The following is a 115343-nucleotide window of genomic DNA, read 5'->3' as shown; positions in this document are numbered from 1 at the left end:
CGTTAACGAGGGCGTGCACCATCATTTCGCTGGCTTCGGCGATTAATGGGGCCAGTTGCTCACCGACCTGCATTTTAGCTTCGATGCTGCGGTGAAACAGATTGATTACGTGTTGATCCATGCTCGGCTCTTTTCAAACGAGGCTAGGCCCCAAAGGCATTTGGCAGCCATTCTATATCAGAGCGGCCATCGGGTAGAAGTGAAATGGCGACGACATCGAAACGGCAGGGGGCGTCTGAAATTTGTCGGCTGGCCAGAAAGTGTTCAGCGCTACGCAATAGGCGTTGCTGTTTTTGTGGGCCAATGCTTTCCAGTGCGGTACTGAATTGTGAAAGTCGTCGACTGCGCACTTCAACAAAAACCCACTCACTCTCGCTTTGCATGATCAGGTCAATTTCACCATGTGGGCAGAGGTAGTTACGTTCCTGCAATTGCAGGCCCTGTTGGCGTAGATAACCCGCCGCCAGTCGTTCCTGCTCCGCGCCTTGTTCCTGGGTGTTTTTTTGTCGTCTCACCGAATCGTTTCCTGTATGGGGAGCGACCACTATAGCGGTCGCAGCCCTTGAGGTGAGAGACACCAATTGCTGATTTTTTTGGCCGTTATTGCTGGCTGATGTTTTCAAGAGGCTGGGCTTTGCCATTGCGCATAATGGCCCAGTCCTGCTGTCTGGCCAGCTGACCATTGTGAAGCATCTGCAGCCGTCCTGTGCGACCTTGTAACTGCAACTGCTGTACCTGGGCCAGCTGGCTCAGGCGCGGGTACAGGGCGAAGCTGTCGGCGCCCAGCGCGTAGAGCTGCTGATAGGCTGGGCTTGGTTTGGCGTAGCTATCTACGTCTTGTCTCAGGCCCTCGTCTTCCTGCATCAGCCAGGGCAGTGCCGTGAAGCGCACACCATTGAGATCGCGGTTGGTTTTCGAGGCTTTGCTTCCGCCATAGATATGGCTGGTGGCATAAACCGGAATCTTGCTGGCGTAGTGGAAGGCCAAGGTGGGTTTAACCTGCCTGGCCTGATTGTTATTGGCCAGCATAAAAATCATGTCCACGTCTTGCCGGCGGCGCGGTTCAAACTCTAAATTGGTGCCAAGAATTCTTTGCAGATTGCGATAGCGGTTTTCACTCAGGTCCAGTTGCAGGCTGTTTTTGATTACCCGCGAATAGTCGCCTTTACCGGTAAAGCGTTGTTCACCCACAATTTCTCCGCCCAGGCGCTGCCATTCATCCATAAATGCCCGGGTGCCTCGATTGCCCCAGGCACTTTGGGGAGCGAGCACCAATGCCCGGCGATGACCTTCCAGGTAAGCTCTTTGGGCGCACTGACGAGCCTCGTCTTCTACCGCCAGGCCGAATTGGAAGAGTTGTTGATGGTATTCATCCTGCTGCTCACTGGAGGGAGCCTGGATATAGTTCATTGCCAGTACGGGTACATTGAGATCGCTGACATCGTTCAAGCGTTTAACCTGACGTTTATCGAGCGGGCCGATGACCAAATCGCTGCCACCCTGAACTGCCTGTTGATAAAGCTGAATGATATCGCCCTGACTGCTATCGATGAGTTCGAGTTGTGGCGCCTGCTGGCCATTTTCAACGGCTTGGTAATAAGCAGCCATAAAACCATCGCGAATCGCTTTGCCCGCACGGGCAAACTTGCCCCGGCTCGGTAGCATCAGACTGAGCTTTCGGGGTTGCTCGGCAATCAGGCGACCCAGCAAGCGAAGATCTTCCGGAAGGTTGGCCGCTGCCGGGTGACCCGGGTTGTTCATTTGCCACTGCTGAACTTTGGCTTGTTGCTGTTCAATGCTGTCGCTCTGGTTCTTGGCAATGGCGGCCAGCTCATACCAACCTTGTTGCAGAAACGGCTGGCGTTTTCCGGCAAGGTTCTGGAGCTGTTCCGGGCTTTCCATCATCAGTGTTTGCCACAGGGCGCGTTCATTGCCGGCCAATTGATCGCTCTCAAGCCACTGTCTGAGTTGAAGGCGTTCTTCAACACCCGCTTGGGTTTCGCCCAATAGAGTGAACAGAGTGGCTTTCAGCTCGCCCAGTCGACGCTGCTGTTCAGGCTGCATTTGGGACCTAAGTGTCGCCAGACGTTCACTGCTAAAGGTGTCTTTGGCCAGAAAGTAAGAGCCGTCCTCCATCGCCAGCTTGCCTGTGAGCAGGCTGTATTCAATAAAGTCTTCATTGCCTAGCAACATGGGGTCGACATTTTTCAACAGGTTTTGTGCCCAGCTGAGTTCTTCCTGTTGGCTTAACTGTTGGGCGGCCTGCAAGAGATACTGGCTGGCGTCCCGGGGTTGGCTGCTGCGTGCCAGCTTCAACAATTGGGCGACGCTTTGCTGGGGGTGTTCAATTTGAGCCGCCGCCTGTTGGAGGCTGCCTTGATCCCGACTGGGATTTGATCCGCAGGCGCTGAGCAGGGCGCTGGCAATAAGAACGGTTGCAATTCGGCTGGCGCCCAAACGGGGAAAGTGGCGGGGTGAGTTTTTCAAAACGGTACTCATTGTGCTCTCTACTTCAGGTCTGGGGCTAATCATATCAAGTTATCTTCAGCGGATGCATGCCAGTTGCCGGTGAAGGGAGTAATATACTGCTCTTTGGCCATGAATGAGAGGTGAATGTTCCGTGCCAGCGATGAAAAATTCTACAGGTGGGGGTGCTGGTACCCTCTATGTCGTGGCCACCCCGATCGGAAATTTGGGCGACATCAGTGAGCGTGCAATCGATGTCTTGAATTCAGTGGATGTAATTGCGGCGGAAGATACTCGGCATAGCGCTCGTTTGTGTCAGCACTTTTCAATCGATACACCGCTTAAGGCCTATCACGATTACAGTGATCAAGCCCACAGTGAAGCCATGATCGGGCAGTTACAGAATGGAAAGAATATCGCCCTGATCAGTGATGCGGGCACGCCGTTGATTTCCGATCCGGGCTATCGCCTGGTCAAGTTGGCGCGCGATGCAGATATTAACGTTGTACCCATTCCGGGTGCCTGCGCTATGGCGGCCGCTTTGAGTGTGGCGGGTTTACCCTCGGATCGTTTTTGCTTCGAAGGTTTTCTGCCGGCGAAATCCGGGCAGCGTTTAAACTATCTTCAGGCGTTGCTCGAAGAGGAGCGCACGATGATTTTCTACGAAGCGCCTCACCGTATTGAAGACAGTCTTGCGGCCATGGTCGACGTTTTCGGTGCTGAGCGAGATCTGGTATTGGCCCGCGAAATCACCAAAACTTATGAAACCGTGTTGGCGGGCAGTGCTCAACAGGTGTTATCTCGAGTTCAGGAAGATCCGAATCAGCGAAAGGGCGAAATGGTTGTGTTGGTGAAAGGTTTTGAGGCGAAGGACAAGCAAATTGATGCGAAGGTTGAGCATATGATGCGTTGCTTGTTGGCTCAGCTTCCGGTTAAGCAGGCGGCTCAAATCGGTGCAGAGATCAGCGGCTTGAGAAAGAAAGAACTCTATCAATGGGCCTTGGATAACAAGCCGGATTAATGCCCATGTAAGGATTTACCGGCTAAGAGAAAATGGTTCTCTGAAAAAACAAAAGCCAGAACCCAAAGGGTTCTGGCTTTTTTATGGGCTTGGTAAAAAGCGCGCTTAGAAGCGCAAAGTGCCTTGTACCGCAACCGAACGAGGACGGTCGAAGAAGGCGTAGTACGCTGCACCGTTACCTTGAGTCAAGGTGGTAGACAGTGGAGCAACGTTACCGAAGGTCACAACTTCTTCGTCAGTCAGGTTCTTACCAATCAGAGCCACTTCCCACTGGCCATCAGCCGCACCGAAGGCAACACGCAGGTTAACTTTGGTGTAGGCTTCCTGAACCAGGTTTTGATCCAGAGTGGGTGATGCGAAGTAGTCATCGCTGTAAATCAGATCCAGAGTAGAGTGCAGTTCAAAGTTGTCACCCACTGGCACGATGTGATCCAGACTCAGAGTACCTTGCAGTTCTGGCGTGAATTCACGACGCTGACCAGAGAAGTCGCACAGACCTGGGTTACTGGTGCTGTTTGGTGTTACGCCAAAGGCACACTGGCCGTTCGGGAACTTGTCGTATTCGAAGTCCAGGTATGCCGCAGAACCGGTCAGAGTCAGGCCTTCCGCCAACAACCAACGACCGTCCATTTCCAAGCCCTGGCTGGTGGCTTCACCGGCGTTGGTCACGTTAAAGCCAAGGGTGCCATCAAACTGAGAGGTCTGCAGGTCTTCGTACTCGGTACGGAACAGAGCAACGTTCAATTCAGCAGCGCCATCGGCCAGAGTGAACTTACCACCCAGTTCGAAGCTGGTCGCTTTCTCTTCTTCGTATTCAAACACACCGGTGCGACCTGGATTCAGAACTGGGCCTGCTGCGGTTAGAACCGTTACACCATAAGCTGGATCAGGGTGGGCGTTTGAACGAACGTCAAAACCGCCGCCTTTAAAGCCGGTGGTGTAAGTGGCATACAACATAGCGTCCGGGCTTACATCCCACTGAGCGGTGATCAGCGGAGTGAAGGCACCTTCGTCGCGGTCAGCGCGGATAGTGTCGTAAGGCTCAATGGCAAATGCTGAAAACAAGGTGTTCAGCAAGACACTGTCGGATCCTACGTCAGCACCGGTTGGATCTACATGGTATTGACGACGCGATGCTTCTTTATCTTCCGAGGTGTAACGAGCACCCAGGTTCAAACGAAACTCGTCATCAATATTCCAGGTCGCCTGAGCGAACACAGACCACAGATCAGACTCTTGTTGAAAGTTACGTTGAGTGGCGATGTTGGCAAAGTTCGGGTTCAGGAAGCGCAGCAAGCTGTCACCAGGAACCGTAATGGAGTCGTTGAATTTCAGGTCAGTTGACTGCCAGAAGGCACCGGCAATCCAGTCGACGGTTTCACCACCTGGAGAAGTGAAACGAATTTCCTGGCTTACCTGATCAAAATCTTCACCGGATTGAGCGGTAAAGATGCTGGCCCCGATAAAGTCACAGTCACAATCTTCTTTATACTCGTAAGCGTTGTAACCAGTGATCGACGTCAGAGTGATGTCACCCAGCTGATGCTCGATATTCAGCGTCAGGTTTTCAGTTTCGTTGTCACTGCTGTCGCCATTGGATTGGCGATTGAAATCCTGAGTTGCATCCAGAACGTAAGCACCATTGCCAACCGCGGCATTTACCTGAGCTACGGCAGCAGAGTAGGGCACAGCACCTACTTCGTTAACCAGTTCCAGGAAGCGACCTTTAGTGTCGAACTTGCTCTTCTCAAGTTTCAGGTTAACGGTGGTATCGTCAGAAGCGTCCCAACGCAGGGAACCGCGTACAACACTGACGTCTTCGTCTGACTCATCGCGGTTCAGAGTTGTGTTGTTGTAGTAACCGTCGATTTGGCGATCCAGAATCGCCAGGCGGCCACTCAAGGTGTCCGTTAAGGGGCCAGAAAGAACCAGTTTGACGTCACGCTCACCGTGATCGGGCTCATACAAGGCCGTTACAGAACCTTCGAAATCATCGGTGGGTTTGGCGGTGGTCATGGAAACCGCACCGGCAATGGAGTTTTTACCGAACAGGATACTTTGAGGGCCGCGCAGAATTTCAACACGCTCCATATCAAACATAGGTGCGCGAGTCAGCTGGGCGCGACCGTAGTAGATGCCATCTACGTACTGGCCTACTGACTGCTCAAAGCCCTGGTTAATACCAGAACTGATACCACGAATACCGATAATGGTGCCGATACCCGTTTGGTTAAATGTTAGGTTGGGAACATAGGCGGTCATGTCTTCAAGGTTGTTAATGCCAGCCTCGTTCATTTTTTCACCCGCTACCGCGTTTACGGAAATGGGTACATCCATCAGGCTTTGCTCACGCTTTTGAGCGGTTACAACAACTTCTTCAAGGGCGAGCTGTGCGAGAGAGGGCATGGCTGCAGCGGCTGCTATGGTGCCGATGGCAACACTTAATGTGCGCTGTCTAATAGATTTCATCAGTCGATCTCCTGTGATGAGCGGGTGTTTGCTGCTCAGACTTATACGAGGTGTCTGTTACAGCTACTATTTATAGTAGTTTTTACAGTGTTGTGCCTAAGCTTTTGTTTTTGTTGTTGTATGTCGATCGTTCTCGACGCTCAGGCATCGCGAACCATATACCATTTAGGCTGAATAGCCAACCTGGCTGGCCAGTTTGTCCATGAATGACAGTGATTTAGAACGTTTCTGTCAATTGCAATAGTAGACTGTAAAGTTATATGGTTATTTTGTTTGGCGAGCATCAGGAATTGTTAAGAATCCAGCGCTTGCATGTGGCTGGCTGAATCGCTATTGTTCACCCTGTCAAAGGTGGCTGGGCAGTCGCTCTTCTTTTATTAGGAGGGAGGAAAGTCCGGGCTCCAGAGGGCAGAGTGCCAGGTAACACCTGGGGGGCGCGAGCCTACGGAAAGTGCAGCAGAAAGGAAACCGCCTAAGCCGCTTTGCGGCCGGTAAGGTTGAAAAGGTGCGGTAAGAGCGCACCGCGCAGCTGGTAACAGTCTGCGGCGATGGTAAACCCCACTCGGAGCAAGACCAAATAGGAATCCTATAGGCGTTGCCCGCGCTGGATTCGGGTAGGTCGCTTGAGGTGTTCGGTGACGAGCATCCCAGATGAATGACTGTTCACGACAGAACCCGGCTTACAGGCCGCCTTTGACTCATTCTTTTGACTGATTATTTTTCAGTTTTCCTAATTTCAAATTTATACTCGCTAAAAACTTAAAGTATTACTTTAAGTTTGGCTTTTATCTGTCTGTTTTTCCTTTGCTTTTTTTAATTTTTCAAGCCATGAAATGACCTTTTCTTAACAAGTTTCTCGAAGATCGCTGCAATATCCCTGATTTTAAACGCTTTTTGCCTTGACTTTGCCTAGTTCAGATTTATAGTGTAGCTATGTGGAAAAAAGTGGAGATTTGTGTGCATTCCAGATTCCAGGTGGGGTTTGGTGGAGCAAATGTCCAAAAATAGCGATCGGTGAATGTCGGTGTACCAAGGTAGTCATGCCATCAATATGGACGCAAAGGGGCGTCTGGCCATCCCAACGAGTCTTCGTGATTCGTTGACGCAGGCCTGTGCAGGACGTTTGGTCATTACCGCCAATACCGAAGAGCGCTGCTTGCTGGTTTATCCGGAGCCCCAGTGGCAGCAAATTCTTCCGCAAATCGAAAATCTTCCCAGCTTTAATAAAGTGGCAGCCCGAGCCAAGCGTTTGCTGATTGGTTACGCCTCGGCTGTGGAGATGGACCCTGCCAACGGCCGTATTTCAATTCCCGGTCCACTGCGCAAATACGCCAGCCTGGAAAAAGAACTGATGCTGGTTGGGCAGGGTAAGAAATTTGAGCTCTGGAGTGAAGAGAGTTGGACAGCTCTGTTGGATGAGGCGGTTGATGATGAAGTGCCGCCTGAAATGCAATCCCTGTCATTGTAGGTGGTTTGGGTATGAGTGATTCACCGCACTACAGTGTTTTGCTGGACGAGGCGGTCACCGGTTTGTTGGGTGACGAACAGGGTTTTTATATTGATGGCACTTTTGGTCGTGGTGGCCACAGTGCTCGTATTCTGGATGCGTTAGGTAGTAAGGCCCGATTGCTGGCCATCGATAAAGATCCGGAAGCCATCGCGGTTGCGAATGAACGCTTCGGTGAAGAAAAGCGTTTTGAGATAGCGCACGGTTCTTTTGCGCAGGTGGAAGAATTTGTCGCTGAGCGTGGCATGGAAGGTTTGGTTGACGGCATATTGCTGGATCTGGGGGTGTCGTCGCCACAACTGGATGAAGCGGAACGGGGGTTTAGCTTCATGCAGGATGGGCCGTTGGATATGCGCATGAATAGTGATGCGGGTATGACGGCGGCCGACTGGGTAAATTCTGCTGAGGAGACAGAAATTGCCCGTGTACTCAAAGAGTACGGAGAAGAGCGGTTTGCCAAGCGAATCGCGCGCGCCATTGTAGAGTCCAGACAAGCCAAGACCATTACAAGGACTCTGCAATTGGCGCGGATTGTTGCTGAAGCCAACCCGGCCTGGGAAAAGGGCAAAAACCCGGCGACCCGGGCATTTCAGGGTATACGTATTCACATTAACAATGAGCTGGGCGACTTGGAATCCGTACTGGAACAAAGTCTTCGCATTCTTAAGCCTGGTGGGCGTTTGGTTGTGATCAGTTTCCACTCTTTGGAAGATCGTCTGGTGAAGCGTTTTATTCGCCGCCAGGAAAAAGGTCAAGAGTTGCCGCCAGGATTGCCGGTGACTGAAGATCAGTTGGATAAAACCATGCGTAGCATTGGCAAGGCGGTAAAGGCCGATGCAGATGAGCTGGCAGAAAATATTCGCTCACGCAGTGCGGTCATGCGTGTGGCGCAAAAGCTTTAAGAGCAAAGGTGTTTTGAGGTGGCAAAATTGGGGGAGTTTCAGTGGCGTTGGCTATTGATCATGACGGTGTTGTGGTTGTTGGTCATGCTGTCCGCTATTGCGGTCGTCAATAGCACTCACCAAAGTCGCATCAAACTCAATCAATTGGAGCTCGCCAAGCGTATGACCAACGGCTATCAGGTTGCCTGGGGTCAATATTTGCTGGAGCAGAGCACTCTGGCGAGCTATGGCCGGGTCGAATCGGTTGCGAAAAAACAGCTGGGCATGAAAGCTCCGGCCGAAAATGAATTGGTTATTCTGAAGTAATTCAACAGAAGTTACTGAGTAAACGTACTTTAAAAGCAGCAAGACGCGAACAATAGTGACAAAAGTAGCGAACAAGAAAGCGACAGCTAAAAAGCGCATGCAGGCACCTAAAGCAGGTAAGGGCCTGGCGACCGCTTTACTGGAACGTTGGCGTTTTTACTTTACGGTCGTTGTCATTGTTGTTTTGTTGGCCGCGTTAGTTTGGCATCTGGCGTTTTTGCAAGTTGTGCCGGGCAATGAGCGCGGTTATGAATTTTTACAGGGGCAGGGTAATGCTCGCACTGTGCGTCACGAAACCATTAACGCTTACCGGGGCTTGATTACCGACCGTCATGGTGAGCCTTTGGCCGTGAGTTCGCCCGTGACCTCCATCTGGGCGAACCCCAAGCTTTTGAAAAACGACAAAAGTCAGCTACGCGCCCTGTCGAAGTCTCTGGGTTTAAAGCAATCTGAATTGGCGGCGAAAATCGAGCGCTTTAAAAATAAAGAGTTCATGTACCTGAAAAGACATTTGCCGCCTCATAAAGCTCAGGCTGCACTTGCTTTGGATGTTGAAGGGGTTTATTCAACTACGGAATACCAGCGTTTTTATCCTGCGGCTGAAGTGGCTTCGCATTTGATTGGCTTTATTGATATCGATGGCAAGGGTCAAGAAGGTCTGGAGCTTGCCTACGATCATTGGTTGCGTGGTGAGGCGGGTGAAAAGCGCGTAATAAAGGATCTTAAAGGCCGAGTCATCAAGGATGCGGGATTGATTCGCGCCGCTCAGTCCGGCAAAGACATTCGTTTGAGTATTGATCTGCGCTTGCAGTATATGGCTTCGCGGGAATTGAAAACGGCGCTAAAAGCTTACAAGGCAAAATCCGGTTCTGTTGTGATTCTTGATGTGGATTCGGCGGAAGTATTAGCGATGGTGAATCAGCCATCCTACAACCCAAACAATCGCAGCAAAATGAAGGCTACGCAATTGCGTAACCGCGCACTGACAGACCAATACGAACCAGGTTCCACCATGAAGCCGCTCACCATTTTGGCGGCATTGGAAACAGGTAAGTTTTCGACTGACACTATGATTGATACCAGCCCCGGGTACGTTCGAGTACCCGGTAAGACATTTGTTGATCCGGTGAACTACGGCGAAATTGACCTCGGAAAAATTGTGACCAAATCCAGTCAGGTCGGAATTGTGAAAGTGGCCATGCAGATGGAACCTGAAATTATTCGAGACATGTATCAGCGATTTGGGCTTGGCGCTGTTACCGGTACAGGCTTTCCGGGAGAGCGAACCGGCTCTCTACCCAATCGCCGAAAATGGCATGCGACCGAGCATGCCAATTTTTCTTTTGGTTATGGAATGAGCTTAACTGCAGCTCAGTTAGCGCAGGCTTATAATGTCATTGCCAGCGATGGCCTGTTCCGCCCTTTGTCGATTTTGCATCAACAGGAAGGTGTTGAGAGCAAGCGGGTCGTCGCAAAAGAGCTGGTGCAAAAAGTTCGCAAAATGCTGAAAACCGTCCCTGAAAAAGGTGGCACGGGGACTTTGGCTCAGATCAACGATTACCCGGTAGCTGGAAAGACCGGTACTGTGCACAAGCTCGGCAAAGCGGGTTACGCAGAGAACCGTTATATGTCTTTGTTTGCCGGTATGGCGCCTGCGGACGATCCGAGAATTGTGGCTGTAGTGATGATCAATGAGCCGGGAACTCAGGCCTATTCCGGCGGTAAAGTTGCTGCGCCGGTTTTCTCTCAGGTTGCTGAATCCGCGTTGCGCCTTTTGCGAGTCCCGCCTCAACAAACGCACGATCAACAAGTTGCTGCCATTGGAGGTGCCAAATGAGTACGTCCAACTACAGTAGTCTGCAACACTTGCTGTCCGGTTTGAACGTTGAGCTGGGTGAGCTGGCCGGCATTCACGTGGCCGGTTTGCAGCAAGACAGTCGAAAAGTGAAGCAGGGCGACTGTTTTATTGCGGTCACTGGCTTGGAAACAGATGGCCGTCGTTATATTGCCAGCGCACTGGAGCGCGGTGCGTCTGTGGTTCTCCAAGAGGCCGATCAACAGCAGCATGGCGATGTTGCCTTTCTATCATCCAGACCGATTATTTCGGTCAGCAACCTGCTCCAGAAAATGAGCCGTATCGCGGCCAACTTTTATTCTGAACCGAGCACAGCTTTATCTTTGGTGGCTTTTACTGGAACCAATGGTAAAACAAGTTGCAGCCAGCTTTATGCTCAATTGCAAGCCTTGCTGGGTAAGCGAGCGGCAATGTTGGGCACCATGGGTTACGGTGAGGTGAATCGCAGCGCGGACATCAAACTGCAAGATACCGGTATGACCACACCGGATGCGCTGCGTGCTCAGTCTATCCTTGCCGACTTGCGTGAGACCGGTATTCAGTCGGTCGCCATGGAGGTGTCTTCGCACAGCTTGGTTCAGGGGCGTGTTGCTGCCGTGGACTTTGACATTGCGGTGTTTACCAACATCAGTCGTGATCACCTGGACTATCACGGCAATATGGCCGCCTATGCGAAAGCCAAAGCAAAATTGTTTGCTTTTAAAGGTTTGTCTGCGGCGGTTCTGAATCTGGATGACGAATACGGCGAATTGTTTGCCCATGTGCTAAGAGCATCCGGATCAAAAGTTATCACATACAGTTGTAAGAATTCCCTGGCTGATCTGTATTGTGCAAAAGTGGATTATTTACCTCGAGGAATGGTGTTAACCATCAAAAGCTCTTGGGGCGCCATTCAACTTAAAACCGGCCTGTTAGGCAGTTTTAATGTGAGTAATTTGCTGGCCGTTTTGGGCGCTGCGCTAGCGGAAGGTACGAGCTGGAAAGAACTTTGTTCTGCGATGGAAATGCTGCAGCCTGTAAAAGGTCGCCTGGAAACATTTGAAAGCGCGGGTTTGACCGTAATTGTTGACTACGCTCATACGCCAGATGCCTTGGATAAAGCTTTGCAAGGGGTGCGCCAGCATTGCAGTGGAAAGTTGGTGTGCGTATTTGGTTGCGGCGGTGATCGCGATCGAGGTAAGCGCCCCGAGATGGGCGCCATTGCAGCAAGTCGAGCGGATAAATTGCTGGTGAGTAGCGATAACCCGCGTAATGAAAATCCAGAACAAATCATTGACGATATTTTAGCGGGCATCGATGCGAATCAATGTGAGTTGCTTGTTGAAGTTGATCGCCGAATGGCTATCGAACGCGCAATTCATGAAGCCGCTGCAGGCGATTGTGTTTTGATTGCCGGTAAAGGCCATGAGGACTACCAAATTATCAAAGGCGAGAAGCTTTGGTTTGATGATCGCGTGATTGCAGAAAAGTGCCTGCAGGAAAAGCAGCTTTCACAAAATGCAGCGGCACAGGAGGGGCAGGGCTAATGTTTCCCCTAAGTTTGCGACAACTCGCTTCGGCGCTGGCGTTACAGGTGGACTCAGACATTGTTGTGTCAGGTTTGAGTACCGATAGCCGTGCTATTTCCGCGGGTGATGTGTTTGTTGCTCTGCGTGGCGAAAATTTTGATGGTCATGCGTTTCTGGCTAAAGCTAAGGAAAGCGGTGCTGTCGCGGCGGTTGTGGAAGAGGTCCAAAGTGATGTTGACTTGCCTCAGCTTAAAGTGCCCGACTGTTATGCGGCGTTGGCCTCCATTGCTCAAATGTTTCGCCAATCTTTTAAAGGCCCATTGGTGGGCATTACCGGTAGCAGTGGTAAAACTACCGTAAAGCAAATGCTGGCCAGTATTTTTTCAAGGCTGGGCCCTACGTTGGCCACCAAGGGCAATTTGAATAATCACATCGGCGTGCCTCTCACATTGATGGGTTTGCAATCGGATACGCAATACGCCGTGATAGAAATGGGTGCCAGTGGCCCCGGTGAAATCGCTTACCTGAGTTCTATTGCCAAGCCTGGTGTGGTGATGGTGAACAATGTAATGGCTGCGCATCTCGAGGGCTTTGGTAGCCTGGAAGGTGTGGCCATGGCTAAGGGTGAAATTTATCAAGGGCTGGATGCTTCAGCGAAAGCGGTGATCAACGAAGATTGCGAATACGCTGACCGTTGGGCCAGTGGTCTGGCTGAGTCACAAATTGTACGTTACAGCTGTGGTTCACCCCAGGCAGATATCTTCGCTTGCGATATTGAGTTGCAAGACGACGCTTGTTACGCCTTTGAGTTACGTACGCCGATTGCCAGCGCCCATGTGCGTTTGGCTATGCCGGGTCGTCATAATGTGGCTAATGCACTGGCCGCCGCCAGTTGTGCTTACGCGTGTTCGGTTTCATTGGATACGATTGTTGAGGGTTTGCAGTCGGCAAAAAATGCCGGTGGCCGAATGCAGCGCCACAAGCACAGTAGTGGCGCTGAAATTATTGACGACAGTTACAACGCCAATCCAGGGTCAGTTCAGGCAGCTATTGATATGTTGGCCGACCAAAAAGGCAAAACGATTTTGGTTTTGGGTGATATGGGCGAACTGGGTTCGGAAGAAAAAAAACTGCATAAGCAAATTGGTCGCTATGCGGAAGATAAAAATATTTCGGTATTGTACTGCGTAGGTACCTTGTCAAAACACGCAGCCAAACACTGCAAGGTCGGAGAGCATTTTGCTGACAAAGCCGCCTTGTTGGAAAAACTACAAAAAGAATTGGCTGAGCAATGCACTGTGTTAGTAAAAGGTTCGCGCAGTGCGGCAATGGAAACGGTAGTTCAGGCCTTGTTGTCTGATTCTGAAAATGGGCAATCGACGGGGGCATCATGTTAGTTTGGTTAGCCGAGTACTTACAGCAATATGTGAGCGGCTTTGCGGTTGTTCAATACCTGACAATGCGCGCGATTCTTGGTGTGATGACCGCCTTGGGTTTGTCCCTGTGGTTAGGGCCCTGGATGATTCGTCGTCTTAATAGTTTGCAAATTGGACAAGCCGTACGTGATGACGGCCCGGAATCCCATTTGAGCAAATCCGGCACCCCGACCATGGGGGGGACTCTGATTCTGGCGAGTATTTTTATTTCAGCGCTGCTGTGGTCAGACTTGAGTAACCGCTATGTCTGGGTAGTTCTGGCGGTGACAGCCATCTTCGGTGCGGTAGGCTGGGTCGATGACTACCGCAAAGTGGTGGAGAATAATTCTCGTGGGCTGCCTGCGCGCTGGAAGTATTTTTGGCAGTCCGTGGGCGGATTGGGCGCAGCGTACTTTTTGTATAGCACCGCGGTGAGCCCGGTGGAAACACAATTGATTTTCCCATTCTTTAAAAATGCGGTTCTTGATCTGGGTATTTTCTACATTGTGCTCAGTTATTTTGTCGTGGTGGGTTCAAGTAATGCGGTGAACCTGACCGATGGCCTTGATGGCCTCGCAATTATGCCCACGGTGATGGTGGGCGGTGCGCTGGGTGTTATTGCCTACCTCGCAGGTAATGCCAATTTCGCTGAATATTTGCATATTCCTTATATCGAAGGTGCTGGTGAGCTGGTGATCTTCTGCGCCGCGTTGGGCGGTGCCGGTTTGGGATTCTTGTGGTTTAACACATACCCGGCTCAGGTGTTCATGGGTGATGTGGGTGCTTTGGCGCTGGGCGCGGCACTGGGCATTATCGCTGTGATCGTTCGCCACGAAATTGTGTTCTTTATTATGGGCGGCGTTTTTGTAATGGAAACCGTATCTGTGATTTTGCAGGTGGGCTCTTACAAGCTGACTGGACGCAGAATTTTCCGCATGGCGCCTTTGCATCATCACTTTGAATTAAAAGGTTGGCCGGAGCCTCGCGTCATCGTGCGCTTTTGGATCATCACCGTGATGTTGGTGATGTTTGGTCTGGCGACCTTGAAGCTTCGTTAAACAGTGAATTTGATTTAGAGAATCTTATGTTGATTGGTAGCGACAAAATGATAGCGGTTGTGGGCCTTGGGCTTACAGGGCTGTCCTATGCCCGCTACCTTGAGTCTCGGGGTATCGCCTTCGTAGTGATGGACACGCGCAAACAGCCCCCGATGCTCAATCGTTTTGAGGAAGAATTTGCTGATAGCCAATATTTGCGCGCTTTGCATCTCGACGGTTTACATCAGGACAGTTTGATGGCCGCCAGTGAGATTTTGTTGAGCCCGGGCTTTCCGATGGCGGATCCTGCCCTGCAAGATGCCATTGCCAGCGGCATTAAAGTGCATGGTGATATGTCTGTATTTGCCGAACAATGCGAAGGTGACATTGTGGCGATCACCGGTTCGAATGCAAAAAGCACCGTGACCGCCTGGTTGGGGCATATGGCTCAGAAGGCGGGCATTGATTATGGTTTGGGCGGCAATATCGGCACGCCGGTTTTGTCATTGCTCAATGAACCTAAGAAATCTTTATACATTCTAGAGCTTTCCAGTTTTCAGCTGGAAGCCACGCCTCAGCTGGGTGCCAAAGTCGCCAGCATTTTGAATATCAGTGCAGATCATCAGGATCGCTATGAGGGTATGGCGGCTTACCACCAAACCAAACAAAAGGTGTATCGCGGCGCTAAGCAAGTCGTCTTTAATCGACGTGATCCTCTGACACAGGCCTTGTTGGCAGAAGGGGTGAAGCAGGTCAGCTTCGGCTTGAATGAACCGGATCTCGGACAGTATGGCGTGCGTCAGCGCGATGGCGTTGAGTATCTGGCCAAAGGCCTGGATCTCCTGTTACCGGTTGCGAGCTTGTCTCTTGCAGGGCAGCACAATGTGCAGAATGCGTTGGCGGCGTTGGCACTGGGTGAAGCAGCGGGATTGGAACAGCGCGCTATGTTGGAAGCCCTGCAGGATTTTCCTGGATTGGCCCATCGCTGTGAGTTTGTCGCTTCGGTTGCTGGCGTTGATTTTATTAATGATTCCAAAGGAACCAATACCGGTGCCAGCGTTGCTGCCCTGGAAGGATTGGGTCAGCAACAGAAACTGGTGTTGATCGCTGGTGGTGTTGGCAAGGGCGCAAATTTTGAAGAGCTGCGCCCGGCGATCAGCAAACATTGTCGTGCATTGGTGTGTATCGGTCAGGACGGCGAACGCATTGCCAAGGCAATGGACGGCCTCACTATCAGTATTGAGCAGGCTGAGGATATGCCTGAAGCTGTTCAACAGGCTTTTAATCTTGCTCAAGTTGGCGATGCGGTGTTGTTGTCACCGGCCTGTGCCAGCTTTGATATGTATGCGAATTTTGAAGCGCGGGGCGATGCCTTTAAGAATGCGGTGAAGGAGGTGAGCCATGGCTGAATTAGCCGCGGTTAAACTGCCTGAAAAACGCCGCGCCAAAAAAGCTCAAAAGGCGAGCACTGCTTACGCAAGCCCAAATTTGAGCATTATTGATTGGCCTCTATTAACCATTCTGTGGGCGATTGTTTCCTGTGGAATTATTTTGGTGGCGTCATCTTCGGTCAGTATTGCGGACAGCTTGTTTTCTGACAGTTTGCATTTTGCCAAGCGTCACACCATTTACATTGTGCTTGGGATGATTGGAGCCTGCTTTGTTGCGGCCATGCCGAGTCAGTTGTGGCGTCGCTATGGCCCGTTGTTTTTATTGTTGGCTCTGGTGCTGCTGACTTTGGTTTTAGTGCCAGGATTGGGCAAGCGTGTGAATGGTTCCCAGCGCTGGTTTAATCTGGGTTTTATTACCGTGCAAGCTTCAGAAGTTGTGAAGTTCTGTGTGATTGTTTTCTTTGCCAGTTATCTGAGCCGCCGCCAAGTTGATTTATTGAATGGCTGGCGGGGCTTCGCCATTTCCATTGCCAGTATTGTATTGATCGCCGTCCTCTTAATTCTGGAACCGGATTTTGGCAGTACCGTGGTGATCACAGTAACCGCTATGTCGATGTTGTTTTTGGCCGGCGTGCGTTTGCATCAATTTCTGTTGTTGGTGGTGTTGGGTGCGGGCTCATTGGCAGCTTTGGCGATGGCAACCCCCTATCGTTTACAACGATTGGTTAGTTACCTGGACCCATGGGCAGATCAATACGGCGGCGGTTATCAGTTAACTCAATCGCTGATTGCCTTTGGTCGTGGTGAATGGTTCGGCATGGGGCTGGGCAACAGCATTCAAAAATTGTTTTATCTGCCGGAAGCGCATACTGATTTTATCTTCGCCATTATGGCCGAGGAATTCGGTTTGTTTGGCGTGGTGTTGATGCTGGGTTTGTTTGTTGCTTTTATCGCTCGCATTTTAGGTATCTCTCGTCGCGCGATGGCGGCGGATGACAAATTCGCTGCCCTGGCCTGTTTCGGTGTTGCCGCTATGTTCTCTACCCAGGTGCTGATTAATGTGGGTGTGGCTTCAGGGTTCTTACCCACCAAAGGGCTGACCTTGCCTTTTGTAAGTTGGGGCGGCAGTAGTCTGATTGCGAATTTTGCGTTAATTGGTTTTATTTTGCGCCTAGATTGGGAGCTGCGTCGCGATGCCTTGGTAAAACCCAAGGTGAAACGTATGCCGCGCAAAAAGAGCAATGCAACAGAGGAGTTGGCAGCATGACTGAACAAGCCGCCAGCTTGGCTGGACATTGCTATTTGATTATGGCCGGTGGTACAGGTGGTCATGTGATTCCAGCTTTGACCGTCGCGAAAGAACTGCAAAGCCGGGGAGCGGATATCCAATGGTTGGGTACCCGTAAAGGTATTGAAGCCAAATTGGTTCCGGCTGCGGGAATTGAATTGCATTTTATGGATGTAGAAGGCGTCCGCGGAAAAGGTGTCAGCAGTTTATTGAAAGCGCCTTTCCTGATTAATAAAGCCATTGCGCAAGCGGCGAAAGTGATTCGACGGCTGCAGCCCAATGCGGTATTGGGCATGGGAGGCTTTGCTTCCGGACCCGGTGGTATCGCCGCTCGATTGGCTGGCGTGCCTTTGGTTATTCATGAACAAAACGCCGTAGCGGGAACAACCAATCGCTTATTGGCAGGGTTGGCCGCTAAACGCAAGCTTGTAGCGTTCCCTGGTGCCCTGAAGGATGCGGAACATACCGGTAACCCGATTCGAGCAGAAGTCAGCGCGCTTTGGCAAGATAAGTCACGTATTGACGAGCGTCTTGCGAAAAATGAACCGCCTCGTCTGTTGATACTGGGCGGCAGCATGGGAGCGCTCGCGATCAATCAAATGATGCCTCTGGCATTGAAAAAGATGGATGAGTCTTTGCGTCCTCAAGTATGGCATCAATGTGGTGAGCGTCATTTGTCGATGTGCCGCGAAGCGTATCAACAAGCCGGTGTTGAAGCGCGGGTAGATGCCTTTATTGATGATATGGCGGCGGCTTACGCCTGGGCCGATTTTATTGTTTGCCGCGCGGGCGCACTGACGGTATCGGAAATTGCGGCGGTGGGTATTGCAGCGTTGTTCATTCCATTTCCCCATGCGATTGATGATCACCAGACTAAGAATGCCCAGTGGTTGCTTGAAGCGGGCGCCGCAAGAATTGTGCAGCAAAGTGAACTTGATGAGAACAAGCTGGCTGTACTGTTGAACGAATTATTATCAGATCGCGACAATTTAGTGGAGATGGCCGCGAAAGGCCGAGCGTTGGCGAGCCCCAATGCCACAGAGCGCGTTGCTGATGTATGTGTGGAGGCCGGACATGGCTGATTATGTAATCGACATTCCTGAAATGCGTCGGATTCGCCGCATTCATTTTATCGGAATTGGCGGCGCTGGCATGAGCGGCATCGCGGAAGTCTTATTGAACCAGAAATATGAAATTTCCGGTTCCGATATTCGTGAATCAGGAAATACCGTTCGCCTGCAGGCGATGGGGGCCGAAATTTTTATCGGGCACGAAGCCGAGAATATTGACGGCGTTGATGTTGTGGTGAACTCCACGGCAATCGACGAGCAGAATCCGGAAATTATTGCAGCTCGTGCTCAACGTATCCCGATTGTTCGTCGAGCTGAAATGCTGGGTGAATTGATGCGTTATCGTCACGGTATTGCAGTTGCCGGTACCCACGGTAAAACCACCACCACCAGTCTGATCGCTTCGGTGTTGGCAGCCGGTGATAAAGATCCAACTTTTGTTATCGGCGGCTTGCTGAACAGCGCTGGCAGTAATGCCAAGCTGGGTGCAAGTCGTTACCTGGTGGCTGAAGCTGATGAAAGTGATGCGTCGTTTTTGCACCTGCAACCCATGGTTGCCATCGTTACCAATATCGATGCGGATCATATGGAAACTTATGAGGGTGACTTCTCAAAGCTGAAGCACACGTTTATCGAGTTTCTTCACAATTTACCGTTCTATGGATTGGCAGTGGTGTGTGGTGATGATCCCGTCGTGAATGAAATTCTGCCGGATATTTCACGCCCAGTGTTGTCCTATGGCTTGGCTGAACACAATGATTTTTATGCTTATGACATCAAGCAGGAAGGTATGTGCAGCAGCTTTAAGGTTCGCCGCCCCGGTGTGGAAAACGATCTTGAAGTCAGTGTGGCGATGCCCGGTTTGCACAATGTTCTGAATGCAACTGCGGCGATTGCAGTTGCGAGTGATGAAGGCGTTGATGACAAAGCCATTCAGGCTGGGTTGGCTCAGTTTGAAGGGGTTGGGCGACGCTTCCAGGTGTACGGCGATATCGATGTGGGTAGTGGCAGCGCCATGCTGGTGGATGACTATGGCCATCATCCAACGGAAGTGGCCGCAACGATTAAAGCGGTCCGCGAAGGTTGGCCCGAGCGTCGTTTGCTGATGGTGTATCAACCCCATCGCTATTCCCGGACTCGTGATTTATACGAAGATTTTGTTGAAGTGCTGTCAGGTGTGGACGCACTGGTTTTGCTCGAAGTGTACAGCGCGGGAGAAGCCCCGGTACCCGGTGCGGATGGTCGCAGTTTATGTCGCAGTATTCGCACCCGTGGTGCGGTTGATCCAGTTTTTGCTGCCGAACCTGAACAGGTACCGGAAGTATTGGCGAACTTGGTGCGTCCGGGTGACATTGTGATTACTCAGGGTGCCGGCAATGTGGGAGCTCTGGCAAGCACATTGGCAAAGACCGCCTTCGGGCGTAAATAACGCTTATTGAGTTGGGATTGATGAACAAGATGAGCACAACAGTATTGAACGACAAGCAAGCGCTGAGTCAGGCCTTATCCGGTTTGGGGCGTGTAGCCGTTTTGTTGGGTGGCGAATCCGCTGAGCGGGAAGTATCGCTGCAAAGTGGTCAGGCCATTCTGGAAGCTTTACAGAAGGTTTCGGTGGATGCGTTTGCCATGGACATCGGTGCAAATGCCATCGAAATGCTGGAAAAGGAGCGCCCCGATCATGCGTTTATCGCACTGCATGGTGGTGCTGGCGAAGATGGCCGGATGCAGGCCCTACTGGGTTATTTGGGCATTCCGTTTACTGGCAGTGGTGTGAATGCTTCGGCACATGCGATGGATAAACTGCGTTGCAAATACTTATGGCGTGGCATGGGCTTGAGTACGCCCGAGTTTGCCGTGCTTGAGGCTGACAGTGACTGGGAACAGGTCATAGGAGAGTTAGGCGGCGCGGTGATGGTGAAGCCAGCGAGCGAAGGTTCGAGCATTGGTATGGCTCCGGCAAACAGCGCCGCTGAATTAAAGGCCGCCTATGAAAACGCTGCGCAATACGATCGCTGTGTGATCGCAGAGCGGCTGATTACGGGGGCGGAATACACCATCGCAGTATTATCGGACGAGGTGTTACCTCCGATTAAACTGGAAACTGATAATCAGTTTTACGATTACGACGCAAAATACATATCCGAAGAAACCCGATACCTCTGCCCTTGCGGTTTGGCAGGGGACAGGGAAGAGGAATTAAAGCAATTGGCCAAACAAGCCTTCGACAGTCTGGATTGCAAAGATTGGGGGCGCGTGGATGTGATGGCTGATGAAGAGGGTAATTTTTATTTGTTGGAAGTAAATACCGTACCCGGGATGACCAGTCATAGTTTGGTGCCCATGGCTGCCAAGGCCGCCGGTAAAGATTTTGAACATTTGGTTGCACAAATCTTGTATAGCAGCCTGGTCGGGCAATCGGGGCAGGTGTAACGGTGAGTCAGGCGCAACGAGGTGCAGTAAGAAAACCAAGAGCTGAGTTTAAACCCAAGCGAGAGATTCGCTGGGGTTACTACAGCAGTGTGGTTTTGTTGATTGCCTTACTCGCCGCGCTGGTAGTGTATGGCCGTCAACCGCTGTTGGAGATGGTGGACCGGCCGGTAGCGAAAGTCGCAATTGAAGGCGAGTTTCGCTATCTGAAGAAAGAGGCCCTAAGCCATAAGGTTAAGCCATTGATTGATCGCAGCTTTTTGCAGCTGCAATTGGCCAGCATTAAGAGCGAACTGGAAGCCGAGCCTTGGGTGGCCCGGGTGGTGTTGAGTCGGAACTGGCCGGATCAGCTTACGGTAAAAGTATTTGAAGAAGTACCGATTGCACGCTGGGATGACTACGGTTTTTTAAGTGCAAAAGGTGAGGTGGTCAGCGCTGGAGATGCCAGTGAACTGCTGAAGGATTTACCAAAGTTAAATGGCCCGGAAGAATCCTCAGCACTGGTTATGAGCAGTTTTAAACGCTTTAACCAGTTGTTGTCCGCCTACGATCTGGTGGTAACGGAATTATCGGCCAATGATCGCATGTCCTGGCAGTTAACGTTGGACAATGGCTGGATGTTGGAGTTGGGCCGCGATCAGTTGGTTGAAAAAGTACAGCGTTTATTGGCGGTCTATCCTGAGACGTTGAAAGAAAAAACGGCGCAGATTGAAGCGGTTGATTTACGTTACGAGAATGGATTTTCTGTGAGTTGGCGTGAGCCGATAAATGAACTGGCGGCAGCGCCATCACAACAATGATTTGAAAGTGGTCTGAAGGACCAACAGGGGATAATAAATGGCAGGTTCAAGCGAAAACAAAATGATTGTTGGCTTGGATATTGGCACCTCAAAAGTGGTCGCCATTGTTGGCGAGATTGGTGTCGATGGCCAGTTGGAAGTGGTTGGCATTGGCTCTCACCGCTCGAACGGTTTGAAAAAAGGTGTTGTGGTCAATATTGAATCCACTGTGCAATCCATTCAGCGAGCTGTAGAAGAAGCGGAGTTGATGGCGGGTTGCCAGATTCATTCGGTGTATGCAGGCATTGCAGGTAGCCATATTCGCAGCATGAATTCCCACGGCATCGTGGCGATTAAAGACCGTGAAGTGTTCAGCCAGGATGTTGATCGTGTGATCGATGCGGCGCAGGCCGTGGCGATTCCGGCAGATCAAAAAATTCTGCACATATTGCCCCAGGAATATTTGATTGATGAACAGGAAGGGGTGAAAGAACCTCTGGGAATGTCCGGCGTCCGTTTGGAGGCGAAGGTGCATCTGGTAACTTGTGCCCAAAACGCGGCCCAGAATATTGAAAAGTGTATTCGTCGCTGTGGTCTGGAAGTGGAAGACATTATTTTGGAGCAGCTGGCGTCTTCTTATTCTGTTTTGACCGAAGATGAAAAAGAACTGGGCGTGTGTCTGGTGGATATCGGTGGTGGTACCACCGATATTGCAATTTTTACGGAAGGTTCGATTCGCCACACCGGTGTGATTCCAATTGCGGGCGATCAGGTCACCAATGATATTGCCATGGCCCTGCGCACACCGACACCGCATGCGGAAGAAATAAAAATCAAATACGCCTGTGCACTGGCAAAACTGACCGGTGCAGATGAAACCATCAAAGTGCCCAGCGTGGGTGATCGAGATCCGCGTGACTTGTCTCGTCAAGCCTTGGCGGAAGTTGTGGAACCGCGTTACGACGAGTTGTTCACTTTGGTACAGGCAGAGTTGCGTCGCAGTGGATATGAAGACTTGGTTGCGGCGGGCATTGTATTAACAGGCGGCACTTCAAAGATGGAAGGTGTTGTCGAACTGGCTGAGGAAATTTTCCATATGCCAGTGCGTTTGGGTGCGCCACAAAATGTGACCGGCCTGAGCGATATTGTGAATAATCCGATTTATTCAACGGGCGTCGGTTTGTTGAATTACGGTGTGAATCAACAGCAGGAGGGAAAAGCTGCTAATTACAGTAGTAAGGAAGCTCCCATGTCGATATGGGAAAAATTTAAAAATTTATTTTAGTGCTGAATTTCAGCCAGACCATGTTTTAAAAGTGTTACTGAGGAAAAACAAAGGGGAAAATCATGTTTGAACTCGTCGATAGTGTACCGCAGAGTGCGGTGATTAAAGTCGTAGGTGTTGGTGGCGGTGGTGGTAACGCCGTGAAGCATATGATCGCCAATCAGGTTGATGGCGTAGAGTTTGTGTGTGCAAATACCGATGCTCAAGCTCTGAAAGATGTTGAGACAGGCACAGTGTTGCAGCTGGGCAATGGCTTGACCAAGGGCCTGGGTGCGGGTGCCAATCCTGAAGTGGGCCGTCAGGCTGCTGTGGAGGATCGTGAACGTATTGCGGATGTCATCAGCGGTGCGGATATGGTCTTTATTACCGCAGGTATGGGCGGTGGTACTGGTACTGGCGCTGCACCGGTGGTGGCGGAAGTTGCCCGCGAACTGGGTATTCTTACCGTAGCGGTCGTGACCAAGCCTTTCCCGTTTGAAGGTCGCAAGCGTATTACGGTTGCCGATCAAGGTATCAAAGAGCTGCAGGAATGTGTGGATTCCCTGATTACCATCCCGAATGAAAAACTGTTGGCCGTTCTGGGCAGTACCACTTCATTGTTAGATGCTTTCAAAGCAGCCAATGATGTTTTGCTGGGAGCGGTACAGGGTATTGCTGATCTGATTATCCGTCCGGGTATGATCAACGTGGATTTCGCGGACGTTCGCACGGTTATGTCTGAAATGGGCATGGCGATGATGGGTACTGGCCACGCTACAGGCGAAAATCGTGCTCGCGAAGCGGCTGAAGCGGCTATTCGTTCTCCGCTGTTGGAAGACGTTAATCTGCAAGGTGCTCGCGGTATCCTGGTGAACATCACTGCGGGTATGGATCTGTCTCTGGGTGAGTTCACCGAGGTGGGTGATACGGTTGAAGAATTTGCTTCTGCAGACGCGACTGTGGTTGTGGGAACTGTTATCGACCCAGAGATGTCAGAAGAGCTGCGCGTAACAGTTGTAGCGACCGGTTTAGGTGCGGCAGCCCAGGCAGCCAAGCCAGCGGAGACCAAAGTTGTGGTCGACAATACCCGTCGTCCAAACGGTCAGCCTAATTATGCCGAGCTGGATAAGCCCACCGCGATGAGACAAAGAGCGGCGGCCCAACCAGCGGCAGCGGATGCGAATCCTCTGACGGAAGAAAAGGATATGGAGTATCTCGATATTCCAGCGTTCCTGCGTCGCCAGGCTGACTAAAGCAACTGAGCGTGTGTCGAAGTGCTGCTTAAATTTTAGGCAGTTATGCTTCGAGTGATGAACTTGGTAGCCATATTATGTAGCTGCGTCATGGTTTCGCCCGCGATTTGGGCGAGGAATGGCGCCAAGTATGGTTTTCTGTTAGTATGCGCCCCTTTTAGGGCCAGTGTGAGACGGTAGACCTATATGATCAAACAGCGGACGCTAAAAAATGCAATTCGTGCCACCGGAGTTGGTTTGCATACCGGGGAGAAAATCTTCCTGACTTTGTTACCAGCCCCTATTGATACGGGGATTGTATTTCGACGGGTTGATTTGGACCCGGTCGTAGAAATAGAGGCGAAAGCTGAGAACGTAGGGGATACCACTTTATCGACCACACTGGTTAAAGATGATGTAAGAGTGTCGACGGTTGAGCATTTGCTCTCCGCTATGGCTGGCCTTGGTATTGATAATGCCATTGTTGAAGTCAGTGCCGCCGAAGTACCGATTATGGACGGCAGTGCCGGGCCATTTGTGTTTCTCTTGCAATCTGCTGGCGTCGCCGAGCAGGAAGCTGCTAAAAAGTTTATCCGCATTAAAAGACCTGTGACAGTAACTGAGGGAGACAAAACAGCCAGTTTCCTTCCCTTTGATGGCTTTAAGGTCTCCTTTAGTATCGATTTCGATCATCCGGTCTTTAAAGGCCACACGCTTGATGCCTCGGTAGATTTCTCCAGCACATCCTTTGTGAAAGAAGTCAGCCGAGCGCGTACCTTCGGCTTTATGCATGAAATTGAATACCTGCGCTCTAAAGGCTTAGCCAAGGGCGGCAGTGTCGACAACGCTATTGTTGTTGATGAGTATCGCATCCTGAATGAAGACGGCTTGCGCTACGAAGACGAGTTTGTAAAACACAAGGTACTGGATGCCATTGGTGATCTCTACCTGCTGGGCAACAGCCTGATTGGCGAGTTTAAGGCTCACAAATCCGGTCATGCATTGAATAACAAGTCCCTGCGCCAGCTGATGGAACAGGACGATGCTTGGGAAGTGGTCACTTTTGAAGATGAAACGACGGCTCCGATTTCCTATATGAAGCCTGTGATGTCGTTTTAATCATTTTGTGCTTAAAATCACAGCATAAGGGCGTCTAATTCGCAATGATGCCCCCGCGTTTTTGACATAAGTCGCTATTTCTCTATTATCAAATAGGAATTAGTGAGGGTTTTGGCCTAAACTTGAGACAGTAAGTAGCAAGTCCATGGCTGGCCCAATGCTCTCCATTCACGGATTTCCCGATCCGGAATACCAGGAAGGGCTGATAGATCGCAGCAATGCGCAAGCTATAAATAGAAGAATAGGGCTTTGCCCATTGTGTGTGGGAGTATTGTCTTCCGCCGCCAAGGTGGTTTCACCGGTTTTTAGTTATCTCAGGGTCGATTGCCTGCCGATGAGAGCGGGTACGGGCCTTGTTTTACGTTCAGATTTTGAAACTGGACACTAATAAAAAGCGGCTTTTGGCCGTAAAACAAGATGATAGAAAGTGTTTTTGACGTAGCGGCTTAGAAGTATGAAAGTTATTCTGGTCAGCAAGAATCATGGCAGCACGCGCAGCTTTACCGTTGGTGCGTGGAGTGTTGCGCTATTGTCTTTGTGTCTTCTGGGTATGCCTGCCACGGTAGGTGGTTACTGGCTCTGGCAAGCGAGCCAGATGAGCCCCGAAAATGAATTCCTCAGTGCAGATTCCCGCCGAGCCTGGCAAAAAGAACTCGTTAAACAAAAGCAGGATATCGAAGAGGCAAGCCGCGAAGCTCGTGAAAAAGTCGCTGCTTTAACCCTTCGCATGGCCGAATTGCAGGCCCGTCTGTTGCGCCTGGATGCCCTTGGTGAGCGTTTAACCAGCATTGCCAAGCTGGATAAAGGTGAGTTTGATTTTAGCCGAGCCCCGGCAGTGGGTGGCCCGGAATCGAATACCATTGGTGAGGCTTACCAGCCGCCACAATTTATTGACGCCATCGACCAGCTTAGCAATCAGATTGAAGATCGCGAGCAGCAGCTGGAAATCCTTGATGCCTTGCTCGCCAAGCGCAAAATTGAAAAAGACATCTTCCTGGCTGGTCGTCCGGTTACCAAAGGTTGGATGTCTTCCCGTTTTGGTCGTCGTACCGATCCATTTAACGGCAAGGTTGCCTGGCACAATGGTGTCGATTTTGCCGGTAAGATGGGCTCCCCAATCATTTCGGTTGCCGCTGGTGTGATTACCTGGGCCGGCGAACGCTCTGGCTATGGCCAGTTGGTTGAGATCAATCATGGCGAGGGTTTCTCTACCCGCTATGGCCATAATAGTGAGATCAAAGTTAAAGTCGGTGATGTGGTCAAGAAGGGCCATGTTATCGCTGCCATGGGCAGTAGCGGCCGTTCTACTGGCCCCCATGTCCATTTCGAAGTGTATAAGAATGGTCGCGCTGTCGACCCGGCCTCCTATATCCACCGAACCCACCGTTAGCACCTCCCTCTACTGAGATAAACCCGAGCTTGCACCTGCAGGCCGCTTGCGGTTTACTTGGCACCTTTTTGAATTTGCCGCGCTGGGCGGCTTTAAACTGAGAATCTTTGCCCCAATATGATGGGGACATCCGTAGGAATTGGTAAACAACATGATAGGCAAGCTGGTTAGAGCGGTATTTGGCACAAAAAACAGCCGTGAATTGAAGCGCATGGGCAAATTGGTTAAGAAGATCAATGCGCTTGAGGAAAGTATGCAGGCTCTCAGTGATGCTGAGATCAAGGAGAAAACCGCAAGTTTTAAAGAGCGTGTCGCCGATGGTGAAACGCTCAATGCGATTCTGCCGGAAGCCTTTGCCCTGGTGCGCGAAGCGGGTCAGCGTGTCATGGGAATGCGCCACTTTGACGTCCAAATGATCGGTGGTATTACCTTGCACGAAGGCCGTATCGCGGAAATGCGCACTGGTGAGGGTAAGACACTGGTGGCAACCTTACCAGCCTACTTGAATGCGTTATCGGGTCTGGGCGTGCACATTGTTACCGTGAACGACTACCTGGCCAGTCGTGATGCCAATTGGATGCGTCCGCTCTATGAAGCCCTGGGGCTGAGTGTGGGTGTTATTCACTCCCAGCAAGATCCGCAGGAAAAGTACGATGCCTACCGTGCTGATATTACCTACGGCACCAACAACGAATTTGGTTTTGACTATCTGCGCGACAATATGGCTCTGCGCCGAGAAGATAAGGCCCAGCGTCCACTGAATTTTGCCGTTGTCGATGAGGTGGATTCCATTCTGATTGATGAGGCGCGTACGCCGCTGATCATCTCCGGTGCGGCAGAAGACAGTTCCGAGCTGTACCGTCGCATGAACCAGCTGATTCCTCAGTTGGAAACTGAAACCCACTACACGCTGGATGAAAAATCTCGCCAGGTTGAGCTGACAGAAACCGGTCACCAGCTGGTGGAAGATCTACTAATTAAAGAGCGTTTGCTGGCTGAAGATGAAAGCCTCTATGCGGCGAATAATCTGGCTCTGCTGCACCATGTGCATTCCGCCATGAAGGCCCACACGCTGTTCCAGAAAGATGTTGACTATATTGTGCAGCACAATGAAGTGGTGCTGATTGATGAGCACACGGGTCGTACCATGCATGGTCGTCGCCTATCAGAAGGTCTGCACCAGGCGCTGGAAGCCAAAGAAGGCGTGACGATCCAGCAAGAAAGCCAGACACTGGCATCGACCACGTTCCAGAACTACTTCCGTATTTATCAGAAGTTGTCCGGTATGACCGGTACAGCTGATACCGAAGCCTTTGAATTCCGCCAGATTTACGGTCTGGATGTGGTGGTGATCCCGACCAATAAAGAGATTCAACGTAAAGACTTGAACGACCTGGTTTATATGACCACGGAAGAGAAGTTCGATGCGATTGTGGAAGATATTAAGGATTGTCAGGAGCGCAAAGCCCCGGTGTTAGTGGGTACCGCATCGATTGAATCGTCCGAGGAAATGTCGAAACGTTTAAAGAAATCCGGTATCGAGCACAAGGTTCTCAACGCGAAGTTTCACCAGCAAGAAGCTGAGATCGTGGCCCAGGCGGGTCGCCCGGGGCATGTCACCATTGCCACCAACATGGCTGGTCGAGGTACTGATATTGTGTTGGGTGGTAACTGGGAAGCCGAGATTTCCCAGCTGAACGAGCCTAGCCAAAGTGATATCGACAAAGTGAAATCGGATTGGGAGGAGCGCCACAAAACGGTATTGGAAGCTGGCGGTCTGCACATCCTGTGTACCGAACGCCATGAATCTCGCCGTATTGATAACCAGCTGCGTGGTCGTGCGGGTCGTCAGGGCGATCCGGGCTTCTCACGTTTCTATCTGTCTCTGGAAGATAATCTGATGCGTATCTTTGTGTCAGATCGTCTGCGTGGCTTTATGCAGGCGATGGACATGGAGAAGGGCGAGGCCATCGAGCACAAGATGATGACTAATGCCATCGAGAAAGCCCAGCGCAAAGTGGAAGGCCGTAACTTTGATATTCGTAAGCAGTTGCTGGAGTTTGATGATGTTGCCAATGACCAGCGTCAGGTTGTCTATAACCAGCGTAATGAACTGCTGGAAACCGAAGATATTGCTGAAACGGTTACCGCCATTCGTTCGGATGTTATTCACGATGTGGTGGCTGATTTTATTCCGCCAATGAGCGTGGAAGAGCAGTGGGATGTGCCGGGCCTTGAGCAGCATATTCACAACGAATTCGGTGTTGAGCTGCCATTGCAAAAATGGCTGGACGAAGACAATCATATGGACGAAGAGCAGCTTCGCGATCGTATTACCGAAGACCTGCAAACCGTTTACAGTGAGAAGTGTGAGCGTGTTGGTGAGGCCATGCGTGACATCGAGCGTCAGGTGATGTTGCAGATTCTGGATGTGCTGTGGAAGGAGCATCTGGCCAATATGGATCATCTGCGTCAGGGTATTGGTCTGCGCGCTTATGCGCAGAAAAACCCGAAACAGGAATACAAGCGTGAGTCCTTCGAAATGTTCGAGACCATGCTTAACAACCTTAAGCATGAAGTTATTCGCGTTTTGTTCCGTGTTGAGCCTATGAGCGAAGAGCAGGTTGCCGAGATGGAGCGTCAGCGCCTTGAGGCCCTTAAGCAACAGGCCATGGAGCTGGAACATGCTTCTGCTTCAGCACTGGAAGAAGAAACAGAATTTGACCCGGAAAAAGGGGAAGCCCCTTATGTTCGCCAGGGGGCAAAGGTAGGTCGTAACGACCCTTGCCCATGCGGCTCCGGGAAAAAATACAAGCAATGCCACGGCAAGCTGGCCTAAGTTTTCTTATATTCAGGCTTGCAGTGCGCATTGGGGCATTGTGAGTTTTGCGATCCATTAAAAGGCAGTGCAGCTTGGTTTGCACTGCCTTTTTCATATCTTTTGCCACTAATGCGTGAAGCAAGCATGGCAACTTCCAGTTACAATGTGCGGCAAATAGCAGAAAGATAATAGTAGGTTTCACCATGGCAGTGGGCAGTTTCCCTTTTCCAAAAATGCACCCGGTAAAAGGTCTTCGTTTGGGTTCCGTATCCGCAAATATCCGTTACACCGATCGTGATGATCTTTTACTGATCGAACTGGGCCCTAATTCCAGTGTGGCAGGAGTCTTTACCCAAAACGCCTTTTGTGCGGCGCCGGTAACCGTGTGTAAATCCCATTTGCCGGGCAATATTCGCTATCTTCTTGTGAACTCTGGAAACGCTAATGCCTGTACCGGTCAGCAAGGTTTGACGGATGCTCTGGCCAGTTGTGCCAAGGTTGCGGAGCTGTCTGGTACTCAGACTGAGCAGGTGCTGCCCTTCTCGACCGGTGTTATTGGTGAATTGCTGCCCATGGACAATCTGCTTGAGGGGATTCCTGCCGCTATCGATGCATTGGATGACGATGGCTGGAAGGCAGCGGCCCGAGCCATTATGACCACGGATACACGTCCGAAAGGCGCTAGCGAACAGTTGGAGATTGGTGGTCACACTATTACTGTCAGTGGTATTGCCAAGGGTTCCGGGATGATCAAGCCTGATATGGCCACCATGCTTGCCTACATTGCGACGGATGCCGATGTTTGTGACAAGGTGCTTCAGGATATGGTTGGCCGCGCTGCGGACGCTTCGTTTAACCGTATTACGGTTGATGGGGATACATCGACCAACGATTCCTGCATGCTGATGGCAACCGGAACTGCGGATTTGGCTCATATCGATGATGCTGGCAGTGCGGAGGCGAAAGCACTTTATCAGGTGATTGAAAACGTGTTGATCGACTTGGCAAAATCCATCGTCAGTGACGGTGAGGGTGCTACCAAATTCATCAGCATCGAGGTTGCTGGTGGTGGGACGCAGCAAGAGTGCTTGGATGTGGCCTATTCTGTCGCTCAGTCTCCATTGGTTAAAACGGCGTTGTTTGCGAGTGATCCAAACTGGGGGCGCATTGTAGCGGCGATTGGTTATGCGGGTGTTGATGGTCTGGATGATACGCAGGTTACGGTTCATTTAGACGATGTCTTGATTGTCGAAAAGGGTGGCCGAGCAGAGAGTTACACCGAAGCAGCTGGTCAAAAGGTGATGGATCAGGAATCCATCACCATCCGAATTCATTTGAATCGTGGTGATCATTCTGAAACCGTTTGGACGACCGACCTCTCCCATGATTATGTGACGATTAATGCCGATTACCGCTCGTAGATTGAGTATGGATGTCAGATCATTCTGAAAGAAAATTGATATTGGTACAGAGACAGCGGACAAATTGATAATGAAGAAAATGGTACACGTGATGGTCGGAGTGATTTGGGGCGAAGAGCAACAAATCCTTCTGGCCAAACGTCCGGAACATTTACATCAAGGCGGCTTGTGGGAATTTCCCGGCGGAAAGCTGGAAGCGGGCGAGGAAGCCCTATCGGGTTTGTCTCGGGAGTTGCAGGAAGAATTGGATATCGAGGTGCTTGAGGCCTCTCCGCTGATGGACGTGAAGCACGACTACGGCGATAAGCAGGTGTTTCTGGATATCTGGCAGGTTAGCAGATTTAAGGGGGAGGCCCGAGGTGTTGAGGGACAGTTGCTGCGCTGGGTGCCTTTGGCTGAACTGGATCAGTACGAGTTTCCCGCGGCCAATGCCACTATTGTTGAGCGCTTAAAATCAGAAAAGGCGCCTTCTCTGCTGTAGGTAGCTTCTGTTGTGCAAGAAAAAAGCGGCGTTACCTCGCACCGCTTTTTATGTGTTTCAACTCTGCTCGTTTAAGGCCTATTTTCTCAGTGCTCGGTATTTGAACCCGGGTTCATCATGGATGCGGCTTCCAGATCACCGCTCAGCATATCTTCATACACTGATGAGCCAGCGATCTTATGGCTCTCATTGGCCCACTCTCCCAAGTCGATGAGTTGGCAGCGTGCGCTGCAAAATGGCCGTTGTGGGAAATCATCATTCCACTTCACCTCTTTTTTGCAGGTTGGGCACTGAAGGCTGATGTCTTTGCTCATGATCTATCTCCCGTATTGCGTGTGTTCACAGAGCTCAGGATTGGCATAGGCTCAGATAGCTGCTGTGAAGACGTTCAACTTCTTCATCCAGCCAGTTCAGGTCTCTGTCGTTCACAATAATATCATCTGCGTTCTGGCGACGCTTCTCGCGACTGGTTTGAGCTGCCATGATAGCCTTAATTTGCTCAACGCTCACTCCGTCGCGTGAGCTGGCTCTCTGTAGCTGAATGTCCTCGGGAACATCGACCAGCAGAATCCGATCACACATTTGGTGCTGGTCGGTTTCCATCAGCAAGGGAGAGGCGAGTATGACATAGGGGCTTCGGGCGGACTGAAGGCCTGACACAATTTCATCCCGAATGCGCGGGTGGGTCATGGCTTCCAGTTGCTCGCGCTGGCTTGGGTCGGCAAAGACAATTTCACGGAGCTTGGCGCGGTTTAATTCGCCGGATTCCAGTATAACCTCATCGCCAAAATGTGCGGCAATTTCGGCTAGGGCTGGCTTGCCGGGTTCCACCACGGTTCTTGAGGCGATGTCGGCATCGACAATTGCAATGCCTTTTAGGGCAAAACGGTCTGAGACAGCAGTTTTGCCGCTGCCAATTCCACCGGTGAGTCCGATGACCATAGTCTGTTCAGGCATGGCGATTTACATCAGGCTGAGATAGGAGGCCACAATGCTATCGCCCCACATAAAGTAAATCCAGCCGGCTATTGCGAGGTAGGGGCCGAAAGGCATGGGAACGTTCTTGTCACGTCCCATGATAATGATGCCGGCGATACCAATCACAGCACCAACAACCGAAGACAGTAATATGGTCAGCGGCAAGGCTTGCCAGCCCATCCAGGCGCCGAGAGCGCCCAGTAACTTAAAGTCGCCATAGCCCATGCCTTCCTTGCCGGTGAGCAGCTTGAATACCCAATACACGGACCACAGGCTAAGGTATCCAAAGACCGCACCCCATAGGGCATTGGGTAAGTCGCTGAACAAAGATTGACTGTTTACGATCAATCCTAACCACAGTAAGGGGAGAGTGATATTGTCAGGCAGTAGTTGGGTGTCGATATCAATCATCGTGAGCGTGATGAGCGACCAGGTAAACAACAAGGCTGCTGCAAGCTGCCAGGTAAAGCCAAACTTCATGGCCAGCACCGCGGACAATAGGGCGGTTACGGCTTCAATAATCGGATAACGAACGGAAATAGGGCTTGAGCATTGACTGCAGCGGCCCCGCAAAAACACATAGCTGATAACGGGGATATTTTCCCAGGCACGAATTTTGTGTTCGCAGCTGGGGCAGGTAGACGCGGGAACAACCAAATTGAAGGCTTCGGTTTCTTTTGGTGCTTCCTGTTCAAGAATCTCGCAACAGCTCTGCTTCCACTCCCGCTCGAGCATTTTGGGTAGGCGGTAGATAGCAACATTCAGAAAGCTGCCAACGAGCAAGCCCAAAATGCAAATAACCCCGACGAGAGCGCCAGGGTATAGAGTGAATACGTCTTGCAGCATTGACTGGCCTTATACGATTTGACCCAGTTGGAAGATTGGGAGGTACATGGCGATCATCAAGCCGCCAACCAAGACTCCAAGAATGGCCATGATCATGGGCTCCAAGAGGGTGGTGAGGTTGTCGACCATGTTGTCTACTTCATCTTCATAAAAAGCGGCGACCTTATCCAGCATTTCATCAAGTGAGCCGGACTCTTCACCAATTGATGTCATTTGAATAAGCATTGAGGGATAAATGCCTTCGCTACGCAAGCAGCTATACATGGTCATGCCTGTTGCTACATCATCGCGAATGTTGAGGATGGAATCGCGATAGACTGCATTGCCAGCAGCCCCGGACACAGATGTAAGGGCATCGATTAGTGGCACACCTGCAGCAAAGGTTGTTGCTAGTGTGCGAGAGAAGCGAGCGATAACGGAGTTGTAGATAATATTGCCAATAATGGGCAGCTTCAGCGTAACTCTATCGACGCCGTCTGAAAACTTTTGCGACCGCCTTCTGGCTTGAGCGAATAGCCATACAGCCGCGATAATTGCGGCTAATATTATGTACCAGACCTCTTGTACTGTATTTGATAGGCCCAGAACAAACAAGGTGAATGCTGGTAGGTCTGCTCCGAAGCTTGAAAATGTTTCCGCGAACTGAGGGACAACTTTTACGAGGAGAATACCTGTCACAATCAAGGCAACAACCAGCACAGCGATGGGGTATGTCATTGCTTTTTTGATTTTGGCTTTCAGTGCTTCTGTTTTTTCCTTATATGTCGCAATTCTATCGAGCATGGTTTCCAATGCACCTGATTGTTCACCTGATTCAACAAGGCTGCAAAAGAGATCATCGAAGTATTTGGGGTGTTGACGAAGAGAGTTTGCAAATCCGCTACCAGAGGCAACGCCATCTTTAATCTCTAGAATGAGAGTTTCCATGCGTGGATTTTCAGCGCCATCGGCTACAATTTCAAAACTCTGCACTAGGGGGACCCCAGCTTTCATCATTGTTGCCATTTGGCGCGTAAAGACGGCGATATCCTGAGGCTTGATGGCCCGGCCTCCACCAAATAATGGCTTCGGCTTCTTTCGGACAGACTTAACTTTAACACCTTGGCGTAATAGCTGGGCCTTTACCAAGGCCGTGCTGGCACCTTTTAACTCTCCTTGAACGACCTTGCCTTTCTTATCGGTACCTTTGTATAAAAAGATGGTATCCGCCATTGTGTATGTTTCCTAAGCTTAATCTTTGGTAACGCGGTTAGCTTCTTCCAGGCTGGTTAGTCCCTGGGCAACTTTCCTTAGTGCTGATATGCGCAAATTATAAAAGCCTTCTTCTGCAGCGGCCTCTGCAATTTGCAGTGAGTTCCCCCCTTCCATAATGAGTGAGGATATTTTAGGGGTAATTCTTACGGTTTCGTAGACACCCACTCGGCCTTTGTATCCATTGGAGCATTTAGAGCAACCAACGGCTTTGTATAACTCAAATTCCTCTTTTGGAATACCGATTGAGTCAAAACCTTCAGCGTTCAATATGTCTTCAGGAAATTCCGTTGGCTCTTTGCACTCGGAACATAGGCGACGAGCGAGTCGCTGGGCAATAATCAGGCTTACGGTTGTGGCAACGTTAAAAGCCGGTACTCCCATATTTAGTAATCGGGTCAGGGTTTCCGGGGCTGAGTTGGTGTGCAGCGTGGAGAGCACCAAATGGCCAGTTTGAGCCGCTTTAATGCCAATTTCAGCAGTTTCCAAATCTCGAATCTCGCCCACCATGACAATATCGGGGTCTTGTCGCAGGAACGAGCGTAGAGCTTCAGCAAATGTTAGGCCCACTTTGTTATTCACCTGAACCTGGTTGATACCCTCCAGGTTAATTTCTACCGGGTCTTCCGCAGTAGATATATTTCGTTCCGGAGTATTTAGAATGTTAAGGCCGGTGTAGAGAGATACAGTTTTACCGGATCCTGTAGGCCCGGTAACAAGAATCATACCCTGGGGTTGATGCAAGGCTTCAAGATAAAGTTCTTTCTGGAAATCTTCGTAGCCTAGGGCGTCAATGCCCAGTTGTGCACTGCTGGGATCCAGAATACGAAGTACGATTTTTTCACCGAACAGCGTGGGAAGAGTGTTGACTCGAAAGTCGATCGCTTTTGTCTTCGATATCCGCATCTTGATTCGCCCATCCTGAGGGACTCGTCGTTCAGAGATGTCCATCTGCGACATAACTTTCAGGCGGGCGGCCAATCGTGTTGCCAGTGCTGTAGGGGGTTTGGTGACTTCGTGTAAAACACCGTCGGTGCGAAAACGAATGCGATAGGCCTTCTCGTAGGGTTCAAAGTGAATATCAGAAGCCCCGCCTTTGATCGCATCAAGTAGTACTTTGTTGATAAAGCGAACAATGGGAGCTTCATCGACCTCTTCTTCATCCGAGCTGTCGAGGTCAGCTCCCCCCTCCTCTTCGAGAACCAAGCCATCAAAATCATCGTCCATGTCACCAAGGTCACCCAGGCTGTCTTCAGCACTGGCGACAAATCGTTCCAAGGCAAGATATAACTTGTCGGCTTCGACCAGAATTGCTTCGGTGCCCATCCCGGTATTGAACTTGATCTCATCCAGAGCCCGAATGTTCGTCGGGTCGGCCATAGCCAGAAATAGTCGATTTCCACGCTGATACAGGGGTAGGGCGCTGTGCTTTACGATAAGCTGTTTGTCAACAACATCTTTGGGGGCGGTATCCACAGCGAATGCATCAAGATCGATCAGGGGGGTGCCAAATTCGTCAGCAGCAGCTGAAGCGACAGCTGATGCAGCAATTATATTGCGTTTGACCAGATATTGAACAAGGGGCTCTTTCTCTACCTTGCTTTCGGCAACGGCTTCTTGAGCTTCTTCAAGTGAAATCAGTTTATCTCTGACTAGGCGCTGGGCTAGGCCGCTTAATTGTGGGGCGTCCGCCGACATTGATTTATTCCAAATAGGTTAGTGGTCGATCGCGAAAGCAAGATATTCGATCAAATACTTACAATATAATTCAACTTTATATGATAAGCCTATGTGAAAGCTAGAATTTCATCATATTTATGAAATGAAATTAGTTGTAGTATAGCGTCGCTTTATGCAAAAAGACTGCATAGTCAGCAATAAAGTACCAAGTTTGCCATAGAGTGACACTTTGTGTCACCTTGTGTGAACTGTGTCACACTTTTATCTTATCTGGTATTAGGGTGTGGCCCTTGATACGTCTGCTTTGTGGTCTATATTTTGAAAGTTGGCACGGGCCATGCTTTATGGTCGGTACCTGATCTACTTTTTACGGAGAAATAAATGATGAAGACTGTTCAAAAAGGTTTTACCTTGATCGAACTGATGATTGTAGTTGCGATCATCGGTATTTTGGCTGCTGTTGCTTTGCCTGCTTACCAGGATTACACCTCTCGCACTAAAATGTCAGAGCCTGTAGCCCTTTTGAGCGGTTTGAAGATTGATGTTAGTGCTTACTTCACCGACACTGGCAAATTGCCAACATTGGCTTCTTTGGTTGAGTATGCTGGCCCTAAAGTGACTGCTGGTAAATACGTTGCAGACCTGACCGGTGCTACTGCTGGTACCTTCATTGCTGAAATGAAAGATGGTATCGGTAACAACATTAATCAGACCAAAGTTCAGTTGACCTTCTCTACTGATGCTAATGGCTTGTTGGTTCACACCTGTGGTAAGGCTGGTTCAAACCCAGTGCCTAAGAAATACCTGCCTGCGGATTGTCGCGACGGTTACTAAGTTATCGTTTCAGGTTTTTTACCACCTAAAATCCGGCTTCGGCCGGATTTTTTATGTCTGAAATTTTGCGTTAATTGTCTTGATTTACGCTCGAATGATTAATATGAAACCTCTGTCTTCAGCTCTCCCCTCTTTTTTCTTCTTGTTATGTTTTGTCCTGTTGGCATTTGTGGGGCTTTATTACTCGCCTGGGCTGAGCGGCGGCTTTTGGTTAGATGATTACAGCAATCTACCGCAAATTTTTGATCAGTTGGAATCAGATGGCCTGTTGTATGCAATTGGTAGTGGACATTCCGGGCCTCTAGGGAGGCCCCTGTCATTATTGAGCTTTGCTTTGCAAGCGGATTCCTGGCCAGCGGCAAAACCCTTTATTGCAGCAAATGTCGGGATTCACGCCTTAAATAGCGTGTGCGTCTTTTGCCTCACCTTAATTCTTTTAAGAAATGGGCCCTTGTCATTGAAGGGCAGGGAAAGTCTAGCGTTGGCATTGTTAGTGGCTCTTGTTTGGGCCTGTGCGCCTATTCAGGTGTCTTCAGTTTTGTATATTGTCCAACGCATGACTTTGCTATCTGCGAGTTTTGTTCTTTTGGCGTTATTGGCCTATGTATATGGGCGCCAGTCTGTAGTCCTAGGGCGGCGTAGGTACGGATTTCTATGGATATTCATTGTTGCTCCGGTGATGGGGATTTTGGGGCTTTTTTCCAAAGAGACGGCTTTTTTGCTGGTCGTATACTTGTTGGTAGTCGAATACTGGTTGAGTCGCAAATCAAAAGTTGATGATTGGCTGTTTAGAAGGGTGGTGCTTCCGGTCCTTATCTTCGTATTTGTAGGCTTTTTGGTCTATTTGATGAGCTTGGTTGCCAATAAGGAAGTGTTGTTTTCCAGGAACTTTAACGTTGTTGAAAGGCTTCTGACTGAATCCAGAGTGTTGTGGGAATACTTGGCCCAAATTGTATTTCCTAGAGTTTCCTCATTAGGCTTGTACTTTGATAATTATAAGGTGAGTCGTAGTTTTTTTGAGCCTATGTCTACATTGCTAAGTGTGTTGGCCTGGTCGGGGGTGCTTGCCTGGCTGTGCATTGCAATAGCTCGAGATTATTATATTGTTGCTTTCGGTATTATGTGGTATCTCGGCGGACACCTGTTGGAAAGTACAACATTAAATTTAGAGTTGTATTTTGAACATCGAAATTACTTGCCGGCAGTTGGTGTTTGGTTTGCACTGATGCTTGAAGTCTACCTAATCTGCGGTCGAAAATTTACTGGCTGGCGTAAAGTGGGAATTCTTGCTGCGGGAATGACATACGTGCTTCTTCTAATGGTTCAGGGCAACTATATTGTAAGGCAGTGGGGTACGCCTGATAAATTGGCCTATTACTATTCAAAAGAGCGCCCAGAATCTATAAGAGCTCGTGAGATGGCGCTGTTTGTGTTCCAGTTGCGTGGCAGTATGGAGCTCGTGAAGGAAGAATTGGATTCCATGAACAGGGATTTTCCAGATAACTTAACTGTCAAGCTTATAAGTTTAGAGTATGGTTGTTTATACCCCGATGTTGTGTCTTATCGTTTTGAGTCAAGTATGATTCAAATGGCTAAAGATGCTCAAGTGTCTTCCGGTGCTCTTGGTGCGATTTCAGATTTATTTGACAGGCTGGCTCATACAAAATCTTGCCGAGGTTACAGTGTTGGTGAGTTGCTAGTGCTGGTTGATGCATTAGCAGAGGGAGCGGCTTATCGAGCCAGTCTTGACAATGTTTTTTCACTGAAGGTTGAAATGCTTCTGCATTCTGGTCTGATAGCGGAGGCACTTGAGGTGGCTGACAAAATTAAGGAGCCAACCTACGATATTAAAATTAGAAAGGCTCAATTGTTGGCGAGTCTCGGTAGGCATGAAGATGCTTTGGTGGAACTAAATAAGTTACGTAGCGAGAGTAAGTATTCATTGTTATTGACCTCCCATGCCTCTTACCTGTCTAGTTTTCAAAAACAACTTGAATTAGATATGGCTAAGGCTCCCATAAAGTAATGGCTTTGAGTTGAGCCATTTGATAGAGAGGATTGATGTGTCTCAGGTTTCCGTAGTTATACCAGCAAAGAACGAAGAAAAAGGCCTGTCGAAAGTGCTTCCCGAGCTTGTGGCTTTGAACATTGTGGGGGAGGTGATTGTAGTTGATGATGGTTCAACTGATAATACCGTTAAGATTTGTAGTGAACTTCAAGTTTCTTGTATAAGTCACCCATACAGTATGGGTAATGGTGCAGCGATTAAAACTGGCGCTCGAGCTGCATCTTCTGACGTTATTATTTTTATGGATGCGGACGGTCAGCATCAGCCCAAGGACATTGAGAGAATTATTGAGAAGATGTCCGAGGGCTATGATATGGTAGTAGGCGCGAGGGATCGATCGGGTCAGGCCAGCTATGCGCGTTATCTCGCAAATGGCTTTTATAATAAGTTTGCGAGTTGGATGAGCGAGCATAAAGTTGAAGATCTGACTTCTGGTTTTCGAGCTGTCAATGCCGAAAAGTTTAGGCAGTTTCTATACATGTTACCAAACGGATTTTCCTATCCAACAACTTCAACGATGGCTTTTCTGAGGAGTGGTTATTCTGTTGGGTTTGTGGATATCGATGTTCTAGATCGAGAGGGTAAGAGCCACATTCGCCTATGGAAAGATGGCATTAAGTTCCTCCTTATAATTTTTAAAATTACTACTTTGTACTCACCTTTGAAATTGTTTTCGGGCATTTCGGCTTCTCTGTTTGTATCAGGTGTGGCTTATTACGTATATACCTATCTGTCGTTCGAGCGTTTCACAAATATGGGCTTGGCTCTAGTTTTATCAGCGATGCTGGTCTTCTTGATTGGGTTGATTTCAGAGCAAATATCGACTCTTTTCTATAAGCGTTGAAGTGGCTTTAATATCTGTAGGAGCGGGGAATGGAAGACTATATTGTATTTGGGAAACCAGATATCCAAGAGGCCGAAATCGCTGAGGTTATAGATTCCCTGAAAAGTTGCTGGCTGGGGACAGGGCCAAAGGTTCAGCGTTTCGAAAAAGATTTTTCTGGTTACAAGGGGATGCCTCAAGGCAGTGTCGCGGCGCTGAATTCATGTACCGCTGCACTGCATCTTTCCTTGCTTGCCGCTGGGGTTGGACTTGGAGATGAGGTGATCACAACTGGCCTGACCTTTTGTGCAACGGTGAACAGTATTGTTAACACAGGAGCAACGCCCGTAGTGGTGGATGTTGCGCTGCCTCACTACAATATTGATCCGGAACTTATTCGTAAGTCAATCACTGGGTCGACGAAAGCGGTTGTTGTTGTTCATTACGCAGGCGTGTCCTGTGAGATGACCGAGATCAAAAACTTATGTGATGAGTTTGGGCTAGTATTGATTGAAGACTGTGCTCATGCAATTGAGGGGTATTACGAGGGTAGCCCCCTGGGTATGATTGGTGATTATTCTTGTTTTAGTTTTTATGCGACTAAAAATATCACTACAGGTGAAGGTGGAATGATTTATTCCAGAGATCCTCAAAGCCTTGAGCGCATTAAAACCCTTTCTCTTCATGGGATGAGTGCGGATGCTTGGGGTCGCTTCAGTGATGACGGTTACAATCATTACCATGTAACTGAGCCAGGTTTTAAGTACAACATGATGGATCTACAGGCAGCCGTGGGGATTCATCAATTGGCGAGAATAGATAGTGCTTGGGAGAAACGGCGCGAGTGCTATGAATTCTATCAGATGGAGCTAAAGGGTCTACCGGTAAGTTTGCCAAGACATCATGAATATCATAGTAAGGTTAGTTACCACTTGTTCCCGATTTTGATTGAGAAAGGTGCTTCATTGAGCCGTGATCAGTTGATGCTTAAGCTGCATGAGCGTGGGATAGGCACTGGAGTTCATTATCAGAGCATAATGTCGCAACCTTACTATAAGTCCCGATTTTCCGGTGTTTATCAAACTCCGATTGCTGATGATTTTGGTAACCGGACTATCAGCTTGCCCTTTTCTGCGTCGTTAAGCGAGGGCGAGCGTTCGAGAGTAGTTATCGCTCTTAATGAGCTGCTCAACTCGTGATGAACAATCCTGCCGAAGATACCTTTTTTGGGCATGCTTGGTATGAGCAAGTCGCCAAGGCACTCGGGGCCAGTTATTTAGATCGACCAAAGCAAAAAGGTTTGCGCTTTGGGGTTTCCGGTTTGTCTGTGGTATACCCGATTTTTCCAAGTGGCCTTCATGAGTACGATGAAGATTCACTATTGGCATTGGTTAGTGAATGGAAAGGTGAGCTTTGGGGGGCCTCATTGTTACGGTTCTGTACTTTTATAGATCTGGAGAAAACCCACATCCTGGATGGACGTACATTCTATCGAATTCAAGATTCCACTGTTACTCGAATTTCAGCTTTGCAAGACTGGAGTAAACTCGTGCTGCCATCGAGTCTTCAAAGAAACCTGAAGAGAGCCTGCAAACTAGGTGTATCGATTCGGGACGCAACGTTGGATGATACTGATGCTGTATTTAAGCTCTATCAGACTGCTGTTGAAAGAAATTCTGGTGCTTTAAGGTATACGAGAGCTTATTTCGAGGCTCTCCTGTCAGGAAATCACTCGGACCTTCGTTGTATGCTGGCTTGTGTTGAAGGGGAGTGTGTTGCTATGAATATTGCTGCCTTTCAGGGGAAGCAGGCATTCTATCTTCATGGTGGTTTTGTTGGTGAATTCTCTGAATATAGAGCTCCGGATTTACTCATGTTTACAGCGATAGAGTGGGCAAAGAAAAAAGGGGCGGAGAGTTTTGACTTTATGTCTTCTCCCAGTTCTCAAGCTGGCTTAATAAAATATAAAGAGAAGTGGGGAGGGGAATCCCGGCCTCAATATACAGTCGATATTTGTCGTAGCCGATTTTCTCTTTATGTTTTTGATATGGTTATGAAGGGGCTTGAGCTTAAGAGAAAGATTTATAAATGAAAAGGATCTTATTGATAACGACATCTTTCCCCCAATCCTTTACTGGGCAGGAGGCGGCTGGCACTTTTGTTTTTGACTTTTGCCTGGAGCTTGCAAAGCATGCCGATCTTCATGTTATGCACCCAGGGTCGAAGGAAGGAAGCTGGGAAACAGATGATGGATTTACTGTCCACGGCTTTTGTCCTTCAAGTAAAGCTCTGTCTCTTCTGAAGCTGTATCGGCCGGGCGATGCGGTTCAGATTTTCAATATTTTAAGGAAGGGAAATGCCTTGGCTAAACAATTGGTCAAAGAATACAGTATTGATCATGTCGTTTGCTTGTGGGCGTTGCCGTGTGCTTATTGGGCTAGGTCTACCGGGCTCCCTTATGATGTTTGGGCTCTGGGTAGTGATATTTGGTCACTTGGAAAAATTCCCATAGTTCAATCAGTATTAAAAGGGGTGTTAAAGGATGCTAAATCTCTCTACGCTGATGGATTTCAGTTGGTAGACGATGTCAAAGCATTGTCTGGACGTGAATGCATGTTCCTTCCCAGTTCTAGAAATTTAGGTGAAGTAGAGCAAGAAGAGAGTTCTATTGAGTCTTTGGGAGGATTGAAGCTGGCCTTTCTGGGGCGCTGGCATGAAAACAAGGGTGTTGATCTCTTGATGGCTGCACTTGAGGGCTTAGATGATGCTGATTGGAAAAGGGTGTCGGAGGTTAGAATCGCGGGTGGTGGCCCTATGGAGCAAGAGGTTTTCCAATCGGTAAACAAACTGAAGAAAATAGGACGGCCCGTATCGGTCTGCGGCTACCTAAACAAAAGCGAGGCCGTGGCATTTCTATTGTGGGCGGATTGGTTTATGTTGCCGTCACGCATAGAAAGCGTTCCAGTAGTATTTTCCGATTGTATGCAACTGGATTTGCCAATCGTAGCTATGCCAGTGGGGGATATTCCAAGGCTTATGGAGGCTTACGAAGTTGGTATTTGTTCTCAACGTGTAGATGCTCCAGCTTTTGCAGAAGCTCTAAAGCGAATTTTAAAGGGGGTTTCAGTAACCCCAGGTAGCTTTCGCAAGTGTGCGGAGGAGTTTTCTGTGTCCAGATCGGTTGAAACTTTACTGGATCGCGTGAAGTGAAGAAAAATTCTCTATTGAAGGCTGTGGCGTTCCTTCTGCTTGTGCTGCTGTCAATGTGGTATATGTCGACGGCGTTAGAAGGTGGTTTGCTCGCTTTTAAGCAGTACGTTGGCAGTCTATCTGTTGTAAATGTTTCCTTAGCTTTACTGCTGTCGATGTTGATGTGCCAGATTAAAGCTGAGGTAAACATAGAGTTGTTGGGCAATTCGAATGAAAAGGATTCATCACATTCACAGTTAAGTCTGGCTTATTCCCTGGCTCAGATAATTCGATATTTGCCTGGTAAAGTCCTGGGTGTTCTTACTCAGTCTTTTTACCTGACAGGAAAAGCCTCTTCAGTTGCAATATGGAGGGCGAATGTACTTCAGTTTCTTCTGACCAATGCCAATTCACTACCTGTTCTACTGTTTATTTTTCTTTGCTTTTGGGATGGTGGCCTGCTTTATTTTTTAATTCCTATTTTGGGTTCGGTGACTTTTTTTTATCTGGTTCATTCTAACCTGATGGTTTCAATTCTTAAGAAAGTTCCGATGTTTCGGAAGTGGGCGATTAAGGCGTCGAGCATTGTCGATCTGTCAGGTGTTGGAGCGAAAAAAATATGGTTACTTTTAAATATAGAATGGTTATTGTTTTTTGCCGCTTTCGTTTTCTTGATTGGAGTAGATAGTTGGCAGAAGGCCATCGCTTTGTCAGCTCTGTATTCATCTGCATCGATATTGGCGGCGTTGGTGGTCATTGCTCCTAGTGGTTTGTTTGCCAGGGAAGCTCTTTTTTTGTGGCTTGGCACAATTGCAGGGCTAGATGCGACAGAACTGCTTTCTTTAGGTATCGTCACAAGAATCTTCTTTACGCTTTGCGATTTGCTTTTTTTCGGATTGCGAGCTTGTATTTCTTATGTTTTGAAGGGGGAGAAGTATGAGCAAGGAGAGTAAGTACTGGGATGAATTGGCCGAGCTGGGTGAAAATCAGTCGGTATTTGATCCAAGAGATAGATTTGGGAAGAAGAATGCTTATATAAGATATCTTCGTGATAAAGAATTAAATACATTCTTTTCGGATGCTTTTAAGCATGGCCCAGTTTTTGACTTTGGTTGTGGTTCTGGGAATATTTCTATGAACCTGAATTCAAGGGGAATCGATACATTTGGAATCGATATCTCTGAAGGTTTGCTGAGAATTGCCAGGAATCAGTCTCCCCAAAATCTAGCGAACTTTTGCCAGTTTGATGGGGTAAGCATCCCCGTTGCTGAGGGAGTATTCAGTGATGTTGTTGTATATGTGGTGCTCAGTTACATAAAGGATGATGACGCTCTGCGAGAGGTGGTGTCTCAGCTGTATAACAGCTTGAAGCGGGGCGGTAGCTTTCTATTAATTGAGCAGACGCGAAAAATCCGAAAGCAGGTGGATGAGTTCAAAGTTATCCGCACCAAGCGCGAATATCGTAGTTTGTTTTCGGATATAGGTTTTGAATGTCTCGAGCAACGAGATATGAGAAGTGGCCACTTTCTGCCCTTGTATTTTCTCAGTTTAGGTGTTTCGCTTCCGTTTTCTTTATTGCATAGAATTGAATCTTTTCAACATAAAGTCGTTCCAAACCCTGTTTGGGATTATCGTGAGACTGTATTTAGGTTTGTAAAACATAATGAATAGTAAGCAATTCGACTGCGTTATTATTGGGGCGGGTCCGGCGGGCTTAAGTGTTGCTTATCATCTAAAGAAGTTAGGTGTTGAATTTGCATTGCTTGACCGAGAGGGTGTTGGTTCTTCCTGGAAGAGGATGAATGATAGTTTGAAGCTGGTAAGCCCATGGTGGACAAATATGCTGCCAGGGACTGCTCTTAACCCTTTTTATGCATTTAAAAAGCACTCTCGATCGTCTTTTGTAAAGTACCTTGAGTCATATTATAAGGAAAAGGAGCTTGGGCCTCTGATAACAGAGAATGTCAATGCTGTACGTAAAGGGGAAGAAGGTTATTTGCTTGAAACGTCGAATGGTGAAATTAAGTGCCGTGCTGTCGTTTGTGCAAGTGGATATTTTGGAAACCCGTACATCCCCGAAATAGAAAGTGACGGTTCGGTTGACGTTTTTCATGCTAGTTCATTTAAAAACGTTGATCAACTGCTTGAGCGTGGTGTATCCAGTGTGTTAGTGGTTGGGAGGCGTGTTACTGCTGGCCAGCTTGCTGAAGAGTTGTGTTCATCGGGGATTTCTGTTTCCTTGTCCTCTAGAGGGGGGGTGGAAGTCAAGAAAAACGATACACTTTATGGAGCGCTTCGAGAGCAGGTTTACTTTTTCTGGGAGAGTTTAAAGCTGTTTTGTAAGCCTGATTTGAAGGGGGATTCTTATCCTGTAATGGATGGCGGAAAAATTAGAGGATATATATGTTCAGGTGAAATTCCGGTATACGGGGCTCCAAAGTCTATTGAGTCGGGGCAGGTATTTTTAGAAGAAGGGATTCATCCCCTCAATGTCGATACTGTTTGGCTTGCAACTGGCTATCAGCCGAAACTAGAGTACTTGGAGGGGCTTGACTTGGCAATCCAAGACGGTGAGATGGCTGAAATATCCAGTCATTTGGAAGAAGAGTACCCAGGATTGTACTTTATTGGATTTGATAACTTGTTTAATTTTACCAGTAGATATCTTCGGGGAATAAGGCGAGATAGTAGAAGAATCGCCGATAGAGTTAAATTGAGTCTTGGTGAAATTTAAAGCCGACAAGTCTGGCGTAATAGGGGGTGCCTGTAATTGGAACAGATTTTGCGTAAGCGTGCTGTACTGTTATCCATGGGCATGGCACCGAATGAAAATATATTCTAAAAATAAAGGGTTTTCTTTGATAGAGCTAATGATTGTAATTGCAATAATTGGAATTCTGGCAACGGTCGCACTTCCGGCATATCAAGATTATACATCCCGAGCGAAGGTCGCCGAGCCAGTAGGTCTAATGAGGGCGATGAAAACTGATATCCACAAATATGTAGGAGAAAAAGGCAGTTTTCCTACTGTTGCTGAGCTTAATGACTATATAGGCGTTAAGGTTTCGAGTGGGAAATTTACTGCAAGCATCGGTGATGGTGCTCCAGGTGTCTATATCGCTACGATGAGAGACAATATTGGCGCTAGAATCAGTGGTTCTACTGTTGCCCTGCATTTTGCTACTAATAGTGATGGGTTGCTTAACCATACCTGCAGGCCGGGAGGAGTTAATCCGGTACCCAATGAGTATTTGCCTTGGGAGTGTCGCTCAACTCCCTAATGTGTTGACAAATTTTGTCACATGTCGCTCGTAAGTTGTCACCCTGTCTGAAGTAGGGTGATATTGACTTCAGGTAGGAAATCACGAGTAGGCCCTGACGTCGACAAAGTGTCCCTCGCATTTTTCACACTCTGGCCGGGACAGAGAGTATATCGAGTTCTAGTTCTTTGAGTGTACACCCCTCTATACCAAGATAGTTGAACATAACATATGATTAAAAAACAGGCGTTATTGGCAGCGTTCACATTAGTATTTATGTTGTCAGGATTTTCCGGACTTATTTATGAATCTATTTGGTCTCACTATTTAAAATTACTCCTTGGCCATGCATCCTATGCGCAAGTATTGGTGTTGGCAATCTTTATGGGAGGGATGGCAATCGGTTCGATGGTCGCAGCGAAGCTGTCGAAGAGGCTCACGAATTTAATCTTGTGCTACGGTGTTGTGGAATTATTGGTAGGGATACTGGGCATTCTTTTCCATAGTGTTTTTACAGCTACCCAATCCTTTACGTTTAACCATTTGATCCCCTCTCTTGGGTCCCCGGAATTCGTCCACATTGTAAAGTGGTCTATAGCTGCGGTTTTAATATTGCCTCAGTCCATAATGCTGGGTGCTACCTTCCCATTGTTGACAGTGGGCATCTTACGGAAATTCCCGGAGCAACCTGGCAATACGATTGCAAAGCTATACTTTGCAAATAGCTTTGGGGCCGCCATCGGTATATTGTTTAACTCCTTCGTAATTTTACCTGCTGTGGGTTTACCTGGGTCTGTAATGACCGCTGGGATTATCAATATTATTTTGTCGGTCATCGTTTATAGGATGGTTAAAGGCGACAATTTTCCTCAGCAGCCAGTTAAGCTGGAAAGTGTAAACTCGATCAACAAGTATCTTCTGGTTATTGCGGGATTAACCGGCGTTGCTTCTTTTCTCTATGAAATAGCCTGGATCCGCATGCTAACTATGGTGTTGGGTGGTTCCACTCATTCCTTCGAGATTATGTTAGCTGCATTTATTCTTGGCTTGGCCATAGGCGGCTTTTGGATTCGGAAGAAGATTGACAGATTTAAAAATCCAATAATTGCTCTGGCTTTGATACAAATTACGATGGGAGTTTTGGCTATTTTGACCATTCCCCTATACGGCAAAACTTTTGACTTTATGAGTTTTGTCGTTAGTGCAATTGATAGAACAGATGAGGGGCATTTCCTCTACCTATTGTTTAGTCTACTAATTTCCTTGTTAGTAATGCTACCCGCTACAATTTGTGCGGGCACAACTCTTCCACTTATCAGCTATTTGTTAATTCAAAATAAGTCTGGTGATTCCTCAATCGGAAGGGTTTACGCTTGGAATACAATAGGAGCTATTGTAGGTGTTGCTCTTGCTTCGCAGATAATTATGCCAATTTTAGGTTTAAAATCCGTTATTGTAATCGGTGGCGGAATTGATTTATTACTAGGTGCTTTTTTGTTGTGGGTGTATCGAGATAAGCTCGAAAATAAGCGTGTGGTAGTCGGTCTTGTGTCAAGCTCCGCTGTGATAGTCTTAGTCTTCTCATCCGTTGTTTTTGATACTAAACGAATGGCATCAGGTGTTTTTCGTTACGGTATGAACCTGCAAACAGATAATTCTGAGGTGGTTTTTCACGAAGATGGAAAAACTTCAACAGTTGCCGTAAAGCGTGTGGGTAACACTTATGTATTGGTTAACAATGGAAAACCCGATGCGGGTATTTTGTTGACGCAACCTGGTGAGGATGCTCGATATTCAGCCGATGAGCCTACGATGGCATTGTTAGGTGCGCTGCCATACGTTTACAAGCCGGACGCTAAGCTCATTGCTAATATTGGGATGGGGTCCGGGATGACTGCACATACCGCCTTGTTGAATCCCGATGTTACAAGGGTGGATACGGTTGAAATTGAAGAAGAAGTCTTCCATGCTGCAAAATTATTTGAAAGTAAAGTCGGTAAAATTTTTAACGACTCCAGAAGCAAGGTTATTATTGAAGATGCCAAGACTTACTTCGCAGCGTCACAAAGCTCTTATGACGTGATTATCTCTGAGCCGCCAAACCCTTGGGTGAGTGGTGTTGCGGGTCTGTTTACTGAAGAGTTTTACAAAGATATTCAAAAATACCTGAGTGATGATGGTGTTTTGGTTCAGTGGATGCACGTTTACGAGTTAAACCCAGAATTGTTGGCGACTGTCTATAAGGCGCTGGAGAACAGTTTTGAAGATATTCATATCTATCAAGTGGCAACTAGTGATTTTGCATTCGTCGCGTCTAATAAAACTCTGGTTTCGGATTTCAATACCCTTTTTGAGATAGATGCCTTGTCTGATGAGCTAAAGAAGATAGATGTGATGAGCTCGGAGGATATTGAGTTTCGAAAGTTAGCCGGCAAGTCTGTTTTGGCTGCATTATTTGAATCTTTTCCTGTGCCGGCTAATTCCGACTACTTCCCTGTTCTTGACTATGGAGCAAGTAAGGCTCGTTTTAAGCAGGAGACAGCAACTGGAATAACACAATTGCGGAGTGCGAAGTTGCTGCGTGAGGTCAGTGATGAGAAGTTTTCCGAGATTGAACGGGTTATGGAAACGGTACTTATTGAAGATTCTGAAAAGTACAATTTGATTCAAGAATTTGATAGAAGATTGGAAGAGAATTTGCTGCGTGGTTTTTCGATTGAAAGTTTAGATGATAATCGAAGTAGACACTCTGGTTGGGCTGCCACTTATTTAAAGACCTGTGCACGGGATATTTCCACCTTTAAAGAGTCTAGCTCTGAAAAGATAATCGAAGTTGTTGGTTGGCTGTTTGGTTTTTATCCGGATGCTAAAATGTTAAAGCTTCTTGATGATCTCGAGTCTTGTAACATAAATAGATTGAGTAATTTGGCGCAGAGCTGGGTAAAGATCCACAAGTTGTGGCTCAAGCAGGATTATCTTTCAGTGAAAGAAGTGTCAGATTCCATCTTGGAGAAAGAAAGTTTGGATTCAAGCTTTTCGAGGAGAGTTCTCTCCTTTAATCTGGCTGCTCAAATTAAACTTGGTGAGAAGAAACAGTTTTCGAGATCTGTCAGCCCTCAGGGTTATAAAAATATGATGAAGGATATGGAGCTGAGAAGTCTAATTTTCCTTTCTGAAAAAGGAATTTAACCTGTTTGGATTAAGCAGGTACCACATGTCGTGATGCCTGCTGTTTCTCTAACACTCAATAATATTCACCGGCACTTCCAGCACATTCACGGCCAGTCCGCCGCGGGATGTTTCTTTGTACTTTTCCTGCATGTCGCGACCGGTGTCGCGCATGGTTTTGATGACTTTGTCGAGGGAGACGAAGTGTGAGCCGTCCCCTCGCAGTGCCATTCGGGCGGCGTGGATGGCTTTAATGGCGGCCATGGCGTTGCGTTCGATGCAGGGTACCTGTACTAGACCGCCTATAGGATCGCAGGTCAGGCCCAGGTTGTGTTCCATGGCGATTTCGGCCGCGTTTTCTACTTGAGCCGGGCTTCCTCCCAATACCTCGGCCAGGCCGCCAGCGGCCATTGAGCAGGCTGAGCCGACTTCGCCCTGACATCCGACATCTGCGCCAGAGATGGATGCATTGCGTTTGTATAGCGTACCGATAGCTGCGGAGGTCAGTAGAAAGTTCTGAACACCTTCATCATTGGCACCGGGTACAAAGCGAATGTAGTAGTGCAGCACCGCGGGGATAATACCGGCGGCGCCGTTTGTGGGAGCTGTAACCATTCGGCCGCCAGCGGCGTTCTCTTCATTTACCGCGAGTGCGTATAGAGTTACCCAGTCTAATGTGGTGAGTGGGTCAGCCAATGAAGCTTCCGGGCGACTGAGCAGTTGCTGCTGCATTTCCCGGGCGCGTCGCTTAACTTTCAAGCCTCCCGGCAATAAGCCTTCGTGACGTAGGCCGTTGTTAACGCATTCCTGCATGACCGCCCAAATGTCCATCAGGCCCTTGGCGGTCTCCGCTTTGGGACGCCAGGCTTCTTCGTTATGCCACATGACGTCCGAGACACTAATCTGGTGTTTTTTACATATCTCCAATAATTGTGCGGCGGAATCAAATTTGTAATCTGACGGACGTGGATCGTCTGTGACAGCATCTACCTGTGCTGTTTGTTCGCCAACGATAAAGCCGCCGCCAACGGAATAGTAGGTTTTCTCCAGCAGCAGTTCACCATTTTGGTCATAGGCTTGAAAGCCCATTCCATTCGGGTGGTAGGGCAGGGTTTTCCGTCGGTGAAGAATTAAATCGTCACTTTCGTTGAAGTCGATAATGCGTTCGCCAAGAAGCTTAAGAAACTTTTCCTCGCGCGCTTCTGTGACCATGCGGGCAATGTTGTCGACGTCGACATCTTCCGGGGTTTCGCCAAGTAATCCCAGAATAACCGCTTTTGCCGTCCCGTGGCCGACACCGGTAGCGCCCAAGGAACCGTACATATCGGAATGAATGCGAGCGGTCTGCTCAAAGACATTGGCTTTTTTAAGAGCCAGGCAAAATTGTTTTGCCGCTCGCATGGGGCCCACGGTATGGGAGCTGGAAGGGCCAATGCCCACTTTAAACAAATCAAAAACACTGATGGCCATATGGCGCTAATCCTCGGCTAAATCGGTAAAGCTGCTTTTGTTTTAGTGTTGTTGTCGTTTGGCTTCCAGCAGCGTGTTTTTATCCTGTAGGGCTTGAGGTGGTGCTTACCACTTCAAAATAACTTTTCCGCTCTGACCCGACAACATGGTGTCAAAGCCCTGTTGGAACTCGTCGACATCAAACTGGTGGGTGATTACGGGACTTAGGTCCAGGCCGGATTGCAGCAGGCACGCCATTTTGTGCCAGGTATCAAACATCTCGCGTCCGTAGATACCTTTAATGGTCAGGCTTTTAAAAATAACCTGGTTCCAGTCGATGGCCATATCGTCGGGTGGAATTCCGAGCATGGCGATTTTGCCGCCGTGAATCATATTTGTCAGCATGCTTTGAAAAGCGCTTGGAACACCGGACATTTCCAGTCCCACATCAAAACCTTCGGTCATGCCAAGATCGGCCATGGTGTCTTCCAGGGATTCTTTGGCAACGTTTACCACCCGGCTGGCGCCCATTGTTTCTGCCATAGCCAGGCGATGGTCATTAATATCGGTAACGACAACATGGCGTGCGCCAACGTGACGGGCAATGCCTGCGGCCATAATGCCGATGGGGCCTGCGCCGGTGATCAGGACATCTTCTCCGGTGAGGTCGAAGCTCAAAGTGGTGTGGACGGCATTTCCAAACGGATCGAAAATAGAGGCCATTTCATCACTGATATCTTCAGGGATCTTGAAGGCGTTTTCCTCGGGTAGGGTCAGGTATTCGCCAAAGGCACCAGGAATGTTTACGCCAATACCTTGGGTGTTGGCGCAGTAATGGCGTCGGCCGGCGCGGCAGTTCCGGCAGTGTCCACAAGTAATATGACCTTCGCCAGAAACACGATCCCCTATTTTAAAAGACTTCACGCCTTCACCAACGGCAACCACCTCACCGACAAATTCGTGGCCAACCACCATCGGTGTCGGGATGGTTTGTTGCGACCAGCTATCCCAGTTGTAGATATGGATATCGGTACCGCAAATCGCGGTCAATCGGGTTTTGATCAACAGATCGTTAACACCGGGCTTTGGGGCTTCTACGTCCGTCAGCCAGATACCGGGTTCAGGGTGTAATTTTGATAGTGCTTTCATCGTCTTTTATCTCATAAACCTTTGTGGCGCACCTTGAGGCGGCCAGCCGGAATTAAATAATGTCGAGTTCTTTGCCCACTTCAATAAAGGCATTAATCGCGTGATCCAATTGTTCCTGGCTGTGCAGCGCTGACATTTGTGTGCGAATACGTGCTTCTCCGCGAGGAACGACCGGGAATGAGAAGCCAATAACATACACGCCTTTTTCGAGCAGTTTGTCGGCCATCTCACTGGCTAATCGAGCATCGCCAATCATTACCGGAATAATGGCGTGGTCGGCACCCGCCAGAGTGAATCCGGCTGCGCTCATTTTTTCGCGGAAATACCCGGCGTTTTTCCATAGCTGCTCACGCAGTTGAGGCTCTTCACGCAGTAACTCAAGAACCTTCAGAGAAGTGGCAACAACGCCAGGGGCCACCGAATTGGAAAACAGGTATGGGCGTGAACGCTGACGCAGAATCTCGACCACTTCTTTTTTCGCTGCGGTAAAACCACCAGATGCGCCGCCAAGGGCTTTACCCAGAGTGCCGGTGATGATGTCGACACGATCCATAACCTTGCAGTATTCATGGCTGCCGCGACCGTTCTCGCCGACAAAGCCAACCGCATGGGAATCATCCACCATGACCAATGCATTGTATTTATCAGCCAAGTCACAAATGGATTCCAGATCGGCAATAATGCCATCCATGGAAAACACACCGTCGGTGGCGATCAGTTTGAAGCGCGCGCCCTCCGCTTCGGCCTTTTGCAACTGGGCTTCCAGCTCGCTCATATTGTTGTTGGCGTAACGATAGCGCTTAGCCTTACATAGACGGACGCCATCAATGATGCTCGCGTGATTCAAGGAATCACTGATAATGGCATCTTCAGGGCCCAAAATAGACTCAAACAAGCCGCCATTTGCATCGAAACAGGATGGGTAAAGAATGGTGTCTTCCATTTTCAGGAAATCACTAAGTTCATTTTCCAACTGTTTGTGGATGGTTTGGGTACCGCAAATAAAACGGACAGAAGCCACACCAAAACCATAATCGTCAGCGGCTTGCTGAGCGGCTTTAATCAAGGTGGGGTGATTGGCAAGGCCAAGATAATTGTTTGCACAGAGGTTGATGACTTGCTCGCCAGCAACTTCAATGGAGGTGCTCTGTTGGGAGCTGATAAAGCGCTCCTGTTTATACAGCCCGTCCGCTTTAATCTGCTCAATTTGAGTTTGCAGGCTGTGATAAAATTCGTTTTTGCTGGAGCTCGGCATAGTTACTTATCCTGGCGTATTAAATCGTTAGCGTGTATTGGGTGCATGTGTCGGACATTTACACTGTGCAAACAGGCATGAAATAGAGCATTTAAGCTTAGCAGAGCCTGTAAAATTGCCATGTTATAAGGCTGCTTTATGCTGAGCAATCAAACTCTAGTTAGAAGAATGAATTTGGTAGAAATGTCGGATAATGGCGTTTTTTTAGAGAATTGTGCTGCGCGAATCCCCCTGCAAGGTGGTGGTATTTTGCCTGGGGCCAGCGTTTGAGCCGTGATTCTTTAGGCATTAAATCAGCGTGTTCATGCGGTTTTTATTGTTTGTTCTGTATAAGGTATGGGTTCATTGGAAAATTCCGACCGTCTTGGATTGAAAGTCAGAAAGCACAAGTGGGATCCAGGTGGTGTTCCAAGGGTGGGTGTCAGCGCCTGTCTGCTGGGTGAGGCGGTTCGTTATGATGGTGGGGACAAGGCTTCGGACTTGCTTCAGACGCGGCTTTCAACGCTATTGTGCTGGCAAGGTTTTTGTCCCGAGCTGAACGCAGGCATGGGCGTGCCTCGCCCGACCATTGGTCTTTATCAAGACGGTGACGAGACCCGGCTCAAATTCAATCCAGGCCAGTCTGTCGAACTGGATGTGTCCAAAGATTTAAAACCAATGCTGATCGAAGGCTGTGAAACGTTTCTCGCTGAGGCGGGTACGTTGGATGGCTATGTTTTTATGCAGCGCTCACCCAGTTGCGCCTTGGGTTCTGCGCCCTTACATGGATCTTTTGCTTCAGAACAGCAGCAATACCTGGATGGTGTTTTTGCGGCGGAACTTAAGCAAAGGTACGCCTACTTACCCCTTGCGCAGGAATGCGATCTGCAGGAGCCTCGAAGATTGGACCACTTTCTCAGTGCTGTGTTCGCCTGTCAGCGTTTGCGCGATGTTGTTAGCCGTCAGTCCTTTGCCGACCTACTGAAATTTCACGGGCGCTATAAATATCTCTTGATGGCCCACAGTGTGCCGGCCTATAAAAAGTTGGGCCGTTTATTGGCAAAGCGCAACGCTGAAAACGTTGCCGAGCAGATCGAAAGTTATCGCTTTGATTTTATGGCAGCCATAAACACCAGGTCGAGTAAAGGTGGCGAAGTAAACGCCTTGATGCATATGATGGGGTATATCAAAAATGAGCTTGATGCGGACGTGCGGCAAGGTTTGCTTGCGCGTATGGATGCGTATCGGCAGGGCAAAATAGCGTTGCAGCCCATTGTTGATGAGTTGCATGGCTATGTTAAGCGTTGGGGAAGTGACTATATACAGCAGCAATACTATTGGCAGCCGCACCCGCTCAGTCAATCCTTGCGGGCGCAACTGTCATAAGGGCGTTGTTTTTCTTACCCTATTGTTTATCCCTTGCCGCCGATGGGTAAACCGACATCTTCTTTCACACTTTCAATCACGATGTAGGTATGAGTTTGCGCAACACCCGGTAGGTCGACCAGCTTGCCCAGTACATCGCGATAGGACTCCATATCTTTCATGCGGAGTTTTACCAAATAGTCGAAACCGCCAGCGACCATATCGCATTCAGCAACCTGGGGAAGCGTCACGACCGCCTGTTTAAAGTTGTCAAAGACATCTCCTGTCGTGCGATCCAGAGTAACTTGCACATAGGCCACCATCGCCAGATCGAGCATAGTGGCATCAAGCTTGGCACCATAGCTGCGAATATAACCTTCGGCTTCCAATCTTCTAACGCGCTCGAGGCAAGGGCTGGGGCTCAAGTGTACGCGGTTGGCCAGTTCCACATTGGAAATACGACCTTCCTTTTGAAGGGTATTCAAAATAACCAGGTCAGTGCGATCTGGCTTAAATGGTTTTTCACTCTTTAATTTACGGCTCATAGATCAAGGCTCGGCAATAGGTCTAAGTACATAAATCCTAAGGGATTATCTTGTTTTCAGGCGTTAATCTCGAATTCTAATAAAGACTATAATTCCGCATACTTTATGCAGTTCAAAATATTGTGCTATTTAATTGCCTTATTTGCAATCTAATTCTGAGGTTGAATCTCTATAATGCCGAATATTCGAATTTTGGTATTTGGAGCCTCAATGCTATATCCAGAGAATCACAGCGCCCAGAGTAATCTGCGCCAACAAATACGCGATGCTTATCGCCTGGACGAGAACCAAGTGGTTGAAAACCTGTTGGCTCAAGACGAGGTGGATGCCATCTCTCGTGCGAAAATCTGGCAAAAAGCCCGTGATCTTATTCTGCATATTCGTAAAGAGCAGGAAGGTAAAGGTGGCGTCGATGCGCTGTTGCAGGAGTTTTCCCTGTCGACCGATGAAGGCATTGTTCTGATGTGTCTGGCCGAAGCTTTGTTGCGTGTGCCCGATAAGGACACCATGGATCGTTTGATTCGCGACAAGTTATCAGCCGGTGACTGGGATTCCCATTTGGGTAACTCGGACTCTTTATTTGTGAACGCTTCTGCCTGGGGTTTGTTGCTGACCGGGAAAATGGTGAGCTACAGCGACGACAGCAAACGTCGTAACTTTGGCATTCTCAAACAAACCATGGGTCGTGTAGGTGAGCCTGTTATTCGCCGTGCGGTTCGGTACGCAATGCAAATTATGGGTACTCAGTTTGTTCTGGGCACCACGATTATACAGGCCTTAAAACGTGCTGCGGAAGAAGAGGCCAAAGGTTATCGCTATTCCTATGATATGTTGGGTGAAGGTGCGCGAACCGATGCCGATGCGCAACGTTATTTCCAAAGTTATATGGATGCTATCGAAGCGATCGGAAAGGCGGCGGCTAACGCTGGCCCCGAAGAAAGTCCGGGTATATCGGTAAAACTGTCCGCGATTCACCCTCGTTATGAATTTTCCCATCGTCAGCGTGTGATGGATGAATTGGTCCCGCGTCTGAAAGAACTGGCGCTTGCGGCCAAGCGTTATGACATTGGCTTTACCGTCGATGCTGAAGAGGCTGATCGTCTGGATCTCTCTTTCGACATTATCGAAGCGGTTTACTTAGATGAAGACCTGGCTGGTTGGGAAGGCTTTGGTCTGGCCATTCAGGCGTACCAGAAGCGTGCCCACTTGGTAATCGATTGGATTATCGGCCTCGCTCGTAAGGGCGGTCGTCGTATTATGGTGCGCTTGGTGAAGGGGGCCTATTGGGATTCCGAAATCAAATGGAGCCAGGAAGAAGGGCTGGACGGTTATCCGGTCTTTACCCGCAAAGCTTCTACGGATGTCAGTTATCAGGTTTGCGCCCAGAAACTGCTGGCCGCAAGAGATTGCGTGTTCCCACAGTTTGCCACGCATAATGCTTATAGCGTTGCCAGCATTCTCGCCATGGATAGCGAGCGAAAAGGTTTTGAATTTCAGCGTTTGCACGGTATGGGCGAAGCGCTTTACGAAAACATGGTGGCGGATGAGGGCATTAGCTGTCGCATCTATGCGCCTGTTGGCGAGCACGCCGATTTGCTGGCGTACCTGGTGCGCCGTTTGCTCGAAAACGGAGCCAACAGTTCTTTTGTGAACAACATTGTAGATGAATCGATTCCCGTTGAGTCCTTGTTGGAAGATCCCTTTGCGACCGTCGAATCCTGGAAAGAGAAAAGCAATTCGGTTATTCCGCTTCCTGAAGATATTTTTGAAAATGAATTTTCACAACCGCGTAAAAATTCAACTGGCTTTGATCTGACAGACTGCAATCACACCGAGCCTGCTAAAGCCGCTCTGGAGGCTTTGGTCTCAAAATGGTTGGATTCCGCAGGTACTCAGGATGGAGATCATGCGGTTGTGAACCCGGCGAACCATTCGGAAACAATAGCACGCCTGCGTTTTGACAATGCCGACAGTGTTGAAGCCAAACTACAGCAAGTTGAGTCAGCCCAATCGGCATGGGAAGGCCGCGCTGTATCTGAGCGTGCTGCATTGCTGAATGTTATGGCCGATGCGCTGGAGCAACATCGTGATGAGTTTCTTGCGTTGTGCGTGAAAGAAGCGGGCAAGTCGGTTCCCGATGCCGTTGCTGAAATTCGCGAAGCGGTGGATTTTTGTCGTTACTATGCCCGCCAGGCAGAACACTTGTTTGCGGATTATGATGTGCAATCCCGAGGTGTGGTTTTGTGTATCAGTCCGTGGAACTTTCCATTGGCTATTTTCCTGGGCCAAGTTGCCGCCGCTCTTGTCACGGGGAACACGGTTTTGGCCAAGCCAGCGGAGCAAACCAGCTTAGTGGCCCTTCGCTGCATTGAACTGTGGCGTGAAAAAGGGCTACCAGCCGATGCGTTGCAGTTGATTATTGGCCCTGGCAAACCCGTCGGTGAGCAGTTGGTACCGGATGCGCGAATTCGCGCCGTAATGTTTACCGGCTCAACGGCAACTGGCCAATGGATTAATCAGACTTTGGCTGCCCGTGAAGATAATGCCATTCCTCTGGTTGCCGAAACCGGTGGTCAAAACGCGATTATTGTGGATTCCACAGCCTTGCCAGAGCAGGTTGTCGACGATGTAATGTCTTCGGGCTTCCAGTCGGCTGGTCAGCGTTGCTCGGCATTGCGAGTTTTGTTTCTGCAGGAAGATATCGCGGACAAAGTAATTACTATGATCAAAGGCGCCATGGCAGAACTGCATGTTGGTGATCCGCAGTGGCTCAGTACCGATGTTGGTCCGGTGATCGATGGTGCGGCCTTGGCGCGACTTCAAACTCACCAAACCCGTCTGGCAGAGATGCCGAACGCCCAGGCTCGCCTGCACTTTGCTTGCCCGGTGTCTTCTGATTTGCCAGAAGGTAATTACTTTGCGCCACACCTCTACGAGTTAAACAGCCTTGATCTGTTGCATGAGGAAGTGTTTGGGCCGGTTGTTCATGTGGTTCGCTTTAAAGCGAATGAATTGGATGATGTGATTGCACAGATTAATCGTGCAGGCTTTGGTTTGACATTGGGTGTCCACAGCCGTATCGAAGCTGTGTGCGACAAGGTGGCTCTGCAAGCCAAGGTGGGTAATGTCTACATCAATCGCAATATTATTGGTGCGGTTGTTGGGGTTCAGCCCTTTGGCGGGCGCGGTTTATCCGGAACCGGTCCAAAGGCTGGTGGTCCAGCCTATTTGCAAGCACTGGTGATGGCGAAGAGCGTCTCAACGCCTATTGATTTGCACATCCCTGAAATCAATCAGTCCACTGAGGCGGAACAAGCTTTTGCTTTGGTTGCGAAGGCCCAGGCCCAGTGGAACAGCCTTGGTTTTGATGCGCGTTTGAATCGATTGCGCCGTTTGCTGGCCAATATGGCCAATCTCGAATCTCTGCCAAATCTGGAATCCATGCTTGAGAACAGTCAGGACCTCCTGCAAAGCATGGATGAGAAATTCTCAGCAGTAAAATGTTTGCCTGGACCCACCGGGGAAAGCAATCTGCTGGGGTATGACGCCCGTGGTGTGTTGTTGGCGACGAAAGCAGAAGGGCAAACTTATTGCCAGTTTTTCGCACCACTGATGTCGGCCTTGTTAGCCGGTAACGGTTTACTGGTGCACCTGCAGAGTGACGACCAGGAGTTGTTCCAACACCTGAACGTTTTTGCCAAGCAAGCTGAAATTCCGACTGATTTGATTCGAGCGGTCAATGATCAGGAAATGGCATCGGTTCTGTCCGTGCCGGCCTTGGCAGGGGTTGTGTTACCTGCGTTCAGCGTTCGCTTGCAAGGTGTGTTGGCGCAGCGTGAAGGTGCAATTCTGCCCCAGATTCAGGCCTGTGACCCTTTCTTTGAGCAGCGTTTATTGGTCGAGAAAACCATTACCACGGATACCACCGCAGCTGGCGGTAACGCTTCTCTGATGTCGATTTCGGAAGACTGAAGCCCGGCTGGTTTGGGTAAACGTTTTTGCTATCTCCCGCAACGGCTGTAACGCCGAAGCATCTTCCGCCCGGCTAAGCTCTAGCCGGGCTTTTTTTATTGGGCATTATTTGTTTAACTGTGCGCCGTTCGCAGAGTAAGTAAACACTACACACAGAGGTGCAATAATAAGCGCCAGAATAAGACCTTAGAGCAGTTCTAAACTAGGTGAGAAGACTATGAATACAGCCGTTTCCATTGCCAGTGATTTTGATGGTGGCAATATTGTTGTTAAAGACGCAAATCACCCAGAGGAGATTCGTCTGGAGATTCGTCGTGATATCGCCGCTGATTATTTTCAGTGGTTTTACTTTTCCGTAAATACCCAGGCAGGGCAACAGCTGGGATTTAGTCTGGATAACGCTGAAAAAGCGTCCTATAGCGATGCTTGGGATGGCTACAATGTGGTAGCTTCCTACGATCGTGAATCCTGGTTCCGTGTGCCTGCGGAGTATAAAGATGGCAAGCTTATCTGGCAGCATATGCCGGAACAGGATCAGGTGTATTACTCCTATTTTGCACCTTACGATAAAGCCCGCCACCAACAACTGTTGAGCTTTATTGATGAGCACGACCGTTGTGAGCAGATTGATCGTTGCACGACGGTAGATGGCCACAGCGTTGAGCTGTTTAAATTCTCCGCCGGCGAAAGTTCTGCGCAAAAACGTAAGCTTTGGCTGATCGCGCGCCAGCATCCCGGTGAAACCATGGCCGAATGGTTTATGGAAGGCTTGTTGAAAAAACTGTTCACGCTGCCAAACAGCGAAGCACTGTTGGCCGGAGCGGATATTTATTTTGTCGTCAATATGAATCCGGACGGTTCATGGGCGGGTAATCTGCGCACCAATGGTGCCGGCACTGATTTGAACCGCGCCTGGCAGGACCCGAGCGAGGAAAGCAGCCCTGAAGTTTTAATGGTACGTAATGCCATGGATAAAATTGGCGTTGACATGTTCCTGGACATTCACGGCGATGAAGAGTTGCCTTATGTTTTTACCGCAGGCTGTGAAGGTAACCCGGGTTATTCTTTGCGTCTGCAGGAGCTGGAAGAGCGCTTCCGTCGTCGCTATCAGGAAATCAATCCCGATTTTCAATCCGTTTATGGCTATGACAAAGACGAGCCAGGCAAAGCCGACCTTCGAATCGCCTGTAATCAGGTGGGTCAGCGTTTCGATTGTTTAGCGTTCACCATCGAAATGCCCTTTAAGGACAATGCCAACATTCCCGACCCTCAAGAGGGCTGGTCTCCAGAGCGTTCCAAAAAGCTGGGTGTGTCGACTCTGGAATTGATGGCCGAGTTGCTGCCTGATCTCCGATAGGAGGATTCATATGGAGTGCAGGCTTCCTGCACTCCAATTGCTTGTTTGTCGCTGACACCCCAATCGGCAATCAATTAGCCCAGGAGTTTCTTTGCGTAACGCTCAATGCGATCGAAAGCCGGTTTCAATACATTGATTGGCTGAGCGAGTGATACACGAACATAATTCGTTGTGCTCTGGCCAAAGCCAATGCCTGGCAATACAGAAACTTTTTCTTTCTTTAATAAATCTTCTGCGAAACGCAATCCGTTTTCCGCCAGTTCATCGACTTTGATCATCACAAACATGCCAGCTTTGGGCACTTGGCAGGAAATACCCGGGATGCTGTTTACGCGCTCGCAAACGTAGTTGCGACGTTGGCGATACTCTTCTCGAACGCCCTGGATATATTCTTCGTCATTGGTCAGGGCAAAGGCGGCAGCATCTTGCACAAACTGACAGCAACCGAAGATGGTGGAGGATGTGAAATCCAGCAAGCGCTGGGAAAATTGAGTGCTGGCCACGGTCCAGCCCAGGCGCCAGCCCGTCATGGCGTGGGACTTCGACAGACCATCAATAATAACCACATTGTCCAGCTTTGCCGCCGCTTTGCGCAGGGAAGTGTGGGCTTCATCGAAGGTAATCATAGAGTACACTTCATCGCACACCAGCCAGAGGTTGTTTTCCAAACAGAAATCAGCCAGATCTCTCAGTTGCTGTTCGCTGATCATATTGCCGGCCGGGTTGCCCGGTGTGTTGATAAATACGACGCGAGTTTTTTCGGTAACGGCGGCTTTGACGCGATCAACGTCCAGTTCAAAATGATTTTCGACATCCAGTTCAACTGGAACCACATTAACGTTAAGTGCCTTGAAAATACCTTCGTAACCAACGTACATCGGTTCAGCGACAATTACATCTTCACCCGCGTTGAGCAGACAAGCCATAACGGTGTAGATAGCATTGGTTGCGCCCGGAAAGATAACAACATTGCTCGGGTCGCAGTGCTTGCCAGATGATTTAATTTCAATGTCGGAAATAATCTGGCGCAAGTGCTTTTCCCCCATGCCTGGAGCGTAGTGAGTGCGACCTTTTTCCAAGCTGTCGATGGTAGCGCGAATGGTGGATGGCAGGGTGGCCAGGTCTGGGTCGCCCACAGAAAGCAGGTAAACATCTTCTCCATTGGCAAATTGTTCACAGGCCTGATCGTGTACGGCCCACACGCCGGAAGATTCCTCGATTAGACGCTGGGACAGTTGGCTGATTTGGGCATTAAATGTCATGGCTATGCGCTCTTAATCTCTTATGTATTTGGGTTGAAGGTTATCGGGTTAACAGTTATCGGGTTCAAACTATTGCGTTAAAAAGTCGACTTCACGTACTTCAATGACAGTCGGTAAAGCGTGTTCTGTATGTTCGCTCAGCAGCTCGACAAGTTGCTGAAGATTTTCGGCGCGAGCCGCGCGACAGCCATAGGCTTTGGCGATACCGAGAAAATCCGGGGTATGGATATCGCAGGCGATAGGTTCCATGCCGGCGGTTTCAAAGTTCTGGGCAATCATTTCATAGCGCTGGTTGTTCCAGACAACGACGGCTACCGGAAGTTGGGCTTCAACGGCCGTCGACAATTCATTGATGGTGAATTGTAGGCCGCCATCGCCAATTAAACTGATAACCGGAAGCTCAGGTTTGGCCAGTTTGGCCCCAAAGGCAGCCGGCAAGGCGTAACCCAGTGTGCCATAGCCGGTTGCGGCTGAAGCAAAACGACGGGGGCTGCGTGATTGCAATTGTGCGGCCGCAAAATAAGCGGGTTGGGTTGAGTCACCCAGAATCGCCGCTTCCGGCAGGGCCTCAAACAAGGCGTCTAAAAATGCCTGATAATTTGCGTCCACCGTTGGGGCCAGCTTTTCGCGGATGTTCTGGCTGCGCTGTGCGCCAGCGCGTGCGGTAAATTCCAGTTCCGGCAAAAGAGCGGCAATGGCCGCTGCACTGTCAGATTGAATGGCAATATCCGGGCGAGCATTGCGACAAAGTTGAGTGCTGTCGATATCGATACGAATCAATTTTCCGCCAAGGGCGAAACCGCCGTCGAAGAAAAAGTCATAATCGGTTTCGCTGAACTCCGTGCCAATGCCCAAAATAACATCCGCTTCCTGGTAGAGTTCGCGCACGGCTTCATAACTGGGGCTGCTGTTAATCAGTAACGGGTGCTCGGGGGGCAGAATGCCTTTGGCGTTGTGAGTTAATGTTGTCGGCGCGTCGAGTTTTTCTGCCAGAGCAAGTGCAAGTTCAGCGGCATCTGCAGCGCCACCGCCCAAGGCCAGAACCGGTTTTTTCGCTTGTGATAAAAGTTGGGCAGCTTCTGAGATAGCGGCATGGTTTGCGCTGGGTCGGCTTGGCAGAGGCCAGGTTTCTGCCGTAACGTGGCTGGCGTCTGCTGTGATCACATCCAGCGGCATAGACAGGTGAACCGGGCCGGGTCGCTGGCTGTGAAAAATCGCAAAAGCTCGCGCAAGAATCATCGGCAGCTCATCAACTCGCGAGACCGTATGTGCCCACACGCTGCTTTGCTCCATAGCGCGTTGCAGATCTGTGGTCTCATGCAGGCGGCCTTCGCCAAGACCTTTTTCGTGGCGATTGTTGTCTGCGGAGATCACCAGCATGGGGACGGAATCCTGCAGGGCCTGGCCCATTGCGGTGGCGATGTTCAAGGCGCCGGGGCCGGAAACGGTCACACAGGCTGCGGGTCGACCAGAGACGCGGGCATAGCCGTCGGCCATAAAGCCGGCACCCTGTTCGTGGCGAGGGGTGACGTGGCGAATACTGGTTTGGGGCAGGCCACGGTACAATTCAATGGTATGGGTGCCAGGAATGCCAAAAGCGGTATCAATGCCATAGGCTTCCATCAATTTAGCCAGTAATACCCCACCGGTTTGAATAGCTGAATTCATTGCTTTTCCCCTATTGCTCGTTTCGCTTATGTCGCCCCCTTGTCCTGGGCACACCATGCTGATTGTCAGAACTTAAGCATAGAAGCCTTGGCAGGCTTTGGATAACGATTTATTCTCCATAGTTCATTCCTAAAAATCATTAAGTCTATGGCCAAGTATCTACCTAGCACACAGGCATTACAGTGTTTTGACGCCGTTGCAGAATTGCTCAGTGTGACCCGGGCCAGTCAGCGCCTGAATATGACCCAAAGTGCGGTTAGCCGCCAAATTGCTGGCCTGGAGGCTGGTTTGGAGGTGCAATTATTTCGGCGGGAAAAGCAGCGTCTATTCCTCACCGAGCGCGGCAGGGCCTACTGGGAGGAAGTTCGTGAGCTGTTGCGCCGATTGCATAATGCTTCCCAGAAGTTACAGGGCAAGGTCTCCGGGCGAATACGCCTTGGGGTCGAGCCTGCCATTGCCAGCCGCTGGCTGGTGCCCCGATTGGCTGCCTTCAAACAGCGTCATCCAGAGCTGGATATCGAGCTTCTGACGGACATGGAAACGCTGTATCACGAAGCGGATAGTTATGACATCGCCATTCTTTATGGTTTGGGGAGCTGGCCGGATCTGGAGGCGGAATTCCTGATGGAAGATACCTTGGTGGCGGTTTGCGCCCCCGCCTTATTGCAGCAATTTGGCCAGATCACACAACGTCGTGATGCCTTGCGCTTCCCCTTGCTGCATCACACCTCCAAGCCATCCTCCAGTGGCGCCTGGTTGAAAGCTGCTGGTCTGGCGGAACATGAGATCGATGCCTTGCCAGGCTCGCGCTTGCAGAGTTTCAGTTTGATTGAGCAGGTGGCGGCCGAAGGCCTTGGCCTGGCTATCCTGCCGGACTATTTTGTTGCGGCGGAAATTCAGGAGGGTAAGTTAGTGCTCGCTTGTGAGGAATCCCTTCCCTGTGAGGAGCGTTATTTTGTGGTTCGCCCCAAACGCTTTGGAGAAGATTTGGCGGTAAATGCGGTAAAGCAATGGTTGCTGGGTTTGTGAGTGCTGGCAAAACCGGGTCTGCCGACTATGCTTAGGAGGAAAATTCAATCAAAAGTGTGGGTCAACTCTTTGCTCAATCAGCCGATAGAGCTGTGTTAGAAGCAGTGGTGAAAAGAGTAAACAGTACCCAAAGGAACGTGTATGAGCAGTTTGATCGAAGCCAATAACCAAGAAGCGGCCACAATTGTTGTCGGCCCAGAAGATATCTTACTGGAGTTATGTGGCTCTGTGTCCAACGTGCTCTCAACGGCCTGTCATAAGCCAATCCGTCATGCCCAGATGATTCAATCCATTCAAACGACCAGCTTGAAACCGGACATTTCCGGCTTTGTGGTCTTTGAGGGCGGCTTTACCGGTTTGGTGGTGCTGAATTTCAGTGCCGATGCTGCGATGGAAATTTATCAGGATTACATGCTCAGCATGGGTATGGACGAATCCAGCCTTGCTGTGCAGTACACCTCCGATGAAGTTTCCGATATTGTTGGTGAGCTGATGAATCAGGTGGTGGGCGACTTTATCAACAAGGTTAATATGCGCTTGCAAAGTTGTGTGGATCAGAGTCAGCCGAAGGTGCTGACATCGGGTCGTCAGTTGACCATTTCCATCGATGCAGGCTTGCAAACACCCATCACCAAACGCGTGGCGTTTTACACCAATAACAACAACACCTTTTATCTCGAATACTCGATGGATGACACGGAGTTTGTTGCAACCGCTGACTACAGCGCCAGCGATGCCCATGACCCTGATGCGGTCATTGCCGGGCATCAAAACCAAAGTGATTCCGCTGACGTTGCTTCTATCAGTGCAGCAAATGCCAACGACAGCGATGCACTATTAAGTGAGTTGGGTTTATAGGCACAGGCTCACTCACCTCAACCGAACACTATTGGTTTGCTTAGGGCTTTTTGCTGTCATCTTGTTCAGCGAGCCAATAGGGATCTTCATCGAGATCACTATCGTCTTCATCTTCCCAGGAATAGCGTTTGCGTTCAGGCAGTGGGTCGCGATGACGCATTAAAAATGCCATCAGCACACCCATTAATGCGCCAAACAAATGCAGTTCGTAGGAAATTCCCGGTTCGCCCGGAAAAATGCTCATCAGCATACCCCCGTACAAAAAGAACGCGATCATCAACAAAGCGGTGGAGCGTTTGTCTCGCCGCAACAGGCCAATCAAGAGCAAATAGAAAAACAGGCCATGACTGATTCCGCTGGCGCCAAAGTGGTAACTGTCCCGGGCAAAAAACCAGGTGAGTATACCGGAACCAATCCAGATGACGGCGAGGGCATACCAGCGACTGCGGGGATAACCCAGATACAATCCAGCCATTAACAACAGCAGTGCAGAAACATTGTTGATCACATGGGACCAGGAGCCGTGCAACAAGGGCACGAGAAAAATGCCCCAAAAGCTGTCAGTTTTCCTTGGGTAAATCCCCAGTTCGGGCATGTTAATATCAAGTAGCTGGCAGATCCCGAAACCAGCAAGGAGCGCCGCCGAGAAGAGCACACTGAACAATAGGGCTCTTGGCAGGCTGTTTGAGCGACGATCAACGCTAGTAATCATTGGCTGGCGGTCTCCTGAACGTTCCATAGATCTATTTATATGGGCAATAGCTAACAGGTTCAATACGAAAAGATAACCATGAAACAAAATGAATTTACCAATAAGCGGGTAGTGGTCACCGATTGCGATAATTATATGGGGCCAATAGCGGTGGAACATTTTCGAGCTGAGGGGGCGGATGTACTGGCCTGGAGCGAAGCTTTGGATAGCCCCCAAGCTATCGCTAAGCTGCTTGCCGAAGCCGGCGATACCGATATATTGATTGCCAACTTTGGTGCAAATCCGCGTCCCAATAAAGTCGAAAATATTGCCGATGAAGAATGGTTTGGTCTCTGTGATGACATCTTGCACCCGTTTATCAGGGTTGTGCGCGCTTTCGCCGGGCAAATGAAAGCCAAAGGTCAGGGAAAGATTGTTGCAATTACCAGTGCGGCACCTCTGCGAGCGATTTACGGGGCCAGTGCCTATTCCGCCGTGCGCGGCGCGCAAAACGCTTTTGTACGTTCGGCCGGCAGCGAGTTGGCAAGAGCGGGCGTGCAGTTCAATGCCATTGCGCAAAACTATGTGGAAAACGAAGATTACTACCCCAGGGAAAAACGAGAAGACCCGCGTTTTCAGGAAGAGCTGAAACAGGTTGCCACAAGACGTTGTGCGGAGGCCCAGGAAACCGCCAATCTGATGGCTTTTTTAGCTTCCGAACAAAATACTCATATTGTCGGTCAGGCGGTGCCTTTTGCTGGTGGTTGGGCGACCAACAGTTAACAGCCCGTATTGGATATCCTGATTCCCCAAAAGGCCAGTAAACACTGGCCTTTTGGGGTGTTGAGCATGGCTTATGCTAACAGAAGCGGAGCAAGGCGCTTGCGGTGATGGGCTGAATCGCCGTATTGTTGCTGGCTCCACTGGGCACGGCGAATATACAGTTGAGCATCGCACTCATAGGTGAAACCCATGCCGCCGTGGAATTGAACCGCTCGATCGCCTGCAAACAGCAGGGCATCGTTTGCCGTTGCCTTGGACATGCGGCAGGCAATTTCTGCATCGCGAGTCATTTCCCCTTGGCTGTCTGCCAATAAAGTAGCTGCGTGATAAACCTGGGAACGAGCGCCTTCCATCATGTTCAGCATGTCAACGGTTGGGTGTTTCAATGACTGATAAGAACCAATCAGTTTTCCAAACTGCTTGCGAGTATTGAGATACTCCACGGTTAAGTTCAGGCAGGCAGCGGTTGCACCTACCGATTCGGACGCCGTCAGCAACGCGCCCAGAAGTTTGACGTCATTCAAAGCGGCGCTTGCGGAATCGCTTAGCAACTGATCCTCGCGAATGTTGATATGGTTTAGCTCAACAATGCCCGCGCGTTTCGTTTCGTCGATCAATGTGTGTGTCTTGATGGCAGAGTCACTGAGCTGTTCGCGTTCCAGAATAACAAGGCGTTGCTGTTCTCCTTGCTGGTATAGAACAAGAAAAATTTCCGCTTGATCGGCAGCTTCTACCAGTTGCTTTCGGCCATTGATCTGACGGTCGCTGTTCAGTGTGCACTGGCTTTTGCTTGCGCCCCAGTCTTCGTTATCCAGCAAGGCCAGAGTTGCCACCGTACCGCTGGCAATCATTGGAAGGTAGCGCGCTTTTTGTGACTCATTGCCAGCGCGTTGAATGAGTTGTGCTGCCAGAGTGCTGCAGAAGAACGGGGTGGCCAACAACTGGCGTCCCATACTTTCAGCAATGGGCATCAAACAGTCAAGGCCCAAACCGGAGCCGCCGTAGTTTTCGTCAATGCACATGCCCAGCCAGCCCAGTTCTACCATTTCCTGCCAGACTTCATTCTGATATCCGGTTTCGCTGGACAGCAGTTTGCGAACGGTTTCGATATCGGATTTGTCCTGGCAAAAACCGCGTGCGGCTTCCTGGATCATTTGCTGGTCTTCGCTGAAGCGCATGTCGGTATTGGCTTCAATATTAATAAACGTCATGCTGGACTCCTTACTTTGGCAAACCGAGTGCGTGCTCGGCGATAATGTTGGCCTGCACCTGGCTGGTGCCGCCGCCAATGGTTGCGGAGAAATTATTGAAGTAACCGCGTTGCCATACACCACCTTCAATAGCCGTGTCGTCGCCGACATACAGGCCGCCTTTGCCGCCTTGTAAGCTGACGGCATATTGTCGTGCTCGACGGAACAGTTCAGTGGCCACCAGTTTTCCGCTGAGTGCCAGGGAGAAGGGGTAGTCAGTGCACAGTTCCGGAATGTCACCACGCACCTTCATCAGTGCCAGGGATTTTTCTTCAATCAAAAACTGCACCAGTTGATCTTGGACTACGGGGTCTTCCAGCAGTGCTTGGCCATCACGCTCGATGGTACGACAGGTGTTCAGCAGATCGGCCATGGCGATGGGCAGAAACTTGTAGGTACTTGCCTGACCACCATGCACGCTGCGTTCGTATTCCAGGGTTCGCATTGCCACTTTCCAGCCCTGGTTTTCTTCACCCATTAAGCAGGACGCTGGGATACGTGCATCGTCGAAAAAAGTTTGGCAGAAGCCGTATTCACCGGTAATTTTTTGGATTGGGCTGGTGCTGATGCCATCGGCGTGCATGGGAGATAAGAAGAACGACAGACCCGCGTACTTGCTCGGCGCATCCGGATTGGTGCGTGCCAGCAAAATCATATACTTGGCGTAGTTACCGAAAGTCGTCCAGATCTTGCTGCCGTTGATAATGTAATCATCGCCATCACGCACCGCACGAGTTTGGGCGTTTCCAAGGTCGGAACCGTGGTCCGGTTCGGAAAAGCCCTGGCACCAGATATCATCGGCAGTCAAAATGCCTTTGATGTATTTCTGCTTTTCTTCTTCGGTACCCATGTCCAGAATCAGCGGGCCAGCCCAGCCAAGACCGATGACATTAAAAATGATGGGTGCTTTGTGGTTCATCAATTCTTCATCAACGATATTTTGATAAACCTGCGGCATACCACCGCCACCGTATTCTTTTGGCCATGCCATGCCCAGATAGCCAGCTTCATATACTTTTTTCTGCCAGGCAATCAGAAACTCCAGCTGCTCTTCGCTGCCCACTTCCATAAAAGACTGGGGCAACAGAAAGCCGGGATCAGCCGGAATGTTTTCTGTTAGCCACTGGGAGACTTCGGCGCGAAAAGCCGCCAGGGAATTTGCATCGGTTTGCATAAGGTTCTCCAATTAAGTCACTTACAGCTGATATTGACGGGACGCGAGGTCGCGCATGATTTCTTCCGAGCCACCACCAATAGCATTCACTCGAACTTCACGATAAATGCGCTCGGTTTTGCAGCCGCGCAAATACGAGGCACCGCCTAAAATCTGGCTGGCTTCTTTGGCGCAGAATTCCATGGTTTCACTGGCCTGAACTTTGAGCAGGGCGATATCGCCGAAGTCACCGCGGCCTTCCATCAGTTCGCGGGTCACGAACTGAATATAGGCTTGGGTGGCATTGATACGCTGTTTCATCTCGGAAATTTTATGACGAATCACCTGATGTTTAGACAAAGGCTTGCCAAACGTCATGCGATCCTTTGCCCAGCTTACCGCTTCGTCCAGACAGCACCGCGCACAGGCTTCCATATTGACGATCATCGCCATGCGTTCGCTGTTGAAATTGTTCATGATGACCAGAAAGCCATGGCCTTCCTCGCCGATCAAATGATCCGCAGGCACTTTGACATTATCGTAGTAAATGGTTGCGGTATCGGAACACCACCAACCCTGTTTGCGGTCCAAGGGGGTACGACTCACGCCCTCTAAATGGGTGGGTACCAGCAACATGGAAACGCCCATCGGGCCTTCATCACCGGTGCGCACAGCTGTGCTGATCCAGTCCGCTCCCATGCCGCCAGAGATAAAGGTCTTACTGCCGTTCACAATGTAGTAATCGCCTTCGCGGCGGGCGGTGGTTTTGATGTTGGCCACATCCGAACCGCCTCCGGGTTCGGTAATGCCAAGGGAGATACGCTTCTCGCCACTCAGCACCTTGGGCACAACGTCTTGTTTGATGTGTTCCTGTGAGAAGTTCACTACCGGCGGCAGGCCGATACCGTGAACCAGCAGGGTGCTGGCAATGCCGCCAGCGGAGCCAATGCGGCCCAATTCCTCGTTTACAATCTGGCCGTGGTAGAGATCAATACCTTCGCTGATACCGCCGTATTCCTCCGGATAGCCCAGTTGTAAAAGGCCTATGTCAGCGGCTTTCTTCCACATTTCGTCGGGAATCTTGCCGGCTTCGTCCCAGTCGTCAAAATAGGGTGCGACTTCCGTATCGAGGAATTTACGCAACTGACTGCGCCAGGCTTCGTGGTCTTCGGTTAGGTTCGGGTTGTGCAGGCGTGCGCTGTCGAAGTCTAGGGACATGCTCTTCTCCGTTGATTATCCAAGTCGTGCCTGGGAAGGGATCATTAGCCCTTCGGGCGTAGAGACTTTGAATCTTAGAGGGCGAGCTGGGGCCTTGCATTGGAATTGGTGCCAGACAACTTGGCATAGGTGCCAATCCAGCGATGGGGTGAAAAAGAGCTATTTCATTGCCGTTTGACGTGGTTGCTCAGGGGGCTTCTTCCAACTGTTGTACGTAGTCCTTGGGGGAGCAGCCGTGCCAGCTTTTAAACGCTGTGGAAAACGAGGAAGAGTCGGCATAACCCAGCAGAAAGGCAATCTCGGTAATGCCCATCTGTTGATCTTTCAGCAAGCGCGTAGCAATGGCGGAACGAAGATCCTGCACCTCGTTAAGGAAATGAGTGTTGCGCTCCGCCAGGCGGCGTTGCAGGGTGCGGCGAGAGATGCTGAGTTCCTCGGCCACACTGTCAATGCTCATGGCGCCACTGGGCAACGCTTTAACAATAGAACGGCGCATTTGTCGAAGAAAGCCATCACCACTGTCTTTATCAACCGTAGCCAGAATATTTTCATGCAGGTTTAAGGAATCGGAATCTAGGGGTTTAACCAGAGGGTAATCCAAGGCCTCAATATTAAAGAAAAGACCGCTGAAATCCTGTTCGAAAAACAGTTGCTCGCCAAAAATTTTTTTATGTAGCTCGATGTTCTCGGGTTCAGGGTAAGCGAAGTACGCTTTTTCAATGGTGACAGGGTGAATGCAAACCGACTGCAACAGCGAAACCGAAGAGCTGAGAATCATGTCCGCAAAATAGCGGCCGCTCTCATCATTGTTCAGCAGAGGGTTCCACTGGGTACGAATACTTTCTCCCTCGCGAATCACAATGGACTCGCCAATATCGCCCTGCATTTCCATCACGCTGGGCATCATGTTTAACCATTGTCGAAGATTGTCACAGATTCTCGGCAGGTACAGAATCAAGGACACCAGATTCAGGTAGCTGACACGCCCCACCAGCAACCCAATATCTTCGTTATGACTGAGTTCGGCCAAGCGGCGGGCAAGTTTATAAATAGCCGCAACAGGCATTCTAAAGTCAGGGTTTTCCAGCCACAGGGGGTCCAGATCGCAATCGGCAATCAGAGTTTGCCGAGAAATCTCCAAACTGTCGGCCAGTTGCATAAAGAGCAGAGCCTGGCGGCTGGACACTGTCCAGCTGGGGTCGATGCTTGTCATGTAGGTGCCGTCTTGGGTTGTAGGAAATTCAGTGTCTGGTCTTTGGCGATCAAGCGTGAAAACTCTGTTGGCTTCAAGCTCATTGAGATGTCCATTTTCGTGGCAAATCACCAGCCGGGTCAACCAAAAAATTCAACGGTTCACGCTTCTTTGTATTTCCGCCAAGGCGAAATTGCATTCAGCGATGGCTGGGCTAGTCTTCAAATTAAGGTGTCTAAAAAACTGTCGATTTTTATTGCTGTGGCAGCGTTAGCAGTGAAGCACTTAAAACGATTTTGGTTTAAAGCTCAGAGAGAAAAAGGTTGTAAATGTGCTCTGGGTGATGGACATAGAAGGGTGTCTAGTGAATGCAGCATTACCACGTCCGGCAATTCTGGTAACGGACGATATGTTGGCCAACCGTATTGCGATGCGTCAGATATTGAAAACGGTTGATGCGGATATCATCGAAGCGTCCTCAGGGGATGAAACCCTGATGATGATGCTCAAACACGACAATGTTGCGTTGATTTTGCTTGATATCAATATGCCAAATATGAATGGCTATGAAGTGGCCGAGCTTCTGCGCTATGAAGAGCGCAGTCGTTGTGTCCCTATTATTTTTGTTACGGCGGCGTATCGGGATGAGCGTCATGAAATGCTGGGTTATATTTCGGGCGCAGTAGACTATATAGAAAAGCCGGTTGAACAAGACATTCTCACATCAAAGGTAAAGGTTTTTTTGCAACTGCACGAACAGAAGCAAAAACTGGAAAGCCTGAATCGACAGTTAAAAGAAAACTACAAACAACTGAAAATCGAAATGGGCGAACGGGCAAAAGCGGAGCAAAGCCTTCGTAAGCTGTCCGAGGCTGTCAAGCAAAGCCCGGCTTCCGTTATTATCGCTGATGCCTCGGCGCAGATCGAATTTGTAAACCCGACGTTTACCCGTTTAACGGGGTATTCAACCCATGAGGTCTTGGGTAAGCCGCTACGATTTCACCAGTCCGGTTACAACCCGGAAAGTGCCGAGCAGGCGATCGAACATTCCATTGATTCCGGACAATCCTGGTGTGGTGAACTCCACAACTGCAAACGGGATGGCAACTTCTATTGGTCTTTTACCACTATATCCCCCCTTTATGATGCAGCGGGAAATATCACCAATTTTCTTTGTATTGAAGAGGATACGACGGTACGTCATGACTATGAAAAACGTCTGTTAAAGCAGGCCAATTTTGATGACGTAACGGATCTGCCCAACCGAATCCTGGCGCTTGATCGAATCAATCAAGCCTTTTCCCTGGCCGATAGAACTGATCAGGAGACATTAGCGATATGCCCTCTGTTTTTTATTGATGTTGATGGTCTGCGGCGAATCAATGAAACCCTGGGGCATGATGCCGGGGATCGCGTGCTGGTGACAATCAGTTCCCGCCTGAAAGGCATCGTTCGCGCCGGTGATACCGTCGCTCGCGTTGGCAGTGACGAATTTCTGATTATTTCCCAGGGCATTAATGATGTGAATGCGGCTGCGACCATGGCGACTCGAATTCTGGCACTTATCGAAGAACCTATTGATATTGATGAGCAGGTCGTTCGCATGTCCTCTTGTGTGGGCATCAGTCTCGGGGATGATCTCAATGACGATCCACAAGCCGCTATTCAAAATGCTGAATCGGCCATGTATCGAGCCAAGGAGTTGGGGCCTGGTAATTATCATTTTTTCAATGACGATATAAATCGCTGCACACAGGAAAAGCTGCATGTCGAATTGCTGCTGCACAAAGCGGTGGAAGAGGAGCAATTACAACTATGGTTCCAGCCGATTGTCGATGTTGAATCGGGCGAGCTGGTTTCAGCCGAGGCCTTATTACGTTGGCATGATCAGGAGCTGGGTTGGGTTGATCCGGAGCACTTCGTCGAAATTGCAGAAACCAGTGGGCAAATCAATACCATCGGCTTGTGGGTGTTGAGGCGTGCGGAGTTTTATTCAAAACGCTGGCGGGCGAAATTTTTCAATGAACTGTCCCTGGCCGTGAACGTATCAGTCAATCAGTTTCATGATTCGCGTTTATTTGCAGAGGTAAAACGGATTTACGATGACAGTCAACGTTTGAATGACAATGAAGCTCCTCGGCTGGAACTGGAGATTACCGAACGCCTGTTGCTGAGTGACAGTGAGCGGATTCGTCAACAGTTGAATGATATTCGCAAACTGGGTTTTGAGTTGTCCATTGATGATTTTGGTACGGGATACTCTTCACTCAGTTATCTGAAACGGTGTCCGGTGAATACGGTAAAAATCGACAAATCTTTTATTCAGGGTTTGCCCGAAGATCGTGAGAACGCCACTCTCGTTACGGCGATTGTTGCAATGGCTCATGGCTTGAACCTCAAAGTGATTGCGGAAGGGGTAGAGTCAGAAGCGCAATGGACCTTTCTAAAACAAGTCAATTGTGACCTGATGCAAGGGTTTCATGTCGGCAGGCCCATGCCAGCAGAAGACTTCGAATCCTTCCTGTCTGAACAATACACGGAGAGGTGTTAATGGAACCGACGCCCAAAATTCTCGTCACTGATGATGTCGCAGCCAATCGACTGGCCATTCGCAAGCTCCTGCGTCGGCATGATGTCGAAGTGCTGGAGGCTTCCTGTGGAAACCAGGCTTTGCAACTGGCTCTGACGGAGTCGAACATCGCTCTGGTGCTTCTGGATGTTCAAATGCCGGAAATGAACGGTTATGAGGTGGCCAGTTTGCTGCGTCAGGAAAAACGCACAAGTAACATTCCTATTATCTTTTTGACCGCTGTGGCCCGCGATGAGGAGAATGAACTTCAGGGTTACCAATCCGGAGGTGTGGACTATATTCACAAGCCCATCGATTCCGAGATTTTATTGGCGAAAATCAGCATCTTCATCAAAATGTGGCGAATTAATTCCCGCCTACAGCAAGAAGTGAAAAACCGCCGCGAGGCGGAGCAAAAGATTCGCCACCTCGCCAAACACGATATGTTGACGAGCTTGCCCAATCGAAGCCAGTTGCTGGACAACCTGAATCAGGGAAAGTCCCGCGTGGACCGCTATGGTGGAAAGCTTTCGGTTCTGTTTCTGGATCTTGATGGTTTTAAGCCCGTCAACGACATCTATGGTCATGAGGCGGGAGATTACGTTTTAAAGGAGATCGCCAGTCGCCTCAAGAATATGATGCGGCCCACAGATACCGTCGCTCGTTTTGGCGGCGATGAATTTGTGATTCTGATGACCGATGTTCAGGATCGCGATTGTATCGTTCCCAAATTGCAATCCATTATTTCAAGCTGCGCGAAGCCCATGCAGTGGTTGTACCACAAACTGGAATTGAGCATCAGCCTGGGGGTGGCGATGTACCCGGAAGATGGTGACGATGCGACAAGCTTGATCAAATCAGCTGACGGCGCCATGTACCGAGCAAAAGAAGCCGGTAAAAACTGTTTTCGCTTTGTGGTCGAAGGGCAGACCGAAAGTGAAAAAGAGTACAAAGCCATGTCGGGTCTTCTGGAAAAGGCCATTGATCAACAAGAATTATTCCTGCTCTATCAACCCATTCACTGTACCCGAACCCTTGATGTGGTTGCGGCGGAAGCCTTGTTGCGCTGGCGGCATCCAGAGCTGGGGCTCATCGAACCGGTGACCTTTGTGCCGGTTGCAGAGTCCAGTGGTGTTATCGACCGGATTGGTGATTGGGTAATTGGTAAGGCTCTCTCGGATTCTCTTCAGTGGTGGAATGAAACCCGACATAAAGTCAAAGTTATGGTGAACGTCACAACGGCTCAAATCAGCGAGAATGGTTTCAGTGGCAACGTAAACGACTTTCTCAGTCCGGTTCTGGCCGCTATCGGAAAATCGGTCTCGCTGGATGAGCTGAATGAATTTCTGGGGCTTGAAGTCAAAGAGAAAATTATTTCCCGGCCTTTTGATTCCGTCAAAGAGCAACTCGAAAACCTGAAAGATTCCGGTATTGGTGTGTCGGTGGACAATGTCGGTGCCGACGTGACGGCATTGAATTACCTGAAAAACAATCTGGCCTCTCAATTAAAGATTGATCGAACCCTGATCAAGGAACTTCCTGGCAATCAAGGGCAGGACAAAATCGTACGGGCAGTGATGGCCATCGCTCACATTTTTGATATGAAGGTTATCGCGACCGGGGTCGAGTCCAAAGAGCAATATGAGTTTTTACGGGATATCGGTTGCGACTATGTGCAAGGTTTCTATTTCAGTCAGGCCATCAGCAGTGATGAATTGAAGATGTACATTACGGCGTCCTATGCTCACGAGTCCCAAGAGCTGATCGATCAAAACTGAGTCCGTTAAATCTCCTGTCACGCCAGAGTGTAGTCGATATGAATAGATTGAAAGTGGCTTTGATTCTCGCCTTTTTCCTGATTGCAGTTCTTCCCTTAGGGGCCATGGTGTACATCAGCAATGCAGTTTATACCTCAATCATTCATAAAGAGGTGGGCAATTCCCTCTCGGCAATTGCCGATCATAAGCTGACCCGCTGGCAGGATTTTGAGCAGCAGCAACGCCAGAGAATTCGAATAATCTCACGCTCAGCGGTGCTAAAAAGGAGCATCGCTGATTTGCGCCAGGAAACGGATCGGAAGGACAGTGTTGAGCCCATGCCTTCAACGAGTAGTCGAATTGTGGGCAATATTGTGCGCGAAATAAAATCAGCGGATGGTTTTCATGGTTTCTATTTGATTGATGTGAACGGTGTGATTCTGTACCAGGATCAACATCGTGATGCCGTGGGGCAAAGCCTCTATGAAGGGCGATATCATGGCGGGGGGTTGCAACATCTGTTTGATCGCGCTCTGAATTCCTTTGAGCCAGTGATGTCACCTTTTGTCGAAGATGTTGATGAACCCGGCCGATTCAGTTTTTACATAGCCGCGCCCATTATGTCGGGCCCCAATGTCGCCGCTATCATTGTAAAGCAGTTTGATAATCGAGAATTGATCAATATAGCCCGGGACTATACCGGCATTGGTGAATCGGGTGAAATTGTCTTTGCCAAACTGCACGAAGGCAGTGCCTTGCTGATGGCGCCTCTTCGGCATGTAGAAGGCGCGAGTTATAAAAAACGCATTGAGTTGAATGGGCAGTGGGCCAAGCCGGTCCGCGAAGCGTTGGCCGGCCGAAGTGGCGTGGAGCCTTCTTTTGATTATCGGCAGCGTCCGGTGTTGGCGGCCTGGCATCCCATTGAATCTGCCGGTATCGGAATGGTCGTGAAAATTGATGCTGAGGAAGCGTATAGCCAGCTGCACGCCCACCGTCGAGACATTCTTCTGCTGTTGGCGGTTGCGATTGTTTTTGTCGGCTTGGCGGGTTTCTTTCTTTCCCAAGCCATTATTCAGCCGATTAACCGAATGGTCATAGCAGCCCGAAAAATTACCCTCGGAGATTTGGCGCAGACCGTTCCCAATTCCCGTTGGTATGAGTTGGCGCAATTGGGACGAGCTTTGAATGCGATGCTCGCTCATTTGCGAGAGACCATCAGTTCTGTAGAAGCGGATCTTTGGTACAAGGACAGCATGACCAAGTTGTCTGAAGTGCTCAGCGCCGATCAATCGAGTCAGTTGCTTGCCAAACATGTTATTCGAGTGCTGGCCGAACAATTGAATGCGCAGGCCGGAACACTGTATGGCTGCATGGCGGATCATTTGGAATTGCTTAGTCATTATGGCATGGGTGAAGCGCCGGAGTTGGCGCCAACCCTGTCCGCGCAACAGGGGCTGATTGGACAGGCTTTGCAGGATAAAAAAGTGATTGCGATCAATGCCGATGGTGAAGACTCAGTTCGGATTATGATTCGCTCAGGCAGTCAGAAGACCGCTGCCAATTCTCTGATGATTATTCCGCTTTTGTATCATGGTCAAATTATTGCGGTCGTTGAACTGGCCTGGTTGGGTGGCGCGCATACCCGTGCGACAGAGTTGATGGAATACTCTTCTGAAAGTATTTGTCTGGCGCTGATTGCGGCGGAACAGCGCTTGCAGGTTCAAAACATGCTGGAGCAGAGCCAGGCAGATGCCGAGGAGCTGCGACGTCAACAGGAAGAGCTGCGGGTGGCCAAAGAGGAAACCGAACGTCAGGCTCGCGAGTTGGAGGCTGCCAGCCAATACAAATCCGAGTTTTTGGCCAATATGTCCCATGAGTTGAGAACACCATTGAACAGCCTGCTGATTCTTGCCCGCTCTCTGGTGGACAATGAAGAGGGGCATCTTGCGGATGATGAGGTGGAATCGGCAACTGTGATCTACGAGAGTGGCAAGCATTTACTCGGTTTGATAAATGACATCCTGGATATCTCAAAAGTTGAATCGGGAAAAATGCAGCTGAACATTGAAACGATCAGCATCGAAGATATGTTGCTCTCCATACAAAGTCGTTTCGAACATATGGCAAAGGAGAAAGGCTGCGATTTTATTCTTGCGGCCGATCCTGATGTGCCCTCACACGTTCAAACCGATGGCGCTAAATTGAATCAAATCCTGATCAATCTGATCGGCAATGCCATTAAGTTTACCGACTCGGGGTCTGTCGCTCTCGGTTTACGTTGTTCCGACAAGAAAAACGGGCAAGCCCATTTGCACTTTTCTGTGGAAGATACCGGGATCGGTATACCAGAAGACAAATTGCAGAATATTTTTCAGGCGTTCCAGCAGGTCGATGGTTCCATCAGTCGAGTGTATGGAGGGACCGGTCTGGGTTTGTCGATTGCGCGCAAGCTGGCCCAGGTTCTTGATGGAGATATTTCTGTAAGCAGTGTGATGAATCAGGGCAGCTGTTTCACTCTGGATATTCCGATGAACGAACCGCCTGCTTCGGAAAACAACATGATCACGCAGGAACACGATAGTCAGAAAGACAACATGAACCATATCAAGGACGGCCACAAGGACGATCGCTACGTTCTCGATCCCTCAAAACCCCTATTGCTAATCGTGGAAGATGACGACAGCTTTTCAACTATGTTGCTGGATGTCTGCCATCAACAACATTGCCAGGCCATTATTGCGGAGGACGGTGAAGCGGGTATTGCGCTGGCTGAACAGTTCCCGGTTCAGGGCGTGATTCTGGATTACATGTTACCCGGAATTGATGGTTGCGACGTTCTGGCGGCATTGAAATCCAATGCGGCCACTCAGGACCTGCCTGTGCATGTGTTCACGGCGATGGACGGCTTGTCGGATTTGCAAATCATGGGCGCGGTGGGCAAATCTTTAAAGCCCTTGTCCGTAAGCAGTATCAAAAACGTTATTGACCGCTTGGTAAACCCGCAACGAAATGCCCTGACGATGTTAGTGGTGGAAGATGATCACGCCACTTTCCTGGCGCTAACCCGCCTATTAAAAATGGAAGGCGTTTGTTTGCGCCAGGCCCGTTCTGGTCGCGAGGCGGTGAATTTACTACGGAGTGAATCTTTTGATGGTGTTATTCTGGATCTGGGCTTGCCCGATACCAACGGTTTTGATTTGCTCTTGCAGCTTGAAGGGGATGAGTCCACCGTATTGCCTCCCGTCATTGTGTACACCGCCCAGGATCTGAGTATCGAAGAGCAAGATAAACTGGGGAGATTCACTCAGCAGATCGTGATCAAATCCGATGACTCCGCCCAGCGTATGCTCGACGAAGTCCAGACCTTTGCCAGCCTGGTCTGCCGAAGCAATGAAATCGAGCAGGAGCAAAAGCGTTCCCAAGCTGAAGCATGTCCTGAATCGCCTGTTTCATCTTTTGATTCCATGCCATCTGACAATGAAGGCTCGAATGGCGCCAGTGGTCTTGAGGGGCGAGTGGTTCTGCTGGTGGATGACGACATGCGTAATACCTTTGCGCTGGCTAAAGTGCTGCGCAAGAAGGGCGTCGTTGTTCATTTGGCTCCGGGAGGTGAAGAAGCCCTGAGGCTGCTTGAAGAGGAAGACGACATAGAGCTGGTTCTGATGGATATTATGATGCCCCAAATGGATGGTTACGAGGCGACGCGTCGTATTCGCGTTTCAAAGGAGCTTGAAGATCTTCCTATCATTGCGCTTACGGCTAATGCGATGAAGGGTGACCGGGAAAAATGTTTGCAAGCCGGGGCTAATGATTACCTCTCGAAGCCTGTGGATATCGATCGTCTTCAGGATCGAATGAAACGTTGCCTGTCTTGTTGATGGCTTTCACCGCTTTTTCATCGCTTCTATACCATGTTCTTTCATGTCCTCTACTGATCCTCTCTATTTCTTGCGTTCGCTGGGGGTAGAACTGAGGATTGGTTCTGGTTGAAAAACAATCATTCTTGTGGCTTATCTTGGCCTAAGGGCAACTTATCTCATTGTCTTAATGAGCCCTTCAAAACCCCTTCCATCCATAACCCATTAATCCTAGAATGTCCGGTTTCGGTGGTTTAGGCCACCAACGGCTCGGTCTTTGTATCGAGCCGACCCAATTAACCCCAAACTTGAGCCTATCGCTTATGAAAAAAGCAACGTTGCTTTCCTGTTTGTTATTTGCCGGTCTTGGAAGCCAGCTGTCTGTCGCGGCTATTTCCCAGACCAAAGGCGACTTTGAAGACAAGTTTCGCCAGCTGGATGAAGTTCTGCCTACGCCAAACATTTATCGTAATGCGGCGGGCGAACCTGGCCAGCAGTACTGGCAGCAAGAAGTCGACTACAAAATCAAGGTCAAGCTGCTCGAAGACAAGCGTCGTCTCGAAGCCAGCCAAAAGGTGTACTACAAGAACAACTCGCCTTATACCCTGAAGTATTTGTGGGTACAGCTGGACCAGAACAAGTTCAAGAACGATTCCATGGCGGAAATGACCACCGCATTTGCGGGCATCGGTCGTCGTGGACCTGCAACGAAAGCTGCTGCCAGTGGTGCTCCGGCTAAGCTGAGTCTGGCGGAACTGCGTCGTCATCAGTTTATGGAAGACAATGAGTTGGGCTATGACATCACCTCTTTGAAATCTTCCGGCCGTGACCTGAAATACACCATTGTCGGTACCAATATGCGTATCGACTTGCCGAAAGCCCTGAAGCCGGGTCAAAGCTTCCAGTTCGATTTGGGTTTTGCCTTCAATATCGTTGAGGAAAATGCGGTTTGGGCACGCTCGGGTTATGAGCACTTTCCGGATGACGCTCGCGAAGGCGGAAACGATATCTTTCTGTTGGCTCAGTGGTTCCCACGTATGGTGGCCTACACCGATTACGAAGCCTGGACGAACAAAGAGTTTTTGGGCCGAGGTGAATTTACGCTGGAATTCGGCGACTACGATGTGGAGCTGACGGTTCCTGCGGATCACATTGTCTCTTCCACTGGTACTCTGCAAAACCCGGGTCAGGTCTTGACGGCCAAACAGCGTGATCGTTTGAAGAAAGCTGAAACTGCCAAACGTCCGGTTTTCATTGTGACCGAAGAGGAAGCATTAGAGAACGAAAAAGAAGGCACCAACAAAACCAAAACCTGGAAGTTCAAAGCCGAGAACGTACGTGACTTTGCCTGGGCTTCTTCTCGCAAGTTTATGTGGGATGCCAAGGGCTATAAGCAGGGCGGCAAAGTTCAGCCGTTGGTTATGGCCATGTCTTTCTACCCGAAAGAGGGTGGTGATCTGTGGAAGAAATATTCCACCGAATCGGTAGTGCATACTATGGATGTGTACTCGCGCTTCTCCTTTGATTACCCGTATCCGGTTGCACAGTCGGTTAACGGCCCGGTAGGCGGCATGGAATACCCAATGATCACCTTTAATGGCCCGCGTACCGAATTGCGTGATGATGGCAGCCGTACTTATTCCCAGGCGGAAAAGCGCTTCCTGATTGGCGTGGTTATTCACGAAATTGGCCACATCTACTTCCCAATGATTGTGAACAGTGATGAGCGTCAATGGACGTGGATGGACGAAGGCCTGAACAGTTTCCTGGATGGTGTTGCCGGTCGTGAGTGGGATCCGAATATCCCTTGGGGTGTAGAGCCGCGCGATATCGTAAGCTACATGAAGTCTTCTACCCAGGTGCCAATCATGACTCAGTCTGATTCGGTTCTGAAACTCGGCCCTAACGCCTATACCAAGCCTGCGGCTGCCTTGAACATTTTACGTGAAGTGATCTTGGGCCGTGAGCTGTTCGACTTTGCCTTTAAAGAGTACTCCCAGCGCTGGATGTTCAAACGCCCGACGCCTGCGGATTTTTTCCGTACCATGGAAGAAGCATCCGGTGTTGATCTGGATTGGTTCTGGCGCGGTTGGTTCTACTCTACCGACCACGTGGATATCTCTCTGGACCGTGTTTACAAGCTGCGTCTGGATACCAAAGACCCGGATATCGACTTTGCCCGTTTGCGTAAAGAAGAGCAGGATAAGCCTACGTCTTTCTTTAATGAACGTAACAAGGCAGAAGGCCGTAAGCTGTGGATTGATATCAACAGTGACGTCAGCGATTTCTACGATGAAAACGATCGTTTCACTGTGACCAACAAAGAGCGCAATAAGTACAATAAATTTATTGATGGCTTGAAAGATTGGGAGCGCGAAACTCTGGCCCGTGCGGTTAAAGAAGACAAGAACTACTACGTTCTGGAGTTCGCTAACAAGGGCGGTCTGGTTATGCCAATTCTGCTGCAACTGCACTTCACCGATGGTACGGTTGAAGATCAGTACATTCCGGCAGAAATCTGGCGCCGCACCCCGAAAGCGGTTAAGAAGCTGATTGTTACCGACAAAGAAAAAGTGCTTGAACGCGTTGTGGTTGACCCACATTGGGAAACGGCTGATGTGGACAATGAAAATAACCACTATCCGCGCCGCATTATCCCGTCTCGTGTGGAAGCTTTCAAAACCAAGAAGCGTCCAGGTAAGGTTTATCGCGATATCATGAACGATATCAAGACCGAGCTGAAAACCGACGATGACAAAAAAGATGGTACTAAGAAAGACGCTGAGTAATTTCAAGCAGTCTTATTAACTGATGTCGGCCCCTGTTTCAGTTTACTGTGCAGGGGCTTATTTGTTTTTAGAGTGAGCAAAATCCATGGGATTCTTATTCAAGCCCGCGCCGTTTTTTAAACTGATAAGCGCAATCGGCCTGCTACTACTGAGCGTATCGAGTGTGGCCCATCAGCAAAAAGCCGGCATCACCAATATTCTGATCAATGAACGCAGTGGTAAGCTGGAAGTCGCCCATCGTTTTTATCTGCATGATGCTGAGCACGCTATTAAGCACTTGTTTGGAAAGTCGGCGGATATTTATCGTGACGAGAAAACCCAGCAGCGCTTTGCCGATTATCTCAGTTCAGAGTTCGCTATTCGAACGGATGACGGGCGTTCAGTCGAGTTAGACACTCTGGGTTATGAGCTGGATGGCAAGTTTATTTGGGTGTATCAGGAGATCGATATCCCTAAACCTTTGCCGGGTGTTTTGTGGTTCAAGCAGGGCGCCTTACGAGCGCTCTGGAGCAAGCAGATCAATACGGTGAATATCGAAGCGCGCAATGCCAAAGGCGCTCGTCTGGGAGAGGGTAAGGCGTTAAGTCTGAGCTTCAGTGCGGGTGACGATTGGAAGTCCATTGAATTACCAGAGGGCTGGTAAACCTGGTTAATTCTTGAATTTTTAAGCGGCAAGCCTTAGCCGCTTTCCTTTCGCCGCTTGCCTTAGCGAGCGGCAGTTGTCGCCGCCCTCTTTTTTAATTCTCTCCAAGTTGTTGTTTTTCAAGGGGTTCTCAGTCTGGCACAGGCTTTGCTCTTAGTGTTTCATTCAATCAATCTAGCGAATACACAAGCAGGCTTACAACATGAGCGACGCCCAACGATACAGCGCGATGGAAACTGAATCCTACACCCCCGACAATTCGGAGCCCGGTGCCCTGAAAGGTTTGGCCTATCTGATGAGTCGGGTATTTGCAGGTGATGACATGAGTCTGGAGGCCCAGACATTGTTGCAGCGAGCTGAGCAGGGTGAAGCCAATGCTTTGCTGGACTTGTCGATTCTGCTGCAGTTGCGTGGTGATGAGGCGACGGCCATGGCCGTTCAGGCAGAAGCCTTGATGCAGCAGCAACATTATCAATTGATTCCCCGAGTGCACAGCAGCCCATTGAAGGTGTTGGCATTGGTTGCGCCCGGAAATTTAATGAGCAATACACCGCTGGAATTCCTTGCAGACGGCGCTGGTTTTCAATTGGATTTGTTGTACATCAGTCCGGATCTTCCACGCCCGATTCAATTGCCAGAGCACGATGTTGCGATTGTTGCCTTAAGTGAATTGGAGCGGAATCGAGACACTCTGCATATTATTCACGGCATGATCGAGGATTGGCCTCGCCCGATTCTTAACTCACCCAGGGCGCTGTTGAACCTCGGGCGTGATCAAATTTCACAACGCTTGCAGGGTTTACCGGGTTTGGATGTGCCGATCAACGCGATTGTGAGCCGCGATCAGTTGACCTATTTGTCGATGCATCCTTCGGAGTTACCGCAGCTGCTGGCGGACGCGGAATTTCCGCTGATTGTACGGCCACTGGATTCCCATGCAGGGAATGATTTGGCCTGCATTAAAAATGCCGAAGCCCTTTATCAATATCTCACTGCAACGGCGGGCGAGTTGTTCTATTTAGCGCGCTTTGTGGATTACCGAAGTGAAGACGGGCAGTTCCGAAAATATCGAATTATGTTGATTGACGGCGAGCCTCACTTGGCCCATATGGCGATTTCTGATCATTGGATGGTGCACTATTTGAACGCTGGTATGTTGGACAGCGAGACTAAACGCCAGGAAGAGGCCGATACCATGGCAGCGTTTAATCACGATTTTGCGCGCCGACACCGCGAAGCCCTAAAAAATATTCATCAGGTTTCCGGTCTGGATTATCTCGGCATTGATTGCGGAGAGACTCTGGATGGTGATCTTCTCGTCTTTGAGGTGGGGGCATCAATGAATGTTCACGCCATGGACCCGGTGGACATTTTTCCTTACAAGCAACCGCAAATGCAGCGTTTATTTACGGCATTCGAATCCATGTTGCTGCGCGAGCATTTGAACTTCCGAATTGAGCGACGTCGTGCCTCAGCACCTTTCGGCGAGCCACCGCGCGGTGAGCCAGGTCAGGCAATGGCGCAATAATCAGGCCTTTTCCGAGTTGCGTTTCTGTATCGCGCAGGTCAGGTAATAAAATACAAAGCCCAGCAGAATCAGCACAGCGCTGAAATAAACCTGTTGGGTTTTGTGCAGAGCAATATAGCTTAAGCTCCATAGCATAAGCGCCAGATAAATAATGGCGGGCAGCGGGAACCAGGGCATGCGAAATGGGCGGGCCAGTTCCGGCTCGCGACGTCGCAGCAGTAACAAACCGAAGACGGTCAGTACGCTGTTCAAGCTCAGAGTAAAGCCTGCAAAAATCAAAATACTTTCAAAGCTTGCGCTGACGATAAACAATCCGGTGACAATCGCCTGAACGATAATGGCGGTACTGGGAATGTCTTGTTGATTGGTTTTCCCCAGACGCTTAAACAAGGGGTAATCCTGCCCAATCACCTGCAACACGCGTGGCCCGGCCATCAACATGGCGCTGACCGTTGAAATGAGTAACAGCGCCAGAATAAAGGCCATAATACTGGCGCCATTTTCACCGTAGGCAGCCTTCGCGGCGATATAGCCAATCTCCACTTTGCCGGCCAGTTCTGACATAGGTGCCAGCAATAAAAAACTGCTGTTTAGCAGTAAGTACAAGAGAACAACCGTGGCAGTTCCCATCAGCAAAGACAGGGGAATATTACGCTGGGGGTTTTCGATTTCGCTGCTCAGATAGGTGACAGCATTCCACCCGGTGTAGGCATAGTTCACGTAGATCAATGAGACCGCAAAGGCTGCTGTTCCCATAAGCTGGACATCATTGCTCTGAGGGGCAAAGCTGATGCTTTCCAGGTTTGGCGCCAGATACAAAGCGCTGGCACAAAAACCGAGAATTAAGGCGACTTTGAGTAAGGTGAAAGAGGTTTGGAAACGCCCGGAACTGCTGCGGCGTAGACTGTGCACAACCGTAATAATCGCGAGCAAAACCAGGGCCAAAATTTGTGGGTTCAGACTTGGCCAGATTGCTGCCAGGTAATTGCCAAAAGTGAGTGCCACGAGAGCAGACGGCGCCGCGAATCCGACCGTCGCGGATATCCAACCGGAAACAAAGCCTGCTGAAGGGTGAAAAATTCGCCCGATAAAATGATACTCGCCCCCGGAACGTGGCAGGCTGGCAGCCAGCTCGGCGTAGCACAGTGCGCCGCACAAGGCGATGATTCCACCGATTAACCACAATAATAAAATGGCGAAGGGGGATTGAATTTCCAGAAGCTGAAAACCGAGGCTGGTAAATACACCAGTGCCTACCATATTGGCAATGATAACGGCGGTTGCAGTGGGGGTTTTAAACAGTTGGTTCATAGTTTTTATTATTTCTTTTTTTGGCACTGTAACACGGCCGGATCGGGTTTGCAGGAGTTTCTGTTACGTCGTATTGAGCGTTTTCTGCGATAAAGTTAAATGAATATTCTGAGTTATACTGGTTTTTTTTCGTTGTAAGTCTAATGAGAGAATAATTCAACGCAGGACCTACCCATGCATAAATCGTTTCGCCATGCTTGTCTGGCCATCTCAATAGTGGGCCTTATGGCCTGTGAGGGGGACAGGCCCAGTCAGGCCGTTGCCATTAATAAAAACCCGTTTCCGTCCACTTACGTTCCTGCTGCTTCACCGGATCGTATGATTCGCAATGCAACGGTGTTGCTGGGTAACGGTAAGCGACTGGATGATGCCGATGTGTTGATGTCCGATGGCAAGATCAAAGCCGTAGGGCAGGATTTAACGCTGCCTGCCAATGTTGAAGAATTAGATGCCAATGGCAAATGGGTAACGCCGGGTATTATCGACGTGCATTCCCACTTGGGGGTGTATCCCAGCCCGGCGGTGGAATCTCATCAGGACGGAAATGAAATCACGGCGCCGGTAACGGCCGAAGTTTGGGCCGAGCACGGCTTGTGGCCCCAGGACCCGGGCTTTAACCGGGCTCGTGCGGGTGGCATTACAACGTTACAACTCTTACCCGGTTCAGCCAATCTGATTGGTGGGCGCGGCGTAACCTTGCGCAATGTGCCTGCAAACACCATGCAGGAAATGAAATTTCCCGATGCCCCTTACGGCCTGAAAATGGCCTGTGGTGAAAACCCCAAACGAGTCTATGGCAAAAAAGGTGTCAGCCCTTATACCCGCATGGGGAACGTTGCCGGTTACCGTGCCGCCTGGGCGAGTGCCTGGGAATACAAAAAAGCCTGGGACGATTACAACGCTGGCCGAGTTAAAAATGCACCGGAACGCGATCTGCAAAAAGATACTTTGATGGGCGTTCTGGATGGCGACATTCTGATTCACAATCACTGTTACAAGGCCGAAGAAATGGCCATGATGATTGATGTGGCGAAAGAATTTAATTATCACGCCGGTACTTTCCATCATGCGGTAGAGGCTTACAAAATTGCCGACCTGCTGGCCGAGAACCAAAACTGTGCGGCCATGTGGCCCGACTGGTGGGGGTTTAAAATGGAAGCCTTTGACATGGTGCAGGAAAATGTCGCCATGGTGGATGCCGGTCGCAGTGGCGACAAGCTAGGGTGTGCCATTGTTCATTCAGATTCAGCCAGTACCATTCAACGACTGAACCAGGAAGCGGGTAAAATTCTTTTCCGCGCGAAAGAAGCCGGTTATGAACTGGATGAAGCGGATGCAATTCGCTGGATCACCTTAAACGCAGCTCGCTCGTTGGGTTTGGCCGATAAGACGGGTAGCCTGGAAGCCGGGAAAAATGCCGATGTGGTGATTTGGAACCAGAGCCCGTTCAGTGTTTACGCAAAAGCCGAGCAGGTGTTTATCGATGGCGCCAAAGTGTACGATCGCGAAGATCCAGCTTATCAAGCGCAAAGCGATTTTTTATTGGGGCAGCCAGCAGGAGATAAACAATGAAATCCGTGAATAAATATCTTCGTCTGGCGGCTGCATTGAGCACAGCATTTGCTGCGAGCAGCACTTTGGCCGACAGCGTCGCGATTAATAATGTGAAGTTTTATGGTGAAGGCCTGGAGCCAAAAACCTCGTTAAATGTATTGATCAAAGACGGCATTATCCATGAGATATCAGATCAGGCACTTAGTGGCGATACGGTGATTGATGGCCAGGGTAAGGTGCTGACTTCCGGTTTTATCGCTGTGAACAATCAGCTGGGTTTAACTGAAGTCAGTGCGGTAAAGAAGACCGCTGATTTCCATGAAGACAAAGCCGATTTTGCGTTTGATCCGAGCCTGGCCTTTAACTTTCAATCTTCTCTGATTCCATTTTCACGCAAAGGCGGAATCAGTCACGCAGTCGTTACCGGCTCCTCCAAAGGTGCTTTTAAAGGGCGAGCCTTTACGGTAGACCTCAGTGCTGATGCCGGCAGTCAGGTGGAGACGGATGCAGCCTTGTATTTTACTTTGGGTGGTAAGAACAAAGGTTCTCGTGCTAAAGATTTGCAGGACTTGCGAAGTAAATTGGAAGCGGCCAAAAAGCCAGCAGCAAAAGAAGGTAAGGGTAAGCCGGTTAAAGATGACATCAAAGTACTGAAGCGACTGTTGGCCGGTGAGTTTCCACTGCTTGCACGAGCGGATCGTCCTGCGGATATTTTACAGTTGTTGAAGCTTAAAAAAGATTTTGGTTTTTCTCTTGTGCTGGCCGGTGCGGCAGGTGCATTGGATGTTGCCGAGCAGCTGAAAGCTGAAAAGGTTGTGGTCATCGTTGAACCAATGCGCAATCTGCCGGAAGGTTTTGATTCCTTACACCAGCGTTTGGATACCGCTGCAAAATTACACAAGGCCGGGCTTGAGGTGATTCTGGCCGAGCGCGATACCCACAATATTCAGCAGCTACGTTTCCATGTCGGCAATGCTGTCGCTCACGGGCTGCCCCATGATGTGGCCGTTCGCGCCGTCACAGAAACTCCAGCAAGGGTATTTGATCTGGGCAAGGGTTATCTGGCTGAGGGCAGCAAGGATGTCGTTCTGTGGTCTGGCGACCCGTTTGAGTTAAGTTCTCGTGTGCTCAGATTGTGGATCGATGGTGAAGAGAAAAGCACGCGCTCACGTCAGGATTTACTTCGTGAACGTTATCAGCAAAAAAGTGACCGAGCGGCGGCTTATACCAAGCCAAGTTTCTAGTTCTGAGGCGCTGTAAATCTGGAAGGTATGATGGCAGACAATAACGAAACGCTTCAGCAAGAGAAGGTCTACTACCAAGGCAGCTGTCTATGTAAGGCGGTACGTTTTGAATTGTTAGCGGAGCCACAAACGGCTTCGCATTGCCATTGTACGATGTGTCAAAAACAACACGGTGCAGCCTTTGCCAGCTATGCGAGAGTTCGACACAGTGAATTGCGTTATCTTTGCGGTGAAGGCGTAATAAAAAGCTATGCCTCTTCCAAAACCGTGAGGCGTCGTTTCTGTTCTGAGTGTGGGTCGAATCTGACCTGGGGTTATACCGAGGGCAAGTGGTCGGAATGGGTGGCCGTTGCCCTGGGATGTTTCGATACGCCTTTTACCCAGGATATCACCCGGGAAATTCACCTCGAAGATATGGCTCCCTGGTGGGAGCCGTCGGCTAAAAGTTTAAAGCCTGAATAATTCCTACTCGAAATCGTCCAGCGGCATATGCTTGCTGACACCTTCCGCGATATTGCCACCGCCATCGCGTTCGGCGACCACCTGTTTGAACCCAACCTCTTGTGCGCGTTCTCGGAACCATAAGCCTTCGGGTGAATGGCGAGCGACACCGTCAAAGAAGGTGGCAAACATCTGGGTTTGATTTAAGCCCATGCTTTCATAGGCCTGATTGACGGTCATTTTGCACATCATTAACTGGTTGCGCGGCACGCCTTTGATGCGGTTGGCCAATTTCATGACTTCATCATCAAGTTGCTCCAGTGGTACCGATTTTAAAATCAGGCCCATTTCTTCGGCTTCTTTTCCGCTGATCAGGTCACCGGTGAACAACATGCGTTTGGCCTTTTCTACACCCAGGCGGTAAACCCACATCATGGTTGTTGGCACGCCCCATACTCGCGCTGGTGGGTAACCAATACGAGCGTCGTCGGCCATGATAATCATGTCGCAGCACAGGGCGATATCACTGCCGCCGGCGGCCGCTGCACCGTGAATTTTGCAGATGGTAGGTTTGCGGGCACGCCAAAGCGACATGAAATCTTCGGTGTTGCGAGACATCATGGCGTAGTCTTCGGTAGGGTCCCAGGGCATTTCCTGGCTGCCGTGGATTTCGCCGGAATCTTCCTGAGCGTATTGCACGAGATCGTAGCCGCCGCAAAAACCTTTGCCGGCACCTTGTAGAATAATCACATGCACATTGGGGTCGCGTTCGGCTTTTTCGACGGCCTTGCGCAAATCAGAGGGCAGGCGATCGTTAATCGCGTTTAACCGTTCCGGACGGTTCAGGGTCAGGGTCGCGATTCGATCGTTAACCTGATAATCAACAGTTGGTGAGCTCATAGTGATTCTCTCTTGTTAAAATAATCAACGGCAAATGTCGTTTTGAATCAGTGAATGGATTTCATCTTCGTCCAGGCCTGCGTGTGTTAAAACTTCATGGCTATGCTGGCCCAGGCTGGGGGCTTCCTGATAGGGGATATTGTCCTGCAGGGAAAAATTGGCCGCCATAGCAACTCGGGTATATTGTCCGGCGATGCTGTGCTCGGAATAATCAATCATGCCGCTGGCGAGCACCTGTTTATCGGTGGTGAGTTGTTCCATGGTGTTAATCGGGGCTGCGGGTACATCGGCGCGCCACAGACGTTTCAGAATATCTTCACTGCTTTGAGTCAGGAAGACGGGTTTGAGTGTGTCGACCAGCTCATCCCAGTGGGCGAAACGGTTTGGCATGCTGTTAAAGCGCGGGTCTTCCAGTAAATGTTGGACCTGGAATTCTTCGGTCAGGCCCGCAAATTCCTTGTCGGCCAGAATCACCAGAACAATTTCGCCATCCTGTGTTTTCCAGGGAATGTACACCCGTTTGAAGTCCGGGTAGTTGAGTTCACGGCCTGCAGCCGCAATTGGCCAGAAAGCATCACAGGCTAAAAAGCCAATAGCCGCTTCCAGCATTGAAATTTCAACCTGCTGCCCCTGACCACTGCGCTCAGCTTGAAGCAGGGCAGCCGTTACCGCCTGGCAGGCGGTAAGGCCAGTGGTTTTATCACAGATGGTTTGTCCCAACAGTTGGGTGGGTTCCTGTAGGGATGCCATGCCTGACAAGGCTTGAATGATCGGATCGTAGGCGCGTTGTTCGGCCATTGGGCCACTGTCACCAAAACCGGTGATCGCCGCATAAACGAGTTTGGCGTTGTGCTGTTTTAAGGCCTCGAAGTCCAATCCATGCCTGGCCATCACGCCGGGCCGGCTATTGCAGATAAACACATCGGCGTCCTGACAAAGCTTGGCGATCAATTCCTGGGATTCGCGTTTCGACAGATCAAGAGCCAGAGACTTTTTGTTGCGGGAAAGACTGAGAAAGGTCGCCGATAAACCCGGCGCCAGAATAGGGCCCAGATTGCGTATCAAATCTCCTTCAAGGGGTTCTATCTTGATCACTTCGGCGCCTTGGTCGGCCAGAATCTGGGTGCAGAGAGGGCCGGCGATCACTGTAGTGCAGTCAATAATTTTGATCCCGCTGAGAGGTCCTTTGCTGGTTTCGCACTGTTTCTGATGCTTGTTAACTGACATGCCGGCTCCTTCGTTATTGTTATTCAGGGTGATTAGGGTGTCGCTGTCCCTGATGTGGGATTAGCGATCAATAGGCTGGAATATATACGATACACTTTGTACTGTAAATAATTGGGCGAGTTAAGGTACAATAAAAGTACTGGATATCCAGTTTAGCCATACAATAAAAGATTGGCTTAAGCCTTTGATTGGAAAACAAAAGAGTAAGCACATGTCATTAGATAAAGCGGTTCGCGGTCGACCCCGCAGCGAAGAGGTCCGACGAGCTGTGCTGGATGCATTTGTCGCCGCTGCCGCCGAAGAAGGTTACGAGCGAGTCTCTATTGATGCGGTTGCCAAATCAGCGGGGGTGAGTCGCAGTACGATTTATCGCTGGTACAAAGACAAGCGCGAATTGCTGCTCGATGCCAGTGTGGATATCGTTAAGGGCAATGCTTTTGAGCTGAGCGACGGTGATTTTCAATCTCTATTGTCACGTTTTCTGAAGGATACGTTTGCCACCGCCAACCACCTGGGGCAATTATTTACCGCGATGATGGCTGAAGCACAGGCTGATGAGATTTTTGCACAGGAAGTCTGGCAGCGCTACGCTAAGCCTCGTCGGCAATTGTTGTTGAGTATTTTGGCTCGTCACCCCGAGGTTTATAGGCTCAGTGAGGAGCGTATAGAGTTCATTCTCGATATCCTGTTCGGTGCAATCTGGTACCGAATGATGAGTCATCATGCGCCATTGGATGAGGCGTTTGCTCAGCAGTTGTTGATTACGCTGGATCAATTGTTGCGAAGCTGATTTCTTTTTTTTCAAACTCTTTCTTAAATTTCTTTTTCTGGAACAGCAACTTATGTGCTTTTGCGTTATGTTGAGGTGCTGCTGAGTTGAATCCTTTCATCGCTGTATCTGCTCTGTTGAACGTTTGCCCTATCCTTTTTCCAATTTGTTCCGTCTAAGGTTATGACATAAAAACAATATGCAACAGACCATAGCAACCCAAAAAAGAAAGGAAATTCAGCATGAATAGCAATAGCAAAAAAATCACTCTCGTATCCGCCAGCGTAATGGCGTTGTTCTTAGCAAGCAGCGCCCAGGCAATTGTTGGTAAATCTGTCAGCGAAGAAATCGTCAGCTTTTCAGATCTTGATCTGCACAAGGTTGAAGGTCAGAAGTCCTTGCAGCGTCGCTTGCATTCAGCAGCGGCGAAGGTGTGTGAGAAAAGCGAGGCAATCAACAGCCGTTCCGTCAGCCGAATCGCACAAAGCAAGCGCTGCTACAAAGAAGCGATTGATACTGCAATGAAAAAAGTCAAATTGGCTAAGCGTTAATGACAACCATTATTCTGCCAGCCGGAATCTGTACAGCAGTTTCCGGCTGGCGTTTATTGTTCATACCTGCTTTCGGATCATTTCCGAAATTGTTTTAAAGGCATTCACTCGATTTTCTGTCCATGGGTGGGCAAAGCTCATTCGCAAAAACTGGCGATAGTTTTCCTGTGCGGTAAACAGTCGTCCCGGTGTCAGAATAATTCCTTGGGTAATGGCTTTTTTATACAATTCCAAAGTATCAATTCTCTCCGGTAATTCTATCCAGGCGGCGAGCCCGCCCTGGGGCTGGCTGCACCGCGTTTCTTCGGGTAAGTGTTGCTGGATAAGGTGACGCATCTCCTGATAACGTTCTTTGTACTGTGCGCGCTTTCTTCTCAGGTGTTTATCCAATCCGCCTTCGGCAATATAAAAACTTAAACCCTGTTGGCTCAACTGAGGCACTGCCAGACTGGTGGCCAGCTTGGCTTTCAGTACGTCGTGGTGATAACGTCCCGGGGCAATCCAGCCCAGGCGCAGGTCCCTGGACAGGTTTTTTGAGAAGGATGAGCATTGAATGACAATGCCTTCCTGATCATAGGAATACAAACTTCGCGGGCGTTGCTGTCCGAAATACAACTCCCCATAAATATCATCTTCAATCAATGCAAAGCTCTGTTCACGGGCAATAGCGAGCAACGCCTGTTTGTTTTCCTCTGTCATGCTGGCGCCGGTTGGGGTTGCAAAGCAGGGGGAGCATATCAGAGCTGAGATTTCCCAGTGTTGTGTGGCCAGTCTCAGGGCATCGAGACTGAGACCTTCATCGGCGGAGCAAGGCAGCTCCAGCGCTTTTAATCCCAATGCTTCAATCAGCTGCAAGCTGCCGTAAAAGCCGGGTGATTCGATAGCCACAACATCACCAGGACGTGTGCAGGCCAGTAAGGCCAGCAGTAGGGCATGCTGGCAACCATGGCTGATCACAATGTCGTCTTCATGAACCTTGGCTCCACCGTGGGCCATTAATTGTTTGATTTGTTTGCGCAGAGAAAGCATGCCAAGGGGTTCATCGTAATACAGATATTGGGCACTGCTCTGCTGGCGTTGGGCACGCCCTAAACAGCGCTGTAATTTACGATTGCTGGGTTCGCTGTCGTGACCGGGGAATAAATCGAAGGCTGCGCCGCGCTGCATGATGTCCACAAGAATCTGCCCTTGATCCAGGGATTCTGCCGTCAGCTTTGGTGAACTGATCGGTGGGCTGTCGAGTTCCTGTTCTGGCACGCAGACATAAAAACCCGATCGGGTGCGGGCCTGAATCAGTCCATCGGCCTCCAGCCGTTCATAGGCGCTCAGTACAGTGGCCTTCGAAAGCTGCTCGTCCAGAGCGAGCTGGCGAATAGAAGGCAACTTTACGCCAGGGGCCAGTTGTCCTGATTCAATTTGTTGTCTTAGGCGCTGTTCAAGCTGGTGATAAAGGTAGCTGCTCATGTCACTGCTCGTATGGGTACAGTTCTTGTAAAAGTGATCGGTACAGATTCGATATTTAAATTTCTGTACCTAATTATAAACATTTTTGTGCATCTGTACCTATAGGGGGCTTGGCTCTAGACTGCTTGCCTATAATATGACCGAGATACCCCTGATGCCTGTTACCACAACCAACACTCCAGAGAAGATTCCTCTGACCTCGATTGATGTTTCTCCACCTGAAATTGAGCCTCAATATAAAGAGCTTTATGAAGGGCACCGCGTTTACGTTCGTAAAACTGAAGGTCGGTTCCAGCGTTTACGTCGTTATATCGCCGCGCCTCTGTTGCTGGCTTTTTTTCTGTTTCCCTGGTTGCAGATCGATGGTCGCCAAGCGGTGTTTTTCGATTTAACCGAGCAAAAGTTCTACATCTTCTGGTCCGTATTTTGGCCCCAGGACGGCATTTTGCTGGCGAGCCTGCTGATTATTGCGGCCTTCGGCCTGTTTGCCGTAACCGTTTGGGCCGGGCGAGTCTGGTGCGGTTTTGCATGTCCGCAAACCATTTGGACAACCATGTTCATGTGGGTGGAAAACTTCGTGGAGGGGGATCGCAACCGCCGCATTCGTTTGGATGCCGCGCCCTGGTCTCTGCACAAGCTGAAACTGAAAGCCAGCAAGCACTTCTTATGGGCTCTGATCGCCTCAGCCACGGGTATCACGTTTATTGCTTACTTCTACGGAACGCTGCCGCTTTTGAGTGATATTGCGTCGCTGACCATTTCGGTGGAAAGCGCTTTGTGGTTGTTGCTATTTATTGTGCTCACTTACCTAAATGCGGGCTATATGCGCGAGCAGGTCTGTAAGCATATGTGCCCTTATTCGCGCTTCCAATCTGTGATGTATGACCAAAGCACTTTGATGGTCAGTTACGACGAGCAGCGCGGTGAACCGCGCGGCCCACGCAAATTGCGCAGCAACTACAAAAAAGAAGGCCTGGGTTCCTGTATTGATTGCGATTGGTGTGTGCAAGTTTGCCCAGCCGATATTGATATTCGCAATGGCTGGCAGGCGGAGTGTATTAATTGCGGTTTGTGTATTGATGCCTGTGACAATGTGATGGAGCGCATGGGGTATCAGAAAGGCTTGATTCGATTTGCATCAGCGCAGGTATTGGGTGGGTTCTGGCAGCGTTTCAAGCAACCGCGCATGTTGGGCTACAGCATTTGCCTGGTGTTGATGGCGAGTTTGTTTGGCACCAACCTGGGTGGTCGTGAAGCACTGTCGATTGATGTGATTCGCGATCGCGGGGTGCATTTGTATCGCGAACGCAATGGCCAGATCGAAAACGTTTACACCGTAAAGCTGAATAATATGTCCAATGAGCCAATGGAAGTCAGCCTGGATGTGGACTCGTCTGAACCGTTTCAGTTGACCGGACGTCGCCATCACTATCTCGAGGCGGGTGAAGTCTTCACTGTGCCTCTGCGAATCACCATTGCCGCTGATGGGCTGGAGAAGAGCAATTATCAGCTGGCGATCTCGGCGGTTCACAGCGAGGACGAGCAAGGCCGTGTGTTGCAAACCGTGGCGTTTATTGCTCCAAATCCTGTTGCCTCCAACCTTTAGAGCATAAGTTGGGAGAAGGTTGCTTCTCCCAAGTACACCTCACAGTTACCAGGTTTCTGAGATGCTATCGGAAGTTTGGTTTTTGGAGTGAAATTGGTGAGGTGTATCAGCGTATTTGTGGCTTTGTGTTTGTCGGCGTGTGGCATGGCCCCTCAACACTACAGCCCAGACCAGGCCCTGGCCGATATTCCCGAGCAGTGGGTGGTGGAAACCGAATTAAGAGGCCAGGAACAAGACCTCTTTAGCTTGTTGCCCAATGCTGATTTGGAATTGTTGGTGGTTCAGCTGCTGGCCGATAATCCTGCCCTGCAACGTAGAATGTTTGAACTTGCCGAGCTGCAAGCCCTGGAAGGGCAGGCAGGTGCGGCTCGGCTACCCCAACTGACTTTGTCCCCGGATCTTGAACGCTCAGGTGGCCCTGATGCCAAAGCATCCAATCAATATCGTGCCCGATTGGACGCCAGTTGGGAGCTGGACATCTGGGGGCGGCTCAAGAACCAGCGTCAGGCTGCCCAGCTTGATGTGCAAGCCCTGGAGCTGGAAATTGAATACGCCAAACGATCCCTCCTGGCGGATTTCATTCATCGCTACCTGATGTTGCTGAATGGTTATCGACAGCTGGACTTGGAGCAGCGTCGACTTCTCGCCGCTGAAACCAATGAAAAAGTGATTAATCGCCGTTACCGCTCGGGGCTCAGCAGCCTGCAGGATTTAAATGCAGCCCAGGCCGACAAGTTTCGACAGCTGGCTGCGATCAGTCAGCTTTCTGAAACCCAGGAAGGGCATTTGCGTGAGTTACAGCGGTTGTTTGGCGATGTCGGTTTTAGTGATCAGCGTTTCTTCGCCGAATCATCAATCAATTCATGGCCCCAAATTCGTTTCCCTGAAGTGGCCATGCCTGCGTTGGCATTGTCTCAGCGCCCGGATTTACTTGCAGCTTTCAAGAAAATCAAAGCGGCAGACCAACGCAGTGATTACAGCTATAAGCAACTGTTACCGAGCTTTACATTGACGGCCAATTTGCTGAGTTCCAGTACTCGTGCCGGCGATGTGCTCAGTCAAGATCCCAGTTGGACCCTGTTAGGGCAGTTAACACAAACCGTCTTCAGTGGTGGACGTATCAAGGCTGATATTGCCGCGGCCGAGGCCCGGGCTGGCCAAGCCTATTGGTCCTATCGAGAGCTGTTACTGGCCGCTTTTCTTGAAGTCGCTGCGTCTTTGAGTCAGGAGTCCAGTCTGGCAGATCAACAACAATCGCTTGAGCTGTCTTTACGGCATGCGCAAAAAAGCCAGTTCGAATATGAGCAACGCTATCAACGCGGACTCGCCACCATTCTGGATGTCATCGCCGCCCAGCGAACCAGTTTCGATGTGGAGTCCCAGTTACTGGGGGTGGAGCGTGAACGTGCAAGTAATCGAATCTCTATGGCGTTGGCTTTAGGGCTGCCAATGGTAGCGGAAGAAGGCTAATGTTAAAGGTGAACACTTTGAAAAAATCAGTTTCCAAAACCGGCGGTCCTCTGTTGGCAGCGCTCGTGTTGTTTGTTGTTTCGATCTCCTATACCAGCTACGCGATTGACAACAAGCCCGAACCCGAACAACAGTCTCTGGACAAGCAGCTTGCCCAGGTAACGGTGCAATCCCTCAGTTTGGAGACCCATCAAGCCTACGTGTATGCCCATGCGGAAGTTCGGTCCCGATACGAATTGCAGCTCAGTTCCGAATTAAGTGGACGGGTTCAAAGCCTCAATACGGCCTTTGAGTCGGGCCGTATACTGCCCGCGCAAACCGTGTTATTGGATATTGATCCGCTCAGATATCAACAGGAATTGGCCCAAGCTGAGCAGGATCTCGCCCAGGCGACATTGGATCTTATGCTCGAACAGCAGGAGGCCAAGCAAGCCAGATTGGAATGGCAGGAAAGCGGGTTGCAGGGGCAAGCGGATGATCTGCGTCTACGAAAACCCCAACTGCAACTGGCGAAAGCCAAACTTGCCCAGACTCAGGCGCGTTTGAAATTGGCGAAACAAAACGTCGCGCGTACAAAAATTGATTTGCCTTTTACGGCCGTTGTGGTTGAGCGCCTGGTTGCCCCTGGACAATACGTGCAAGCCGGTGAGGCTATTGCAACGATTCACAGTGCTGAAGAGTTGGAGCTGAAGGTGATGTTGAATCCCTCACAGTGGGCCTTGCTCGCTGATCAAACGCCAACGTTGGTACAGAAAAACATTCTCCTGAGAGATAAGCAGGGCGGTCAATGGACCGCCAAAATCGCTCGTATGGAACAGAGGTTGGACCGCGAGACTCGCCTTCGATCTCTGGTTCTGGAGGTTGTGCCTTCAGATAAAAACCAAGAGCCACTGCTGCCGGGCAACTTTGTAACCGCTGAAATTCCGGGGCGCCAGGAAGAGCAGTTATTGGCTGTGCCAGCCAGCAGCTTGAGCAGTCTGGGTGAGCTTTGGTATGTCGATAAAGAGCAGCGCCTGCGCCATTTTAAGGCCGATATTTCTTTTCAATATGATGGCAAGGTATATGTCAGACCGCCGGAATCCATTGCATCAAAAATATCAAATGCATCGCTTGATTTTCTGACCACACCTTTGCCCGGATATGTTGGTGGACAAAAGGTCATGCCTCAAAAAGCTAAGGACCAGAATGCGATTTCAGATCAGCTGGCCTCAAATGGTTTGGGGAGCTGACCATGGACGCTAAATCCTCCAGAACTGGTCTGATCGCCTGGTTTGTTCATAACCCGGTTGCGGCAAATTTGTTAATGCTGTTGATTCTGCTTGTGGGTATTGGAACTGCTTCGTCTCTGCGTATCGAGGGGTTTCCGACCATTGAGCCGAATCGCATTACCATTGATATTCGTTTTGAAAGTGGCGACCCCAAGCAGGCGGAAGAAGGTATTGCCATTAAGGTTGAAGAGGCGCTCAAAGGGCAACCGGGTATACGTCAAATCAGTTCAACAAGCAGTAACGATTCGGTTTCGATTGTTGTCGAAAAAGTTCACGACTATCCCCTCGATCGTTTGACGGCTGAGGTGAAAAACATCGTAGACGGTATTGCCAGTTTTCCTGCGGCGGCGGAAAAGCCCATTGTTTCCCAACAGCAATGGGAAGACAGCGCAATCTGGGTTACGGCCTATGGTGATGTCGCCCAGAGTGAATTACAAAACTTCAGCCGGCGCATCGAGAGTGAGCTTCTCAAACTAACCGCAGTTAACAAAATCAGTCGAAGCGGCTGGCGTGTACCGGAAATTGCCATTGAGCTGGATGAGCAGGCCCTGCAAGGTTATGGTCTGAGCCTGGCGGATATTGTTGATCGGGTGAGGGCCGAATCGATCAGTGCGAGCAGTGGTGAACTTCGCTCTGAAAAAGGTCTGATTCTACTGAAAGCGGATAAGCAGCGTTATCAGGCAAGGGAGTTCGGAGATATTGTTATCCGCAGCTTGGCTGACGGACGTCGCTTGTTATTAAAAGATGTTGCAACGATCCGTGATGGATACGAAGAAGCCCCCAAAGTCTTGTCGCGCTTTGATGGCAAGACCGCCATAACCCTAAAAATTGCCGCTGGTCGCAGCGACAATATCATCGATATTGCGGAGCAGGTCAAAGCCCATGTTAACGGCTGGCAAAACTCAGCGGACCTGCCCCAGGGGATTCAATTGGAAGTCTGGTGGGACCAGAGCCAAAACATGATTGACCGCCTAAACCTGATACTGGAAAACGGCTTTATCGGTATTCTCCTGGTGATGCTGGTATTGACCGTTTTTCTGAACTTCAGGGTGGCGCTTTGGGTGGCAATGGGGTTGCCGATTTGTTTCGCCGGTGGTTTGATTCTTATGGGAGCCAGTTTCTGGGATTTAACCCTGAATCAGCTGACCACCTTTGGCTTCATTCTGGTGCTTGGCATTCTGGTCGACGATGCCGTTGTGGTTGGCGAGAGCGTGTACTCCGCCCGAAAAGAGTTTGGCGATACAGTCGATTCAACGATTCATGGCGTACAGCGAATAGCCGTGCCTACCGCGTTCGGTGTTTTAACAACCGTGGCGGCTTTTTTTCCTCTGTCCTTGGTCGAAGGGCAATTAGGCTCTCTGTTTTCCCAGTTCGCACTGGTGTGTACCGCCTGTTTGCTTTTTTCTCTGGTGGAATCAAAATTAATATTGCCCGCGCATCTTAGAAACCTGAACACTCAAAGGCGTGATGAGCAGTCTGGCAAAAATGTGTTCGCCAAAAGTTTGGGCAGGGTTCAGAACTGGGCTGACGAGGGTCTGTCCAGACTCAACAGCAATTATTATCAGCCTCTGTTATCACTGGCCCTGCGATATCGCTATGCCGCACTGTTGTGTTTTATTTCCTGCTTTGTATTGGTTGTGGGGCTAGTGCCAAGTGGGCGAGTGGCGTTTAGCTTTTTTCCGGACATTCCAGAGGATTATGTCAGTGTCTCTTTCCGTGTCAGTCAGGGTGGCGGTTATGGTTTGCTGCACCAGCAAGTCGATAAAGTAGAGCTTGCTGTAAAGGCGCTGGATGCTGAGTTGCAGGCTCGGTTTTCTACTCGCCAGCCATTTATCAGCAAGACCTATTCTTTGGTGGAGGATGATCGAAGCGGTTTGGTACAGCTTGAGTTGAACAAGGCGATACAGGAGTTTGCCAACCCTTCCGACATTGCCCTGGAGTTACAAAAGCATCTCAGTCACTATGAAGGCTTGCAGGAACTGATCGTATCGACTGACGATTTTGAAGACAAAGATGTCGAGCTTAATATTCTCTCTGACAACCCTAGTCAGCTTAATGGGGCTGCTAATCTGCTCGCGCATAAACTCAAGCAAATCAGCGGTGTTCATGATGTCCACAATAACTATGCGGCGGTACAACCGGTGTTTTTGTTTGAGCTGACGGCACTGGGGCGTTCACTGGGTTTCTCGACGGCGGAATTGGCTCAGCAAATCCAACAGAGTTTTTACGGCGCGGAAGTTCAACGCGTGCAACGGGGTAAAGATGAAGTGAAGGTGCGGGTACGCTACCCCTATCGCTACCGCCAGGACGTTACCAGTCTGGAAAGTGCCCGAGTGCGCAGTCCGAGTGGCGAGGTGTTGCCGCTTTCCACCGTCGCCACGGTTAGGGTCGAACACAGCCAGCTGGAGATTCATCGTGTCTCCAATCAGCGAGCGGCTACTGTAAGCGCCAATTTGCACGAGCAAACCATCAGCAGTTCCGCATTGATGGACGCACTGGAAAATACGGTGTTCCCCGAGATTCAAAGAAAGTATCCAGGGATTGAGGTCGTGGCGGAAGGCGATGCAGCGGAAGAAGAGGAAAGCTCGGATTCTCTGGTGCAGATATTTATGCTGTCTTTGTTTTTAATCTACTTCTTACTGGCTGTGCCACTGAAATCCTATTGGCAGCCCTTTGTGATTATGTCAGCAATACCATTTGGCATTGTGGGGGCAATACTGGGGCATTGGTTCAATGATCTGGCGATCAGCATTCTATCGATCAATGGTATTTTAGCGTTGAGCGGAGTCGTGGTGAACGACAGTCTATTATTATTGAATCAATTCAACCTTTTGAGATCAAAAGGGCTGGGTTTGCAGGAGGCATTGGTACAGGCGGGCAGTTTGCGCATGCGCGCGATTGTTCTGACGACATTGACCACTGTATTGGGGTTAGTCTCTCTGCTTCAAGAAACCGCATCGCAGGCGCTGTTTTTGATTCCGGCGGCTACCTCTCTGGCCTATGGGATCAGTTTCGCAACTTTAGTGACACTGATACTTGTGCCTGTCACCCTTATGATTGCGCATGATGTGACGGGTTTGTTTTCCCGTCTGCGGGGAAAGTTGAAACCTTATAAAAGCCAAGCTCAGAATTCGGGAGTGAGCCTATGACCGTTCAAACTTTATTGGTGGAAGACAATATTAATCTGGCGACCACCATTGCGACCTATTTGAAACTCGAAGGGATCGAATGCGATTTCGCGCCGAACGGCGAGGCCGGTTTGAACCTGGCTTTAAACAACAGTTACCAGACTATCTTGCTGGACATTAATCTGCCCAAGCTTAATGGTTATGAAGTGTGTGATGCCTTGCGGAGCAAAGGCGTGGATACCCCGATACTGATGTTGACAGCAAGGGACACTCTAGCGGATAAACTCAGTGGCTTTAATGTTGGCACCGATGACTATCTGGTCAAGCCTTTTGAAATGGAAGAGTTGGCAGCCCGAATAAAATCCTTGTCCCACCGCCGCAGTGCCCAGGCAAAGCGACTGTTTCTGGCCGATCTGGAAGTGGATCTGCAGAGCAAATCTGTGCGCCGGGCTGGCCAGGAAATTGATGTTACGCCGACCGGATGGATTATTTTGGTTGAACTTATGCGCAATTCCCCGGATATTGTGAAAAGGAATACCCTTGAGTGGGCGGTTTGGCAGGACGATGTCCCCGACACCGATTTACTGAAAGTTCATATGTATCGTCTTCGCCAACAAATCGATAAGCCCTTTGATAAACCTCTGATTCATACTGTACCGAATCATGGATTTGTAATGCGAGAACTGAATGTCTGACAGTGGCTTTACCATTCACCCGAACCGTAGCTTAAAGAGCTTATTGCTATGGTGGATTGTGGGGGCGGGTTCCATATTCGCGATCATTTTTGCGCTTATTTCAGCGTTGTTTCTTAATTTGGGCGTTATCCTTAAGATGAAAGGGGAGTCTGAAAGGGAAATAACAGAGTATATGTCCCGCTATGAAATCGACCCCAGTACACCTTTGCCTCAGGACGACTTTTATCGGGTATATAGCTCAATTGATGATATACCCGCGCCCGTTAAGAAAATATTCAAGCCGGAAACCTATACACATGAAGGCTTTGATTTCTTTGTTGATATCGATTATGACGATAGCGAAATTACGCCTGTAGATGATTTTAAAGACTTGTGTGAAGGCCAGGTGTGCCAGATTTTATTTTTTTATTCCTATCGAATGCCTGAAGGGCAATGGCTTTACTTGTTGTCTGGTTTACAGTTGACGGAAGCCGAGGACAAGGAAAGGGATACCGTTCAAGATGCCGCATTGTTTGTGGCTGTGTTTGCGATCTTCCTGTTTTCGATGTTGGCCTTGCTGCTGTTTCGAAGAATAAGCCAGCCCGTCAAGTCTCTTGCGGAATGGGCAGATCAACTGACCATTGATAAGCTTCGAAGTCAGCATCCGGAATTTCGTTTTAAAGAACTCAATGCTGTTGCGGAAAAATTGAATGAGGCTTTTAAACGAACTGCTGAGTCTGTAGAAAAAGAGCATCGTTTTTTGCAATATGCGAGCCATGAGCTTCGCACACCCATTGCCGTTGCCAGTGGAAACCTGGAGTTGCTGGATAAATTATCGGAATCTAACCGCTTGCCGGAAGAGGAGCGAGCAGCGATCGACCGAATAAGATATTCGGTGAAGGATATGCGGCTTCTGACAGAAACACTCTTGTGGCTAAATCGCAGTGATTCCATTATCCCACCCAAAGAGCCCGTTGACCTTCGAGCGTTGTGTCAAAACTCTATTCAAGACAATGAGTATCTCCTTAAGGGAAAACAGGTGTCTGTAGAACTGACGGGGGAGCCTTGTATTAAAGAAGTCTCACCAGTATTTTGTTCGATTTTAATTTCAAATCTGATTCGTAACGCCTTTCAACACACCCAGGAAGGCGGCGTTCATATTGATGTTGATACTCATGAACTGAACATTTTGAATTGGGAACTGGGTACAGTATCGCCAAAAGGTGTTGCAGATTCAGAACAAGCCGGTTTTGGTTTGGGATTGGATCTTGTAGAGCAAATTGCCGGCCGTATGGGATGGCAATACGAGTGTGAAATTACAAAGAAAGGCCGACTTTGCCGATTGGTTTATTGAAACCTTTGTAAAGTTGACATTTATTAACCCTGCTACACCTGATGGATACCTTGGGCCTCTTAAGATACATGCTATCTTAAACCAAGAGGAATACCAGCATGAGGTTTTATCAGTTTCTCACCGCGGCTTGTTTGTCTGCGATTGCTTTGGGCGCATCCGCCCAAGACAACGATCATGACGATGAGGGTGGTGAGTTTGCATTGGGAATCATCGCCGCAAACGACAAGTCGATTTATGTTGGTGGTAAAGATGAAGTCCAGCCTTTTCCCTTTATTCAAGCCCGTTGGGGCAATTTCTATTTTGAAGGACCATCCTTGGGTTATGTCTTGTATGAAGACAATGCCTGGACGCTGACATCTTCTTTGTCATTGGATGGTATTGGTGACAGTGATCGGGATAACAGTCGTTTGCTGGCTGACATGCCGAAGTTTGACAGTGTCGTTATGGGGGAAATTGGTATCTCCCATGAAGCCGTCTGGGGCGAACTGAGCTTCTCTATGGCTGCGGATATCAGCAATTCACACGATGGTTATACTGCTGAGTTGGAATACGGATACCCGATTGAAATCGGTTCCTGGATGATCGAACCTTCCATCGGTGTGAAATGGTCCAGTGATAAAGTGAATCAATATTTTTATGGCGTCGAGCAGCAATACGTTCGTGCAGATCGACCGTTCTATCGTCCCGATGCGGGCATCGACTATGGCGCGGGTATCACGGCAATGTATCCGTTTATGAAACAGCACGCCATTATCGTTCATGCTGAATATGAATCCTTTTCCAAGGAAATCAGTGACAGCCCTATTGTAGATCGTGACAACACCGTTACTTTCGGTATTGGCTACGTTTACCGTTTCTAGCAGTTCCTCTCGGAAGTTCTCCATTTGCCCGACAGTGAGTGTATGGCTGTCGGGTATTTTTATTTGAGTCACTTTGCGTGATCGTCAGTAAAAGCCTCTTCAGCTTGTATGGTTATTCAAGCTGGTATAGTCTTGTGAGCGAAATAACAATAAGCCCCAAAAAATAGAATATATTGATGAATACATACACGCGAATACTCCTCCTTGTCTGCTTTTTGCCCCTATCACATTTTACTTCCGCAAATTTGTACCATCTTGAAGATGCTAATAACTTTTCAAAGATGATAAAAAATAGCTGGGAGGTATCCCAAGAAGCTGTTCAAACCAAGTATTTGGATGTTGGCAGTGCAGGTGTGAAAATTTTTACGCCCGGGCGTATCGTCGATGCAAAAAATATGTCCCGAAAGGTCAATGAAAACAGAGCGGCTTATGAGAAAGCACTCAACATTTGCCTGCCGGTGGCTTCAGAGTTTGAAGATGAAGCCGTAGACATGCTGGAAAGGGTTGGAAAGTTTATGGGGCAGCCCGAACTTGCACCCGTTTATGTGCTGTTTGGGGCAAATAACTCGGGAGGAACCGCTTCTCCCGATGGATTGGCACTTGGCCTGGAAGTTCTCTGCCAGTTTGCTGATACAAAGGAGCAGTTTAAGGAAGTCCTGATGGCCTTTGTTGCTCATGAGGTTGTTCACGTTTATCAGAATCGACTTCTCAATTTTGAGAAACCGCCAACCGTACTTGAACAGGCGCTTCTAGAGGGATTTCCGGACTTTGTTGCCAATATGATGCTTGGTGAGGTGCCGGAGTCAGAAAGAAAGCGGCATGACTATGGTTTGGCGAATGAAGCCCAGTTGTGGAGAGATTTCAGTGCGGTGATGGAAAGCAAAGAATACGATGCTTGGTTTTATTCAGGTGACTTCAACGGCAGGCCGGGAGATGTGGGATATTGGATCGGGAAAAGAATTGCCGAGGCCTACTATCATCAGGCCGAGAACAAAGAACAGGCTATTTCGGATCTATTACATTTGAAGTCCGCTGAGCATATTCTTAAGGCCAGTGCGTATCAAGAAGGTTTTGCCAAAGCTAAGTGATTTATCGACAGCTGCTCGGATACTTATTGAAGGAGCTGGAAACGGTTGCCGTCAGGTAGAACTTGTCGGCCTGTCCTTGCCAGCCCCTTTCTTCTTTTCTCTCTTTCTATTTCCCATTTCGTTTTCAGCCCTTCCTGTGGTGTTCGTCGCTTGACCCTGTTCAGCCCAAATATACTGAACAGGGGGTGGGGCTGTGCATTTCTGAAAATCAAAAGCCCGAAAACAGAAGTGATGACGGATTTCCAAGATTCGGAAGATAGCCTTGAATCCTGAACACTAGTATTGAGTTTTTCGGGAGGCAATATGAACAATCAAGGCGAACGTTATCATGGCTTGGACTTCCTGCGGGCCCTAATGATGTGTCTGGGTGTGGTGCTGCATTCCGCTCAGCTGTACACCTCAATGGACATTACCGACTACTATTGGGATCCCGCGCGCTCCTTTAGCATGGATGTCCTCTTGATTACCATCAATACCTTCCGAATGCCGGTATTCTTTGTGTTGTCTGGTTTTTTCACGGCTCTGTTGCTCGACAGGCATGGTTTTGAAGCGATGTGGCATAACCGAATGCGGAGGCTGCTGTTGCCTTTTCTTCTGTTGTTGCCGCCGCTGTCACTGATAATGGGGACGTTGCGAATATTCGCCTATAACCTCATGCGAGATGGCCAGCCAGGTTTTGATCTTGACGTTCTTGAGGGGACTGGCCGAAGCTTGTGGAATAACACACATAACTTGTGGTTTCTTTATTATCTGCTGCTGTATTTGCTGTGCATTAAGTTGTTTATCAAACCACCGATGCTGGCGCGTATGAATTCATTGATACAGGAGAAGGGCTTGGGTTTGCTCTCTCCCGGTGTTTTTCTTCCGACGGTCATATTAATGGCTATTCTGGGTGGCTTGCACAATATAGGCCGTATCGGTGCCAGCTTGAGCTTTATTCCAAAATGGGACGTTTTTCTGTTCTTTGCGGCCTGCTTTGGATTGGGTTGGCTACTCTATCAAAACATCGGGCAGCTTCAGCGCTTGATCCGTTATCGTTGGTGGACCTTATTGTTGGCAATACTGAGTTTGTTGATCGCGTTTGCGTGTTTTGCGGTAAAAGAGGATGCCGATGACAAAACACTATTGCACATCGCTTTATCCTTGTTTACTGCCATATCGGTATACAGTTTTATTTGCGCATTTATCGGTCTGTTTAACCATTACCTCAATCGCTACAACAGGGTGATACGGTATGTGTCTGACAGCGCTTATTGGATTTTTGTCTTCCACTCGATTCCCTTGGTTGTGATTGCCTTACCGATGTATTACTGGTCGGTTGCCGCTGAAATCAAGTTTCTGATCACCTGTGGCGGAACCTATGTGGTCTGCTTTTGGACCTATCACTACTGGGTTCGGTCGACTCGGATGGGAGAGTTACTGAATGGACGAAAGCAGGGCGCATTATAAGATATTGCAACCTTTTTAAGGTTCGACTCGAGAGATGGAAATTAGACATGCCTAAATTATTTAATGCTTGATTGATCCTCACGGGCAGCTAAACCTATTCACAGCTTTGGTAATACGGTGAAATGGTAATTTTTAAAACGAGGGCGTATTCTTGGGCGTCGATGGAGCGAGGTGAGGATTCCAGCGGATAGACAGGGTCTGCAGATAGTGAGTCTGTGGCAACGATGAAATTGCTCGCGAACCTTGAGCGCGTTATTGTTTTTGTCTTTCGCGGTTTGATGTCCGCCTCGTTGAAATGAACCCTTTGGCCAGATGTACTCGGCTGATAGATTCCAGACCAGGGAGAATGTCATGATATTCATTACCAATCGTTTTCCAGAGCAAAGCATTCGTACAAGAGTTGGCCGAAAGTTTGATTTTGATCTGGATAATAATGCGGCGAGCAACTCTGTTTTCTATTGCGAGCAAATAAAAAAGAGTGAATACAAAGAAATTGGCAGTATCGATTTCTTGAAACGACTTAAGGAATCAAAGTACAGGCAGGTACTGTTATACATTCATGGATTTTCCAACTTGCCTGAAGACGTTCTATCAGCCGCCAGTGAGTTCCAAAATCTTTGCGATAAAAAGAAGAAGGATGAAATTTTAGTAATTCCTGTTATTTGGCCCTGTGACAATGACTTGGGAATTATTAAAGATTACTGGGATGACCAGAAAGCAGCCGATCAAAGTGCCTTTTCTTTTTCAAGGGTTCTGGAGAAGTTTCTGGAATGGCGAAGTTCTGAGAAATACAACCCGGAAGACGACCCGTGCTTAAAACGAATTAACGTGCTGGCGCATTCGATGGGGAATCGTGTATTGCGAGAGACCTTGTCCGCGTGGAATAAATACGATCTTCCCAGGGGCGTTCCTATGATCTTTAGAAACACCTTTCTGGTTGCTGCGGATGTGGTCAATGAGACGCTTCATGAAGGTGAGTCCGGGGAATTAATTTGTCATTCTTCTCGCAATGTTATTGTTTACCACGCTTCGGATGATCTGGCCCTGCGAGCCAGTAAAGCGTCCAACCTCAAAAACAAAGTGGCTTCACGTCGTTTAGGGCATACTGGTCCTGAGGATATCGACAAAACCCCTCGAAATGTCTATCGGGTGGATTGTGATGATGTGAATAATGCCTACGATAAACCGAAAGGGCACTCGTATTTCCGGTCGGGAACGAAGAAAGGCACACCTGGCGAAGTCTTCAATCACATTTTTTCGTGCCTGGAATCGGGACGAGTTTATCCTGAAGACGAGCACAGACGTTCTTCCATTATTAAACTTAAAAAGAGCGCCAAATAATAAAGCGATAACATAGCCCCCGTAATTTTTCCTGATCTACGGGGGCAGCTTGGTGTATGAAAAATTGGGTTTTCCGATTTAAAACACGCCGTTGTCATTTCGAATATTGCCACCACTGATAAGCGAGTAGAAACGCATAAAGCCGTCGAGTGCCTGAATTGAATCCCAATGCTCAACGATTCTTCCATTTTCGAGACGCCAGGTATCGATGATGTTCATACCTTTTTGATCGTTCCCTCTGTCTTCTTTATTCAGTGTGGCGTGGGAATGAAAAATGACGTAATCGCCATCCACGTAAATGTGTTTCACGTCGTAGCTGTAGTCCGGGTAGTCTTCGACAAAATCCTTTAAGAATCCAACCAGGCCGATGATCTTGTCAGGCAGGTTGCGGTTATGTTGTGTGTAAGCGCTGTCGTTGTAATTCTCAAGTACATATGCAAAGTTATGATTGTTCATTAAGTTCTGAACAAAGTCGGTAATGATTTCAGCATTGTTCTGTTCTTGTGCGGTCCAGTGTGATTTTTGCAAAGCTTGCAGGTCAACCGTCAATATGTCTTTGTTTTGCGCCGATACAAATGTGCTGATGAAAAGCAGTGCGAATGAAACGATGGACTTTCGCATATATCTCTCCTGTTGACTCATGTTTAAGATGGTATATTAAGTTGGTTCAGGTTACTAATGTATACCAATATAGTGTATGGTAATTTGAATTACAATTAGGCACGAAAACGTCACCAGGGCACATTTTGGTAACCCACGTTGGGTGAGTTGCGGTATGAGTTTTGACTTGATGGCGAACCAGGAAAATGAAGTAGGAGAAATAAGTGATGGGAAAACCTGAGCGACGTGTGTTTGTGAATGATGAGGATTGTCCCATCCGTAATGTGGTGGCGCAGATTGGTGATAAATGGTCGATGCTGATTCTATTTGCTTTGGTGGATGGGGCGGATCGGTTTAATTCACTTAAATCCAGAATTGTGGGTATTTCCCAGCGCATGCTCACCCAAACCTTGCGTGATCTTGAACGCGAAGGTTATGTCAGCAGGACGGTTTACCCCGAAGTTCCGGTTAGGGTTGAATACGAGCTGACAAAAATGGGGCGAGATATTGTGAAGCCCTTATACAAATTAGTGTCCTGGGCCGAGAAGCACCATGACGAGATTCGCTTGTGTCGTGAGGAGTACGATAAGCGGAAAGATTCTTAGTGTAGGGAATAGGGAGTAGGGCGAATGATTGGCTGAACAAAACTTGCAGCATTGGCCGGAATCTAATGATTTGACCTTCTTAGCCCCGCTGTTTGACTTGAAACCAATACTTAGTATTGATCCAAACTGCTCTGCTTTCCTTCTGAGGACTTTCCTGGCCTAAATGGTGCACAGTGTGCTTGCGTGGGCTAAGCGCATGCATAATAAGGCGCCAAGGAAAAATATTGCGAATTTCCCCTCCTATGTAACTTTTGTCACCGACCTCTCCTTGTGGCGGCTGTTTTAATCCTCGCCATGTTGATGACTCACGTTTCATCCGTAGAGAAGAGGAAGAAGTGCAATGTTTGAAGAGATTACCTATGCCGCCTGGGGAGATATGGACTTTAACTCACACATGGGAAATTCTGCATATTTGGACAAAGCTGGTGATGTCCGTATGAGGTTTTTCGCTGCAAATGAATTCCCAATGCAGGAGTTTATGCGCCTTAAGATTGGCCCCGTTGTTATGAAGGACGAGATCGAATATTTCAGAGAGGTTAAGTTATTGGAAGAACTGCGTGTAAGCTTGTCGATGGCCGGTTTATCCCCTGATGGCAGTCGTTTCCTGATGCGCAATGAGTTTTGGCGTACTGATGGAAAATTGGCAGCGAGGATAACAAGTGCTGGCGGTTGGCTTGATCTCTCTCGGCGTGGTCTTACTGAACCGCCAGAAGCCTTGCTGAATGCTTTGCGGTCTCTGTCCCAGACAGATGATTTCCAATCTCTGCCTTCCAGCATCCGATAAACCAAAATTTCGAGGAGAAGTGATATGGCCGTTCGCGTCATAAGGCTTGGAACTGACAGACTGGATGGTGAGGGCCTACGTATCGGTACCGTGCGCCGACCACCTCGTGGTGTGAAAAAAGCAGACATTGGTAAGTTGAATTGGTACGACACTTGGTTGCCAAATGTGTCTCCAAGTCCAGACACTATGAAAATGGGTCAGGCCGTTACAACTGATAAGGAATGGAGCGCTTTCGAAAGAGTCTATCGAAAAGAAATGTCTGCCCCTGAGGCGAAGCGGGTTATAGAACTGTTGGCGGCAATGTCACACAGCAGTGACTTTTCGGTGGGTTGCTATTGCGAAAATGAGACGCGTTGCCACCGTTCTATTCTGCGTGCGTTATTACAGGAAAGTGGCGCCAGTATGGAATAAATAGTGTGTTGTCGAGCCGTGACTCGCTTTGCGCCTATGAATTGTTGGCGAGCAAACCAGGGTCATGCTGCTTCAATATTCGCTGAGTGGTCAGATAAGATTGTTAGTATTAATATGTTGCGACAGCTGATAGAACTTAAATCGCGATGTATTTGATATGAACGAAAACGATATCAATCGGCTCTTCCAATGTTACCCGGTCTTGCGTGAGTTGGATGAGAAGCTGCTGAAAACCACCTTGAGTCGCGCTAGCCTAAAGCCTGTACCGGCCGGACAAATGCTGTTTACGGAAAATGACGCCTGCGCTGCTTTTCCTTTTATGCTCAGCGGTTCTATTCGTGTGTTCAAGTTGTCTGAATCGGGTCGAGAGCTTCCTTTGTACCGAGTTAGACCGGGTGATGCTTGCGTCGTAAGTTCCGGGTGTCTGTTGCATCACAAACCCTATAACGCCAGGGGAAGGGTGCAAGAGGATTGCGAGATCGTTATGTTGCCCGAGAAGGACTTTGAGCAGTTGATGTCGATTGCTGTGTTCAGAACCTATGTCTTCAGTTTGTTCGGTCAGCGCCTGCAGGACTTGATCAACGCTTGGCCAGTCTGTTGTTGAGTCGCGAATCCCCCCTTAAGTGTTCACATCAACAGTTGGCTGATGAATTGGGTAGTGTACGTGAAATGATATCTCGCTTGTTACGCGGCTTTGCCGAATCAGGCCTTATTGTCCAGGGGCGCGAGCAGATAAGCGTGCTCAATAAAACAGGTCTTCATCAAATTGCAGAAGGTTAAGTGGCGCCAATCAGCGGATGCGAGCGTTCGATGAGGGTGCTTGCAGCAGTATGTCAGCCGGGGTAGAGCCTAATAAATAAGGAGGTTTAAATGGTACCGGAGGCCGGACTTGAACCGGCACGCTATCGCTAGCATCGGATTTTGAATCCGACGTGTCTACCAATTTCACCACTCCGGCACAGAGGGCGAACGCGGGTGCGTTGCAAAGAGGGCGTGATTATAGCAGTGACTTTTACGGGGTCAAGTGTTTATTTTCATTGGGGTTTTCTTGAAAGTGCTTGCCGCGGCTTGTTGAACTGCTAACATGGCCAGCCCCCTAAGAGGCTAAGCTGTTAGAAACCACGAAGATCCTGACTATGAGCGCCAAGTCGCACCGCCTAAATCGTAAAATCCACTTTTGGGGAGCCATTCTATGTGTCTTGCCGGTGCTGATTATGATTGGCTCCGGGGTGCTGCTATTGCTGAAAAAGGAAAGCGATTGGATTCAGCCTCCGACCATTAAAGGTCAGAAAGGCGCGCCGACATTGTCCTATGAGGATATTTTGGCAAAGGCCCAGGCGGAACCTCGTCTGGAAGTCGATAGCTGGGGGGATATCAAGCGCCTGGATGTGCGCCCCGATAAGGGAGTAATCAAGTTGCAGGCTCGCAATGGCTATGAGATGCAGCTGGACCAGCAATCAGGCGAGGTTTTGCATTTGGATTTTCGTCGCTCAGACGTCATTGAGGCCATCCACGATGGCAGTTTCTTCCACGGCAATGCCAAGTTGGGTCTGTTTTTACCGGCTTCATTGGTCCTTCTGGCGCTTTCTATCACGGGCATTTATCTGTTTACGATTACCTTGATGGCCAGGGCCCGAAAAAGACGTCGAATCAATCAGCGTTAAAGCCGCTGTCAAAATCCGTGGCAATATCTGCCTGCGGGCCTTAACTACCAGCGAATATCCACGCCCACGCTGATTCCACGGCCGGGTTCATTAATGCCGGAACCGTGGCTGCGGTAGGCTTCATCTGTCACATTATTCAGATCCAGATACCAATTTCCCACGCTGCTTAAAGGGTGTTCGCTGCGGATATTCAGCAGCGTAAAGGCCGGAGTGCCACCGGGTGGGATGCGCTGGGTATCATCAAGATCGGCGGGGCTTAGATGATTCGCTTTGCTGTTGTGTCGGAGTTCGATTTCCACTTTATGGCCAAGATGATTCCACGCCAGAGCAGCGCTGCCACTGAAGGGCATGCTGCGACTGAAATATTGATCGTCGCGGAAATCTGGCAGACTTTGCTCGCCCTGTACCCAGCTGGCATTGGCTTTAAGTTGCCAGTGGTGATTGAGTCGCCACTGTGCGATAGCTTCAAAGCCGTGCATATAGCCGTTCGAGCTATTGGCTTTGCTGACTTCAATTAGACCCTCCACAATTCGACCGGTTGGTGTACTGCTAATGTAGTCTTCAATATCGGTGTGGAAGGCATTCAGCTGCCATAGTGCACCGCTGTCGGCATCAAGGTTTGACCAGCGAAGTGAGGCTTCGCCTGTCAGAAAATGTTCCGGACTTAATGCCAAAGCGGCGATTTCGGTTTCATTACTGCGGCTTGCGCCAAAACGACTGAGGTCGGCAATATTGGGCGCGCGGAATGCCTGGCTGATGCCGAACCAGGCCTGCCAATTGCTGTCTTGAGGCTGCCATAACAACTTCAAGCTGCTGGAAACGTTGTTCCATTGCTGAGCATAACTCGCCACTTGACCGTTACTGGGGTCTTCAAAACGAGCAATGGAGGCCCGCACCCAGGTGTAACGGCTGCCTATTTGCCATTGCCAGTCATCATGAATGGTGTATTGCCATTGGGTGTAAATGCCCCCTTGGCTAAAGCGACTGTCATCACCCACGGGCCCTTGAATACGCTCACGAATGAGCTGGCCCTGACTATCGAGTTCGCGCCTCCCGGTATCGACAAGGTCGCGATAGATATCCAGACCATAGGTGAACTGGTGATCGCCCAACTGGCTATGCAGCTGAATATCCAGCCCGCTCATGCGCGAGTCAAAGCGTTCCACAACCCAGTCGCTGCTGCTTCTTTGTCGTTGTCCGAACTCGATCCATTCTTGACGAGAAAGGGTGATTTCAGTGCGGTCTATCCAAGGGGTTTTGTTTTGCCCGATCAGTTTGAGATAGCCGAATCGACGTTGTTGATCTTTGCTGCGACGCAAATCGCTGCCGACGCTGCTGCCGGCAAACGGCTTGGCATAAATTGTCGAGTGTGTTCGCCAGACGTCATCTTGCTGCAGGTTTTGGTAGAGCGCTTGAAGTTGCCAATCTTCATTGAGCTGCTTCTTATAGTGAATGTCATAGCTGCGCTCGCTGTAACCACTGGTGGCTAATGTCCCGAGGTCGGCGGCTTTAACGCTGCCGAAATCTTTATAGCTGAAACCGGCCAGCAAACCCCAGTCATTGCCGCGGCCGATATCGAGTTCACTGCGGCTACGCAGGCTGTTTTCAGCACTGCTCCAGCGCAGCTGCTGACGGAATTGTTTGCTGAAACCGTTGTTTTCAAATGCTGTCGGGCTTTTGCTGTGCAGGTTCAAGGTTCCGCCGATGGCATCGCTCCCGTAGAGCACAGAAGCTGGGCCATTAATCAGCTCTAATCCTGACAGACCTTGGCTGTCGATCAGTCCGAAGTATTCACTGGGCCCATCGCGGTACACGGAATTGTTGTAGCGCACGCCATCTATCAGGGCGAGGGTGCGGTAGCCGGTAAAGCCGCGAATGAAGGGAGATCCCTGGCCATTTGCGGTTTTCTGAACGCTGACTCCGGGGATGCCGGCAAGGGATTCAGGCAGACTGCGCGCCTGTTTTAGTGAGTCCTCGCTTACGTGGTAACTCGCGTAGGGCAGATCTTCGAGCGCAGCTTGCTGACGTACGGCTGTCACCACTATTTCTTCTATCGCATTGTTTGCAAAGGCGTGACTTGGAGCGATTGCTGCACTGAGTAGGGATAGCAGCAGAGGGCGTGTGCGCATAAATCTCTTGCAGGTTCGAATGGTTTCGGGCGATCGGCCAGTTAATCCCCCATGGTAATGGCTTTCAGTGGCTCAGGGCTACAGGCACGAGTGCATTTCACCTCGGCTCTGAACCGCTTTGCGGCGCACTATACCGGTTTACATTTAAAAGTACATGTAATTTATAACTTAATAGCTAATGCTATTGATACAGATTCTCATTATCTGTAAGATTGCGCCAATTTCTGCTAAAGCCACACAAAAACTAATGAAAAAAGCTCATCAAGAGGCTCGCGGCTGGCGCAAAAATTCAATAAATGAGGATTGGAGAACATCTATGAAGACCAAACTACTGGCCAGCGCCATAGCGGCTGCCGTTGTTGCCCCAAGTGCCATGGCAGGTGAAAACCTGTGGATCTACACCAAGGGTACCGACACCCGTCCACAGGGCAGTTATGAATTCAAAGTGACCGATATCTGGCGCAAGGGTAAAAACTCTGGCAACTACGATTTCCACGATATTCGTCCTGAAGTTGAATACGGCATTACTGATAAGCTGAGTATCAGCGTTGAAGCGATGATCTTCGATCACGATTACCGCGTCACCGATTGCATGGGCCCAATGATCGAAACCCAGGGCGGTACTTGCACTGAGGACGAGGAAGGCGTTGAAGACCCGGGTCCGGGTTTCAATGATACCCAGTTCGGTGGTTATGAAATTGGTCTGAAATACAATATTTTGAGCCCCTATAAAGATGCCTTCGGTCTGTCCTTGGGCCTGGGTTACGAGCGTCGTGACAAGTACCGTTTGGACGGTGCTGACATTGATCAGGACTCTTTCACTTTCACGACTTACCTGCAAAAAGATTACCTGGATGACACCTTGGT

93 protein-coding genes, 1 tRNA gene and 1 other RNA gene (2 of these 95 only partly in view) are annotated in these 115343 nt (G+C 49.4%); 68 read left to right on the top strand and 27 right to left on the bottom strand.

Translation table 11 applies throughout. The annotated features are described in order from the left end of the window. The 3 genes from G8768_RS15000 to G8768_RS14990 form a co-directional block, all read right to left on the bottom strand. Window positions 1-121, bottom strand: partial view of an SIS domain-containing protein gene (locus tag G8768_RS15000; protein ID WP_166845294.1) — the 5' portion only. Its footprint begins 476 nt before the window's first position; 121 of the gene's 597 nt are visible here — the first part of the coding sequence; it begins with the start codon at window positions 119-121; the stop codon falls past the left edge of the window. Between the two features lie 22 nt (window positions 122-143). Continuing rightward, on the bottom strand, window positions 144-515 hold the full coding sequence (locus G8768_RS14995; RefSeq protein ID WP_341801013.1) for a YraN family protein: 372 nt from the start codon (window positions 513-515) through the stop codon (window positions 144-146). Window positions 516-600: 85 nt separating this feature from the next. Beyond that, window positions 601-2499 (bottom strand): penicillin-binding protein activator, encoded by a 1899-nt coding sequence (locus G8768_RS14990; RefSeq protein WP_166845298.1) that lies wholly within the window; start codon window positions 2497-2499, stop codon window positions 601-603. Between the two features lie 130 nt (window positions 2500-2629). On the opposite strand from G8768_RS14990, the gene rsmI reads away from it, so the two are divergent. After that, window positions 2630-3487: a 16S rRNA (cytidine(1402)-2'-O)-methyltransferase gene (rsmI, locus tag G8768_RS14985; RefSeq protein ID WP_166847426.1), complete on the top strand. Its 858-nt coding sequence runs from the start codon at window positions 2630-2632 to the stop codon at window positions 3485-3487. 105 nt (window positions 3488-3592) lie between these two features. Here rsmI and G8768_RS14980 read toward each other — a convergent pair whose 3' ends face one another. Next, on the bottom strand, window positions 3593-5956 hold the full coding sequence (locus tag G8768_RS14980; protein ID WP_166845300.1) for a TonB-dependent receptor: 2364 nt from the start codon (window positions 5954-5956) through the stop codon (window positions 3593-3595). A 347-nt stretch (window positions 5957-6303) separates the two neighbouring features. Between G8768_RS14980 and rnpB the strand changes: the two genes are divergently transcribed. The 21 genes from rnpB to mutT all read left to right on the top strand — a co-directional run bounded on the left by rnpB (window position 6304) and on the right by mutT (window position 31169). Next, an RNA gene (gene rnpB, locus G8768_RS14975) (RNase P RNA component class A) lies at window positions 6304-6655 on the top strand. Window positions 6656-6980: 325 nt separating this feature from the next. Further along, window positions 6981-7424 carry a division/cell wall cluster transcriptional repressor MraZ gene (mraZ, locus tag G8768_RS14970; RefSeq protein WP_341801024.1) on the top strand — a complete coding sequence of 148 codons (444 nt, stop codon included), beginning with the start codon at window positions 6981-6983 and terminating at the stop codon, window positions 7422-7424. Window positions 7425-7435: 11 nt separating this feature from the next. Continuing rightward, the gene (rsmH, locus tag G8768_RS14965) at window positions 7436-8365 is read left to right on the top strand and encodes a 16S rRNA (cytosine(1402)-N(4))-methyltransferase RsmH (protein WP_166845304.1); all 930 of its coding nucleotides are present in this window, start codon (window positions 7436-7438) and stop codon (window positions 8363-8365) included. A gap of 18 nt (window positions 8366-8383) precedes the next feature. Further along, complete coding sequence (gene ftsL / locus G8768_RS14960) at window positions 8384-8671, top strand: cell division protein FtsL (protein ID WP_166845306.1); 288 nt, start codon at window positions 8384-8386, stop codon at window positions 8669-8671. A gap of 55 nt (window positions 8672-8726) precedes the next feature. Beyond that, a complete protein-coding gene (locus tag G8768_RS14955) occupies window positions 8727-10508 on the top strand; it encodes a peptidoglycan D,D-transpeptidase FtsI family protein (protein WP_341801012.1) in 1782 nt (593 codons plus the stop codon). Next, entirely contained in the window at window positions 10505-12052 is a 1548-nt protein-coding gene (locus G8768_RS14950) for a UDP-N-acetylmuramoyl-L-alanyl-D-glutamate--2,6-diaminopimelate ligase (RefSeq protein WP_166845308.1), read from the top strand. The genes G8768_RS14955 and G8768_RS14950 overlap by 4 nt, the downstream gene beginning before the upstream one ends. After that, a complete protein-coding gene (locus G8768_RS14945) occupies window positions 12052-13431 on the top strand; it encodes a UDP-N-acetylmuramoyl-tripeptide--D-alanyl-D-alanine ligase (protein WP_166845310.1) in 1380 nt (459 codons plus the stop codon). The genes G8768_RS14950 and G8768_RS14945 overlap by 1 nt, the downstream gene beginning before the upstream one ends. Then, window positions 13425-14507 carry a phospho-N-acetylmuramoyl-pentapeptide-transferase gene (mraY, locus tag G8768_RS14940; protein WP_166845312.1) on the top strand — a complete coding sequence of 361 codons (1083 nt, stop codon included), beginning with the start codon at window positions 13425-13427 and terminating at the stop codon, window positions 14505-14507. The genes G8768_RS14945 and mraY overlap by 7 nt, the downstream gene beginning before the upstream one ends. A gap of 26 nt (window positions 14508-14533) precedes the next feature. Continuing rightward, entirely contained in the window at window positions 14534-15895 is a 1362-nt protein-coding gene (gene murD, locus G8768_RS14935; protein WP_166845314.1) for a UDP-N-acetylmuramoyl-L-alanine--D-glutamate ligase, read from the top strand. After that, complete coding sequence (gene ftsW, locus G8768_RS14930; RefSeq protein ID WP_166845316.1) at window positions 15888-17144, top strand: putative lipid II flippase FtsW; 1257 nt, start codon at window positions 15888-15890, stop codon at window positions 17142-17144. Before murD ends, ftsW begins: the two co-directional genes overlap by 8 nt. After that, window positions 17141-18247: an undecaprenyldiphospho-muramoylpentapeptide beta-N-acetylglucosaminyltransferase gene (murG, locus tag G8768_RS14925; protein ID WP_166845318.1), complete on the top strand. Its 1107-nt coding sequence runs from the start codon at window positions 17141-17143 to the stop codon at window positions 18245-18247. Before ftsW ends, murG begins: the two co-directional genes overlap by 4 nt. Continuing rightward, window positions 18240-19664: a UDP-N-acetylmuramate--L-alanine ligase gene (gene murC, locus G8768_RS14920; protein WP_166845320.1), complete on the top strand. Its 1425-nt coding sequence runs from the start codon at window positions 18240-18242 to the stop codon at window positions 19662-19664. Before murG ends, murC begins: the two co-directional genes overlap by 8 nt. Window positions 19665-19693: 29 nt before the next feature. Then, a complete protein-coding gene (locus G8768_RS14915) occupies window positions 19694-20665 on the top strand; it encodes a D-alanine--D-alanine ligase (protein WP_243749504.1) in 972 nt (323 codons plus the stop codon). 2 nt (window positions 20666-20667) lie between these two features. After that, the gene (locus tag G8768_RS14910) at window positions 20668-21462 is read left to right on the top strand and encodes a cell division protein FtsQ/DivIB (protein WP_166845328.1); all 795 of its coding nucleotides are present in this window, start codon (window positions 20668-20670) and stop codon (window positions 21460-21462) included. Window positions 21463-21499: 37 nt separating this feature from the next. Further along, window positions 21500-22726: a cell division protein FtsA gene (ftsA, locus tag G8768_RS14905; RefSeq protein WP_166845331.1), complete on the top strand. Its 1227-nt coding sequence runs from the start codon at window positions 21500-21502 to the stop codon at window positions 22724-22726. Between the two features lie 62 nt (window positions 22727-22788). Next, on the top strand, window positions 22789-23958 hold the full coding sequence (gene ftsZ, locus G8768_RS14900; RefSeq protein WP_166845335.1) for a cell division protein FtsZ: 1170 nt from the start codon (window positions 22789-22791) through the stop codon (window positions 23956-23958). A gap of 186 nt (window positions 23959-24144) precedes the next feature. After that, window positions 24145-25056 (top strand): UDP-3-O-acyl-N-acetylglucosamine deacetylase, encoded by a 912-nt coding sequence (gene lpxC / locus G8768_RS14895; RefSeq protein ID WP_166845339.1) that lies wholly within the window; start codon window positions 24145-24147, stop codon window positions 25054-25056. 454 nt (window positions 25057-25510) lie between these two features. Further along, complete coding sequence (locus G8768_RS14890) at window positions 25511-26446, top strand: M23 family metallopeptidase (RefSeq protein WP_166845342.1); 936 nt, start codon at window positions 25511-25513, stop codon at window positions 26444-26446. 151 nt (window positions 26447-26597) lie between these two features. Next, entirely contained in the window at window positions 26598-29285 is a 2688-nt protein-coding gene (gene secA, locus G8768_RS14885; protein ID WP_166845354.1) for a preprotein translocase subunit SecA, read from the top strand. A 185-nt stretch (window positions 29286-29470) separates the two neighbouring features. Continuing rightward, the gene (argJ, locus tag G8768_RS14880) at window positions 29471-30688 is read left to right on the top strand and encodes a bifunctional glutamate N-acetyltransferase/amino-acid acetyltransferase ArgJ (RefSeq protein ID WP_166845356.1); all 1218 of its coding nucleotides are present in this window, start codon (window positions 29471-29473) and stop codon (window positions 30686-30688) included. Between the two features lie 70 nt (window positions 30689-30758). After that, on the top strand, window positions 30759-31169 hold the full coding sequence (gene mutT, locus G8768_RS14875; RefSeq protein ID WP_166845358.1) for an 8-oxo-dGTP diphosphatase MutT: 411 nt from the start codon (window positions 30759-30761) through the stop codon (window positions 31167-31169). Between the two features lie 86 nt (window positions 31170-31255). On the opposite strand, the gene yacG is transcribed toward mutT, so the two are convergent. The 5 genes from yacG to pilB are packed head-to-tail and all read right to left on the bottom strand — an operon-like array spanning window position 31256 to window position 35942. After that, window positions 31256-31483: a DNA gyrase inhibitor YacG gene (gene yacG / locus G8768_RS14870; RefSeq protein WP_166845360.1), complete on the bottom strand. Its 228-nt coding sequence runs from the start codon at window positions 31481-31483 to the stop codon at window positions 31256-31258. A gap of 34 nt (window positions 31484-31517) precedes the next feature. Further along, a complete protein-coding gene (coaE, locus tag G8768_RS14865) occupies window positions 31518-32126 on the bottom strand; it encodes a dephospho-CoA kinase (protein WP_166845362.1) in 609 nt (202 codons plus the stop codon). 6 nt (window positions 32127-32132) lie between these two features. Beyond that, window positions 32133-32993: a prepilin peptidase gene (locus G8768_RS14860; RefSeq protein WP_166845364.1), complete on the bottom strand. Its 861-nt coding sequence runs from the start codon at window positions 32991-32993 to the stop codon at window positions 32133-32135. Between the two features lie 9 nt (window positions 32994-33002). Continuing rightward, window positions 33003-34205: a type II secretion system F family protein gene (locus G8768_RS14855; RefSeq protein ID WP_166845366.1), complete on the bottom strand. Its 1203-nt coding sequence runs from the start codon at window positions 34203-34205 to the stop codon at window positions 33003-33005. 18 nt (window positions 34206-34223) lie between these two features. Further along, window positions 34224-35942: a type IV-A pilus assembly ATPase PilB gene (gene pilB / locus G8768_RS14850; protein WP_167202784.1), complete on the bottom strand. Its 1719-nt coding sequence runs from the start codon at window positions 35940-35942 to the stop codon at window positions 34224-34226. A 366-nt stretch (window positions 35943-36308) separates the two neighbouring features. Between pilB and G8768_RS14845 the strand changes: the two genes are divergently transcribed. The 11 genes from G8768_RS14845 to G8768_RS14795 all read left to right on the top strand — a co-directional run bounded on the left by G8768_RS14845 (window position 36309) and on the right by G8768_RS14795 (window position 49287). After that, complete coding sequence (locus G8768_RS14845) at window positions 36309-36758, top strand: pilin (protein ID WP_166847432.1); 450 nt, start codon at window positions 36309-36311, stop codon at window positions 36756-36758. Window positions 36759-36852: 94 nt separating this feature from the next. Then, on the top strand, window positions 36853-38784 hold the full coding sequence (locus tag G8768_RS14840) for a hypothetical protein (RefSeq protein ID WP_167202781.1): 1932 nt from the start codon (window positions 36853-36855) through the stop codon (window positions 38782-38784). A 37-nt stretch (window positions 38785-38821) separates the two neighbouring features. Next, window positions 38822-39670, top strand: coding sequence for a glycosyltransferase (locus tag G8768_RS14835; RefSeq protein ID WP_166845372.1), 849 nt, complete (start codon window positions 38822-38824; stop codon window positions 39668-39670). A 29-nt stretch (window positions 39671-39699) separates the two neighbouring features. Continuing rightward, window positions 39700-40848, top strand: coding sequence for a DegT/DnrJ/EryC1/StrS family aminotransferase (locus G8768_RS14830; protein WP_166845374.1), 1149 nt, complete (start codon window positions 39700-39702; stop codon window positions 40846-40848). Continuing rightward, window positions 40848-41741: a GNAT family N-acetyltransferase gene (locus G8768_RS14825; protein ID WP_166845375.1), complete on the top strand. Its 894-nt coding sequence runs from the start codon at window positions 40848-40850 to the stop codon at window positions 41739-41741. The genes G8768_RS14830 and G8768_RS14825 overlap by 1 nt, the downstream gene beginning before the upstream one ends. Next, entirely contained in the window at window positions 41738-42859 is a 1122-nt protein-coding gene (locus G8768_RS14820) for a glycosyltransferase (protein ID WP_166845377.1), read from the top strand. The genes G8768_RS14825 and G8768_RS14820 overlap by 4 nt, the downstream gene beginning before the upstream one ends. Further along, the gene (locus G8768_RS14815) at window positions 42856-43791 is read left to right on the top strand and encodes a hypothetical protein (RefSeq protein WP_166845379.1); all 936 of its coding nucleotides are present in this window, start codon (window positions 42856-42858) and stop codon (window positions 43789-43791) included. The genes G8768_RS14820 and G8768_RS14815 overlap by 4 nt, the downstream gene beginning before the upstream one ends. Further along, a complete protein-coding gene (locus G8768_RS14810) occupies window positions 43775-44509 on the top strand; it encodes a class I SAM-dependent methyltransferase (RefSeq protein ID WP_166845381.1) in 735 nt (244 codons plus the stop codon). Before G8768_RS14815 ends, G8768_RS14810 begins: the two co-directional genes overlap by 17 nt. Further along, the gene (locus tag G8768_RS14805; RefSeq protein ID WP_166845383.1) at window positions 44502-45572 is read left to right on the top strand and encodes a flavin-containing monooxygenase; all 1071 of its coding nucleotides are present in this window, start codon (window positions 44502-44504) and stop codon (window positions 45570-45572) included. Before G8768_RS14810 ends, G8768_RS14805 begins: the two co-directional genes overlap by 8 nt. A 91-nt stretch (window positions 45573-45663) precedes the next feature. Then, entirely contained in the window at window positions 45664-46119 is a 456-nt protein-coding gene (locus G8768_RS14800) for a pilin (protein ID WP_184679385.1), read from the top strand. Between the two features lie 210 nt (window positions 46120-46329). After that, complete coding sequence (locus tag G8768_RS14795) at window positions 46330-49287, top strand: spermine/spermidine synthase domain-containing protein (RefSeq protein ID WP_166845385.1); 2958 nt, start codon at window positions 46330-46332, stop codon at window positions 49285-49287. Window positions 49288-49335: 48 nt separating this feature from the next. Here the strand turns inward: G8768_RS14795 and G8768_RS14790 are convergent, their stop codons facing one another. The 3 genes from G8768_RS14790 to G8768_RS14780 all read right to left on the bottom strand — a co-directional run bounded on the left by G8768_RS14790 (window position 49336) and on the right by G8768_RS14780 (window position 53119). Beyond that, entirely contained in the window at window positions 49336-50736 is a 1401-nt protein-coding gene (locus tag G8768_RS14790) for an L-serine ammonia-lyase (protein ID WP_166845387.1), read from the bottom strand. Window positions 50737-50841: 105 nt separating this feature from the next. Then, the gene (gene tdh / locus G8768_RS14785; RefSeq protein ID WP_166845389.1) at window positions 50842-51864 is read right to left on the bottom strand and encodes an L-threonine 3-dehydrogenase; all 1023 of its coding nucleotides are present in this window, start codon (window positions 51862-51864) and stop codon (window positions 50842-50844) included. Between the two features lie 52 nt (window positions 51865-51916). After that, window positions 51917-53119, bottom strand: a complete 1203-nt coding sequence (locus G8768_RS14780) for a glycine C-acetyltransferase (RefSeq protein WP_166845391.1) — start codon at window positions 53117-53119, stop codon at window positions 51917-51919. A gap of 345 nt (window positions 53120-53464) precedes the next feature. Here G8768_RS14780 and G8768_RS14775 point away from each other — a divergent pair, with 345 nt between their 5' ends. Continuing rightward, window positions 53465-54484: a DUF523 and DUF1722 domain-containing protein gene (locus G8768_RS14775; protein ID WP_166845393.1), complete on the top strand. Its 1020-nt coding sequence runs from the start codon at window positions 53465-53467 to the stop codon at window positions 54482-54484. A gap of 26 nt (window positions 54485-54510) precedes the next feature. Here the strand turns inward: G8768_RS14775 and G8768_RS14770 are convergent, their stop codons facing one another. Then, window positions 54511-55008 carry a winged helix-turn-helix transcriptional regulator gene (locus G8768_RS14770; protein ID WP_166845394.1) on the bottom strand — a complete coding sequence of 166 codons (498 nt, stop codon included), beginning with the start codon at window positions 55006-55008 and terminating at the stop codon, window positions 54511-54513. A gap of 210 nt (window positions 55009-55218) precedes the next feature. Between G8768_RS14770 and putA the strand changes: the two genes are divergently transcribed. Further along, the gene (putA, locus tag G8768_RS14765) at window positions 55219-58980 is read left to right on the top strand and encodes a bifunctional proline dehydrogenase/L-glutamate gamma-semialdehyde dehydrogenase PutA (protein ID WP_166845396.1); all 3762 of its coding nucleotides are present in this window, start codon (window positions 55219-55221) and stop codon (window positions 58978-58980) included. Between the two features lie 217 nt (window positions 58981-59197). Continuing rightward, on the top strand, window positions 59198-60337 hold the full coding sequence (locus G8768_RS14760) for a M14 family metallopeptidase (protein ID WP_166845398.1): 1140 nt from the start codon (window positions 59198-59200) through the stop codon (window positions 60335-60337). 74 nt (window positions 60338-60411) lie between these two features. On the opposite strand, the gene G8768_RS14755 is transcribed toward G8768_RS14760, so the two are convergent. Both G8768_RS14755 and G8768_RS14750 read right to left on the bottom strand, forming a co-directional pair. Next, window positions 60412-61599 (bottom strand): pyridoxal phosphate-dependent aminotransferase, encoded by a 1188-nt coding sequence (locus G8768_RS14755; protein WP_166845400.1) that lies wholly within the window; start codon window positions 61597-61599, stop codon window positions 60412-60414. A 69-nt stretch (window positions 61600-61668) separates the two neighbouring features. Continuing rightward, window positions 61669-63267: a 5-guanidino-2-oxopentanoate decarboxylase gene (locus G8768_RS14750; protein WP_166845402.1), complete on the bottom strand. Its 1599-nt coding sequence runs from the start codon at window positions 63265-63267 to the stop codon at window positions 61669-61671. A 147-nt stretch (window positions 63268-63414) separates the two neighbouring features. Between G8768_RS14750 and G8768_RS14745 the strand changes: the two genes are divergently transcribed. Both G8768_RS14745 and G8768_RS14740 read left to right on the top strand, forming a co-directional pair. Then, complete coding sequence (locus G8768_RS14745) at window positions 63415-64296, top strand: LysR substrate-binding domain-containing protein (protein WP_166845403.1); 882 nt, start codon at window positions 63415-63417, stop codon at window positions 64294-64296. A 141-nt stretch (window positions 64297-64437) separates the two neighbouring features. Continuing rightward, window positions 64438-65154 carry a DUF3334 family protein gene (locus tag G8768_RS14740; protein WP_166845405.1) on the top strand — a complete coding sequence of 239 codons (717 nt, stop codon included), beginning with the start codon at window positions 64438-64440 and terminating at the stop codon, window positions 65152-65154. A 40-nt stretch (window positions 65155-65194) separates the two neighbouring features. Here the strand turns inward: G8768_RS14740 and G8768_RS14735 are convergent, their stop codons facing one another. Then, window positions 65195-65866: a rhomboid family intramembrane serine protease gene (locus G8768_RS14735; protein ID WP_208020185.1), complete on the bottom strand. Its 672-nt coding sequence runs from the start codon at window positions 65864-65866 to the stop codon at window positions 65195-65197. A 78-nt stretch (window positions 65867-65944) separates the two neighbouring features. Between G8768_RS14735 and G8768_RS14730 the strand changes: the two genes are divergently transcribed. Next, entirely contained in the window at window positions 65945-66628 is a 684-nt protein-coding gene (locus tag G8768_RS14730) for an SDR family oxidoreductase (protein ID WP_166845407.1), read from the top strand. 71 nt (window positions 66629-66699) lie between these two features. On the opposite strand, the gene G8768_RS14725 is transcribed toward G8768_RS14730, so the two are convergent. The 4 genes from G8768_RS14725 to G8768_RS14710 form a co-directional block, all read right to left on the bottom strand. Further along, the gene (locus G8768_RS14725; RefSeq protein WP_243749503.1) at window positions 66700-67839 is read right to left on the bottom strand and encodes an acyl-CoA dehydrogenase family protein; all 1140 of its coding nucleotides are present in this window, start codon (window positions 67837-67839) and stop codon (window positions 66700-66702) included. A 10-nt stretch (window positions 67840-67849) separates the two neighbouring features. Further along, on the bottom strand, window positions 67850-69052 hold the full coding sequence (locus G8768_RS14720) for an acyl-CoA dehydrogenase family protein (RefSeq protein WP_166845409.1): 1203 nt from the start codon (window positions 69050-69052) through the stop codon (window positions 67850-67852). Window positions 69053-69073: 21 nt separating this feature from the next. Continuing rightward, a complete protein-coding gene (locus tag G8768_RS14715; RefSeq protein WP_166845411.1) occupies window positions 69074-70249 on the bottom strand; it encodes an acyl-CoA dehydrogenase family protein in 1176 nt (391 codons plus the stop codon). A 187-nt stretch (window positions 70250-70436) separates the two neighbouring features. Continuing rightward, window positions 70437-71462 (bottom strand): AraC family transcriptional regulator, encoded by a 1026-nt coding sequence (locus tag G8768_RS14710; RefSeq protein ID WP_166845413.1) that lies wholly within the window; start codon window positions 71460-71462, stop codon window positions 70437-70439. A gap of 42 nt (window positions 71463-71504) precedes the next feature. Here G8768_RS14710 and G8768_RS14705 point away from each other — a divergent pair, with 42 nt between their 5' ends. The 7 genes from G8768_RS14705 to G8768_RS14675 all read left to right on the top strand — a co-directional run bounded on the left by G8768_RS14705 (window position 71505) and on the right by G8768_RS14675 (window position 84584). Next, complete coding sequence (locus tag G8768_RS14705; RefSeq protein WP_166845415.1) at window positions 71505-71897, top strand: hypothetical protein; 393 nt, start codon at window positions 71505-71507, stop codon at window positions 71895-71897. Then, window positions 71806-73992 (top strand): EAL domain-containing protein, encoded by a 2187-nt coding sequence (locus tag G8768_RS14700; RefSeq protein ID WP_166845417.1) that lies wholly within the window; start codon window positions 71806-71808, stop codon window positions 73990-73992. The genes G8768_RS14705 and G8768_RS14700 overlap by 92 nt, the downstream gene beginning before the upstream one ends. Next, window positions 73992-75788 (top strand): putative bifunctional diguanylate cyclase/phosphodiesterase, encoded by a 1797-nt coding sequence (locus tag G8768_RS14695; RefSeq protein ID WP_166845419.1) that lies wholly within the window; start codon window positions 73992-73994, stop codon window positions 75786-75788. The genes G8768_RS14700 and G8768_RS14695 overlap by 1 nt, the downstream gene beginning before the upstream one ends. A gap of 38 nt (window positions 75789-75826) precedes the next feature. Next, window positions 75827-79645, top strand: a complete 3819-nt coding sequence (locus G8768_RS21175) for a response regulator (RefSeq protein WP_166845421.1) — start codon at window positions 75827-75829, stop codon at window positions 79643-79645. 302 nt (window positions 79646-79947) lie between these two features. Continuing rightward, on the top strand, window positions 79948-82413 hold the full coding sequence (locus G8768_RS14685; protein WP_166845423.1) for a M1 family metallopeptidase: 2466 nt from the start codon (window positions 79948-79950) through the stop codon (window positions 82411-82413). A gap of 85 nt (window positions 82414-82498) precedes the next feature. Further along, window positions 82499-83056: a DUF6702 family protein gene (locus G8768_RS14680; protein ID WP_166845426.1), complete on the top strand. Its 558-nt coding sequence runs from the start codon at window positions 82499-82501 to the stop codon at window positions 83054-83056. Window positions 83057-83258: 202 nt separating this feature from the next. Beyond that, window positions 83259-84584: an ATP-grasp domain-containing protein gene (locus G8768_RS14675; RefSeq protein WP_184679384.1), complete on the top strand. Its 1326-nt coding sequence runs from the start codon at window positions 83259-83261 to the stop codon at window positions 84582-84584. On the opposite strand, the gene G8768_RS14670 is transcribed toward G8768_RS14675, so the two are convergent. Then, entirely contained in the window at window positions 84585-85895 is a 1311-nt protein-coding gene (locus G8768_RS14670) for an APC family permease (RefSeq protein ID WP_166845428.1), read from the bottom strand. Window positions 85896-86069: 174 nt separating this feature from the next. Here G8768_RS14670 and G8768_RS14665 point away from each other — a divergent pair, with 174 nt between their 5' ends. The 3 genes from G8768_RS14665 to G8768_RS14655 are packed head-to-tail and all read left to right on the top strand — an operon-like array spanning window position 86070 to window position 89155. Beyond that, complete coding sequence (locus G8768_RS14665; RefSeq protein ID WP_166845430.1) at window positions 86070-87467, top strand: amidohydrolase; 1398 nt, start codon at window positions 86070-86072, stop codon at window positions 87465-87467. Then, on the top strand, window positions 87464-88693 hold the full coding sequence (locus tag G8768_RS14660; RefSeq protein WP_166845432.1) for an amidohydrolase family protein: 1230 nt from the start codon (window positions 87464-87466) through the stop codon (window positions 88691-88693). The genes G8768_RS14665 and G8768_RS14660 overlap by 4 nt, the downstream gene beginning before the upstream one ends. 30 nt (window positions 88694-88723) lie before the next feature. Beyond that, window positions 88724-89155 carry a GFA family protein gene (locus G8768_RS14655; RefSeq protein ID WP_166845434.1) on the top strand — a complete coding sequence of 144 codons (432 nt, stop codon included), beginning with the start codon at window positions 88724-88726 and terminating at the stop codon, window positions 89153-89155. A 3-nt stretch (window positions 89156-89158) separates the two neighbouring features. On the opposite strand, the gene G8768_RS14650 is transcribed toward G8768_RS14655, so the two are convergent. Next, window positions 89159-90034 carry a crotonase/enoyl-CoA hydratase family protein gene (locus G8768_RS14650; protein WP_166845437.1) on the bottom strand — a complete coding sequence of 292 codons (876 nt, stop codon included), beginning with the start codon at window positions 90032-90034 and terminating at the stop codon, window positions 89159-89161. Window positions 90035-90058: 24 nt separating this feature from the next. Then, entirely contained in the window at window positions 90059-91261 is a 1203-nt protein-coding gene (locus G8768_RS14645; RefSeq protein WP_166845439.1) for a CaiB/BaiF CoA transferase family protein, read from the bottom strand. A gap of 211 nt (window positions 91262-91472) precedes the next feature. Between G8768_RS14645 and G8768_RS14640 the strand changes: the two genes are divergently transcribed. Beyond that, window positions 91473-92051, top strand: a complete 579-nt coding sequence (locus G8768_RS14640; protein WP_166845441.1) for a TetR/AcrR family transcriptional regulator — start codon at window positions 91473-91475, stop codon at window positions 92049-92051. Between the two features lie 221 nt (window positions 92052-92272). Further along, entirely contained in the window at window positions 92273-92581 is a 309-nt protein-coding gene (locus G8768_RS14635; protein ID WP_166845443.1) for a UrcA family protein, read from the top strand. A gap of 60 nt (window positions 92582-92641) precedes the next feature. On the opposite strand, the gene G8768_RS14630 is transcribed toward G8768_RS14635, so the two are convergent. After that, window positions 92642-94045: an aminotransferase-like domain-containing protein gene (locus G8768_RS14630; protein ID WP_166845445.1), complete on the bottom strand. Its 1404-nt coding sequence runs from the start codon at window positions 94043-94045 to the stop codon at window positions 92642-92644. 154 nt (window positions 94046-94199) lie between these two features. Here G8768_RS14630 and ccoG point away from each other — a divergent pair, with 154 nt between their 5' ends. From ccoG to G8768_RS14580, 10 genes are all read left to right on the top strand, one after another. Continuing rightward, window positions 94200-95651 (top strand): cytochrome c oxidase accessory protein CcoG, encoded by a 1452-nt coding sequence (gene ccoG / locus G8768_RS14625; protein WP_166845447.1) that lies wholly within the window; start codon window positions 94200-94202, stop codon window positions 95649-95651. Between the two features lie 144 nt (window positions 95652-95795). Further along, window positions 95796-97121: a TolC family protein gene (locus G8768_RS14620; protein ID WP_166845449.1), complete on the top strand. Its 1326-nt coding sequence runs from the start codon at window positions 95796-95798 to the stop codon at window positions 97119-97121. Between the two features lie 17 nt (window positions 97122-97138). Continuing rightward, window positions 97139-98350, top strand: coding sequence for an efflux RND transporter periplasmic adaptor subunit (locus tag G8768_RS14615; protein WP_166845451.1), 1212 nt, complete (start codon window positions 97139-97141; stop codon window positions 98348-98350). A 2-nt stretch (window positions 98351-98352) separates the two neighbouring features. Next, a complete protein-coding gene (locus tag G8768_RS14610) occupies window positions 98353-101538 on the top strand; it encodes an efflux RND transporter permease subunit (RefSeq protein WP_166845453.1) in 3186 nt (1061 codons plus the stop codon). Further along, entirely contained in the window at window positions 101535-102212 is a 678-nt protein-coding gene (locus tag G8768_RS14605) for a response regulator transcription factor (RefSeq protein WP_166845455.1), read from the top strand. The genes G8768_RS14610 and G8768_RS14605 overlap by 4 nt, the downstream gene beginning before the upstream one ends. Next, window positions 102205-103545 (top strand): sensor histidine kinase, encoded by a 1341-nt coding sequence (locus tag G8768_RS14600; protein WP_166845457.1) that lies wholly within the window; start codon window positions 102205-102207, stop codon window positions 103543-103545. The genes G8768_RS14605 and G8768_RS14600 overlap by 8 nt, the downstream gene beginning before the upstream one ends. Window positions 103546-103643: 98 nt before the next feature. After that, window positions 103644-104405, top strand: a complete 762-nt coding sequence (locus G8768_RS14595; RefSeq protein ID WP_166845458.1) for a MipA/OmpV family protein — start codon at window positions 103644-103646, stop codon at window positions 104403-104405. Between the two features lie 176 nt (window positions 104406-104581). After that, entirely contained in the window at window positions 104582-105493 is a 912-nt protein-coding gene (locus G8768_RS14590) for a gliding motility protein GldB-related protein (RefSeq protein WP_166845461.1), read from the top strand. Window positions 105494-105796: 303 nt separating this feature from the next. Continuing rightward, window positions 105797-106942 (top strand): acyltransferase family protein, encoded by a 1146-nt coding sequence (locus G8768_RS14585; protein WP_166845463.1) that lies wholly within the window; start codon window positions 105797-105799, stop codon window positions 106940-106942. Between the two features lie 351 nt (window positions 106943-107293). Further along, window positions 107294-108283 carry an alpha/beta hydrolase gene (locus G8768_RS14580; protein ID WP_166845465.1) on the top strand — a complete coding sequence of 330 codons (990 nt, stop codon included), beginning with the start codon at window positions 107294-107296 and terminating at the stop codon, window positions 108281-108283. Window positions 108284-108361: 78 nt separating this feature from the next. Here G8768_RS14580 and G8768_RS14575 read toward each other — a convergent pair whose 3' ends face one another. Next, window positions 108362-108904: a nuclear transport factor 2 family protein gene (locus G8768_RS14575; RefSeq protein ID WP_166845467.1), complete on the bottom strand. Its 543-nt coding sequence runs from the start codon at window positions 108902-108904 to the stop codon at window positions 108362-108364. A gap of 206 nt (window positions 108905-109110) precedes the next feature. Here G8768_RS14575 and G8768_RS14570 point away from each other — a divergent pair, with 206 nt between their 5' ends. From G8768_RS14570 to G8768_RS21380, 5 genes are all read left to right on the top strand, one after another. Then, entirely contained in the window at window positions 109111-109488 is a 378-nt protein-coding gene (locus G8768_RS14570; protein WP_166847441.1) for a winged helix-turn-helix transcriptional regulator, read from the top strand. Window positions 109489-109828: 340 nt separating this feature from the next. Beyond that, window positions 109829-110272, top strand: coding sequence for a thioesterase family protein (locus G8768_RS14565; protein WP_166845469.1), 444 nt, complete (start codon window positions 109829-109831; stop codon window positions 110270-110272). Between the two features lie 24 nt (window positions 110273-110296). Continuing rightward, window positions 110297-110683, top strand: coding sequence for a DUF488 domain-containing protein (locus G8768_RS14560; protein WP_166845471.1), 387 nt, complete (start codon window positions 110297-110299; stop codon window positions 110681-110683). Window positions 110684-110840: 157 nt separating this feature from the next. After that, window positions 110841-111287 (top strand): Crp/Fnr family transcriptional regulator, encoded by a 447-nt coding sequence (locus G8768_RS14555; RefSeq protein ID WP_166845474.1) that lies wholly within the window; start codon window positions 110841-110843, stop codon window positions 111285-111287. After that, entirely contained in the window at window positions 111269-111463 is a 195-nt protein-coding gene (locus tag G8768_RS21380) for a helix-turn-helix domain-containing protein (RefSeq protein WP_167202779.1), read from the top strand. Before G8768_RS14555 ends, G8768_RS21380 begins: the two co-directional genes overlap by 19 nt. 91 nt (window positions 111464-111554) lie before the next feature. Here the strand turns inward: G8768_RS21380 and G8768_RS14545 are convergent. Continuing rightward, window positions 111555-111641, bottom strand: a tRNA-Leu gene (locus tag G8768_RS14545). Window positions 111642-111819: 178 nt separating this feature from the next. Between G8768_RS14545 and G8768_RS14540 the strand changes: the two genes are divergently transcribed. Then, entirely contained in the window at window positions 111820-112347 is a 528-nt protein-coding gene (locus G8768_RS14540; RefSeq protein ID WP_166845478.1) for a PepSY-associated TM helix domain-containing protein, read from the top strand. A gap of 44 nt (window positions 112348-112391) precedes the next feature. Here G8768_RS14540 and G8768_RS14535 read toward each other — a convergent pair whose 3' ends face one another. Continuing rightward, the gene (locus tag G8768_RS14535) at window positions 112392-114476 is read right to left on the bottom strand and encodes a TonB-dependent receptor (RefSeq protein ID WP_166845480.1); all 2085 of its coding nucleotides are present in this window, start codon (window positions 114474-114476) and stop codon (window positions 112392-112394) included. Window positions 114477-114792: 316 nt separating this feature from the next. On the opposite strand from G8768_RS14535, the gene G8768_RS14530 reads away from it, so the two are divergent. After that, a protein-coding gene (locus G8768_RS14530) for a DUF6662 family protein (RefSeq protein WP_166845482.1) crosses the window boundary here: on the top strand, window positions 114793-115343 show its 5' portion. Its footprint extends 418 nt past the window's final position; the window shows 551 of its 969 coding nt (coding positions 1-551); the start codon lies at window positions 114793-114795; the stop codon falls past the right edge of the window.

The sequence above is a fragment of the Pseudoteredinibacter isoporae genome, assembly GCF_011602085.1.
Taxonomy (GTDB): Bacteria; Pseudomonadota; Gammaproteobacteria; order Pseudomonadales; family Cellvibrionaceae; genus Pseudoteredinibacter; species Pseudoteredinibacter isoporae.
This window is presented reverse-complemented; position numbering and strand designations above follow the sequence as displayed.

What these genes read in the sequence shown, in the direction of transcription:
- G8768_RS14990 (WP_166845298.1), bottom strand. Translation starts at nt 2,499, where the DNA reads ATGAGTACCGTTTTGAAAAACTCACCCCGCCACTTTCCCCGTTTGGGC.
- rsmI (WP_166847426.1), top strand. Translation starts at nt 2,630, where the DNA reads ATGAAAAATTCTACAGGTGGGGGTGCTGGTACCCTCTATGTCGTGGCC.
- G8768_RS14980 (WP_166845300.1), bottom strand. Translation starts at nt 5,956, where the DNA reads ATGAAATCTATTAGACAGCGCACATTAAGTGTTGCCATCGGCACCATA.
- rsmH (WP_166845304.1), top strand. Translation starts at nt 7,436, where the DNA reads ATGAGTGATTCACCGCACTACAGTGTTTTGCTGGACGAGGCGGTCACC.
- G8768_RS14950 (WP_166845308.1), top strand. Translation starts at nt 10,505, where the DNA reads ATGAGTACGTCCAACTACAGTAGTCTGCAACACTTGCTGTCCGGTTTG.
- G8768_RS14945 (WP_166845310.1), top strand. Translation starts at nt 12,052, where the DNA reads ATGTTTCCCCTAAGTTTGCGACAACTCGCTTCGGCGCTGGCGTTACAG.
- mraY (WP_166845312.1), top strand. Translation starts at nt 13,425, where the DNA reads ATGTTAGTTTGGTTAGCCGAGTACTTACAGCAATATGTGAGCGGCTTT.
- murD (WP_166845314.1), top strand. Translation starts at nt 14,534, where the DNA reads ATGTTGATTGGTAGCGACAAAATGATAGCGGTTGTGGGCCTTGGGCTT.
- ftsW (WP_166845316.1), top strand. Translation starts at nt 15,888, where the DNA reads ATGGCTGAATTAGCCGCGGTTAAACTGCCTGAAAAACGCCGCGCCAAA.
- murG (WP_166845318.1), top strand. Translation starts at nt 17,141, where the DNA reads ATGACTGAACAAGCCGCCAGCTTGGCTGGACATTGCTATTTGATTATG.
- murC (WP_166845320.1), top strand. Translation starts at nt 18,240, where the DNA reads ATGGCTGATTATGTAATCGACATTCCTGAAATGCGTCGGATTCGCCGC.
- G8768_RS14915 (WP_243749504.1), top strand. Translation starts at nt 19,694, where the DNA reads ATGAGCACAACAGTATTGAACGACAAGCAAGCGCTGAGTCAGGCCTTA.
- ftsA (WP_166845331.1), top strand. Translation starts at nt 21,500, where the DNA reads ATGGCAGGTTCAAGCGAAAACAAAATGATTGTTGGCTTGGATATTGGC.
- ftsZ (WP_166845335.1), top strand. Translation starts at nt 22,789, where the DNA reads ATGTTTGAACTCGTCGATAGTGTACCGCAGAGTGCGGTGATTAAAGTC.
- lpxC (WP_166845339.1), top strand. Translation starts at nt 24,145, where the DNA reads ATGATCAAACAGCGGACGCTAAAAAATGCAATTCGTGCCACCGGAGTT.
- G8768_RS14890 (WP_166845342.1), top strand. Translation starts at nt 25,511, where the DNA reads ATGAAAGTTATTCTGGTCAGCAAGAATCATGGCAGCACGCGCAGCTTT.
- secA (WP_166845354.1), top strand. Translation starts at nt 26,598, where the DNA reads ATGATAGGCAAGCTGGTTAGAGCGGTATTTGGCACAAAAAACAGCCGT.
- argJ (WP_166845356.1), top strand. Translation starts at nt 29,471, where the DNA reads ATGGCAGTGGGCAGTTTCCCTTTTCCAAAAATGCACCCGGTAAAAGGT.
- mutT (WP_166845358.1), top strand. Translation starts at nt 30,759, where the DNA reads ATGAAGAAAATGGTACACGTGATGGTCGGAGTGATTTGGGGCGAAGAG.
- yacG (WP_166845360.1), bottom strand. Translation starts at nt 31,483, where the DNA reads ATGAGCAAAGACATCAGCCTTCAGTGCCCAACCTGCAAAAAAGAGGTG.
- coaE (WP_166845362.1), bottom strand. Translation starts at nt 32,126, where the DNA reads ATGCCTGAACAGACTATGGTCATCGGACTCACCGGTGGAATTGGCAGC.
- G8768_RS14860 (WP_166845364.1), bottom strand. Translation starts at nt 32,993, where the DNA reads ATGCTGCAAGACGTATTCACTCTATACCCTGGCGCTCTCGTCGGGGTT.
- G8768_RS14855 (WP_166845366.1), bottom strand. Translation starts at nt 34,205, where the DNA reads ATGGCGGATACCATCTTTTTATACAAAGGTACCGATAAGAAAGGCAAG.
- pilB (WP_167202784.1), bottom strand. Translation starts at nt 35,942, where the DNA reads ATGTCGGCGGACGCCCCACAATTAAGCGGCCTAGCCCAGCGCCTAGTC.
- G8768_RS14845 (WP_166847432.1), top strand. Translation starts at nt 36,309, where the DNA reads ATGAAGACTGTTCAAAAAGGTTTTACCTTGATCGAACTGATGATTGTA.
- G8768_RS14840 (WP_167202781.1), top strand. Translation starts at nt 36,853, where the DNA reads ATGATTAATATGAAACCTCTGTCTTCAGCTCTCCCCTCTTTTTTCTTC.
- G8768_RS14830 (WP_166845374.1), top strand. Translation starts at nt 39,700, where the DNA reads ATGGAAGACTATATTGTATTTGGGAAACCAGATATCCAAGAGGCCGAA.
- G8768_RS14825 (WP_166845375.1), top strand. Translation starts at nt 40,848, where the DNA reads ATGAACAATCCTGCCGAAGATACCTTTTTTGGGCATGCTTGGTATGAG.
- G8768_RS14820 (WP_166845377.1), top strand. Translation starts at nt 41,738, where the DNA reads ATGAAAAGGATCTTATTGATAACGACATCTTTCCCCCAATCCTTTACT.
- G8768_RS14810 (WP_166845381.1), top strand. Translation starts at nt 43,775, where the DNA reads ATGAGCAAGGAGAGTAAGTACTGGGATGAATTGGCCGAGCTGGGTGAA.
- G8768_RS14805 (WP_166845383.1), top strand. Translation starts at nt 44,502, where the DNA reads ATGAATAGTAAGCAATTCGACTGCGTTATTATTGGGGCGGGTCCGGCG.
- G8768_RS14800 (WP_184679385.1), top strand. Translation starts at nt 45,664, where the DNA reads ATGAAAATATATTCTAAAAATAAAGGGTTTTCTTTGATAGAGCTAATG.
- G8768_RS14795 (WP_166845385.1), top strand. Translation starts at nt 46,330, where the DNA reads ATGATTAAAAAACAGGCGTTATTGGCAGCGTTCACATTAGTATTTATG.
- G8768_RS14790 (WP_166845387.1), bottom strand. Translation starts at nt 50,736, where the DNA reads ATGGCCATCAGTGTTTTTGATTTGTTTAAAGTGGGCATTGGCCCTTCC.
- tdh (WP_166845389.1), bottom strand. Translation starts at nt 51,864, where the DNA reads ATGAAAGCACTATCAAAATTACACCCTGAACCCGGTATCTGGCTGACG.
- G8768_RS14780 (WP_166845391.1), bottom strand. Translation starts at nt 53,119, where the DNA reads ATGCCGAGCTCCAGCAAAAACGAATTTTATCACAGCCTGCAAACTCAA.
- G8768_RS14770 (WP_166845394.1), bottom strand. Translation starts at nt 55,008, where the DNA reads ATGAGCCGTAAATTAAAGAGTGAAAAACCATTTAAGCCAGATCGCACT.
- putA (WP_166845396.1), top strand. Translation starts at nt 55,219, where the DNA reads ATGCTATATCCAGAGAATCACAGCGCCCAGAGTAATCTGCGCCAACAA.
- G8768_RS14760 (WP_166845398.1), top strand. Translation starts at nt 59,198, where the DNA reads ATGAATACAGCCGTTTCCATTGCCAGTGATTTTGATGGTGGCAATATT.
- G8768_RS14755 (WP_166845400.1), bottom strand. Translation starts at nt 61,599, where the DNA reads ATGACATTTAATGCCCAAATCAGCCAACTGTCCCAGCGTCTAATCGAG.
- G8768_RS14750 (WP_166845402.1), bottom strand. Translation starts at nt 63,267, where the DNA reads ATGAATTCAGCTATTCAAACCGGTGGGGTATTACTGGCTAAATTGATG.
- G8768_RS14745 (WP_166845403.1), top strand. Translation starts at nt 63,415, where the DNA reads ATGGCCAAGTATCTACCTAGCACACAGGCATTACAGTGTTTTGACGCC.
- G8768_RS14740 (WP_166845405.1), top strand. Translation starts at nt 64,438, where the DNA reads ATGAGCAGTTTGATCGAAGCCAATAACCAAGAAGCGGCCACAATTGTT.
- G8768_RS14735 (WP_208020185.1), bottom strand. Translation starts at nt 65,866, where the DNA reads ATGATTACTAGCGTTGATCGTCGCTCAAACAGCCTGCCAAGAGCCCTA.
- G8768_RS14730 (WP_166845407.1), top strand. Translation starts at nt 65,945, where the DNA reads ATGAAACAAAATGAATTTACCAATAAGCGGGTAGTGGTCACCGATTGC.
- G8768_RS14725 (WP_243749503.1), bottom strand. Translation starts at nt 67,839, where the DNA reads ATGACGTTTATTAATATTGAAGCCAATACCGACATGCGCTTCAGCGAA.
- G8768_RS14720 (WP_166845409.1), bottom strand. Translation starts at nt 69,052, where the DNA reads ATGCAAACCGATGCAAATTCCCTGGCGGCTTTTCGCGCCGAAGTCTCC.
- G8768_RS14715 (WP_166845411.1), bottom strand. Translation starts at nt 70,249, where the DNA reads ATGTCCCTAGACTTCGACAGCGCACGCCTGCACAACCCGAACCTAACC.
- G8768_RS14710 (WP_166845413.1), bottom strand. Translation starts at nt 71,462, where the DNA reads ATGACAAGCATCGACCCCAGCTGGACAGTGTCCAGCCGCCAGGCTCTG.
- G8768_RS14695 (WP_166845419.1), top strand. Translation starts at nt 73,992, where the DNA reads ATGGAACCGACGCCCAAAATTCTCGTCACTGATGATGTCGCAGCCAAT.
- G8768_RS21175 (WP_166845421.1), top strand. Translation starts at nt 75,827, where the DNA reads ATGAATAGATTGAAAGTGGCTTTGATTCTCGCCTTTTTCCTGATTGCA.
- G8768_RS14685 (WP_166845423.1), top strand. Translation starts at nt 79,948, where the DNA reads ATGAAAAAAGCAACGTTGCTTTCCTGTTTGTTATTTGCCGGTCTTGGA.
- G8768_RS14680 (WP_166845426.1), top strand. Translation starts at nt 82,499, where the DNA reads ATGGGATTCTTATTCAAGCCCGCGCCGTTTTTTAAACTGATAAGCGCA.
- G8768_RS14675 (WP_184679384.1), top strand. Translation starts at nt 83,259, where the DNA reads ATGAGCGACGCCCAACGATACAGCGCGATGGAAACTGAATCCTACACC.
- G8768_RS14670 (WP_166845428.1), bottom strand. Translation starts at nt 85,895, where the DNA reads ATGAACCAACTGTTTAAAACCCCCACTGCAACCGCCGTTATCATTGCC.
- G8768_RS14665 (WP_166845430.1), top strand. Translation starts at nt 86,070, where the DNA reads ATGCATAAATCGTTTCGCCATGCTTGTCTGGCCATCTCAATAGTGGGC.
- G8768_RS14660 (WP_166845432.1), top strand. Translation starts at nt 87,464, where the DNA reads ATGAAATCCGTGAATAAATATCTTCGTCTGGCGGCTGCATTGAGCACA.
- G8768_RS14655 (WP_166845434.1), top strand. Translation starts at nt 88,724, where the DNA reads ATGGCAGACAATAACGAAACGCTTCAGCAAGAGAAGGTCTACTACCAA.
- G8768_RS14650 (WP_166845437.1), bottom strand. Translation starts at nt 90,034, where the DNA reads ATGAGCTCACCAACTGTTGATTATCAGGTTAACGATCGAATCGCGACC.
- G8768_RS14645 (WP_166845439.1), bottom strand. Translation starts at nt 91,261, where the DNA reads ATGTCAGTTAACAAGCATCAGAAACAGTGCGAAACCAGCAAAGGACCT.
- G8768_RS14640 (WP_166845441.1), top strand. Translation starts at nt 91,473, where the DNA reads ATGTCATTAGATAAAGCGGTTCGCGGTCGACCCCGCAGCGAAGAGGTC.
- G8768_RS14635 (WP_166845443.1), top strand. Translation starts at nt 92,273, where the DNA reads ATGAATAGCAATAGCAAAAAAATCACTCTCGTATCCGCCAGCGTAATG.
- G8768_RS14630 (WP_166845445.1), bottom strand. Translation starts at nt 94,045, where the DNA reads ATGAGCAGCTACCTTTATCACCAGCTTGAACAGCGCCTAAGACAACAA.
- ccoG (WP_166845447.1), top strand. Translation starts at nt 94,200, where the DNA reads ATGCCTGTTACCACAACCAACACTCCAGAGAAGATTCCTCTGACCTCG.
- G8768_RS14620 (WP_166845449.1), top strand. Translation starts at nt 95,796, where the DNA reads ATGGCCCCTCAACACTACAGCCCAGACCAGGCCCTGGCCGATATTCCC.
- G8768_RS14610 (WP_166845453.1), top strand. Translation starts at nt 98,353, where the DNA reads ATGGACGCTAAATCCTCCAGAACTGGTCTGATCGCCTGGTTTGTTCAT.
- G8768_RS14605 (WP_166845455.1), top strand. Translation starts at nt 101,535, where the DNA reads ATGACCGTTCAAACTTTATTGGTGGAAGACAATATTAATCTGGCGACC.
- G8768_RS14600 (WP_166845457.1), top strand. Translation starts at nt 102,205, where the DNA reads ATGTCTGACAGTGGCTTTACCATTCACCCGAACCGTAGCTTAAAGAGC.
- G8768_RS14595 (WP_166845458.1), top strand. Translation starts at nt 103,644, where the DNA reads ATGAGGTTTTATCAGTTTCTCACCGCGGCTTGTTTGTCTGCGATTGCT.
- G8768_RS14590 (WP_166845461.1), top strand. Translation starts at nt 104,582, where the DNA reads ATGAATACATACACGCGAATACTCCTCCTTGTCTGCTTTTTGCCCCTA.
- G8768_RS14585 (WP_166845463.1), top strand. Translation starts at nt 105,797, where the DNA reads ATGAACAATCAAGGCGAACGTTATCATGGCTTGGACTTCCTGCGGGCC.
- G8768_RS14580 (WP_166845465.1), top strand. Translation starts at nt 107,294, where the DNA reads ATGATATTCATTACCAATCGTTTTCCAGAGCAAAGCATTCGTACAAGA.
- G8768_RS14575 (WP_166845467.1), bottom strand. Translation starts at nt 108,904, where the DNA reads ATGCGAAAGTCCATCGTTTCATTCGCACTGCTTTTCATCAGCACATTT.
- G8768_RS14570 (WP_166847441.1), top strand. Translation starts at nt 109,111, where the DNA reads ATGGGAAAACCTGAGCGACGTGTGTTTGTGAATGATGAGGATTGTCCC.
- G8768_RS14565 (WP_166845469.1), top strand. Translation starts at nt 109,829, where the DNA reads ATGTTTGAAGAGATTACCTATGCCGCCTGGGGAGATATGGACTTTAAC.
- G8768_RS14560 (WP_166845471.1), top strand. Translation starts at nt 110,297, where the DNA reads ATGGCCGTTCGCGTCATAAGGCTTGGAACTGACAGACTGGATGGTGAG.
- G8768_RS14555 (WP_166845474.1), top strand. Translation starts at nt 110,841, where the DNA reads ATGAACGAAAACGATATCAATCGGCTCTTCCAATGTTACCCGGTCTTG.
- G8768_RS14540 (WP_166845478.1), top strand. Translation starts at nt 111,820, where the DNA reads ATGAGCGCCAAGTCGCACCGCCTAAATCGTAAAATCCACTTTTGGGGA.
- G8768_RS14535 (WP_166845480.1), bottom strand. Translation starts at nt 114,476, where the DNA reads ATGCGCACACGCCCTCTGCTGCTATCCCTACTCAGTGCAGCAATCGCT.